This is a genomic window from Stenotrophomonas sp. YJH_SMC_16 (genome assembly GCF_059367875.1).
Genome location: NZ_JCAFRH010000003.1, coordinates 1 through 112033, shown reverse-complemented (window position 1 = coordinate 112033; position 112033 = coordinate 1). Strand labels below are relative to the sequence as shown.

The window sequence follows — 112033 nt, the reverse complement described above, 5'->3', positions numbered from 1 at the left end:
GCTTGCCGTCGTTGCGATCGATCTGGCCGTCGTTGGCGATGGTGGCGACGTCTTCCAGCACGGTCAGCGGCAACCGCACCAGGCGACCGATCCAGCGGCCCAGGCGGGTGCCCGCCACATCGGTGCCGCGGTGTGGCGTGGCGATGAATACCACGCGCGATACTTCCGGCTCCGGCAGGAAGGTCAGTACCGGTGCGCCCTTGGTACGCAGCAGTTCACGCTGTGCCGGCGTCATCTGCGCAGTCTCCAGCAGGGTGTCGACCAGATGCTCGCCGGAAGAGGAGATCATCAGCCGCGCGATCACGCCACCCATGCTGTGCCCGACCAGCACCATGTCATGCGAAGCCTGCGCCTTGCCGCTGGGGTCGAAATGCTTGAACACCTCATCCAGCGTGTGGCGCATCGAATCGTGGCTCATCGCGATGGGCATGTTGGTGGGGTAGTAGAACTGCCAGACCTGGAAGTCCTGGCGGATCTCGTCGTCGCGCATCAGCTCGTTGGCGACGTTGACCCAGGCTTCCGGACTGCTGGCCAGGCCATGGATCATCAGCAGCACGCGGCGGTTCGGATCGTAGGGCTGCATCATGTACAGATGCGGCGTGTCGATGCCGCCTTTGCCACCGAACAACGAACGCAGTGATTGGTGGCTGAAGTTGGAGCGCGCCAGCCACAATGCGTAGCCTGCGGTGAAGTTCGCGGCCAATGGCACCTGCTGCCCATGCAGAGTGACTTCCGTGACCTGGTAGGGATCGTGGATCTCCAGTTCCGGCTCGTCGTCGTGCAGCACTTCCCACAGGTTCTTTCCGGAGAAGCGCAGCAGTACCGTCATCGATGGCGACGGCATCTCGCTCCAGCTCTGCGTGACCGGTGTGGCGGCCTGCGCGGCGGGTGTTGTGGCCGGCGGCGTGGTGGCCGTGGTGGCGGCCGGATCCTCCATCACGGCCACCAGTTCGGCACCGAAGCCATCGCGGCGATGCACGCTGCGCAGCGTGCCGGTGAACGACAGCGAGGCCGCCGGTACCAGTTCGGTGGGGGTACGCGTATCCAGCGGCGATGCCTCGCCTGAAGGTGCCAGCACGAAGGTCCAGCGGCCCAGCTGGAAATGGCTGGCCTGGCTGTGCACGCGCCCGGTGGCATACGCGTTGTACAACTGCACCGAGGCTTCCTGCACGGCCAGGTTGTAGTAGTCGCGCACCTGGGTCTGGCGGTCTTCGAAACCACGCTGGTTGGCGGTGCGCTCGGTGAAGAACAGATAGGCGTAGGCTTGGCGCGCGACCTGCATCCACGCGTCCAGGCGCGGTTGGAAATCGGCATCCAGCTCGGTGATCGCGCTCTTGGCACGGCCGGACGTGGAGTACTCACGCTTGGGCGCCGGCAGGGTCATCGCATGCTGCAGCCACAGCTCGGCCAAGCTTGAGCGCTTGTCCTCCTCGCGCACCACGATGCTGCCTTCCATGGCCTCGATGCAGGGCAGGCCGGGCTTGGCGCAGACGCCTTCGTCGAGACCGGCCACGCGCAGGGTTTCCATGGTGGCCGAACTGAGCTTGCCGGTGGTCAGGATGTCGCCGCGCTTCAGGGCGATGTACTGGCCGGGGGTGACCGAGGCCACCTGCACCGACGGCCCGAACTGGCGCAACGTGGCGCAGCCGCCAAGGGTGAGCAGCACGGTGATGATGAGGGTCGTGCGGCCGATGAAGCCCAAGCCCGTGGTTGCCATACGATCCTCCTGCGCGGTGGCGCCACTCTAGCGGTCGGCATGTCAAAGCGGAAGATACCGGGCGGTCGGTTTGGAGCACGGAAGCGCCGCCAAGCGGGCGATTCAGGCATTTCCGTGTGACACTGGGGTGAACAGGATGAATGCAGGGCTGCGATGCGCTGGCTTGAGACCCGTGTTCCTCCGCCTCTTGCGATGCTGTTGTGCGCCGCCATCGGTTATATGGGCAGCCGATGGCAGCCGGGCGGGGCGTTGCAGCTACCGATGCCTGAGTTGCTTGCGGGCCTGGTGATGGTCTTCGGCGTGGTCTTGAACCTGCTGCCGAAGCTGGCCTTTCGTCGCGTGGGCACCACGGTCAATCCCCTGCGGCCGGCGGCGTCGAGCGTGCTGGTCACGCACGGCGTGTACCGCTACACACGCAACCCGATGTATCTGGGGCAGGCCACTGTCCTGGCAGGTGCCATGCTGTACCTGCAGAACCTGGCCGCACTGCTGGCTGTGCCGCTGTTCGTGCTGTACATCAACCGGTGGCAGACCGTACCGGAAGAGCGGGCACTGTCGGCCCGCTTTCCTGAGGCGTACGCAGCCTTCCGCCAGCGAGTACGACGCTGGCTGTAGCGCGGGTCAGGCCGTTACCGAGTGCTCTGGCACTCCCTGGGCTGTATCACGGGTGTCCTCGCGTTCCGTGGATGACGCGCGCAGCTTCAGACAGTAATCTGCGCCCTCCCATCCAACCTTCGAGTGCAAGCGTGAAACCACCCGTCGGGAGGCTTGTACTTGCAAGCGCATTGGTACTGGTTTTCATCCTGGTTCCCATCTGGTCCCTGGTCGGTCCCGGTGTGTGGGGCTGGCATGTAAGGCAGCCGGCCGCCTGGCAGGGCGCCTTGGAGTCATCAGCGCTGTTTTTCGCGTTGTATGTGGCGCTGAAGTTGATCCGGGGGGCCGCTCTCTGGGCAGGTATCGCAGCGGTTTCGGCTCTGTATGCCAGGCACCATGGTGTGGATGTGGCGATGCTTGCCAGTTACATCTACCTGGAGGGCATCTTCGCCTTGGGCGGATGCCTTGTTGCCTTGGCTGGAGGTGTCTCCCAACGCGATCCCGCCCAACAGGTCATTGTCGGCATGACAGGCCTTGTGGCCTGCTCGCTTCTACTGTGGATGGCTTCCTTGCTTGGCGTGGGAACCATGCAAGCACTGGCCGTGCTCACCGCGCTGGTACTGGGCGGGGCGTTGATTCTGCGGCGTGGACCGTGGCTGGGAGGAATGCTGGTTTCTGGCGTTCGACGTGGAGCTGGGCGTACACCAGCAGTCACGGCTTTGATTGCGACTTTGACGCTGGTGCTTTTTGCGAAGGCGTCTGTTTCCTCGGATTTTGATTCCAACTGGTATGGTCTGTCAGCCGACCGCGCATTGATCGCAAGTGGCAACATATTCCGTAGCGAAGGTCTTGTAGCACCAGTCCACTACTATCCAAAACTGATTGAGCTGCTCCAGGTCCCCTTGGCGGCCATCGGCAGCATCCCTGCAATCATCGGCTTGAGTATAGGCTGCTGGCTGGCCACCCTCGGGGTTGCGTCACAGATCCTGCGTGAGCTGCGCGTAATGCGTGTCTTGCGTCCTTACATTGTCGCGCTGCTTGCAACGCTACCTGCGTTCGCCAACATTTCAATCACGGCCAAGGGAGACGCCTTGGCGGCCTTGCTGCTTGCCGTCTCGCTGTTGGCTGTGCTTCGACTCGGCAACAAAGGCGGTGCCGGTTGGCTCTGGATTGCGGCGGCTTCGTCCCTGTTGGCGAGTCAGGCCAGGCTGTCCAACATTCCGTACACGCTGGCCATCGGCCTGCTGGCGATTCCCGCTTTCATCCGTTGGCGGAGCCAGCGCTTTCACCGGAGGCAGCCGCCTGCTGCGATTGCCGGAGGGGCGTTGCTTGGCGCGATAGTGCTGGTGGGGTTGATCACCGCGCGAACATGGTGGCTGGCGGGGGTGCCTATTGTTGCCCCGAATGCCGCGCTTGATCTCTTTGCCGCCTGGGGCATGCCGCTGCAGTCACCCGTGGGTCGTCTCCCGACCAGTGATCTGCTTGTTTATCTGCCTCCCGGAAAGGCCCTGTTGGCGTACCTGTTCGATCCGCGGCAGTATCCGCTGCTGCAGATATTGTGGACGGGCAATGCATGGCTTGGCCTGCCATTGGTGGCGATGATCCTCGGCTGGCGGCGATCGGTCGCCTGGCGGCGCGCTGTTCCCGTGCTTCTGCTGGGGCTGCTGTTCTTCCCGATGCTCCTGGGAAATCGCTACATCGAAGCGTCGGGTGCGGATGGAAACTACTTCATCACCCCCTTGCTGAGCCTGTTGATGTTTGCTGGCTTCCTTCTTCAGCAATCACTGTGGAAATGGCAGTCCTGCCCTGGCGTGAGCCAAGTCGTGCGTGCCTTGGTTTTCTCGATCGCGGTGGCATCTGCGTTGATGTGTCTTGTGACGGGCGCATGGGGGCCTGGTACCCGCGCCTTCGATACACGTCTTGATCGCCCCATGCTGGATACGGCTTCGCGGCGTGCGGCAGCCTGGCGCGACATCGGCCTGGAAAGGATGGCCCAGCGGCTTTCCCAGGAGGCGCCGCGCACGCGTGCTGTGGGGGATGTGGGCGGGGAGGGCTTCTGGTTGCCAGTCCGGTACGAGCCCATCGACATCATTGCGCTGACACGCCCCGGCCTGGTTGATACCCCGGAGCACACGCTGGAATTTCTGGAGCACATTGCTGCTGAATACCTCATCGTCCGCTCACCCGGTGCGGCAGGTGGCCAGGAGCGGGATAGGATTCTGCGCACTGCGGTTGACACTCTTGCTGCGGACAGCCGGGCAACACGTGTCATGACCGAAGGGCCTTACGAACTCTGGAGGGTAAGCCCGAAGCGCTGAGCGTCGTGCCGGAAGAGCGGGCACTGTCGGCCCGCCTTCCTGAGGCATACGCAGCCTTCCGCCAGCGAGTACGGCACTGGCTCCAGCGCGGGTCAGGCCGTTACGGCGCGATCTGGCACTTCACGGCGGCGGAATAACCTTCGTAATCGTCACCGGCAATCACGTGCAGGGTGTGGCGCTTGTCGATGCGCTTCACGTACGAGGGCTCTTCGGTGTTGGCGTATTCGTTGACCGTGGTCACCGACCAGGTCTTGGCGAGGCGCTTCGGATCGACACCGTTCAAGTAGACGAAGACGCTCTTCTCGCCCTCGGCGACATTCACATCGGCATGGGTGACGGTACCGCCGAACAGGGCGACTGGCGTGGTTTCCGGCTCGAACGTACCGCCAGGCTTCCTGGCCAGGCCGGCTGCCTGCAGGGCATCGATGGCCTCGGCTTCGCTGAAGTTCGAACCTGCCTTGCAGGCCAGCAGGGCCTCCAGCGTTGCGGTGCCGGCGGGGGCGATGGCAGGCGGGGCTGCGTGGGTAGCCGAGCTCGCGGCCAGAGCGGTCATGACCACGGCGAACGCGGTGTTTCTGGTTCTCATTGCAGGTCCTTCTGTACGTGACGGAGCAGCGCGCCCGGCACCGGGCGCGGAACCGGATTATGGGCCTGCTGATGTTGCCTGCGCGTACAGATCGGATGCGCGACGAAGGCGCAGCGACCTTGCCGGGCCGCTGCGCCATGCCATCAGTTGCTGGCCGCCTTCACCGCTTCTGCGGCGTCGACAATGCCTGGCCCGCAACCCCCCGGGCAGTTTGCTGCGGCGATCGGGCGCGCAGTGCGACGCAGGATGTCCTTGACCTGGTCGGTGGTCTTGGGCACCGGCGCCACTGCCTGCATCAGCGCGACGATGCCGGCGACGTGCGGCGCCGCCATCGAGGTGCCGGACATGAAGTCGAAGGCGTTGTTGCCCACGGTGGACAGGATGCCCTGTGCCGGATGCTGGCGGGTCGGTGCGCAGTTGGTCTGGTTCGGCGGTGTGGCCAGCGGCAGGAACTCGCCGACGGACGCGCGGCAGGACCAGGTTTCACCACCGGGTGCGGTGATGTGGATGCCTGCGCCGTAGTTGGAGTAGAACGCACGACGACCGCCCTGATCGTTGGCGGCAACCGCAATCACGCCCTTGCAGTTCGCCGGAGCAAACTCGGACACATCCAGATTGCTGTTGCCGGCGGCGACCACCACGATCGTGCCCTGCGCGGTGATGTCGTCGATTGCATCCTGCTCGGCCGGCGAGCAGGCCCGGCGGCCGCCGAGGCTGAGATTGATGACTTCAGCCGGGTTGGCATTGGCCGGGACGTTGGGCACGTTGATACCCGCACTCCAGAGCATGCCGTCGATGATGTCGGCGGAACCGCCATTGCCCTGGTTGCCGAGTACGCGCACCGGCACGACCTTCGCGTTGTAGGCCACGCCGGCGACGCCGATCTGGTTGTTGGTCACCGCAGCGACCGTTCCAGCGACGTGCGTGCCGTGTGCGATGCCCGAGGCATCGAAGGCATCGGCGTCGCGTCCGTCACCATCGTCGGAGCCACCACAGCCGGGATTGAGTCCGCCGATGATGCACTGCCAATCACTGAACGGGCGGGTGGACGAGATCATGTCGTAACCCGGCAACAGGTTCGCCTGCAGGTCGTTGTTGTTGAGATACCCCGAATCGACCACAGCCACCACCACACCCTGGCCGGTGGAGCGGTCCCACGCGGCCGGCAGGCGCGCACCACTGGTCGGATTGCTGTAGTGCCACTGCTCGCCGTAGCGAGGATCGTTCGGTGTGGTGAACGCGCTCATCATGTAGTTCGGCTGCACATACTCGACGTCCGGATCGTCGGCGATGCGCTGCATCAGGATCTGCGCTTCCGGAAGATCCAGTGCCTTGTCCGTGGTGACGACGTCGGCGCCACCGCCCATGCGGAGCTGGTGGGTCACGGCTGGGGCCGGCGCAGCGCCGATCGAGCGCTTGCTGCGTTGCTGGATGCCGAGGCGCTTCTTCAGCGCATCCTGTGCGGTGGTGGCCGAAACGCGCTTGCTGCTGCCGTCCCGGTACTTGACGATGAAACTGCTGTACTGCTCGTTGCTGGCCATGCCTCGCGTCCATACCCGTTCGGTGGGTTGGGCGAAGGCGGGGGCGCTGAGCAGAACCAGGGTGATGGCGCTGGCAAGGGAAACCCGAAGCGACGTACGCATGGATACAGTTCCTTTGTGAAAGATGTGTCGAACAGGCCGTGCCCCTCGGGCGCGGCTTCATGTGAAGGGTGCGGGTGCTCCGTGGTCTCCTCTTGATGGCGACCCGGGACGAACGGCTTCGCGGACACATCCCCCCCAATGGGAGGCTGGGAAAATTCTGAAGTGATTTAGTGATGTCGAAGGTGAGAGAAGATGCGTGGTGTCGACATTGCTTCACGGCATCGGAACGCGACTGCGCCTGGGCGGTGAACTCCGCGGCGAGGCGAGGCGGCCAATAAAAAAGCCCGGAAACCCACGTTGGTGGAATTTCCGGGCTTCTCCGGTCCTTGACGGACCGTTCGTTGGTGGAGGTGGGCGGAATTGAACCGCCGTCCGAAGGCACTCCATCCCCAGCACTACATGCTTAGCTCACCGTTGAATCTCATTCCCGAGCAGCACGGTGTGCAAAGCGCACCCGGGAACCAGCCTGTTGTGTTCTAGTGCCGGACTGACAGGCAGCCGCCCAGCGCGATTCCATGATAATGACTCTACGCTGCGAGCATGGACACAAGCAGTTTCGAGGCTCCGCCTAAGTCGGCAGAAGGTCACGCACCGCAGTTTTTAGGCTGCGAGAGCGACCGGAGCGTAGTTGTCGTCGTTGGCAACTAGAGTTTTGCAGCTGGATTTACGAGGAAAGCTACCCCCTCGGCATGCGCCAGGCGACTTCACAACCCCCGTCGAAACCAATGCACCCCCGGTTTCTTCAAGTATTGCAAGGATTTCAGGCCCTTGGTTGACCAAATGTTGACCAAGAACCCGCCTAACGATGTGGATGGTACGGCAATCTTCCTGAACAGTCACGCGGCAAGTCATTCCTGTTCATCTTCACTTGCTGAACAATCGCAGCGTATGCGACGCTCTGGCCGGACGCTTAAGGGGCAAGGAGCTCCGGCATGTCGGTCACGCAATTGCTGGGACCAAGCAGCTACCTGTCTTACCTTGGTAAGGCGGGTGACGGCTGTGACGCCAACACGCACAAGGCGAGGGTGGAGTTTGAGCCTGGCACGCCAGTCGATGCCTATGTGAAGGTTTATGACGAAGGTGACGCGCCCAAGGGTCTCGTCAATGAACTGATCGGCTACGTCTTGGCGAAGCATGCTGACATCGATGTTCCGGTGCGATCCGCGATCATGTTGTTGTCGAATGCCCAGACAGGCTATCTGCCTGATGGGTTCAGGCCGATGAAGGACGCGAGCGGCAGCGTCGTGGCGTGGTGCGTCGAGGACGTTGGCGGCAACACTCCAAAGCAGGCCTTTAGATGGACAGAAGAGCAGGGGCTAGAAGCACTTCGTGATGACCTGAAGAAGTGGCAGAAGCTGGTTGATGTGGTTGCACTGGATGCTTGGGTACTCAATGAGGATCGGAATCTCGGAAACCTCGTCCGCATGGCGCCTGGGAAATATGCTGTCATTGATCACGGCCGGGTGTGTACGGGGAACGCGTGGGCTGTTCCGTTGGATAGAGCTCGTGTGATTCACACGAATAAGCTGGCTCTCGCCGCTTGGGACTCTCATGACGTCGAGCAGGCCCCTGCGAAAGTCAGATCCGGAGTTCTCAGCGCATTTGAGGCTCATGCAACCGTTCTTGCCAAGGCGGATCTCGACCTGTTGGAGTGGCTGCCCCGTCTTGTGGAGGGGCTAGAGGAAAAAGACGTGAAGGATTTCCTGCAGCAGCGCGCAACTTCCGTCCCGAAACACTACAAGACAGCATTCCAGGTGCTGCTATGAATCTGACAAGTCTACTCAGGACGTCCAATTCGAGTGCTGGCCAGGCCGTTGAAGGTGTGTGGCAGAACATTCGCTGGCTGCCTGATGCGGCCACAGGTGAAGTATTGAACCTTGGCGTCCGGTTCAGGGCAGGCAATGGAAAGAGCATAGTCCGCCTGATCGACTCATTCGATAGGGTCAAATGTCTTTATGACGCAAGCGTGGCAAGCGATGCGCAGTTTCTCGTGAGGGTCGTCGGTGACGCATTGGCGGCTGGATTCGAGATACCAGCAACTGGCATCTTCCTCAGCGAGGAAAAGTACGCCTCCGGAACCGACGCCCGTGCAGTTGTCGATGACCTGTTTTTCCGAACCGTTCCGCTGGCCCGCCCGCGCGCGGAGGCAGAGCGCGGTGGAAAGGGGCTGAAGACGGAGCCGAATGACGCCATCAGAAGTGTCGTCTTTGACGAGCTACGGCGCATCTCCGGACTTCGCGCTGAGACCATCATCCGCGGGGAGAACCAATTCGAGGTTAGGGAGCCCGGGAGGACTCACTACCTAGATATTCCACTCCAGTCCAATCGGGCGCTCGGTACGATCGTCTCGGCAAGGTTCGCCAAAAGGAAGGATGCCGAGCTAAGGCTCTTGCGTGCAGACAACGATCTGCAGATTGCAAAGCGTGTCTACCAAGGAGATCGGATGCTGATGTACGTGGTTCGACATGATTCAGGAGCTGCGGCAGCCGAGCGGTTTGATGAGCTGCTGGATGATTTCTCATGGAAATTCAGCAGGGTCGGAGTAGAGATGAAGAGCTACTCTGATCCTCTGCTCGTTGCCGAAGACGTCGTCACTGACATGTTGGCCGCCTAATAGGAGCTCCATTTGGACGGACAGCTAGACAGCGAACCTGGTGCGCCCATTGAGGACTTGGGTGAGTTTGGGAGCTCGGGCTGGTATCGACGGATCAGAGCAGATCTCTATGCTGCCGCGAAGCGCCTGTTTGCCTTTCAGCGGGAAAGGGAATGCGAGCGCCACTTTCTCTTAGCGGCAATCCGTAGGACGCTTTCCCTGGAGATGGCGTTCCGCCAAGCTGTTGACTCAAAGAACGGTCAAATGGCTATGACCATTGTCAGGTTGAATCTTGATACCTTGGCCAGGACATACGCAATTTACTGGGCCGAGCAGACTCCCGGTCTGACGGCGGAAGAGTTTGCTAGGAGTGTCGCATCGGGTCTGAGTATCAAGGATATGAAGCTTCGAGGGGCAAAGGAAAAGGCTAGCGATCGATGGCTGATAGATCAGATTAAGCCCTTGGCAGATTGGATCCCCGATGTCTATCGACGAACATCGGGTGCTATCCATTTCTCTGAATTTCACATCGCGCAGATGCTGCAGCAGTCCGAAAAGAAGGGTATGGAAGGGGACGGTTCCGTGCTCATAAGGCTGGCTCTTGGGCCGACGGATCAAGTGCAAAGCCGGACCCATTACCGCGAGGTTTCCCAAGCCTTTCTCCACATTACGATGATGTTGATCGCATTGCTAAAGCATAGGTGTGAGCTGGCCCATCTTGCCAGGCAATAAGGTCCAGACGGCCGCGGCCTTCGCACCAGCATCGGGGACCATCGACGGGATCCACCGACCGTACTTCTTCGCCGTGATTGTCCAGTCCCGGTGGCCCATCTGGCGGGCCACCCACATCACGTTCTCGCCAGCACTCAGCGCTTGTGAGGCGAAGGTGTGGCGCATCTGATACGGGTACCGGTACCGGATGCCAGCCTTGCGCAGCGCGCGCTGCCATTCGCCCGCGCGGATGCTCTGATCTGATCCCCACCGTGCGTTCGTCCTGGGATCGTGGAAGACGAACTCGCCGGCGGTGGCGGTATGGGCGCGCTGGGCCTTCAGGGCATCGATCGCCGGCTGCAGCAGCTGCACTTCGCGCACGCCGGACTCGGTCTTAGGGGCCTTCATCTTGCCCATGACCCATGCCCGCCGGATCTTGACCGTGCCCTTGCGCCAGTCGATGTCCGACCAGCAGAGTCCGATCATTTCTGAGGTGCGCAGGCCCGTGGCGAAGTTGAACTGGCAGTAGTTGCGGACCTGGTCCTCGCGGCAGGCGGCCAAGATCGCCTGGACTTCCTCCGGTGTGAAGGGATCGACCTCTTCCCGCGCGTTGGCCTTGGCACGCCGCTTCACCCTGAAGCCGTCCAGGGGGTTGCTCGGGATCAAGTCATCGGCAACGGCCTCATCGAGGGCACCGCGGAGCGGGCCCAGGACGTTGTTGATGCGCTTGGCAGAGGTCGACTGGTCGAATGTGGCCACCAGTTCCTTTAGCGCGATACGGTCGAAGTCACGCAGCGCGATCGTTCCGCATCGCGGCACCAGGATGTTGTCGACGATGCGGCGGTACCCAATCAGGCTGCTGTGCTCGAGCTCAGGCTCCTTCTGTGCCAGCCACCGTGTCAGCACCTGCTCCAAGGTTTCCAGGGTCGCCGGCTTCGCCGCCACCTGCACCGCGCGCTTGCTGCCGGGGAAGTGGGTGGCATAGTCGAACGTGCCCTTCTCGATCTCGACCTTGATCTGCCCCAGCAGGTTCTCGCAGTACCGAAGGTTCCGTGCGGTCGGAGGAAGTTTGATCCGCTCACGGCACCGCTTGCCCCGGTAGTAGAAGTCTATTGTGATGCTGCTCTGTGTAGCTGGCCTGACGCCGCCTTGCCGTGCATTACCCACTCTTAGTACCCCTCCAGGTCGATCAGGTTTCTTCCATCTGGCGCCTTGAAGAACACGGCGCCCTCCAGCCAATCGCCTCGCTTGATCTTCGAGTTGATGGCATCGACCGTGTAGCCGGTCAGTGCCTCGAACTGCTTGAGCGTGACGAATCGTACCGGCCGCAGGTTCGCGGGGGATCCGGTCCTCGACAATCCTCGTGACGAGGGTCCGTGGTTACTCATGGGGCACCACCACCTGCAGGCTCCAGAGGACCGATGGGCGCTCGTCAGGGCCATGGAAGGGCGCGCGCTGCACACGGCCGGTCTTGGCCAGCTGGTGCAGGTAGCTACTGACCCGGTTTGAAGGCAGGTGCAGCTCGGCGGCCAGCTCGCCCGCCAGGCAGGGCCCCTCCTTCAGAAGCTCCAGGATCCGGATGGACGTGCCGTTGGCGGCGCCTGCGCGGGCTGTGGTGTCATGCACGGCTAGCACCTTCTGCCAGCAGCGAAGTGCCAGAATGGCCTTCAGGTGAAAGGGAGGGGGCGCAATGGGTATGGTCGATGGGTTGAGCCAGTGCTGGTGGCTTAGCAGCACGTGCGAAGTCAACTGGGACGCATGGGCGGCCGTTGGAACGTTTCTGGCTGCCTTCATTGCATTGCGTATCGCTCTTGCGGAGCAGGCGCGGCGTAGGGAGGAGGCGCTGGATCGTGCGCTCGGACTGTCTACTCTCTTGGTTCCTGAAATCGAGAGCTGGCACGTCAGCATTCGTGGCCTTGTGAACCATGTGAGGCTTGGTCATGCGCAGGCAGTACTGGAGAGTTTCGAGCCGGAAGGAGGGGATGTACTTAGGGTCCCTCCTATGCTGCGCAAACACTTGCATCGCATTCATGAGCTGAATGCACCCGCTCGAAATCTGAGCAAGGCAGTGGCGTGCGCAATGTCCGCAAGGCAAATGGAGTCGAAGGTTCGAGCGGCTCTGCGGGCAGACGCAACCGACCGAGGAGAGGTTCTGAATTCTTTCCTGCATCACCTGGAAACTGCGGAAGTTGCGCTCCTGGAAGCCTCGAACGAGATGAACAAACGCATCTTTGCGCCGCCGGCTACGCATTCTTGGTGGTGGAGACTGATGCTCGGCTAGTCGTATTTCGTCTCTCAAGGCCGATCGGGTCATGACGGGGTGAAAGAGACTTGCGCATTCAAGCATGGGCGGCCTCCGCCAGCGGTGCTGGCGCTGCAATGCCTGTCGGTTCAGCCGCGCAGGCAGCATCGTCGTAGGCACGGACCGCGTGGGCGATCGCATACAGGCGCCAGATGAAGTGGAACGTGTACTGCTGCAGGGACGATGCGTATTCCCAGGCATCAGTGATCCGGAAGTCGCTGTAGTCGGGGTCATGGGGCTCGAAGTCCGACATGGCGCTGATCGCGTTGCTCAGGGCGTCGTGGTCTTCCGAGTCGTTCAGAACTTCGCGCTCGAGCTCCTGCCACAGCCTGGCCACCCATTCCGGCGTCGACGAGTCTGGATCCGCCAGGTCGTCTGGGTCCACGCGTTCCTCGACGTATTCCTTGAACAGGCGCGTCACCAGGTCACGGAACAGGCGCGCACTGAATTCCTGCTTCGCGCCGTCGTTGGCCACGCACTTCTCGGCCCAGTAGCCATCGTTCACGAACAGGCCGCCGGCCTTTTCGTGCTCCGCGGGCTTGGCGCGGAAGAACTCGAACATGTCGTGCAGGCGGTTGAAGACTGCGGTGCCCATGTCGCCGGAGATCGCCAGGTGCCCGGGCCAGGTGGCGATGTCGAAGCCGTAGCAATAGGTTCCGGGGCGACGGAACTGCAGGTGCCGGTGCACGCCATCGTCGACCACGATCCGAAGTTCGTGGCTGGCCGTATCGGCGAGGAAGCGGGGGAGGACGTCACTGCGGTTCATGGGGATCTCCGGGCTGTGCGGACGAGGCCTGGGCGGCCTTCAGGGCGGTTTGCCACGCGGGCACCGGGCTGTCGTTGGCGCCGAGCAGCTGCAGCAGGCCGGGCCGGTGGCTCGCGGCGATGCGGCCGCCGGCCCGCAGAACCAGGAGCACCTGCGACTTCTTCGTGACGGGCAGAGGGTGGACGTTGATGACCTTGCCGCTCGCGATCTCTGCCAGGCAGCTGACGTCAGGGCCCGTGGCCATGTCGCAGCCGAAGGTCGGTGTGGGTTCTTTGGCGGTCATCGTCAGCGCCTCTGGCCCGCCGGCAGCGTGGGGAGCTGCTGGGGCTCGGCAACCGCCGCCGTCAGGTTCCCGGTCTCGTGCGCCAACCGGATTGCGTCGAGCTCGACCTTCACCGCGCCGATGTAGGTAGTGGCCACAATGGTCGAGGCCTTGGCGCGCTCGATGACCTGGCCCATCTGTTCGGCACTCAGCTCGTCGTCGCCCAGGCGGCCGAGGACCAGGAGCGCGCACCGGTGGAGAAGCGGCCGAAGTACGGCAACGTGATCACCACGGTGGACGGCATCCGCTTCGATTCCAAGCGCGAGGCGCGCTACTACGAGCGGCTGAAATTGCGGCAGCAGGCGGGCGAGGTGCACTTCTGGCTTCGCCAGGTACCGATGCACCTGCCAGGCGGCACCAAGTACGTCCTGGACTTCCTGGTGTTCCTGCGCGACGGAAGTGTCGACTTCGTGGACGTGAAGGGGCGAGAGACGAAGGAATTCCGCATCAAAAAGCGCGAAGTGGAACACCACTATCCGATCAAGGTGCTACTGGCATGAGCGGCTGGAGATCGAGCGGTAGCGCAGCGGGCACCCGGGTCGACCTCAGCACGGTGTCCACCACCGAGCTACTGCGGGAGATCGAGCGCCGGTGTTCGGTTGGTGGACCGCCCAAGGTTGATCCGCCGGGGAAGGAGCGGCCGTTCGCGACAAAGGCGCTCTGGGCCCAGGACAAGGTCAACCAGGCACGTGCCAGGCTTGCCGAGCTCCGCGCGCTGCCGGTACCGGCCTGCGAGACTGAGCGCGCCGCCCGCGCTGCTCAGGACGCGCAACTGGTCGCCGACGTCGTCAAGTACGACGGCATGGCCAAGGCATTCAAGAGGAAGGGCCAATGAAACCTGCAGAGCTGAAGGCGCGGTTCCCAACCGAAGCTGCGCTGTGCACGTGCCTGATCGACTGCCTGACCGCGACGGAAGGCTGGGAGATCTACCCCGAGACGGCCGGCTTCGACATCCTCGCTGTGTGGAAGGCCACAGGGCACCAGCTCGGCATCGAGGCGAAGCTGCAGCTCAACGCGAAGGTGGCCGATTAGATCCTGCCGGCGCACTGGAGCAACAGCGACCAGCGGGGCCCGGACTTCAGGGCGGTGCTGGTGCCCTGCACGACGGAAGCGAACTACGGCATTGCACGGATGCTCGATGCGCTGGGCGTACAGGTCCTGGTCCCGGACAGCTGCACCGCCCAGTGGAAGACGGAGCCGGGGCAGCAGATTCAGCGCGAGGTGCATCGGCATGGCCTCCACCAGGCCGGCCCATGGGACCGCGCATCCGGCGATCTTCGCGAGTGGGGACCCACAGCATGGTTCGACTGGAACCCCACCAAGCGCTGTGAGCTGCCTGAGTTTGTGCCGAAAGTGGCCGCAGGTGTACCGGCGCCGCTGCAGTTGACGCCCTGGAAGGTCGGCGCGCTTAAGGTGCTGGCAGATCTTGAGCTAGATGGCTTCACGACGGCGAAGGGTGTCCGGGCCCATGGCGTGGACCCGCGCCGCTTCTGTGCGGTCGACGGATGGCTGAAGCAACTGGGCGGCGGGAAATGGGCCCGCGGAACCCTCCCTGCTTTCGAGGACCAGCACCCCGAGGCCTATGCCCAGGTGCTGGCCCAGGCGCGCGCCGCGCGCGCTGCAGAGGATCCAAAGCAGAGCCTGGAAAAGACGCCATGAACGAAACTGCAGTCGCTACCAACGCACTCGCTGCCGCGCGCGAGCTTGAGGTGGCTTTCCTCAAAGGGAAGAAGATCCCGTCCTGCGCCAACTGCAATGGCAAGGCGAGGGTGTGCTGGCCTGGCCGCGAGTCGCAACTCGTGCAGCTTCAATGCAGACACTGTGGGACGCGCGGAGCCATCTTCGACAGCAGCGCGCCAGTCCAATGCGGCCGCTGTGGTGCCGCCCCGACCGGCCTGTTCCCGCGCGGCGCGCAAATTCAGTGCTGCAGCTGTGGGGCATCCTCAGCAGTGTACGTTGGCCAGGATCCTGCCGGTGCTCTGGCGGCGGCGCTGGATGCCTGGTGCCGCCGTGCACCGGTTCTTCCAGCGGCGGCGGACGACAGTGCAGGGCAGCGGCGCCGCGGCGCCGCACCGGATGGATTCGACGACGAAGGTAAGGGCGACGTCCTGGAGCTGCTGTCCAGACTGCTGGTCGGCGGGAGCTACCGCATGCCCGTCGAGGGCCGCAGCACCCTGGCACCGCTGGGCAGCAGCGACATCGCCGGCGCGGTCGGCTACATGCGTAATCCGCTGGAGAAGCACACCGCGCTTGCCGTAGCGACGAGGATGGGCCCCGCCGCGATCGCACGGCTCTCCCTCGCTGCCTACCGTCAGGTAGCCAAGGACGTGCGTGCAATGCGGCCGCGGCCGCTGGACCTCGGCAAGCCCGCCGATCGCTGGCGCCTTCGCTTGGTGATCTATGACGCGGCGCACGAGTTGGTGTGGCCGGAGCGGCGCCAGCCGTTCGCAGGCCTGGCCAAGTCAGCCAAGATGCGCAAGGGCAACTACATCAAGGCCCACAAATGCGCCAGCGCTGTCCTGCAAGAAGCGCTTCATGGAGGCAGGGAGGGATTTCGCAAAGCGCTGTGGTTCGGGCTAGCCGCGCGTGACCGTGCGGACGAGCGGGATCACGCGGGCCGGGCTTGATAACCGGCTTCCCTATTCGCCTTGCTCCAAGGACCGGTACCGCTGGCAGGCTGTACCTCCACGCGCCCGCTGCGCATGTTGAGTCTGCGCGGCCTGAGCCATTGGTGCGTGAGACGTCCCATAACAGGGATCAATGGGTGAGGGTAAGGAACTCGGACATCATCTCCTCGAGCACCTTCATCGATTCGCTCAACTGTCGCCGCAGGACCCGCGCTCTCGCAGATGCAGCGTCCCGCGCTTCTCTCACCCCTGGTTGGCTGAGCGGTCCGGGTTCGGCGATCGTGGCCTTTGCTTCAGAAAGGTCTACCAGCGGCAGATAGATCTCCTTCCAAACGAAATCGTGGACCGGTTTTCCGAAGAGCCAGCGCAGTTCTGCCAGCGCGGTGGACATCTCCAGCTCGACATTCGCACGCCAATCGGCTGGAACCGATCGAATAACCACCGACTTTATCGCGTCGTAGACCTTGAGTCGGCGATCAAAGAGATCGAACTGCAGCTTGCTCCTTGCGGTTCGCCACTGGCGATAGGCGATGAAGCCAACAACGACGGCCACAAGAATCTGGCCGAGCGCCGTGAACAATTTGATCTGCAGATCGGTCATGCCCAGTACGGTCTCAACCATTGCGACTCCCTCCCTGTATTGGCCAGGATTATCACATTCGTTAAGGTTTGTTAGGGGCGCGTCGCGCGCTTCTCACCAAGAATCGGAGCAATTTGATGGCAGGGAACTTCAAGCTGAACGTGTTGTACGCCGTGGATACGGTTGCCTACCGCTACTACCAAGCTCGATATCAATTCGATGCCTACTTGCAGGGAGCGACTGCCGGCGCGGCAAGCACGAGCCACTATGGCGGTCTGGAGCAGGCACTAAAGGAGACGCTTAAGGAAATTGACCAGGCTGGCCGAGAATTCGTCTGGCTGAGCCAGAGCCTGCCGGAAATCGAGAAAGCCTTCGGCAGCAACGCCAAGGTTGCTGCCATTCATTTGCTGGACGTGTTCAATCAACTGCACGAGCCTGTGGCCGGACTCAATGTTGACTGCATCACGTTTGAGCGCGTCACCGCCGATCTTGCAGCTGGCGCGGGCGCAGATGAGCCCGCGCTCAAGTCGTATCTAGATAGGTTGGAACAACGGAGGAAGAAGGATCTCGCAACCATTGACGGCATTGATGGTCCTCAAGGTTCGGTAGGCCAGGTTATGGATGAAGCTGTTCGAAGAGTGAAATCATTGATCTGATGGCTAGATTAGATGGGCGGCTCAGAGCATTCATCTAGCTGACCTCAGTTGTTCCTCATGAGGAAGAAAATTTCCTCATGAGGAACCGCAGTTGCCTCGGGAACCGAAACTAGGTTTGAATTCCTACAGTGGGCGTTCTTATGGGCGCCTCAATTCAAAGGCCGTTGATTGACCAGGACGTGGGAGTCCGCTGGTCGATCAGCGGCCTTCTTGTTTGCGGGGTAGAGCAGTCCGGCAGCTCGCGTGGCTCATAACCACGAGGTCGGTGGTTCGAATCCACCTCCCGCTACCAAACGGCCGGTAGTCATGGCCACCACTCAAGCCAGCACATAGGCCGTCGTGAGACGCGCCGCTGGTGTCCGCGCGACCTTGCAACCGCGGTAGTGGTGACCATGCCGGCCTCCTTTCATTGGGGGAACCGCGGTGAGCATCAAAGAGCAGATCACAACGGACCTGGCGGTCGCAGGTTCGAAGATCGGAGCGGTTGTGAGCGTCACCGCTGCGACCTACTCGCCGGGTTACACCCTCAGCGACTGGGCCCTGATCGGAACGATCATCTTCACCACCGTCCAGACCTTCACCGTCATGGTGAAGAACTGGGGTGACTGGTCGGCCTGGTGGACCGCGCGCATGGGTACCGCAAGGCGATTCTGGGCGTGGATCCGCCGCCGTGGCTGACACCAAGCTCAGCACCAAGCAGCGCGTCGGCTTCGCTGCCGCACCGCTGGCGCTGATCGGCGCGCTGGTCGCCACCCTGGGCACGAACGATTCCGCCCACGAAGGGCGCCGCTACGTGCCGTATTACGACTCTGCCGGCATCCTGACTGTCTGCGCCGGCATCACGGGCCCACCCATTTCGACTACAGCAACGCCAACCGCGCCCGCTTCATGCAGAGCGGCACCGCCAAGGTCCTGCTGATGTTCCGGCAGTACAGCCTGAACATGACCTGGGCGCTCGGGCGGATGGTCTGGCAGGCCACCAAGGGGCAGGACCCGCAGGTGAGGCAGATTGCCCGGCGCAACTTGACCGGCCTGCTGGGCATGAGCGCGCTGTTCTCCGGCGCCATGGGGCTGCCGATGATGGGCATGATCATGGGCGCACTGAACGGCATCCAGGCCACCTTCGGGGATGACGACGAGCCTTGGGATGCAGAGACCGAGCTCCGGGCCTTCCTCACCGGCATGCTGGGGCAGAGCGGGGCGGATCTGCTGCTGCACGGCCCGGCCGACAAGCTGACCGGCGCGAACATTTCCGGCCGTGTGGGCCTGGACAGCCTGTGGATCCGGGACGCCGATCGCGAGCTCGATGGCCGGGGTATGTTCAACAACCTGCTCGAGCAGGCCGCGGGGCCGATGGGTGGTGTGCTGAAGAACGTGCTCGTGGGTAAGCAGCAGGTCGACGAGGGGCACATCATGCGGGGCGTCGAGACCATGTTGCCGAAGGGGCTGAAGGACATGATCAAGGCCGGTCGCTACGCAACGCAGGGAGTGAACACCCTGCGCGGCGATCCCGTCGTGGAGGATCTGTCTCCCTGGGAGATCCTGCTGCAGGCCAACGGCTTCGCGCCGGAGAAGGTCTCCAGGCAGTACGAGACCACCCGCGCGCTGAAGAACTACGAGCAGCACATCCTCGACCGCCGCAAGTCGCTGGTGAACGCCTTCGCCATGGCCCTGCGCAACGGCAACGCCAGCGATCGGGCTTCGGTCCTCAGCAAGATCGGCGCCTTCAACAAGGCCAATCCGGAGCTGGCCATCACCTCCAGCGGCCTGCAGCAGTCCATCAAGAACCGGGCCCGCTACAGCGCCAGGGCCGAGGCTGGCATCGTGCTCAACCCCAAGCTGGCCGCGCGGCTGAACAAAGCAGTGACGGAGTAATTGCAGGAACGCTGTTCCCCCATCGGATCTGACCGGATGAAAGCAATGTGAAGACGCCGGCGCTGGTGCCGGCGTTACCGATACAGGGGTCAGTAACCGATGGACAAGAAGGACTCGCTGGTAGTGGCCATTGGAGAAGGAAAGCAGGAGAACGGCCAGCCTATGGACTGTGGTGCTGGTTTTCTTTCCCCTGCAACAGGCTTGGAGGTAGGGCCCAAGGCATCCAGAGGGCGGCACTCTCGCCGCCAGACGCTGGAGATGGGCATGGAAGATGAGCGCCACAAGGCTCAGGTGGTCTCGATGGAGGCCTTCAAGGCAGGCCGGGCAGGGCAGATCCCCCCGGAGCTGCTGGAGATGTATGACCAGCTGACCCGCGACCAGCACGCGCTGGTGCGAACCTCGATCGTGCTCCTGGCAGCCCTGCGGAGACGATTGGGCCTGCCGGACCTGTAAGGTCCACGGGGCCGCCACGGCGGCCCCCTTCAGCGCCCCAGGGCACTCACGGCGCCATAAGGCCGGCGTGCTGTAATCCGGCCATGTGCTACTCCGCCCAGATCACCGCCGCCTATCAGAAGCTGGTCCGCATGACTGGCGCCACGATCTCCCTGCAGGAGTTCGCTGCTCTCTACGCCAATGACCAGGGGAAGAAGCGGCCGAAGACGCCGAAGGCGATGGATGATGCGTTCCGCGCCGGCGCGAGCCCGGCTGAGCTGGCCGTGTGGGCTGAGATCGAACAGTGGAACCGCACCGAGACCGCCGTCCTGGAGCAGGAGCTGTTCGCGAACCGGAAGCGCCTCGCCGACGCGGAGCGCGCGCTGCAGGTGAAGGAAACGAAGAAGGCCCGGGAAGACGTGCGGATTGCCGGCAACAAGATCGATCGCGCCCTGGCTAAGCTCGGCGACCTCAAGCGCTCCGAGTCGAAGGACCGTGACAGCCGGATCTTCCCCGGGGTCTACGCCCCCGTGATCATTTCCGAGGGCGGTAAGCTGGTCATCAAGCCCATGCGCTACCAGTGCCGCCTGGCCGGGAAGCCGGCCAACTACGACCAGCGCTTCCCGGGCACCTACAACGCGCGCCGGGATAGCCTGGAGAAATTCTGGGCGCCTGCATTCGGCCACACCCACGGGCTCATGGTGGTGGAGACGTTCTACGAGAACGTGGAAGGCCCGGACGGCAAGAACCAGGTGGTGCAGTTCACGCCGCGCACGGGCGAACCGATGCTGGTGGCCTGCCTGTGGTCGCACTGGACGGACCCCGCAGGGAAAGAGCCCGACCTGCTGTCCTTCGCCGCGATTACCGATGACCCCGAGCCGGAAGTCGCTGCGGCCGGCCATGATCGGACGATCATCAACATCAAGCCCGAGCACGTCGATGCCTGGCTCAATCCGGACCCGGCTGACCTGGCCGCGATGTATCGGATCTTCGACGACAAACGGCACCCCTTCTACGAGCACCAGCTCGCTGCATAAGAGGGGAGCGGCCGCGGCGTGGCAATAGAGTGCTCACAATCGCATCTGCTGCGACCGCCATTCGTATCCTGCCGGCCATGCCGCTTCCCGACTCCTTCTACCGGACCACACGCTCTGCCAGCTGGCCAAACGACCCGCTGACTGTGATCGCCTGCCAGGGGATCTGGGTTGTCTCCATGACCCAGCGTGTCGATGACGGGACCTGGGTGGCACACCTCGATCGACATAGGAATGATCCTGGCGGACCATCCCGGCGCTGCAGCAGCTACGACCAGGGCCGGGTCGGCGCCGAGCTCTGGGTCACAAGGCACCAAGCTCGATTGTGGGAGGACGTGGCCAAGATCACCGCCTGGCGGGAGGCTGTGCGGGCAAACAGGCTGGCCAAGGCAAACACGGAGCCACAGTTCGGTTGGATGGGGTGAGGCGCGGCTGCTCTGACGGTTTGCAGAAACCCCCGATTTGATCAATTCGTCAAATCGTTCAGGCAGGATAAGCACTCTCCATGGAAGAAGGGTGCCACATGCCTGTCGAAATTCTGATCGCTCCGGCTTCTCCCGCCGCAGAGTCGGCAAGTAACTTCTGGAAGTACGGCTTGCCGGTCGTATCGCTGGTCGCAGGCATCTTGTTGAAATGGCTCTTGGATTTGGCACTCGAGCGCCGACGCGATTCGGCACAAGAGGCAAAGCGGTTGGTAGAGCGCCGCGATGCGCTCAAGGCGAGGCGGGTAGAGGCAGAGCGTGCAAATCTAATCGCGCTGCTACCGCTTGTCGTGTCGTTGCTGAGGGCGGGTCGTCGACTGCGCGCGGAGCGCACTAAAAAGTGGCGAGACGCCGAGTCCTACTGGTATGAGATTGAGGTTGACCCGGAAGTCAGGGCGGATCCTGCTCGAATAGCATCGGACATCGTACCCATCCGAGCGCGGCTGCACTCAGAAAAAGTCAGGGCTCAGTTCGACCAGTTCGTCGAATCCCTCTGGCACGCACTCGGTGCCGAGACCGCGAGTGAGGCCTCTTCACGGTGGGTTGAAGTTGAGACGACCTACAAGTTCGTAGCGGAGGCCGCCGGCGATGAGATTCGAAGGCTGGAAGATGAGGAACTCCAGATGGGGGATCCGCCGGCGCGCTGACCGCGGTGATGGTCAACATCGAAAGTTGACCAAGAAGTTGACCAAACGCTGCCAATCGATGCCCATTTCTGCCCATGCGGCAGTCATGAACAAAAAAGCCCATCAAGCTAAGGCATTGATGGGCTTCATTATTTCTGCTTCCTGGAAACTGGCGCCGATGACGGCGCGGGGACAATGCCCCCCCGGTTTCTTCAAGTGCTGCAAGGCTTTGCGGCCAATGCCGTCATAAACGCTGACACTGACCCTGCCCAACGAAACGGATCTTACGGCAATCTTCCTGAACAGTCACGCGCGGTCAGGGCTGACGCTGAAATCGTTCAGCCGCCGCTGCTGTCCAGAGGCAGGCAGCGGGGCAGAGGCCGGCATGACAGCCGGCCCCTGTTTTCCAACGTCGTGATGTCGCATCCCTGCTAGGGGCGCCCCATTCCATTGCAGGCGTCCGGGTTGTTCAGTCCGGTCGAACTACTTGCAAGAGCGAATCGTGTCTGGATCGCCTCACGCCAACTCCTATCCAGTGGGTAGAACCAGTGCGCCCGTAATGTCGCGTCATTGGGCCCTTGATCCTGGCTGGAATCACCTGCGCTTCCGTAGTGATTGAAAAGGAATGAACGAATGGCGCTTGCAACACGCTTGTGGGCGGACTAACGGCACCGATCGTTGCGGGGATGCTCACATATTTGGGCGAGAACCCAATCACGCGGGCCACTTTCGTGGCATCGTCCGGGTTGACCATCAGTCTGGGCCAGTGTATCCAATGCGGCCATTACCAGAATTGACGGTATCAAGCAGCGAGGTGTCTCCCGTTGCCACGGCAGGGAGAAAGTTTGAGGGCGCCGTGTTGTTTGAGAACAAGCCGGCGAAGCTCGTCTGGATCGAGAAGCCCGGCGCCGATCCACTCCAGTTGCTTTGCTGTTTGAGACTAGTCCCGAACAAATCAACCGACTTGCATGCCGCAGACAGAAAACGCGTGAGAACTTCAGTGCTACCGCTGCTCTCCGAGCGTTAAACCACAGTGATCGGGCCACTCTGACCCGACGACAAACCCGATGATAGTTGAGACCAGTCCGCTATCTTGCTTGAGAAGACACCACAGATATCGTTGATGGACAGGTCAAGCTTCGCGCCGGGCTTGTTGAAGGGGATCACGACTGGTGCGAGCGCCGTGGGAATCTGGATGAGCGCTCCATATTTTTGGTTGGTTGTGGGTACGTTGTAGGCGTTGGTGTAGTCGGACAACTCGGTCGCCGTAAGAACGGAATCGCCTGCCGCAAAATGTACTGTGCCGATGTTCCCGAAGAGACTGGGATCATTGCTGAGAAACGCTTTCTTCTCTTTGCCGGAGCCCGTTACGGCGTAGCTGAAGCTGTTTGGAAGAATGCTGTCTGCTGATCCCTTGTAGAGGTTTGCCGGCACCGAGGCGCCGCCGCCTTGCACTGGGGGCTGGGCGTAAGCCAAGTGGAACGGACTGGACAACGAGATAACGAGCAAAGCGGTCCTGATCGATTTCACGTTTACCTCTTGGCGGGCTGCTTTTGCAGAGGGGCGTCAAGGGAGGTTGCACAACGGTTGCTCGAACCCTCCAAGCCCCCCTATCCCTGAAGGACGATTCGATGTTCGATTGAATCAATGACATGCCGCTTAGAAATCCTGTGGAAGATCAAACGGTCATCCTTCTGTGAAGCCATCACGCTGAGAACCGGTGGCCATTGGAGGAGAAGGGCCAGTCCATGGATGGTGGTGCTGCTTTTCTTTTCCCTGCAACAGGCTTGGAGGCGGGTCCAAGGCATGCAGAGGGCGGCACTCTCGCCGCCAGACGCTGGAGAAGGACATGGAAGATGAGCGCCATAAGGCTCAGGTGGTCTCGATGGAGGCCTTCAAGGCAGCCCGGATGGGAAAGATCCCACCGGAGCTGCTGGATATGTATGACGAGCTGACGCGGGATCAGGATGCGTTGTCGCAGATCTCGATCATTCTAGTGGCGGCGCTGCGGAGACGATTGGGCCTGCCGGACCTGTAAGGTCCAAGGGGCCGCCGCGGCGGCCCCTTCAGGAACTGGCGCCGCTGGAAGCGGCATGATTCAGCTATGGCCAGGCATACGCCAATGGCAGTTCATCGGCGACGCTGGACAGCACAAGCCCTGCTGACCCGGAGACAGGTCATAGTCCTCGCGCCGCCATCAGTCGCGTCTCATGCTCGTGCTCTTGAGTACGCAGATCGCTCTGTGCACGCGATTCAGAGGCCACCTCCAATCTGGAGAAACTGTCCTCGATCGGTGTATTCAACGCCGTCTGATAGTCGAAACCCGCCCGTAGATGCCCCGGGGAGTCGAGTGCCCCCTGCACGACAAAAGCTTGGCCACGATTTCCGACCACAAGGTGATCCACCTGACTCAACCCAGCCCGCTGGGCTGCGATGGTTCCGGCCATCGCCAAACGCTCAACTGCCTGATCCGGCAATCCACCCTGGGTGCATGCCAGTCTTTCTGCCGCTTGGAAATTCTGCTTGTAGATGGCATTTGCCTCGTGGTCCGAATGGCGCGGATCGAGGGTGGCGGTGCGGCCAGCCGGTGAAAGGGGGGCCGGAGCCTGCTGCTGCGATTGAACCGGCGCATTGAGCAGCGTGCCGTCTGAGCGCGTGAGTTGCGCATTGATCGGGTGGACAGGCCCACGCGGGTCACCGTCCTGCGCCACACGCTGTAGATGCTTGCCGAACTGATCGGCATTACCCTGCAGGCTACGGGCTATCCCGATTGCGAACTCAAGACCATCGCGCTGCGGCTGGTCGCCATAGCCAGCGCGAGCGATACCTGCCAATGGATCGAGATGTCCGAGGGGGCGCTCGACCATCTTCTGGGTTCGCTGCATGAATTCCTGCATCTGCGCTTCGCTGAAGCTGACCGAGACTTTTTCACCGGGACGGATCTGTCCCGGGCCCTCGGTCGATCCAGTTAAAGCCAGGTTCAACCCGGTGGCGATGTTGCGCTCCTCAACGGCTTCGTTTCGGCCACCAACCACCTTGTCCATAAAGCCGGGGGTCGGCACATCCGTGTCGACAAGGAACTGATACCTGCGCGCATCCACGTCCTCGCGGAGCGTTTCTCCGTCACGGATGAAGGCGCGCACAATCGTCAGCTTCACGTTGTCGTCATAGCTCAATTGCTGGGTGACTGTGACCTTGCCGTCGGGAGCCGTGCTCTGGATCGCCGTGCCAGTATTGCGGCGCCCCGCGATATCGGCACTCACCAGGTCATTGACCAGTCCCACTTGCAGCCGCTGCTGGGAGCTGTAGTCCAACCGCTCCAGCTGAGCCACGTTGCTCACGCCCGGCGTCTGATCGGCCACCTGGCCTGTTGCGAGCATTCGGATGTAGGCCGCACGCGCATCCGGGTCGCGCAGGTCAAAGTCGGCGGTCTGCAGTTTGGACTGTCCAAGCGCATCCTGGCGACCGGCCATCACGCGCGCAATGCCTAGATCGACGCCCACGCCCTGCAGGGATTCGATCGCCTTGTTGGGCCCCGTAACGACCCGGACATGGTGTTCGTCCAAACGGCTGATCGCGACACCGACCCCCTCCGCTTCAGTGAGCTGGTTCACCGTTGCGATGTGGCGGAACGCAACTTTCAACTCACTCTGCTGGAATTGCTGGCTATCCAGCAACACCCGGCCACCAATCGGCAGCGTGGTCGGGTCGAAGGGGTTCACTCTGGCAGCTTGCTCAGCCGTTGCAGGAGTGGATTTTCCGGTTTCAGATGCGGTGGTGTCAGGCAGGGAGACGCGATAGCGCACACGGGCACCCACCTGCGATCCGGCTTCAAGCTCGATACCAGCCAGACGCTCTTTGCCTTTGACTTCGGCGCGTGCGCCAACTGCAACCGACGCCTCAAGGCTGAACTGGGTGATGCGTTCGCGCTCGATACGGTTCTCGCCTGCCGTACCCGTTACCTCTGTCACCTTCTTCAACGTGGCGCCTGCAAGAGCCACCTCTGCCTGAGTCTTCTCGATACTACGTCCGGCAACCTTTACCGCGCCGTCTGCGGTCCGGGTAATCGAAGCGCGGTCACCCGGCAGTTTTGCACTGTGCTCAGTGCTAGAGCCGGAGTAGGTGGGGTCAATCGAATCGTCTGGATTGGAGGCCGTCGCAGTCATGCGAACTTCCTATGAAGAGGCGAGCCAGCCCAGAGTATAGACACCCTTCGGTTGATGGGGGGCGGGACGGTTGGCCGTGGCCGTTCTGCCTGACCCCAGCAGCAAAATATTGGGGTTAATAGCATCCAGACTCTCGATCTGCAGCCAATGGAAGGACGCCATGTCGCTTGAAGTCGCCGTAACCGATGATCCCAGCGACGAGGCGCTGGACCTAATTGGCAGTGGCCTGGACCAGTTCAATCTGAACGCAGCGGGTTACGCCGATCGGCGCACACTCGCGGTGCTGGTCACCGATCCGGCCAGTGGCGAGGTGGTGGGGGGGCTTACCGGGCGAACTTCACTGGGCCTGTGGTTCGTGGATCTGTTCCATCTGCCAGCGGCCTATCGCGGCAACGGGCTGGGATCGCGCGTGCTGAAGGCCGCAGAGGATGAAGCACGGCGTCGTGGTTGCCGTTCCGGCGTGCTGTACACCCTCAGCTTCCAGGCGCCCGACTTCTATGTGAAGCATGGATGGGTCGTGTTCGGCCGGGTGCCATGCGATCCGGTCGGCACATGCAGGGTGTTCCTCAGCAAGGACCTGTCAGTGGGGTGAGTGCTGCGGGCGAGCCGCGCGTCCTGTCAATCCGCAACTTGTTGTAGAGCGTCTGTCATAGCGGATTGCTAACTTCGTGGGCACGAATTTGCGACACACTGGCGACGACCATCCAGGCCAGGACAGACACGGAGACGGTGGGTGACCGATGCAAGCCAACAACGCAGCCTGCGGCAGCTGATCGGACCGGTCGGTGCCGATTACCAGCGACGCGCGTTGCCGCCGGGCTGGGTATGGGCGGTGCTGGCGGTGCTGCTGGCGGCCACCTGGGTGACCGAGTTGCCGGCCACGGCCGCTGCGGCACTGGTCGCCAGCGCGGTGGTGGTGCACTGGTCGCAGCGTGGTCGCATCCATTGGCTGGGGTGGCGCCTGCCGGGCCTGGCGGTGCTGGCGGCCTTGTTGTGGGGGCCGGAAGTGCTGTCGCAGTGGTTCGAGCACGGGTTGGCCGTGGTGCTGATGTCGCTGGCCAGCCTGAGCATTGGTGTGCACGTGTGGCAGTCGCGACAGATGGCCCGCCGGCTGCAGGGTGCGGCCGACGCGCTGGACGATGCGCAGCTGCTGGCGCTGCTGCCGGCCGATGCCGCACAGCTGGCCCAGCAGTGGCGCTCGGGCGATGATCGTTACGCGCCGGAGCTGGCAGTGGTGATGCATCTGGCGGTGATGCACGCGGCACTGGCGCCGCGGGTGCGCAGGCAGGGCATGCTGGCGGGGTGACCAGCGTCTTGTAGAGCTGAGCCTGCGCTCGGCTGCTCTTCTTGCCGAAGCCGAGCGTGGCTCGGCTTTACAGACAGCCAAAGCAGTCGAGCATGGCTCGACTCTACAGGGTGATGCGCAACCGCCTTACGCGTCGCGGTTGCCGCGACGCATGACACGCTGCTTCTCGATCGCCCAGTCGCGGTCCTTGGCGGCATCGCGCTTGTCGTGGGTCTGCTTGCCCTTGGCCAGCGCGACTTCGAGCTTGATCTTGTTCTTGCTCCAGTACATCGCGGTGGGCACGATCGTGTAGCCATCGCGCTCGACCTTGCCAACCAGCTTGTCGATCTCGCTCCGGTGCAGCAGCAGCTTGCGATCGCGCCGGTCGTTGGCCACGACATGGGTCGAGGCCTGGATCAACGGCGTGATCTGCGCGCCGATCAGGAAGATCTCACCATCCTTCACGTAGGCGTAGGCGTCGACGATGTTGCCGCGGCCAGCACGGATCGATTTCACCTCCCAGCCCTGCAGGGCCAGGCCGGCTTCGAAGCGATCTTCGATGTGGTACTCGTGGCGGGCACGCTTGTTCAACGCGATGGTTTTGTTGGCCGTCGCGCTCTTTGCTTTATCCTTGCCGCTGTTCTTGCTCATTTCCGTATTGTCTCCGATTCGGGCCCGCCCGGTCGATTGCCGAAACGTCCTGTATTCATGCCTACTATCCGCCGCAGCGCCCTGGTCGAACATTCGGCCGCGCGCATGTTCGACCTGGTCAATGATGTCCAGGCCTATCCGCGCCGTTTCCGCTGGTGTTCGGCTGCCCAGATCCTGGAGCAGGGCGAGGACCGACTGGTAGCGCGCCTGGATCTGGGCCTGGGCTCGTTCAGCACCTGGTTCCAGACTGAAAACACCCTGCAGCGCCCGCACAGCATCGACATGCAGCTGCGCGATGGTCCGTTCAAGCAGCTGCATGGCCGCTGGGAGTTCCATGCGCTGGCCGAAGATGCCTGCAAAGTCACCCTGACCCTGGACTTCGAGCCCAGTTCGCGCCTGCTGGGGCCGGCGCTGGCGTTGGGCTTCCAGAGCCTGGCCGACCGCATGGTCAACGACTTCATCCGCGTTGCCGACGAGGCCTGAGCAATGATCGAGGTCGAGGTGGTGCTGGCCTGGCCGCAACGGGTGCTCTCGCGCCGGTTGCAGCTGAACGAGGGCGCGACCGTGGCCGAGGCCATTGCCGCTGCTGCGCTGGAAGGCAGTGCAGGCTGCCCGGCGGCGGCCGTGCATGGGGTACTGGCGCGCCCGCAGCAGGTACTGCTGGATGGCGACCGCATCGAGCTGCTACGCCCGTTGCAGGCCGACCCCAAGGACAACCGCCGGCGTCGCGCGCTCGGCGGTTGATTCCTGCCGCCCGTCCGTGCGGACGGGCAGGGGGCGTCAGCGACCCTTCTTCTTCTTGTCCTTCGGCAGATTGCGGCCGAACTGGCGCACGGTCTGCTGGGCCAGGGCCTTGTCGTTACCCGGGAAGTAATCGCCTTCCCAGCGGGTCACGTTGTCATTGTCGAAGAACACGGTGAAGTTCTTCACCTCGGTGCGGCCCAGGCGGTTCACGCGCTGGCTGGAGGTGTAGTCCCAGCGCTGGGCGTGGAACGGGTCCGGAATGGACGGGGTGCCCAGCAGCACAGTGACCTGCTGCTTGCTCTGCCCGACCTGCAGCTTGGCCACGGCATCTTCCCGGATCAGGTTGCCCTGATAGATGGGTTGCTTGTAGATGATGCCGCACCCGGTGGTGGACAGGGCGACGGCGGCGACCAACAGGAGATTGCGCATCGGGACTGGCGGTTGGGGAAATCAAACCGATGATACACTCCCGGCGTGCCACCGCGACCCAATCCGAGGCAGCTGGCGCTAAATCGCCAATGAACGGAGACCTATGGAAACCCACGACCTGCGAAAAGTCGGCCTGAAGGTGACCCATCCACGGATGCGGATCCTGGCGCTGCTTGAACAGCGCAATGCCCAGCACCACATGACCGCCGAAGATATCTACCGCCAGCTGCTCGAGCATGGCGACGAGATCGGCCTGGCGACGGTCTACCGGGTGTTGACCCAGTTCGAGGCCGCCGGCCTCGTGCTCAAGCACAATTTCGAAGGCGGCCAGGCCGTCTACGAGCTGGACCGTGGCGGCCACCATGACCACATGGTCGACGTGGACAGCGGCAAGATCATCGAGTTCGAGAGCCACGAGATCGAGGAGCTGCAGCGCAAGATCGCTGCCGACCACGGCTACGAGCTGGAAGAGCACTCGCTGGTGCTGTACGTGCGCAAAAAGCGCAAGTAAGCCGTTCCGGCCAGCCGTAGTGCGACGAAACCCCGGGCTTGCCCGGGGTTTTTCGTTGCTTACGGTAGATCCACGCCATGCGTGGATGGCCCCATGAGCACCTCAAGATCGACCGCCTCGGCCATGGCCCGGTTGCCCGCATCGCCCGGGTGCAGGTGATCGCCGGAGTCGTAGGCGGCCGCCATCCGTGACGGATCGGCCGGGTCCCGCAGCGCGGCGTCCAGGTCGATCACCGCGTCAAAAGGGCTGTCCGTGCGCAGCCACGCATTGAGCTGCCGGCGCAGGACATCCTTGTCCGGGTGGTAGTAGTCATCCAGCGGCGTGCCGGGCAGGGCGCCGGCGAACGGTGCCAGCGTGACGCCCACGATCCGAACGCCTTGGCGGCGGGCCTGTTCGGCCAAGGCGCGATACCCCGCCTGCAGTTCGGCCAGCGTGGGCCGGGCCTGGTTGCGGGCGAACGCGGTGCCAGGCCAGCTGATGTCGTTGATGCCGATCAGCACGATCACACTGGCCACGCCGGGCTGATCCAGTGCATCGCGCTGCAAGCGGGCCAGAACCGACTCACCCATGCCGTCGCGCAGCAGCCGCCCCCCGGATATACCGGCGTTGACCACGGCGATGCCCCGCGGTGCCAGACGCGCGGCCAGGTGGTCGGTCCAGCGCTGGTCCTGGTCGAGGCTGGCGGTGGCGCCGTCGGTGATCGAGTCGCCGATCACCACCACGCTACGTGCGCTGGCGGCGGCCTCGACCTCGATGCCGGCCAGGAACAGGCGGGCAGTGGTGCTGCTGGCCGCGCTCAGGGCCTGGGCCCGGCTCTGGTCGCCGGGCGCAATCCAACTGGTCTGCCGACCCTCCCAGTGGAACGTCTGCACCGGCGTCGGCCCGGGCACGAAGACGCTGACCTGCAGCGCCTGCCGGTCATCCGTGGCCAGTGGCAGAGGATCGCTCAGCCGTTCCTGTCCGGGGCCGATCAGCACCCCGGGCTGGCCGTCGAAATTGAGCGGCTGCGGGGTGGCTCCCGCACGTGCGGCCACGCTGGCCGCCCCGATCCGCAGCGGCTGGGTGCCGTAGGCATTGCTCAGCCGCACCCGCAGCCGGGGCCCGCCCAGGCTGATGCGCGCGGTCTGGCGGAAGGTCTGGTCATGCAACGTGGCCGGGACCAGGGCCGGGAACAGAAAATCCGCGCCCCAGACCGGTTGCGGGCTGGCCTGCCAGCTGGCAACCCAGTGCGGGGCGGATGCGGCACTGGCGACACCGGACAGGGCGAGCAGGGCGGTGGCGGTGAGGTGGCTCAAGCGGTTCATCGGGCGGTCCCGGGTGGAGGGACCACCATGGTGATTCCGTGGTTATCTGTGAACTAGACTGCGCATGGATAATCATCTGTGAACTGGATTCATTGCCATGGCGCGACCTGACATCAACCGATCCGGCGAGCTGGAAGTGTTCGTGCGGGTGATCGAGACCGGTGGCTTCTCCGCCGCCGCCCGCACCCTGGACATGACGCCCTCGGCGGTGAGCAAGCTGGTGGCCCGGCTGGAACAGCGGCTGGGCACGCGCCTGCTGCAACGCTCCACCCGCCAGCTACAGCTGACCCCGGAAGGCTGCGCGTTCTATGAACGTGGCCTGCGCGTGCTGGCCGACCTGGAGGAGGCCGAACGCTGCGCCAGCGCACATGCCGAGCCGCGCGGACGGCTGCGGGTCAATTCCAACGTGCCGTTTGGCCAGCACTTCCTGTTGCCGCTGCTGCCGGCGTTCCTGGAGCGCAACCCGCAGGTGGGCGTGGACCTGACCCTCAACGACGAGGTGATCGACCTGCTGGAGCAGCGCACCGATGTGGCGGTGCGGGCCGGGCCGCTGAAGAGCTCCAGCCTGGTGGCGCGGCGGCTGGGCGCGACGCGGATGATGATCGTGGCCGCGCCGGCCTACGCGCAGCGGCATGGGCTGCCGCGCGACGCTGAGGAGCTGCAGTCGCACAATCGGCTGGACATCGGCCATGCCCGGGCGATGCAGGGCTGGCCATTGCTGCAGGACGGACGCGAGCGGATGGTGCTGCCCAGTGGCAATGCCCGCGCCAGCAACGGTGATGCACTGCGGCAGCTGGTGCTGGGTGGTCTGGGCATGGCACGGCTGGCAGCGTTCCAGGTGCAGGCCGACATCGCTGCCGGACGCCTGCTGCCGGTGCTGGAGGAAGCCAATCCCGGTGACCTGGAAGAGGTGCACGCGGTGTTCCTGGGACAGGGCGGCTACCTGCCGCTGCGGGTGCGCGCGTTCCTGGATTACCTGGTGGAGAACGTGGATCTGGAGCGGCCGTTGGGGTGATACGGGTAGTGCCGGGCGCTGGCCGGCAACCTCTCGAACATCGTCCACCGGTGTTGGGTTGCCGGCCAGCGGCCGGCACTACCGTGCGGGTGGGTTGTAGATCCACGCGATGCGTGGATAACCGTGAACAGGCCTCAGGCCTGCAGCAGCTTGCGTGCGGCGGCGCGCGCTTCCTTGCTCACTTCCACGCCGCCGAGCATGCGTGCCAGCTCTTCCTCGCGCGCCTTGCTGTCCAGCTTTTCCACTGCGCTCTGGGTCATGCCTTCCACTGGCGCCTTGCTGACCCGGTAATGCGCGTGGCCCTTGGAGGCGACCTGTGGCAGGTGGGTCACGCACAGCACCTGGCGCTTCTCGCCGAGGGCGCGCAGCTTCTGGCCGACAATGTCGGCCACGGCGCCACCGATGCCGGAGTCGACCTCGTCGAACACCATGGTCGGCACCGCATCCAGGTCCAGCGCGGCCACTTCGATGGCCAGCGAAATGCGCGACAGTTCACCGCCCGAGGCCACCTTGCGCAGGGCGCGCGGCGGCTGGCCGGCGTTGGCGGCGACCAGGAACTCCACGCGTTCGGCGCCCTGCGGGTCCGGCTTGCCGGCGTCCTGCGGTTCCAGCTCGATCAGGAACTGGCCGCCGCCCATGCCCAGCTCGGCGATGATGCCGGTGGTGGTGGCCGACAGTTCGGCAGCAGCGCTGCGACGGCTGGCGGTCAGCACTTCAGCCTGCACACGCCAGGCGGCGGCGGCCTTGTCGATCTCGCCGGCCAGGCGCTGCAGGCGTTCGTCGGCGCCGCGCAGCTGCTCCACTTCGGCGTGCATGCGCTCGCGCTGCGCGCCCAGCTCGTCCATCGGCACGCGGTGCTTGCGGGCCAGGTCGTGCAGGCGGCCGAGACGGCGCTCGTTCTCTTCGAACTGCTCCGGGTCGGCATCGAGGTCATCGTGCACCCGGTCCAGCAGCGACAGGGCTTCGTGCAGCTGGATCGAGGCGTTCTCGATCAGGCCGTCCACCTCGCCCAGGCGCGGGTCGTGTTCGATCAGGCGCGACAGCTCGTGGCGCACCTGCTGCAGCAGGTCCAGCGCGGAGCTGCCGTCATCGCCGTTGAGCTGGTTGCTGGCGGCCTGGCAGGCGCTCAGCAGGGCGCTGGCGTGGGCCTGGCGGCGATGGCTGGCACCGAGCGCCACGATCGACTCTGGCTCCAGGTCTTCGCGGTCCAGCTCGCGCAGCTGATGTTCCAGGAAGCCGATCCGGTCACTCACGTCGCCCTGTTGCGACAGCGCCAGCGATTCATCGACCAGTGCCTGCCATGCGGCCGCGGCGCGGCGCACCTGGCGGCGCTCGTTCTCGTTGCCGGCATAGGCATCCAGCAGGGCCAGCTGCGACGGGCGCGCCAGCAGGGCCTGCTGTTCGTGCTGGCCGTGGATCTCCACCAGCAACGAGGCCAGGTCGCCCAGCTGGGCCAGGGTCACCGGGCGGCCATTGATCCACGCCCGCGAACCGCCGTCTGCACGGATCACGCGGCGCAGCTGGCATTGTTCTTCGTCGTCCAGCTCGTTGTCGGCCAGCCACTGGCGCGCGGCCTGCAGCTGGTCCAGCGTGAACTCGGCCGAAAGCTCGGCGCGCGCGGCGCCGTGGCGGACCACGCCGCTGTCGGCTCGCAGGCCGGACAGGAAGCCCAGCGCGTCGACCATCAGCGACTTGCCGGCGCCGGTCTCGCCTGAAACGACGGTCATGCCTGGCCCGAACTCCAGTTCGGTGGCGCGGACGACGGCAAAATCCTTGATCGAAAGATGTCTGAGCATGGGTAAGGGGGTATCAGCAGCCGCGCAACGCTAGCACGTGGGCGAGGGAGGTCCAATGACTTGCCAAGGTGATGCGCCGCCATTATCTAGTGTCCGTGTCTCACAGGTTGATTCCATGCACGGTTCTCCCGACCAGCTTGCCCCGCGTGCGCGCCATCTGCTGCGCACGCTGATCGCGCGTTACATCCAGGACGGTGAGCCGGTCGGCTCGCAGACGTTGGCGCGCGTGGCCGGCCTGGAGGTCAGCCCGGCCACCATCCGCAACATCCTCGGCGACCTGGAGGACCTGGGGCTGCTGGCCTCGCCGCACACCTCGGCCGGGCGCGTCCCGACCGCACACGGCTACCGGGTGTTCGTCGACAGCCTGCTGCAGATGCAGCCGCCGGGCGAGGGCGAGCTGGCCCGGTTGCGTCAGGAACTGGCTGGCGGCGGCAGCACCCAGGCCCTGCTCGGCAGCGCCTCGGAGCTGCTGTCGGCCATGAGCCACTTCGTCGGCGTGGTCAGCGCGCCGCGGCGCGAGCAGTTCGCCTTCCGCCAGATCGATTTCGTGGCGCTGGACGGGCGCCGCGTACTGGCGATCCTGGTGTTCGCCGACAACGAGGTGCAGAACCGGGTCATCGAGACCCGGCAGGAGTTCGCGCCAGGCCAGCTGGAGCAGGTCGCCAACTACCTCAACGCCCATTTCGCCGGCCTGCCGATGGCCGAGATCCGCACCCGCCTGCTGCTGGAGTTGCGCGACGCCCGCTCCGAGCTGGAACAGCTGCTGGCGCACAGCATCGAGCTGGCCGAGCAGGCCCTGCAGCCAGCGGCCGACGACATGCTGGTGGCCGGCCAGACCCGCCTGATGGGGGTGCAGGACCTGTCCGACCTGGAGCGCCTGCGTGAACTGTTCGAGCTGTTCTCCAGCAAGCGCGAGATCCTGCAGCTGCTGGAGCGGACCATCCAGGCGCCGGGCGTGCGCATCTTCATCGGCGAGGAGACGGGGATGATGCCGCTGCAGGGCGTCTCGCTGGTCACCGCCCCGTACACCGCCAACGGCCAGGTGCTGGGCGTGCTGGGCGTGATCGGCCCCAAGCGGATGGCCTACGACCGCATGATCCCGCTGGTGCAGGCCACCGCCGATGTGCTCGGCGCGGCCTTTTCACCCGCCGGGCGCACTCCCGGAACATCCGACGCTTGAAACGCAGCATCCCGCCCACACTAGGGTGGGTGGAGGCGGAGAGTGACCGCCAGGGACCCAGACATGAACCACGAACAGCCAGATATCGAATCCCAGCAGAGTGCCGCTGATGCGGCTGCCGCCGCCGGCGTCAACGACGAAGTGGAGCGCCTGCGCGCCGAAGTCGAGCAGATCAAGGCCGATGCGCTGCGTGAGCGCGCCGACCTGGAGAACCAGCGCAAGCGCGTGGCCCGTGACATCGAGCAGGCCCGCAAGTTCGCCAACGAGAAGCTGCTCGGCGAGCTGCTGCCGGTGTTCGACAGCCTGGATGCCGGCCTGAAGGCCGCCGGCGACGACCCGCACCCGCTGCGCGAAGGCCTGGAGCTGACCTACAAGCAGCTGCTGAAGGTTGCCGCCGACAACGGTCTGGTCCTGCTGGACCCGACCGGCCAGCCGTTCAACCCGGAACACCACCAGGCCATCAGCCAGGTGCCGGCCCCGGGCGCGGCCCCCGGCAGCGTGGTGACCGTGTTCCAGAAGGGCTACCTGCTGAACGAGCGCCTGCTGCGGCCGGCGCTGGTGGTGGTGGCCGCCGATTGATTGACTGGGCCGGGTGATGCCCGGCCCCGGTCGAGCCAGGCCATGCCTGGCAAGGTTTTCCAGGCGCTGAACACAGCGTTCGGGAGATGGCTTGAATGTTCCACGAGCCTCCCCCACATCGTATTCATCCACCGGCCGAACGGCCGGACTGACCCCAACAAGCATCCTCAGGAGTCTCCCCCATGGGCAAGATCATTGGTATCGACCTCGGCACCACCAACTCGTGCGTGGCGATCATGGACGGCGGCAAGGCCCGCGTCATCGAGAATTCGGAAGGCGATCGCACCACCCCGTCGATCGTCGCCTACACCAAGGACGGCGAAGTCCTGGTCGGCGCCTCGGCCAAGCGCCAGGCCGTGACCAACCCGAAGAACACCTTCTACGCGGTGAAGCGCCTGATCGGCCGCAAGTTCACCGACGCCGAAGTGCAGAAGGACATCGCCCACGTCCCGTACGGCATCCTCGCCCATGACAATGGCGATGCCTGGGTGTCGACCAGCGACGGCAAGAAGATGGCCCCGCAGGAAATCTCGGCCAAGGTGCTGGAAAAGATGAAGAAGACCGCCGAGGACTTCCTCGGTGAGAAGGTCACCGAAGCGGTCATCACCGTGCCGGCCTACTTCAACGACAGCCAGCGCCAGGCGACCAAGGACGCCGGCCGCATTGCCGGTCTGGACGTCAAGCGCATCATCAACGAGCCGACCGCGGCCGCGCTGGCCTATGGCCTGGACAAGGGCGACAACAAGGATCGCAAGATCGTGGTGTACGACCTGGGCGGCGGCACCTTCGACGTCTCGGTGATCGAGATCGCGAACGTGGACGGCGAGAAGCAGTTCGAAGTGCTGGCCACCAACGGCGACACCTTCCTGGGCGGCGAAGACTTCGACAACCGCGTCATCGAGTACCTGGTTGAAGAGTTCAACAAGGACCAGGGCATCGACCTGCGCAAGGATCCGCTGGCCCTGCAGCGCCTGAAGGACGCTGCCGAGCGCGCCAAGATCGAGCTGTCCAGCGCCCAGCAGACCGAAGTGAACCTGCCGTACGTCACCGCTGACGCGTCGGGTCCGAAGCACCTGAACATCAAGCTGACCCGCGCCAAGCTGGAAGCGCTGGTGGACGACCTGATCAAGAAGTCGATCGAGCCGTGCCGCGTCGCCCTGAACGATGCCGGCCTGCGTTCGAGCGACATCAGCGAAGTGATCCTGGTCGGCGGCCAGACCCGCATGCCGAAGGTGCAGCAGGCGGTGACCGAGTTCTTCGGCAAGGAACCGCGCAAGGACGTCAACCCCGACGAGGCCGTGGCACTGGGTGCGGCGATCCAGGGCGGCGTGCTGGGTGGCGACGTCAAGGACGTGCTGCTGCTGGACGTGACCCCGCTGTCGCTGGGCATCGAAACCATGGGCGGCGTGTTCACCAAGATCATCGAGAAGAACACCACCATCCCGACCAAGGCCTCGCAGGTGTTCTCCACCGCCGAGGACAACCAGTCGGCCGTGACCGTGCACGTGCTGCAGGGTGAGCGCGAACAGGCCCGCTTCAACAAGTCGCTGGCCAAGTTCGACCTGTCCGGCATCGAGCCGGCGCCGCGTGGCCTGCCGCAGGTGGAAGTGTCCTTCGACATCGACGCCAACGGCATCCTGCACGTGTCGGCCAAGGACAAGAAGACCAACAAGGAACAGAAGGTCGAGATCAAGGCCGGTTCGGGTCTGTCCGAGGAAGAGATCGCACGCATGGTCGCCGACGCGGAAGCCAACCGCGAAGAAGACAAGAAGTTCCAGGAACTGGTGCAGGCCCGCAACCAGGCCGACGCCCTGATCCACGGCACCCGCAGCGCGATCACCGAGCACGGCAGCAAGGTCGGTGGCGAAGTGATCGGCAAGGTCGAGGCGGCCCTGGCCGATCTGGAAACCGCGATGAAGGGTGACGACAAGGCACAGATCGAAGCCAAGTCGAAGGCGCTGGAAGAAGCTGGCCAGTCGCTGTTCGCTGCCGCTTCGGCCGACCAGGGCGGTGCTGCCCCGGGTGCCGACGCCGGCAACGCAGGCAAGGCGCAGGATGACGTGGTCGACGCCGAGTTCACCGAAGTCAAGGACGACAAGAAGTCCTGATCCGGACCGACACGGGACGCTGGCCATCAGCGTCCCGTTGTCGCATCAGGGTCCTGACCGCCCACCGGCGTGTCGGGGCGCCCGACGCAAGAGCGGACCTGGTTCCGCTCTTCCGCTTTGACGAATCCCGACTTTCCGGAACCCGATTCACGATATGAGCAAGCGCGATTACTACGAAGTGCTGGGCGTTGCCCGCACCGCCACCGACGACGAGCTGAAGAAGGCTTACCGCCGCTGCGCGATGAAGTTCCACCCGGACCGCAACCCGGGCGATACGGCGGCCGAAGCCTCCTTCAAGGAGTGCAAGGAAGCCTACGAAGTACTGTCCGACGGCAACAAGCGCCGCATGTATGACAGCCACGGCCACGCCGCGTTCGAGCACGGCATGGGCGGCGGTGGTCCGGGCGGCCCGGACATGAACGATATCTTCGGCGATATCTTCGGCAACATCTTTGGTGGCGGCGGTGGTCCGCGCCAGGCCCGTCGCGGCGCCGACATCGGCTACGTGATGGAGCTGGACCTGGAAGAAGCCGTGCGCGGCGTCGAGCGCCGCATCGAGATTCCGACCCTGGCCGAGTGCGGCGACTGCGATGGCAGTGGCTCCGAAGACGGCAAGGTCGAGACCTGCAACGTCTGCCATGGCCGTGGCCAGGTGCGCATCCAGCGCGGCATCTTCGCCATGCAGCAGGCCTGCCACAACTGCGGCGGCCGTGGCCAGATCATCGCCAAGCCCTGCAAGACCTGCCATGGCAACGGCCGTGTCGAGGAAGACAAGGTGCTGTCGGTGAAGGTGCCGGCCGGCGTCGACACCGGCGACCGCATCCGCCTGCAGGGCGAGGGCGAAGCCGGCCCGGTCGGTACGCCGCCGGGTGATCTGTACGTGGAAGTGCGCGTGCGTGAGCATGCGATCTTCCAGCGCGATGGCGACGACCTGCACTGCGAAGTGCCGATCCGCATCTCGCAGGCCGCACTGGGCGACACTGTGCGCGTGGCCACGTTGGGCGGTGAGGCGGAGATCCGCATCCCGGCCGAGACCCAGACCGGCAAGCTGTTCCGCCTGCGTGGCAAGGGCGTACGTTCGGTGCGCAGCCGCAGCGAGGGCGACCTGTACTGCCGTGTGGTGGTGGAGACCCCGGTCAACCTCACCAACGAGCAGCGCAAGCTGCTGGAGCAGTTCGAAGCCACCTTCGTCGGTGAGGAAGCGCGCAAGCATTCGCCGAAGTCGGCCACCTTCATCGATGGCGTGAAGGGCTTCTGGGACCGGATGACGTCCTGAGTTTTCAACGGAAGCGTTGAACGGTAGCGCCGGGCGATGCCCGGCGTTTTCGTGTCCGAGGGTCTTACAATGCGCGACATGATCCTGCACCTGCATTTCGGACCGCGCATGGCACCTCGCGCCATTCTGTGCGGGGCGTTGACTGCAGCCTTGTCCTTCATCGGCACGGTATCGGCCGAAGAGTGCCGCCTGGACGCGCCCTTGTCCGGCCCGCAGGCAGCGCCGACATCAGCTCCGGGCACGCAATGGACCTACTCCGGCGGAGCGGGTTTCCCGGCGACGCCAATGCTGCTGAAGGTAGCCCAGAACGGTCAGCGTGAACTGGAGATCGCGGAGGGAACTCTACGGCGTGAATGGATCGATACGTACGCCGACGTCAATCCGCTGCGCAAGGGCGACAAAGTGCTGCTGCGCTTCCCGCTCAAGGTGGGTGACCAGTGGCAGGACAGGTTCGAGGAGCCCGGAGAGTTCAACGCGCGTTCCGGCCGTTATCGTTACGACTACGAAGAACAGGGCCAGAGCCGGGTAACGGCCATCGAAACCGTGCGCACTGCACTGGGAGATATCAGCGCCTATCGCATCGAGCGTGAAGCGCGCTGGCGGAAGTCCAATGCGCGCGCAGTTGCCGGAGCGGACAGGCCCAATGCAGGTGATGGCGTGGTCGAGGGCCTGGAGCGAAGCATCAGCTGGTACGCACCCGACGTTGGGCGGGTCGTACTGCGGCGTCGTGTCAGCGGCAATCCGGCGTTTGCCGCGTACTTCTCTGCAGAGGACGACACCGACAATCTGAGCATTACCGAGCTGGTCGGATTCCACCAGCCCGGAGGTTGCCGGATCGAGGGTGTGCCGGTGCAGGCACGCGTGGCAGGACAGGTTTTCCCGTTGCACTATCCGCTGGTGGACAGTGATACATGGGAATTTCGTCTGATGCGCGATCCACATGTGCCCGCGGATCGTTAGCATCAACGAAAAAACGCCGCCGGTGTCTGCCCCAGCTGCCGCTTGAACATGCTGGTGAACGCGCTTGGGCTGTCGTAACCCATCGCCAGCGCGACATCGATGACCTTGTCGCCGACCGCCAGCCGTTCCATCGCGGCCAGCAGCCGCGCCTGTTGTCGCCACTGGCCGAACGTCATGCCCAGTTCGCTGGCGAAATGGCGCTGGATGGTTTTCACGTCCACCTGCAGCGCCTGCGCCCAATCCTGCAGCGTGGCGTCGTCGCCGGGATGCTTCTGGATGTGCTGGCAGATCCGCTGCAGGCGCGGGTCGGTGGGGGAGGGCAGGTGCAGCGGCAGCACGTCCATGCGGTGCAGCTCGTCCAGCAGCAGGCGCACCACGCGGCCGTCGCGGCTGTCGTCCACATGCGCGGTCTCGATCAGGCTGGCGGCCAGCAGCAGCTCGCGCAGCAGCGGCGCCACCTGTACCGCGAACGCTTCGTCCGGCAGCTGCGGCGCGAAGTCCGGCTCCACGTACAGGCTGCGCATGTGTACTTCGGCGATGCAGTCCACCGCATGGGCCATGCCGGCCGGGACCCAGATCGCGCGGGTCGAGGGCACCACCCAGCGGCCGCCGTCCGCACGCACCACCATCAGTCCGGACATGGCGAACACCAGCTGGTGACGGCGGTGCCGGTGGGGCGCGATGTGGGTGCCGGGCTTGTAGTGGCGGGCGCGGCAGGTCACTGGGCGGTGCACCGGAACCTCGTTCCACGGCGCAGTCTCGCGGACCGGGCAGGGCGTGTCCTTTTTGCGATATGCCATGACCCGAACGCGGCAGAAGGGAGGGGGAGGTCACCGTAGCATGCGTGGCTCGCCCCCAACCTGACTGTGTCCATGTCAACCCTGGCTTCTCCTGCAATGACCTCACGCCCGGTGGCCCCCGGCGTGCTGGCCGCCATTTCCACCTCGCATGTCGTCAACGACATGATGCAGTCGCTGATCCTGGCCATCTATCCGGTGATCAAGGGCGGCTTCAACCTGAGCTTCACCCAGATCGGCCTGATCACGCTGACCTACCAGCTCACCGCCTCGATCTTCCAGCCCTTGATCGGCATGGCCACCGACCGCCGCCCGGCGCCGTACTCGCTGCCGATCGGCATGGCCTCGACCCTGTGCGGCATGCTGCTGCTCGGTTTCGCACCGAACTACGCGGTGGTGCTGATGGCGGCGGCGATGGTCGGCATTGGTTCGGCCATCTTCCATCCGGAAGCCTCGCGCATCGCGCGGCTGGCCTCGGGCGGTCGCCATGGTTTTGCACAGTCGGTGTTCCAGGTCGGCGGCAACTTCGGTACCGCGCTGGGCCCGCTGATTGCAGCGGCGGTGATCGTGCCGTATGGCCAGCATGCCGCATCGTGGTTTGCCGGCGCCGCCCTGATCGGCATCGCGCTGCTGACCTATGTCGGCCGCTGGTACGCGCTGCACTTGGGCATCCCGCGCCCGGCCAGCACCGCCTCGACGGCGCCGCGCCATCCGCCGCGCACCGTGGCCAAGGTGCTGGCGATCCTGCTGGTGCTGATCTTCAGCAAGTACTTCTACATGGCCAGCATCGGCAGCTACTTCACCTTTTACCTGATCCACCATTTCGGCATTCCGGTGGCACAGGCGCAGCTGCACCTGTTCGCATTCCTGGTGGCGTCCGCGGCCGGCGGCTTCCTCGGCGGCCCGCTGGGTGATCGCATCGGCCGCAAGCCGATCATCTGGACCTCGATCTTCGGCGTGGCCCCGTTCGCGTTGATGCTGCCGCATGCGGATCTGTTCTGGACCACGGTACTGGCCGTGCTGATCGGTTTCGTGTTGTCGTCAGCGTTCTCGGCGATCGTGGTGTATGCGCAGGAGATGATGCCGCACCGCATCGGCATGGTGTCCGGCCTGTTCTTCGGCTTCGCCTTCGGCATGGGTGGACTGGGTGCTGCCGTGCTCGGCCTGCTGGCGGACAAGACCAGCATTGAGTACGTCTACCAGCTGACCGCGTTCCTGCCGCTACTCGGCATCGTGGCGGCGTGGCTGCCGCCATCTCGGCCTGCTGCTCACTGAGGGGTTTTGGTTTGCAGGGCTTGCAGCCCTGCACCCGCCGAAGCAACGTCAACGTCAACAGCAGAAGCTGGCTATCCGTGGGTTGGCGGGGTGGGTCCGGTTGAGGGGGACGCTGCAAGTACGTCCATGTAGCTCGGTCGCCGCATCCATGCGGCTCACGCCCCCTCAACCGGACCCACCCCGCCTTCGACAGTTGGCCGCGATCTGTTGGAGCAGCACTCTGCTCTGGTGGGTGTCGACCTTGGTCGACACATCTGTCAGATATCGAATGAATTCATCCACGCATGGCATGGATCTACCGTGTCGACCAAGGTCGACACCCACCAACAGCCGCAGTTACCAACAGCCGCATGAATCTGTCGAAGGCGGGGGGTGTGGGTGGGCAGGACCGTTGGCGCCATGGATGGCGCCATCGAGCCCCCATGGATGGGTTTACGGCGTGTCCTGACCACCCACACCGCCCCGCCAACTCACGGAATGCCGCTCTGGCTTTTGCCGTTGCCGTTGCCGTTGCCGTTGCATAGAGCAGGTGCAGGGCTGCAAGCCCTGCCGAAAACCCCCTTGGGCGTAGAATGCGGCCATGAGCGAATTCCTTGATAACCACCTGGTCCACGGCCGCCGCCAGCGGCCCGACGGCCCGTCGCCGATCGATGTCATCTCGGTCCAGTCGCAACTTGTCTACGGCCATGCCGGCAACAGCGCCGCCGTACCGCCGATGCGCGCGCTCGGCGTGCGCGTAGCCGAAATTCCGACCGTGCTGCTGAGCAACGCGCCGTTCTACGACACCACCCGCGGTCGCGTGCTGCCCGCCGACTGGTTCGCCGATCTGTTGCGGGGCACCCACGAGCGTGGCCTGCCGCAGCGGGCGAGGATGCTCGTCTCCGGCTACTTTGGCAGCACGGCCAATGGTGCCGCCTTCGCCGACTGGCTGGACGACATCCTGCCGGCCTGCCCGCAGCTGCGTTACTGCCTGGATCCGGTGATCGGTGATACTCACACCGGCCCCTACGTGGAACCGGGCCTGGAAGCGATCTTCGCCGAGCGGTTGTTGCCGCGTGCCTGGCTGGTGACCCCGAACGCCTTTGAACTGAATCGCCTGACCGGCATGCCGGCGCTCGCCGAGGCTGATGCCATCGCCGCCGCACGCACGCTGCTGGATCGTGGCCCGCACTGGGTGATCGCGCACAGCGTAGGCGGCACCCCGGGTGAACTGGTGACCCTGGCCGTTGGCCGCGAGGAGACCTGGCGCTGGACCTCGCCGCTGCTGCCGGTGGACGTGGCCGGTACCGGCGATGTGCTGATGTCGCTGGTGGTGTCGTTCCTGCTGCGCGGCGAATCGATGCAGCAGGCGATCTCGCGTGCGATTGCCGGCACCCACGCGGCGCTGGAGGCGACCCTGGACAACGGCTTCGAAGAGTTCGACGTGATTGCTGCAGCGCCTGCCGCGCTGGCCGAAGGGTCGCGCTTCCGCGCCGAACGCGTGGCATGAGCGGCCTGCTCGAACGTACGCCGCGCACGGTCGGCATCATCGGCAGTGCCGGCGCCTACGGGCGCTGGCTGACCCGCTTCTTCCAGCAGCACATGCAGCTGAAGGTGATCGGCCACGATCCGGCCGATCCGGACTCGCATACGCCGGAAGAGCTGCTGGCGCAGGCCGACGTGCTGGTGTTCTCGGCGCCGATCCGGCACACGCCCGCGTTGATCGCCGAGTACGTGCGGCAGTCCGCAGGCCGTGAACGCGACCGACTGTGGCTGGACGTGACCTCGGTGAAGGAAGCGCCGGTCCAGGCGATGTTGGCCTCTCAAGCCGAAGTGGTCGGCCTGCACCCGATGACCGCTCCGCCCAAGGCGCCGACCTTGAAGGGCCGGGTGATGGTGGTCTGCGAAGCGCGGCTGCAGCACTGGCAGCCGTGGGCCGATACGCTGTGCACGGCGTTGCAGGCTGAGTGCGTGCGCGCCACGCCGCAGCACCACGACCAGATGATGGCGCTGGTACAGGCGATGGTGCATGCCACTCACCTGGCCCAGGCCGGCGTGCTGCGCCAGTACCAGCCGCAGCTGGGCCATCTGGCCGCGATGATGCCGTATCGGTCGGCATCGTTCGAGCTGGATACGGCGATCATCTCGCGCATCCTGTCGCTCAACCCGGCGATCTACGAAGACATCCAGTTCGGCAACCCATACGTAGCGCCGATGCTGGAGCGGCTGGTCGGCCAGCTGCAGTCCCTGCAGGCGCAGGTCGGTCAGGGTGACGACGGTGCACGTGCTGCATTCCGGGAGCAGCTGCTGTCGGCCAATCGCACTGCCTTCGGCGAGCAGGCGCTGGCGGACGGCAATTACACATTCGAACGCGTGGGCTATCTGCTGGCTGACCTGACCGAGCGCAATGCGTTGTCAGTGCACCTGCCGGAAGACCGGCCGGGGTCGTTGCGTGAACTGCTGAACGTGTTCGAGCAGCACCGCATCAGCCTGGCGTCGATCCATTCTTCGCGAACGCCTGGCGGCGAAGTGCATTTCCGTATCGGATTCGTGGCCGGCAGCGATCCGGCGGCGATCACCCGGGCGGCGGCCGAGGTGGACGCCAGCGGCATCGGACGGGTGCTGGGCTGAATTCATCCACAGGCGATGTGGATGGTTTCTGAGCAAAGGTGTGGATAACCGCGCGCAGCCCTTGGCAGCCAAGGCTGTCAAGATGCTTGGTGAAAAATTGACCATGCTTTTTTGTAGCGTCGAGCCATGCTCGACCGCCTTTGGCAAAAAGCATGTCGACCAAGGTCGACACCCACCAGAGCGGGGCGGAATGAAATCCGGTAGCGCCGGGCCATGCCCGGCGAACCTCAGATCGTCAACCTCAACTCGCCGCCACTGGTGGTGAACTCGCGGCCATCGCGCACCAGCGGCCGCCCATCATCCAGCTCGTAGCGCGGCGTGGCTTCGGAATGGTGCCCGCTGCCATTCGCCTCGGGCTTGAACTCAATGATGATGTGACTTTCGCCGTTGCTGTCGACGGCGGGGAACTGACGGAACGACATCGTGCACCTCCTTCAGCGGATGCTGCAGTTGCGCGGCCAGCTTGGCCGCGCCGATGTTAGCCGGACGTCATCAATCGATGAACTGCAGGCGTGCCAGTTCAGCGTACAGTCCGTCTTCGGCCAGCAGCTGTGCGTGCGTGCCCTCGGCGACGATGCGGCCCTGGTCCATCACCACGATGCGGTCGGCCTTGAGCACGGTGGCCAGGCGGTGGGCGATGACCAGCGTGGTGCGACCCGCCATCAACCGTTCCAATGCCTGCTGCACGCTGTGTTCGCTATGTGCATCCAGCGCGCTGGTGGCTTCATCCAGCAGCAGGATCGGCGCATCCTTCAGCAGCGCACGGGCAATCGCCACACGCTGCTGCTGCCCACCGGACAGGCGGGCACCGCGCTCACCCAGCTCGCTGTCATAGCCCTGCGGCAACGCGCGCAGGAAACCGTCGGCCTCGGCCGCTCGTGCGGCATCCTCGACCTCGGCGTCGCTGGCCTGCAGGCGGCCATAGCGGATGTTGTCGCGGGCACTGGCAGCGAACAGCGTAGGCTGCTGTGGCACCAGCGCCAGCTGCGCACGCAGCTCGGCCGGGTCGACCTGGCGCACGTCGATGCCGTCCACGTCGATGCTGCCGCTGGCCGGGTCATGGAAGCGCAGCAGCATCGAAAGCACCGTGCTCTTGCCCGCCCCTGACGGACCCACCAGCGCTACGGTCTCGCCGGGGCGCACATGCAGGTTGAAGTGGTCCAGTGCGGCCTGCTCCGGTCGCTGCGGGTAGTGGAACACCACGTCGTCGAACCGGATCTCGCCACGCAGCGGTTGCGGCAGCGCATGCGGCTGGGCCGGCGCGCGGATCTCGATGTCTTCCTGCAACAGCTCGCCGATGCGGCCCATGCCGCCGGCCGCGCGCTGCAGCTCGTTCCATACTTCGGCCAGCGCGCCCACCGAACCGCCGCCGATCAATGCATACAGCACGAACTGACCCAGCGTGCCGGCGCTGAGGCGGCCGTCGATGACGTCGTGCGCGCCCAGCCACAGCACACCGACGATGGCGCCGAACACCAGCAGGATGGCGCTGGCGGTGACCAGCGACTGTGCACCGATGCGGCGGCGGGCGGCGCCGATGGCGTCACCGAGCGCCTTGTCGAAGCGACCGCGTTCGTATGGTTCGCGTGCATGTGCCTGCACCGTGCGCACCGCGCCCAGCGTCTCGCTGGCCAGGCTGTTGGCATCGGCGATGCGGTCCTGGCTGTTGCGCGCGACCGTGCGCAGCTTGCGCGCACCGATGATGATCGGCAGCACCGCCAGTGGAATGCCGAGCAGCGACCATGCGGCCAGCCGCGGGCTGGTGACGAACAGCATCGCCAGGCTGCCGATGACAGTGACCGTGCTGCGCAATGCTACGGACATGGTCGAGCCGACCACGCTGCGCAGCAGTTCGGTGTCCGCGGTCAGGCGCGAGACCAGTTCGCCGCTGCGGCTGCGGTCGTGGAAGCCGGCGCCCAGCTGGATCAGGTGGGCATACAGCTGGCTGCGCAGGTCGGCCACGACTTTTTCGCCGAGCAGCGACACGAAGTAGAAACGCGCGGCCGTGCCCAACGCCATCACGACCGCCACCAGCATCAGCAGGGCGAAGGCGCGGTTGATCTGGCCGCCACTGCTGAAACCATGATCGATCATCTGCTTCACCGCCGGCGGCAGGCTCAGCGTGGCGGCCGAAGACACCGCCAGGGCCAGCAGCCAGGCGGTGAACAGCCCGCTATGGCGGCGCACGAATGGCCACAGCGTGCGCAGGCTGCCGAGGCGCCGCAGCGGCGGGGTCGAAGCGGGGGCGTCGTCCTTGTCAGTCATCCTGGTCGTCGTCTTCTATGCGGATACGGTCACGGGTGGCGTCGCGCAGGCGGATTTTCAATGCGTCGACCTGATCGGCAGGCAATTCGATCCGCAGGCACACGCCATTGGCATCGAACTGTTCATCGCGCTTTTCGGCACCGAAGGCGGGCAGGGTGGCGTGCAGGGTACCCAGATCCTCGAAGCCGGCCAGCAGCTGCAGCCGGGCCATCGCTAGCAGCGGCAGGCGCGGCGCGGTACGCAGGCACTCGGCGGCGGCGCCACCGTAGGCGCGTACAAGGCCACCGGCGCCGAGCTTGATACCGCCGAACCAGCGGGTCACCACCACCATCACCCGGTCGAAACCCTGGCCGTCGATCGCCGCCAGGATCGGACGTCCAGCCGTGCCGGCCGGCTCGCCATCGTCGCTGGAGCGATAGTCCTGCCCGTGCCGGTAGGCCCAGCAGTTGTGGGTGGCATCGGCCACCGCGACCTGCTGCAGGAACGCCATGGCCGCTGCGGCGCCTTCGATCGGCGCGGCATGGGCGATGAAACGGCTGTGTTTGACTTCCAGCGTGTGGCTGACCGGCTGGGCGAGAGTATCGAGCATTCCCGCCATTCTACGGGGTTGCCGGGTATTCCCGTCCGCTTCAGTCGTCCAGCAGTGGGCGCAGGTCGCGTGGCAGGCGCGCTTCCGGGTACTGCTGCATGTAACGCTCCAGGCTGGCACGGGCCAGATCGCGCTGGCCGTCGTCGCGTCGTGTACGGATCTTCTGCAGCCACTGCCGACGCGGCAGTCGTGCGTCGGCGTCCACCTCGGCCTGCACGGCGTCCGCGCTCAGGCCCGCATCGGTGCTGCGGCGCATGATGCCTGGTGCGGAACGGCTGGGAGCCTCACGCTTCATCGAGGTGATTTCTACCCGGTCCAGCGCCTGCGCCCGCTCGACTTCGGCGGCATTCGCTGCCGGTGCTGCGGCCGTGCGTGCTTTCAGCGCCCCGGACGCTGCCGGCGCTGCGGCCGGAGCGGGCGGAAGGGCCGCAAAGGAGGTATCGGCGGCGGCATCTGCAGCCATCGATCGTGCAGCCTGGGCCGGCGCGTCAGCGGACTCGGCCGGCGCAGGCTTGCGCGTGCGCGCGATGACCGGTGCCGGTGCCGGGGCAGCGGCAACAGGGCCTGCCTCGGGCGCTGCGGGCGTAGCGGCCGGTTCCGCAGCCGCCACCGCGCTGTCGGCCGCACTGCTGTCAGCGGCCTGATCGGCAGCCGCAACGTCTTCTGCAGCAGCCGGTGCCGCAGCAACAGCGGCCTCACCGGCCGGAACCGGCGGCGGTTCCGGACGCAGCTGCCAGGCGATGCCAATGGCGAACACCATCGAGGCGGCGATGCCGAACACCGCCGGCCAACGCGGGCGTGCGCGCTGCATGGGCGGCGCCTCGGGAGAGGCGACCGCATCGGCAGCCGGAGCGTCCACGGCAGCGCGGGCCGCGGCCAGGATGGCGGCGTCCAGTGCGGCGGGCGGTGCCTGATCGGCGCGACGGCCGAGCAGGCGGGACAGCTCGCGTTCTTCCGGCGTCAGCGGTTCGTCTCGGTTCATGCGTTCAATCCCGCACGCAGCTTGTCCATCGCATAGCGCAGCCGCGATTTCACGGTTTCCCGGCCTACGCCGGTGATCTGGCCGATCTCCTCCAGGCTCAGTTCCTGATCCAGCCGCAGCTGCAGCACTTCGCGCTGCTCCGGCGGCAGTTGTTCCATCGCCAGCTGGATGCGGCGACGTTGTTCGAATTCGGAAAGCTCACCTTCCGGGGTCTGCCCATCCTCGATCGCGGCCAGGCGCAGATCGGCGTCGGCCGGCGCGGCGGGGCGATGACGGGCGGCACGCCAATGGTCATTCAGGCGGTTGTGCGCAATGCGGAACAACCAGGTGCTGAACGCCGCCTCGGGCTGCCAGCCGGCGCGGGCGCTGATCACCCGCTGCCAGACGTCCTGGAAGATCTCCTCGGCCAGCGCGTTGTCGCGCAGTTGCCGCAGCAGGAAGCCGAACAGGCGCTTGCGATGGCGCGCATACAGGCTTTCGAATGCGCGCAGGTCGCCACCGGCCCAGGCCAGCATCAAGGCTTCATCGGTTGGCAGTGCGCTGGCTTCCACGGCGTACAGGGTAAGGCCTGCAGGCGATGGCGCATAGCCGGTGGCGGGGGCGGGCAGGGCGAGGGTCATGGCTCGGAAGGGGCTACGGACAGCAGGAAAAACGTACGGGCGCACGATTCGGGGTTTACGGGCTTCCATTGCCCCCCGGGTGGCGCGCTATGCTCGGCGGCTCAGGGGAGGCGACGCACCGACGGCGCCAAGAGATTGTCATTTGTCCACGCATGCTGAACCGGCGGAAGAGCCACCACACGAGGCCGTGCTGAGCACGGCGCTGGTGCGCGCGTTGCATGCGCTTTTGCCGGAAACGGCCGTGGTCCGCGTCGGCTGGGACGACCCGCAGCTCGGTCGTGGCCAGGGGGGGTGGCCGACAGCGGCTGCCGGAGGTGATGCGGCGGCACCCGGCGCGGGCGATGGCCAGCACGGCTGGGAACATGATGGTGCGCGCCTGCTGTTGTCGGTCGAAGGCGCAGTGCCTTCGCCGGCATGGTGGGGCGTTGCCCGGCAGGCGATGGAGCTGGCGCTGCAGCGCGGCCGCCAGGCCGGCCAGATCAAGGCACTGGAAGAGGCCGAGCGGTTGCAGCAGGCCCTGTTCCAGATTGCAGACCTGGCCGGTGCCGACCTTGAAATGCCCGAGATGCTGCGCCACGTGCATGGTGTGCTGGGCACGCTGATGTATGCCGAGAACTGCTACATCGTGGAATACGACGATGTGCGCGACCAGATCCGGTTCCTGTACTTCGCCGATCAGGTCGATGACTTCGTCGCCGATCCCACGCAGAGCCATGACGCCAGCGAGATGCCGCGCAGCCTGACCGTGGCGCTGCTGCGCCATGGCAAACCGCTCAGTGGTCCCTCGCGCAAACTGCTGGCGCAGGTGATGGAACAGGAGCACGACCCGCAGCGTGGGCCGGAAAGCCTGGACTGGCTGGGCGTGCCGATGCTGCGCGATGGCCGTGTATGCGGTGCCATCGTGGTTCAGAGCTATGAACAGGCGGCCCGCTATGGCGAGGCCGAGCGCGCATTGCTGGGTTTCGTTGCGCAGCATGTGCAGACCGCGATGGACCGGCGCCAGGCGCAGGTGCGGCTGGAGCAGCAGGTAGAGCGGCGTACCCAGGAACTGCAGCGCGCCAACCACAGCCTGCAGGACGAAGTAACCGAGCGGCGTCGCGCCGAACAGCTGCAGACCGCGCTCTATAACATTGCTGAGATGGCGATGTCGGCCGACAGCCTGGCCCAGTTCTACGGACAGGTGCATGGCGTGGTTGGGCGCCTGCTCGACGCACGCAATTTCTACATCGCCCTGGTCAACCCGGCCGGCAACGGCCTGGATTTCGTGTATTCGGTGGACGAGCACAATGCCAGTCGCGCGCCACGGCCCTTCAGCCGGGGCCTGACCGAATACGTGGTGCGCAACCGGCGCCCGCTGCTGGCCTCGCGCGCGCAGATCGATGCACTGCTGGCCAGTGGCGAGGTGCGTGAATCCGGTGCGCGTTCGCACTGCTGGCTGGGCGTACCACTGCTGCGCGACGACGAAGTGGTCGGCGCGATCGTGGTGCAGAGCTACAGCGAGAACAGCATTTTCAGCGTGCATGACCAGCGCCTGCTGACCTTCGTTGCGCAGAACATCGGTACCGGCCTGGCCCGTCAGCGCGACCAGCAACGGCTGCGCTCGGCGCATGCCGAGCTGGAAAAGCGCGTGGAAGAACGTACCCGCGAGCTGGCCGAGGTCAACGAGAAGTTGCTCGGGCAGATTGGTGAACGCCTGCGGGCCGAGCAACGCCTGACCCACCAGGCCATGCACGATGCGCTGACCGGCCTGCCCAACCGCCTGCATTTGCTTGATCGCCTGCAGGATTCGCTGGCGCTGGCCAAGCGTGATGGTGGGCCGGTGTTCGCTGTGCTGTTCCTCGACCTGGACCGCTTCAAGCTGGTCAACGACAGTATCGGCCACGCTGCTGGTGACCGCATGCTGGTGGAAGTGGCCAAGCGCATCGTATCGATGGCTGGCGCCGAGGACGTCGTGGCGCGGCTGGGCGGTGATGAATTCGCGGTGCTGCTGCAATGCCCGCAGGGCCTGGCACAGGCGCTGGACTTTGGCCAGCGCCTGCTGCTGGCACTGCAGGAATCGATGTGGATCGCCGGGCGCGAACTGTTCCCGTCCGGCAGCCTGGGCATCGCCCTGTGGAACCCGCGCTACCGCACCGGCGAAGAGCTGCTGCGCGACGCCGACGCGGCCATGTACCGGGCCAAGGCGCAGGGTCATGACCGCTGCGCGATCTTCGACGAAGACATGCGCGAGCAGGCCATGCGCAGCCTTGACCTGGAGGCCGACCTGCGTCGCGCGATCAACAACCGCGATTTCGTGCCGTTCTACCAGCCGATCGTGCGCCTGTCCGATGGCGAGGTGGTGGGCCACGAGGCGCTGCTGCGCTGGCAGCATGAGCGCCGCGGCCTGCTGCTGCCGGGCGCGTTCCTGGAGCTGGGTGAAGAGAGCGGCCTGATCGAACAGGTCGACTGGCTGATCTACGAGCAGGTCATCGCGGGGTTGGCGCAGGGGGGCGAAGGCTACGTCTCGGTGAACGTCTCACCCCGGCATTTCCGCTCCGCCGAATTCAGTGACCGCCTGTTCGGCCTGCTCGACAGCTGCGGTGCCGATCCGCGCCGGCTGCGCCTGGAGATCACCGAGGTGGCGCTGCTGGACGATGGCCCGCACACGCTGCGCATCCTGCAGGGGCTGCGCGAGCGCGGCATCCAGGTGCAGCTGGACGATTTCGGTACCGGCTTCTCCGCGCTGTCCTACCTGCACCGTTTCCCGATCAGTACGCTGAAGATCGACCAGAGCTTCATCGCCGGCCTGCATGGACCGGAAGTGCAGAGCACGCGCGCGCTGGTCGAAGGCGTACTGTCGCTGGCGCGCACGCTGGGCATCGAGACCATCGGTGAAGGCATCGAGACCGAGGCGCAGCGGCAGACCCTGCGCGAACTGGGCTGCGATTACGGCCAAGGCTATCTGCTGGGGCGGCCCGCCCCGTGGTCGCACGCGGCGACCTGAGCCACCGCGTGCGGCTGCATCAACGCAGGGCGGCGCGACGCTTCTCGTCGATCCACTTCGAGGCCTGGGCCGGCTGGTAGTTCTTCATCCACTCCAGCATCGCTTCGATGTCCGAGCCGTACCACAGGTCCTGGCGCTGGTCCGGGTGCAGGAAGCGCTCTTCCACCATGCGATCGATCATGCCGATCAGCGGGGCGTAGAAGCCTTCCACATCGAGGAACGCGCACGGCTTGTTGCCGATGCCCAGCTGGCGCCAGGTCAGCATCTCGAAGATCTCTTCCATGGTGCCGAAGCCGCCGGGCAGGGTGACGAAGCCATCGGCGAGGTCGAACATGCGCGACTTGCGCTCATGCATCGAACCGACGATCTCCAGTTCGGTCAGGCCGCGGTGGGCCACTTCCCAGTCGGCCAGCTGACGCGGGATCACGCCGGTCACTTCGCCGCCAGCGGCAAGCACGGCATTGGCCACGGTTCCCATCAGGCCGACGTTGCCCCCGCCATACACCAGGCGCAGGCCTTCGCGGGCGATGCGGTCGCCCAGTGCAATGGCGCGTTCGGTATAGGCCGGCTTGCTGCCAGCGTTGGAACCACAGTACACACAGATCGATTTCATGGATCTTCCTGTCTCTTGGCCGGAAACGAAAACGCCCCGTCGCCGACCGCAGGGCGGTCAGGGACGGGGTGCCCAAGGATTATGAGGCCTTGAGAGGCCTTCTGTAGAGCCGAGCCGCGCTCGGCTGCTCTTCGTTCAGATCGCGGCAAAGGCGCCAGCCGAGCATGGGCTATGCCGGTCGTCCTGACCGGCACCCTTCGGGCCGTCGCCAGCGACGTTGGCAGCGGCTCCTGCCGCTGCCTTCGGCTCTACCGAAGCGGGGGTTTACGCCGCCGCAGCCTGCTCGCGGCGCGGGCCTTCACGCAGGGCGCGGCCGACCATGCCCACCAGCAGGTCCAGCTCTTCGCTGTCCATGCCGAAGTGCGGGGTGAAGCGCAGCGAGTTCTCGCCACCGTGGATCACGTTGATGCCGTGCTGGCGCAGCCATTCCTCGGTGGAATTGGCGCCGTAGCACTTGAACTGCGGGGCCAGCTCGCAGGAGAACAGCAGGCCGGTGCCCTGCACCTTGGTGATCAGCCCGCCCAGCTCGTTCTTCAGCTGTTCCAGCTTACGCACGGCCTCGGCACCGCGTTCGGCAATGTTGGCACGCACCTGCGGGGTCAGCTGGGCCAGGGTGGCGCAGGCCACGTCCAGCGCACGCGGGTTGCTGGTCATGGTGTTGCCATAGATGCCCTTGCGGTACAGCTGCGCGGCATGCTCGGTTACCGCCAGCACGGACAGCGGGAACTGCGCGGCGTTGAGCGCCTTGGAATAGGTCTCCATGTCCGGCGGGTCCAGGCCTTCGAAGCCCGGGTAGTCCACCACCGAGAGCACGCCATGCGCGCGCAGGCCGGCCTGGATCGAGTCGAGCAGCAGCAGGCTGCCATGGGCACGGGTCAGTTCACGGGCCACGGCATAGAACGACGGCGGCACCGAGCGGCCGGGGTCGCCTTCGCCCATCACCGGCTCCAGGAACACCGCTTCGATGAACCACTGGTTGCGTGCGGCATCCTCGAACACCTTGCGCAGGCCGGCCTCGTCGTACGGCGCCACGGTGATCACCGAGTCCTCGCCGCGATAGCTGGCCAGGTGCTGCATGTAGCTCTTGCGGCTGGAATCGGAATACAGCGCCGGGCGGTCGGTACGGCCGTGGAAGCTGCCCTTGACCACCACGCGCTTGATCGCGGCGCCGGCGTGGCGCGCGCCGGGGTCGGTCTGCAGCTTGGCGTTGACGTCGGCGATGCGGGCGGCCAGGCCGACGGCCTCGGAACCGGAATTCAGGCACATGAAACGGGCGAACGGGCAGCCGCCACGGCGGTGGCCGATCTCGGCGCGCAGGGCGGTGATGAAGCGCTGCTGCGACAGGCTGGGGGTCATGATGTTGGCCATCACCTGCGGGCGGGCCATCGCCTCCAGCACGGCATCCGGGGTGTGCCCGAAGCCGAGCATGCCGTAGCCGCCGGCGTCGTACAGCACGGCGCCCTTCAGGGTGACCACCCACGGGCCGCGCGCGGCCAGTGCCACGTACGGGGTCACCGCGTCATCGGCATAGAAATTGACGAAACCGTCCTGCATCGCGTCGATCTGCGCCTGTTCGTCCTGCGCCAGCAGCGGCCCCAGGTCGGCCTGCACGCGCGCGAATTCCTCGGCGGCGGCATCCACCGCAGCGATCAGCTGCGGGTGGTTGGCGGACAGGGTGGTCAGGGTGGCATCGTCCAGACCGGAGGTGAGGCGGGTGCCGGGCTGGTTGCGCAGGGGGGCGAGGCGTTCGATGAAGCTCATTGCAGATCTCCTGAAACAATGGGTCGCACGGGTCTTCAAAAGCAAAACGCGCGTCATCACGCGCGCTTGGGGGCAGGCTCGTGCAGCGGACTTCCGGCTCGATGCTAGCACTTGTTTTTTTGCGCGATAACCCCGCAGAAACCTGCTGCATAGCAGCATTTTGCGCGACGTTCGCCGCGAAGCGCGCCGGCTCGCAGACGCTGGACGTACAATGCGCGCCATTGTCGACCTGTTGCCGCCCACTGCCTTGAAGAAGTCCGATTTCCACTACGACCTGCCGGCTGAACTGATCGCGCAGGCACCCTTGGCCGAACGTTCCGCCAGCCGCCTGCTGCTGGTCCCGCCGGCGCCCGATGGCTTCACCGATCTGCAGGTGCGTGATCTGCCATCCCTGCTGCAGCCGGGCGATCTGCTGGTGTTCAACGACACCCGGGTGATCCCGGCGCGCCTGTTCGGGCAGAAGGCCAGCGGTGGCCGCGTGGAGATCCTGATCGAACGCCTGCTCGGCGGCCAGCAGGCCCGTGCCCAGGTCGGCGCCAGCAAGTCGCCAAAGGCCGGCAGCCGCATCGCGCTGGATGCCGGTGGCGAAGCCGAGGTGCTGGGCCGCGATGGCGAGTTCTACGTCCTGCAGTTCCATGTGCCGGAATCGCTGGAACAGTGGCTGCTGCATGCCGGCCGGCTGCCGCTGCCGCCGTACATCCAGCGCGAGCCGGGCGTGGACGACCGCGAGCGCTACCAGACCGTGTTCGCACGTGAAGTGGGCGCGGTGGCGGCACCGACCGCCGGCCTGCATTTCGACGAACCGCTGCTGGCCGCGCTGAAGGAGAAGGGCGTGGACTTCGGCCACGTCACCCTGCACGTGGGCGCGGGCACCTTCCAGCCGGTGCGTGCCGATGACCTGAAGGACCACGTGATGCACCGCGAGTGGCTGAACGTCGGCGCTGAGCTGGTGCAGCAGGTACGGCGCACGCGCGCCGCCGGCGGCCGGGTGATCGGCGTTGGCACCACGGTGGTACGCGCGCTGGAAAGCGCGATGCGCGATGGCGAGCTGCTGCCGTTCGCCGGTGAAACGCAGATCTTCATCACCCCGGGCTACCGCATCCGCAGCGTCGACGCGATGGTGACCAACTTCCACCTGCCGGAAAGCACGCTGCTGATGATGATCTCCGCGTTCGCCGGCAAGGAAAGGGTGTTCGAGGCCTACCAGCACGCGATCGAGCAGCGCTACCGCTTCTTCAGCTACGGCGACGCCATGCTGCTGTTCCCGCAAGCGGGGTAGGGCGCTGACCTCTGCCTGCTTGTGGTGGGTGCGCACCGTTGGTGCGCACTTGCAGGCGCCTGGAGACCAGGAAAGCCACGCATGGCGTGGCTCTACTGCCGTGCCGTTCAGGCCTGAATGGGCGGTCGAGCCGGTTTTGGGAGACAATGAGCGACTATTTGCCCGAATGACCGCTCCATGTCCCGATTGCAGTTCCAGCTCCAGACCCGCGACGGCCGTGCCCGCCGTGGCCGCCTGACCTTCCCGCGTGGCACGGTGGAAACGCCGGCCTTCATGCCGGTGGGGACCTATGGCTCGGTCAAGGGCATCCTGCCGGACCAGGTGCGTGCGGTGGGCGCCGAGATCATCCTCGGCAACACCTTCCACCTGTACCTGCGCCCGGGCCTGGACATCATCGCCGACCACGGCGGCCTGCACGGCTTCTGCCGCTGGGATGGCCCGATCCTGACCGACTCCGGCGGCTTCCAGGTGTTCTCGCTGGCCCACCGTCGCAAGATCACCGAGCAGGGCGTGACCTTCGCCTCGCCCACCGACGGCGCTCGCGTGTTCCTGGGCCCGGAGGAGAGCATGAAGATCCAGAAGGTGCTCGATTCGGACGTGGTGATGATCTTCGACGAGTGCACCCCGTACCCGGCCACCGAAGACGTCGCCCGCCGTTCCATGGAACTGAGCCTGCGCTGGGCGCAGCGCAGCCGCAACGCGCATGACGAGCTGGGCAACGACGCGGCCCTGTTCGGCATCGTCCAGGGGGGCGTGCACACCGACCTGCGCAGCCGCTCGGCCGAGGCCCTGCAGGCGATCGGCTTCGACGGTTACGCCATCGGCGGCCTCGCCGTGGGCGAGCCGGAGCACGAGCGCAATGCCATGCTCGACCACCTGGACCCGGAGCTGCCGGGTGACCGCCCGCGCTACCTGATGGGCGTGGGCCGGCCGGAAGACCTGGTCGAGGGTGTCGCACGTGGCGTGGACATGTTCGATTGCGTGATGCCCACCCGCAACGCGCGCAACGGCCACTATTTCACCTCGTTCGGCACCGTCCGCATCCGCAACTCGCAGTACGCGCGCGACATGGATCCGATCGAGCCCGGCTGCGGCTGCGTGGCCTGCACCGGTGGCTACACCCGTTCCTACCTCCGCCACCTGGACCGCTGCAACGAGATGCTGGCGCCGATGCTGGGTACCCTGCACAACCTGTTCTATTACGAAAAGCTGATGGCCGACATCCGTGCGGCCATCGAAGCGGGAACCTTCCTGGCCTTCCGTGAGTCTTTCTACGCGGCACGCGGGGCGGTCGCGCCGCCCCTGTAAACCGAGTACCCCCTGCCAAACGGCCCAAGGACGAACGCCCGGGGCCGTGGCATACTTCAAGGCTGACCCAGATCCGCGGTCGACACCCCGTGCCCGTGAAAGGGCCGGAGCGCCGCCCAACCAAAGGACCAACGATGAACCTGCTTGCTTTCCTGATTCCCGCCGCCCACGCCCAGGCCGCCGGCGGCCAACCGCAGGGCATGGGCCTGACCACGCTGCTGTTCCCGGTCATCCTGATCGCCATCATGTACTTCCTGATGATCCGCCCGCAGATGAAGCGGCAGAAGGAGCACAAGGCCATGCTGGAGAAGATCAAGCGTGGCGATGAAGTGCTGACCAATGGCGGCATCGCCGGCATCGTCACCGACATCGGCGACAACTTCATCACCATCGAAGTGGCTGACAACGTGCGCATCCGCGTGCAGAAGGGCGCTGTCGGCAACGTGCTGCCGGCCGGTACCCTGAAGTCGGCCCAGTAAGCCACTCCCTTTCCGATGCACAACCGCGGCGCCGGGGATGGCGCCGCGCGGGACCCAAGCAATGCTCGAATTTCCACGCTGGAAGTACGTCGTCATCCTGATCGTACTGGCGCTCAGCGCGCTGTACGCGCTGCCCAACATCTACCAGAAGGACCCGGCCGTCCAGATCACCGCCAACCGTGGCGGACAGGTCGACGACGCGCTGCGTGACCGTGTGCTGGCCGACCTGAAAAAGGCCGGTGTGGACGCCCTCGGTGCCGAGAAGGAAGGGGAGAGCCTGATCGTCCGCCTGCCGGACCTGAAGGCGCAGTCCGCTGCCAGCGACGCCCTGCGTGACACCGTCGGTGAGAAGTACACCGTGGCCCTGAACCTGGCCTCGACCGTGCCGGACTGGCTGGCCAACCTCGGCGGTCGCCCGATGGTGCTGGGCCTGGACCTGCAGGGCGGCGTGCACTTCGTGCTGCAGGTCGACCAGAAGGCCGCGCTCGACAAGCGCCTGGATGCCTACACCGAAGACGTGCGCAGTACCCTGCGCGACGCCCGCATTCCGTACCAGTCGGTGGAACGCCGTGCTGACAACAGTATCGTGGCCAACCTGAGCCCGTCCGCCGGTGACGACGCCGCGCAGCGTGCCCGCACTGCCCTGGTCAAGGCGCAGCCGACCCTCGGCTACGACGTCAGTGGCAATCGCATCACGGTGACCGTGCCGGAAACCGAGATCACCCAGATCGCCAACGGCGCCATCGAGCAGAACATCAACACCCTGCGCAACCGCGTGAACCAGCTGGGCGTGGCCGAGCCGATCATCCAGCGCCAGGGTGCCGACCGCGTGGTCGTGCAGCTGCCGGGCGTGCAGGACACGGCCGAAGCCAAGCGCATGATCGGCGCCACCGCTACCCTCGAGTACCGCGCGGTGGTTGACGGCAATGCACAGGACGCCATCAACTCCGGCCGCATCCCGCCGGAAGCGAAGGTCTACCAGCGTCGTGATGGCGGTGGTCCGGTCCTGCTGAACAAGCGCGTGATCGTCACCGGTGACCAGATGGTCGGCGCGCAGGCGGTGACCGATTCGAACAGCGGCTCTCCGGCGGTCAGCGTGACGCTGAACAATGTCGGCGGCCAGCGCATGTTCGACTTCACCAGCGCCAACGTGAACAAGCCGATGGCGGTGGTCTACACCGAGCGCGTACCGACCGTGACCGTTGTCGACGGCCAGGAAGTGCGTGGCTTCAAGGTCAACGAGGAAGTGATCTCGGTGGCCAACATCAACGGCGTGTTCGGAAAGAACTTCCAGACCACCGGCCTTCAGAAGAAGGAAGCCGAGGACCTGGCCAAGCTGCTGAAGTCCGGCTCGCTGGCCGCGCCGATGGACTTCGTCGAAGAGCGCGTGGTCGGCCCGAGCCTGGGTGCCGAGAACGTCAAGAACGGTATGCGCGCGGTGGTGTTCGCATTCCTGTTCACCCTGGTGTTCTTCAGCGTCTACTACCGCATGTTCGGCGTGATCACCTCGATCGCGATGCTGTTCAACCTGCTGATCGTGGTGGCGGTGATGTCGCTGTTCGGCGCGACCATGACCCTGCCGGGCTTTGCCGGCCTGGCGTTGTCGGTCGGCCTGTCAGTGGACGCCAACGTGCTGATCAACGAGCGTATCCGTGAAGAACTGCGTGCCGGCGTGCCGGGCAAAACCGCGATCGTGACCGGTTACGAGCGTGCTTCGGGCACCATCCTCGACGCCAACCTGACCGGCCTGATCGTCGGTGTGGCGCTGTTTGCATTCGGTACCGGTCCGCTGAAGGGCTTCGCGCTGACCATGATCATCGGTATTTTCGCCTCCATGTTCACCGCGATCACCGTGTCGCGTGCGCTGGCGACGCTGATCTACGGCCGTCGCAAGAAGCTCCAGAACGTGGCCATCTGACGGGACGACACGCACAATGAAACTGTTTCCGCTGCACATCCTCCCGAACGACACCAAGATCGACTTCATGCGCTGGCGCCATGTCGCCATGGCAGTCACCATCGTGGTGTTCCTGGCGTCGATCAGCATCATCGCGTTCAAGGGCTTCAACTACGCGCTGGACTTCACCGGCGGCACCCTGATCGAAGCCCGCTTCGACAAGGCGGTGGACGTCGAGCAGGTCCGCACCAAGCTCGAGCAGAATGGCTTCGACGGCGCTCAGGTACAGAGCGTCGGTGGCAACACCGACCTGCTGATCCGCCTGGCGCCACACGGCGAGCATGCTCCGGGCACGGGTGCTGCCGCCACCGAAGACAAGGCTACCGCTGCCGCTGTAGTGAAGGCACTGTCCACGGCTGATAATCAGGCAACCGTACTGCGCAACGAGTTCGTCGGCCCGCAGATCGGCAAGGACCTGGCGATGAATGGCCTGTACGCCACCATCTTCATGCTGGCCGGCTTCCTGATCTACATCGCCGTGCGCTTCGAATGGAAGTTCGCGGTCACCGCCAGTATCGTGGCCATGTTCGACCTGATCGTGACGGTGGCTTACGTGTCCCTGCTGGGCCGTGAGTTCGACCTGACCGTGCTGGCTGGCCTGCTGTCGGTGATGGGCTTTGCGATCAACGACATCATCGTGGTCTTTGACCGCGTCCGCGAGAACTTCCGCAGCCTGCGCGTGGACTCGATGGAAGTGCTGAACCGTTCGATCAACCAGACGCTGTCGCGTACGGTGATCACCGCGGTGATGTTCTTCCTGTCGGCGCTAGCACTGTACATGTACGGCGGCAGCTCGATGGAAGGCCTGGCCGAGACGCACATGATCGGTGCGGTGATCGTGGTGCTGTCCTCGATCCTGGTGGCGGTGCCGATGCTGACGATCGGTTTCCTGCGCGTGAGCAAGCAGGACCTGTTGCCGAAGGCGAAGGACGTCGAGGCCCTGGCCCGTCGCCCGTAAGCGTTCGCGCTGCACGCAATGAACAGAGAACCCCGCGCAAGCGGGGTTTTTTGTTGGCAGGGCTTGCAGCCCTGCACCTGCAGAGGCAACAGCAACAGCAACAGCAACAGCAACAGCGGGCATTCCGTGGATTGGTGGGGCGGTGTCGGAGTGCGGGGGCGCCGCAAGTACGTCCCTGTAGGCTTGGCAGCCGCATCCATGCGGCTGACACCCCGCACTCCGACACCGCCCCACCTTTGACAGATTCCTGCGGCTGTCGGTAGGTGTCGACCTTGGTCGACACATCTGTCAGATATCGAATGAATTCAACCGTGTCGACCAAGGTCGACACCTACCAAGGCCGCACGCCGTTCCAACAGATCGCGGAAATCTGTCGAAGGCGGAGTGGGTCCGGTTGAGGGGGCGTGAGCCGCATGGATGCGGCGACCGAGCTTACATGGACGTACTTGCAGCGTCCCCCCCAACCGGACCCACCCCGCCCACCCCCAGGAACCCAGCTTTTGACGTTGCTCTGGCTCTGGCCGTTGCTCAGGCCTCTGCGGGTGCAGGGTGCAACCCTGCAAAAGAAACACCACCCTACGGCAGCGTCGGTTGTGCATTCGGCCCCCGCGCACTACGATCCTGCGGTTCGCGCGCGCATGCGCGCACCCATATTCCTGCTGAGCGCCCCGCGCGCCGCATCTGCCAACCCGAGGTATCCATGGTCATCAAACCGCGCGTCCGCGGCTTCATCTGCGTCACCACCCACCCGACCGGCTGCGACGCCGCGGTCAAGCAGCAGATCGACTACATCCGCGCGCGCCCGCCGATCCAGAACGGCCCCAAGCGCGTGCTGGTGATCGGCGCCTCCACCGGCTACGGCCTCGCTGCGCGCATCACCGCTGCCTTCGGCAGTGGCGCCGCGACCCTCGGCATCTTCTTCGAACGCCCGGGCAGCGAGACCAAGCCGGGTACCGCGGGCTGGTACAACTCGGCCGCGTTCCACAAGTACGCCGACGAAGCCGGCCTGTACGCCAAGAGCATCAACGGCGATGCCTTCTCCGATGAAGTGAAGGCGAAGACCATCGAAATGATCAAGGCCGATCTCGGCCAGGTCGATCAGGTCGTCTACAGCCTGGCTGCGCCGCGCCGCAAGCACCCGAAGACCGGTGAAATCATCAGCTCTACGCTGAAGCCGATCGGCGAGCCGATCACGCTGCGTGGCCTGGATACCGACAAGGAAGTGCTGACCGAGACCCATCTGCAGCCGGCCACCCCGGAAGAAGTCGCCGGTACCGTCGCGGTGATGGGCGGTGAGGACTGGCAGATGTGGATCGACGCGCTGGCCGATGCCGGCGTGCTGGCCAACGGCTGCACCACCACCGCCTTCACCTACGTGGGCGAAGAGATCACCCAGGCGATTTACTGGAACGGCTCGATCGGTGCCGCCAAGAAGGACCTGGACACCAAGGTGCTGGGCCTGCGCGAGAAGTTGGCCAAGATTGGTGGTGATGCACGCGTATCGGTGCTGAAGGCGGTGGTGACTCAGGCCAGCTCGGCGATTCCGACCATGCCGCTGTACCTGTCGCTGCTGTTCAAGGTGATGAAGGAAAAGGGCACCCACGAAGGCTGCATCGAGCAGTTGGATGTGCTGTACGACATCCTCTACGGGGGCAAGGCCGACGGCGTGGCGATCGATCGCCTGCGCCACGACCTGGTCGATGGCGAGGGCCATACCGTTGCGCTGGTCGATGAGGAAGGCCGCCTGCGTGCCGACTACAAGGAAATGGCGGCAGACGTGCAGGGCAAGGTGGTTGCGCTGTGGCCGCAGGTGACCAACGAGAACCTGTACGAGATCAGCGATCTGGCCGGTTACAAGGCCGACTTCCTGCGCCTGTTCGGCTTTGGCGTGGAGGGCGTCGACTACGAGGCCGACGTCAACCCGGACGTGAAGATCGACAATCTGGTCGACATGACCTGATCAATGAAAAGGCCGGCGAAAGCCGGCCTTCTCTTTGTGTAGAGCCGAGCCATGCTCGGCTGCTCTTCGCTTGAGTCCCGCAGCCGAGCATCGCTCGGCTCTACAGAGAGGCGTCAACCAAACTCGAACCCCATCTCCGGCAACGCCGGACCGACGAAGTCGCCCTGCACGTAATCCACGCCGGCACTGAACAGCAGGGTCATCGAGTTGGCATCGCTGACGAACTCGGCGATGGTGCGGATGCCGGCTTCCTGCGCACGCGCAGTGATCTGGCTGATGCGGTCGATGTTTTCCCGGGTGGCGGCCAGATCGCTGGTGAAACCGCGGTCCAGCTTGAGGAACTGCGGCTGGAAGTGGGCCAGCAGCTGGAACGAATCCAATCCCGAACCAAACTGCTCCAGGCCGATGCGGCAGCCCAGCGGCGCCACTTCGGCAAGGAACTGCTGCGCACTGCGCAGATGGGTGAACACCTTTGCTTCCGGCGCATGCAGCCACAGCCGTTCGCCGGGCACGCCCTGTGCCTGCAGTTCCCGACGCAGGGTGGCGATCATCTGCGGGTCGTCGAACGACTCTGGCGTCACCTTCACCAGCATCTGCGTGGCATGGCCTTCGCGTGCACGTTGGCCCAGCACAGCGATCGCCCGTGACACCACCCAGCGGTTGATGTCGGCCAGCAGGCCGTGTTCCTCCGCGATGCCCAGGAACGCAGTCGGGCTCAGCAGTTCACCATTGTGCTCAAGGCGCAGGTAGGCCTCATACAGCTCCAGCGACTCCCCCTGCAGGTTCAGCACCGGCTGGTAGTGCAGCTGGAAGCCATCACCGGCCAGTGCTTCACGGATTCGGGTGACCCAGCGCAGCACGCGTTCTTCCTCCACGCGGTCGGCAGCGGCCGGGTCGAAGATGCGGCAGGTGTTGCCCAGTTCGGCGGCGGCCTGCGTGCATTCGCTGGCGCGTGCCAGCACCTGGCCGATGCTGGCGATCTTCTCGCCCACCTGCACGCCACCGATGCTGACCGTTACCGTGGCCGAACGCGCGCCGATGCTGAAGACGTGTGCGGCGTAGGCTTCGCGGATGCGCTCGGCCAGTGCCACGGTCTGCGCGTAGGGCCCGGCCTGCAGCACGGCGAAATTGTGTTCGCCGAAGCGGGCCAGCTGCGCGTCCTCGCCAACCACCTCGGCCAGCAGGGAGGCGAGGGCGCCGATCAGGATGTCGGCCGAGGCCAGGCCGATATCCGGCAGCAGGCGCGCGTAGTGGTCCGGCTCGATCAGCAGCAGGCCGAACTGGCCTTCGCTGCGCCCGGCCTGGGCCACCGCGCTTTCCAGCTGCAGCATGAAGGTCGGTCGGTTGAGCAGGCCGGTGACCTGATCGCGCTGGCGCAGGTCCTCGACCTCGCGCGCCAGTTCCGGGTCGAATTCCATGCGGCGGCGGAGTACCACCTGCAGGCAGGATTCGCCCTCGTAGGTGGCGGGGGTGAATTCCATCGTTGCCGGGAACGCGCTGCCATCCTCGTGGCGCGCGTCAAGCTGGTACTGCGGCGGCGGCGCCTCGCCACGGCTGAGGCCCTTCAGCAGCTGCTTGAAGCCTTCCACATGCTGGGCGGCGACCATGTCCAGCAGCGAGATGCCTTCGATATCGTCGAAATGCTCGTAGCCGAACATCTCCAGATAGGCGTCGTTGGCGCGGATGTGCATGCCTTCATGCACGTAGGCGATGGGGTCGCGCGAGGAAGCGATCAGGGCATCGCAGCGGCGCTCGGTCTCGCGCATCTGCGCCTCGATGCGGCGCAGGCCACGACGCGCCTGCAGGTCCACCCACTGATCACGGACCACGGCGAGCAGGTGCTCGGAACGCTGGCGCAGGGCGAGGGCACGGATGCCGTGGCTGCTGGCTTGTACCAGCTCGTCCTCGTCGATGCGTTCGGCCAGCAGCACCAGCGGAATGTCCTTGCCGCTGGCAGCAATATGCTGGGCCACCAGTGGCAGCGGGATCCCCTGCGAGGGCGAAGCCAGCACCAGGTCGATGGCCTGGCTGGCCAGCACCTGGGACAGCTCGGCAGCATCCTGCGGGCGCCACGGACGCACCGCGATGCCGCTGTTGCGCAGGGTGCTGACGATGGCCTCGGCGTTCTCGCCGCTGTCATCGACGATCAGCAGGCGGATGGTGATGTCGTTCGCGTTCTGCATGCACTGCTCCCCAATCTGCAAATCTAGATACACGATGCGCGCCGAACCGTCCATGCGCGCACCCCTTGCACGCATCGAACGGCGATGTGGTTCACACCACGCCACCGGCCGCGTGGCCGCTGGCCCAGGCCCACTGGAAGTTGTAGCCGCCCAGCCAGCCGGTCACATCCAGCACCTCGCCGACGAAATGCAGGCCGGGTACGCGCTTGGATTCCATCGTCGAAGACGAGACCTCGGCGGTGTCCACGCCGCCGAGCGTGACCTCAGCGGTACGGTAGCCCTCGGTGCCACTGGCCACCAGCGGGAACGCGCCCAGCAGCTGCGCGGCCTGGCGCAGCACCGGCTCGTCCAACTGGCGCACGGGGCGGTCGGGCAGCCAGTGTTCGCACAGGCGCTGCGCCAGTCGCTTGGGCAGCACCTCACCCAGTACCGTGCGCAGCTCGGCGGCCGGGCGCTCGCGCTTCATCTGGCGCAGCCACTCGCCGGCATCCTGGCCGGGCAGCAGGTCCAGCTCCAGCGCATCGCCGGGTTGCCAGAACGAGGAGATCTGCAGGATCGCCGGGCCACTCACGCCGCGATGGGTCAGCAGCATGAAATTCTGGAAGCTCTTTCCGTTGCAGCGCGCCTCGATGGGGAGAGCGACGCCGCTGAGATCGGCCAGCCGTTCCTGGTGCTTGCCGCTGAGCGTCAGCGGCACCAGCCCTGCGCGGGTCGGCAGCACCTGGTGGCCGAACTGTCGGGCCACTTCATAACCAAAGCCGGTGGCACCCATGCTGGGAATGGACAGGCCGCCGGTGGCAACCACCAGCGAGGCGCAATGGAACAGGCCATGGGTGGTATGCACGCGGAAGCCATCGCTGCCGTGCTCGATGCGCTGCACGCTGCACTCGGTGCGCACCTGCACGCCGGCCGCCTGGCATTCGTCCACCAGCATCTTCACGATCTGCTTGGACGAGACATCGCAGAACAGCTGGCCCAGCTCTTTTTCGTGATACGCGATACCGTGCTTGTGCACCAGCTCGATGAAGTGCCAGGGCGTGTAGCGCGCCAGCGCCGACTTGCAGAAGTGCGGGTTGGCCGACAGGAAGTTGGCCGGGGTGGTGCCGGTGTTGGTGAAGTTGCAACGGCCACCGCCGGACATCAGGATCTTCTTGCCGACCTTGTTGGCATGGTCGATCACCTGCACCTGGCGGCCGCGCTGGCCAGCCGTGATTGCGGTCATCAGCCCGGCCGCGCCGGCGCCGATGACCACCACATCGCAACGGAGGGTGCTCATGCCTTGGCGCGCTTGCGCCAGTTCGGGATTACGTCGAGCTGGATCTGGTCGTTGAGCAGCTGCACTTCGCCGTCCTGGATCAGCACGCTCCAGCGCATGGCGCGCTGGATCTGCTGGCCCCACAGTTCGACGAAGGCACCATCGAGGTCGACCACCGACAGGTTGTCGAAGCGCGCCAGGCCCTTGCTCTGCTTGCTCCACCAGATGTCCGAAGCGTTGCCGCCGTAGTTCACCACCTGCACCTGGCGGCTGCGGTTGCTGGCCTTGCGGATGCGCGATTCGTCTGGATGGCCCAGGTCGATCCATTGCAGGATGTCGCCGGTGTAGTCGTGCTCCCACAGGTCCGGCTCGTCATCGGTACTCAGGCCGCGGCCGAATTCCAGGCGGTCGCCGGCGTTCAGCGCGAAGGCGAGCAGGCGCACCATCAGGCGATCGTCGGTCTCGGACGGGTGCTGGGCCAGGGTCAGGTTGTGGGTCACGTAGTAGCCGCGATCCATGTCGCTGATCTGCAGTTCGGCCTTGCGGATGGTGGCGGTGAGAGCCATGGGGGGTCCGTGGACTAAAGACGACAATGATAGAGGTTTGCTCCAGGGGTGTCCGTGGCCGGGCTGTCTGTGGCACGTCAACGTGGCACCCTTTCACGCTTTCCTGCCGCAGGAGTGCCACCGATGACCCTGCCCAGCCGCCTGCAGCTGCCGCCCGGCCACTGGAGCAGCCTGCTCGATGGCCTGTGTGCACGTTTCCCACGCATCGACCGTGCGCAGTGGCAGGACCGCTTCGCCCGAGGCCGTGTGCAGGATCCGCAGGGCAGGGCACTGGCGCCGGACATGCCCTGGCAGGTGGGGCTGGAAATCCAGTACTTCCGCGAGGTGGCCGACGAGCCGGTGATTCCCTTCGCCGAGACCATCCTGCATCTGGATGCGCACCTGCTGGTGGCGGACAAGCCGCACTTCCTGCCGGTGACGCCGGCCGGTGGCTATGTGCGCGAAACCCTGCTGGCGCGCCTGGTCGCACGCACCGGCAACACCGAACTGGCGCCGTTGCACCGCTTGGACCGGCTGACCGCCGGCCTGGTGCTGTTCTCGACCCAGGCAGCAACGCGTGATGCCTATCAACGGCTGTTCCGCGAACGGCGCATCGAGAAGACCTATGAGGCGCTGGCACCGGCGCTGCCCGGGCTGGCGTTTCCGTTGCAGCGGGACAGCCGCCTGGTGCCGGGCGAACCGTTCTTCCGCATGGCCGAAGTGCCCGGCGAGCCCAATGCGCGCAGCCGGATCGAGCTGATCGAGGCCGAAGGGCCGGTCTGGCGCTACCGGCTGCTGCCGGAAACCGGCCGCAAGCACCAGCTGCGCGTGCACATGGCGGCGCTGGGCGCGCCGATCGAGGGCGATGACCTGTATCCGCTGCTGAGGCCGCGCCCGGATGAAACGGTCGAGTCGCCCCTGCAGCTGCTGGCGCAGGGGCTGGCCTTCGATGACCCATTGAGCGGGGAGCCCCGGCGGTTCAGCAGCCGGCGCCGCCTGTGCCTGCCCGGCCAGGGCGGGTAGGGCCGTTCAGCGAACCGGGCGTCGGGCCAACCAGCGGTCCAGCTCGGCAGCGAACAGCTGCCGGTCGCGCGGGCCCAGCGGCGGGGGGCCGCCGGTCTGCACCCCGGCGCCGCGCAGCTCTTCCATGAAATTGCGCATCGACAGCCGCTCGGCCATGTTGTTCGGGGTGTACAGCTGGCCGCGCGGGTTCAGCGCCACGGCCTTCTTCTCCAGCACCAGGGCGGCCAACGGGATGTCCTGGGTGACCACCAGGTCTCCGGCGGCGACCCGCTCGACGATGGCGCTGTCGGCCACGTCCAGGCCCTGCGGCACCTGGATCGAGCGCAGCCAGCGCGATGGCGGGGTGCGGATCCACTGGTTGGCGACCAGGGTCAGCTCGATCCCAACGCGTTCAGCGGCACGGAACAGGATGTCGCGAATGACGGTGGGGCAGGCATCCGCGTCCACCCAGATGCGGGGCAGGGCGGGTTCAGCTTGGGTTTCAGCTTCAGTCATTTACCCAGTGTAGGGTAGGAAAAACCTGAATGGGGACTCGGAGTTAGGCTTGATCGGCTGCCAAGCCTTGTCACGCCTAGCGGGCAGGGTTTGCCCATGAACGTCCGGGCTATCGCTTTTTGCAGAAAACACGCGTATCGTTCGACCCACTGTGTTTGCTAGGGTCACCGTGAATCGTGGCCTGGTGCAGTTGATCTCACGATCCGCTCATCGATCCGCTTTACCAACGCCTGCAACTCAGTCTCGGCCCCGATACCCGGTGGCTGCGATTTTTTTCAACATGTGTTTCAGGAGTTAGTCAAATGTCTGATCGTCAGACCGGCACCGTCAAGTGGTTCAACGACGCCAAGGGCTTCGGCTTCATCACCCCGGAAAGCGGCCCGGACCTGTTCGTGCACTTCCGTGCCATCCAGGGCACCGGCTTCAAGACCCTGCAGGAAGGCCAGAAGGTTACCTTCATCGCCGTCCAGGGCCAGAAGGGTATGCAGGCTGACCAGGTGCAGGCGGTCTAATCCGTCTGCTACCATTTGGTAGCCAGAACGCCGGAAGCGAAAGCTTCCGGCGTTTTTTGTTGCCTGCTGTTCTGTAGCGTCGAGCCATGCTCGACTGCTTTCCAAAGGCAGTCGAGCATGGCTCGACGCTACATGGGGCATGCAGCCATCGCGGTACGATGGGGGCCTCCCCAAGGATCATCCCCATGCGCATCGTCCATCACCTGGAAAACTCCCGTTCCCTGCGTGTGCTGTGGATGCTGGAGGAGCTGGGGCTGGACTACGAACTGCGCCGCTATCCGCGCGATCCGAAGACGCTGCTGGCGCCGCCGGAGCTGCGCAACGTGCACCCGCTGGGCAAGTCGCCGGTACTGCAGGATGGCGAGCTGGTACTGGCCGAGTCCGGTGCCATCCTCGACTACCTCGCGGATCGCTATGACACCCAACGCCAGCTGTCGCCGTCACCGATGCCGGCCGATGGCGCCGAGCGCATCGCCTACCGCTATTGGTTGCACTACGCCGAAGGCTCGGCGATGCCGCCGCTGCTGCTGACCCTGGTGATGGGCCGCATCCGCAACGCGCCGATGCCGTTCTTTGCCCGTCCGATCGCGCGCAGTATCGCCGACAAGGCCGAACGTGGCTTCATCGGCCCACAGCGGCGCCTGCACCTGGACTGGATGGAGCGCCGCCTGGCCGAAAGCCCGTGGTTTGCCGGTGAACGCTTCAGCGCGGCCGACATCCAGATGAGCTTCCCGATCCAGGCTGCGGCCGCGCGCGGCGGTGGTCTCGACGACAAGCCGGCACTGCGTGGCTTCCTCAAGCGTATCGGTGAGCGACCCGCCTACCAGCGTGCCGAGGCCCACGGCGGCCACCTGCAGGCGCTCAGCGGCAATTGAGGAGGGCGGCCGTCGCCCCCATCTTCAGCACCATGGATACCGACAGCCCCCGTTTCGACAACCGCCTGCTGCAGACCCTGCCGGGCGATCCCGAATCCGGCCCGCGCCGGCGCGAAGTGCTGGGTGCGGCCTGGTCGCCGGTGATGCCGACCCCGGTGACGGCGCCCACGTTGCTGGCCTGGTCGCCGGATGTTGCCGCGATGCTTGGTTTCGATACCGCTGAAGTCGAAAGCGAAAGCTTCGCGCAGGTGTTTGGCGGAAACGCGCTGTACGCCGGCATGCAGCCTTGGGCGGCCAACTACGGCGGCCATCAGTTTGGTCACTGGGCCGGCCAGCTCGGCGACGGTCGCGCGATCTCGCTGGGTGAACTGGTCGCGCCCGATGGCCGTCATTGGGAGCTGCAGCTGAAGGGGGCGGGGCCGACGCCGTACTCGCGCGGCGCCGATGGTCGCGCGGTACTGCGCTCGTCGATCCGCGAGTTCCTGTGCAGTGAAGCGATGCACCACCTTGGCGTGCCGACTACGCGTGCGCTGTCGCTGGTTGGTACCGGCGACGACGTGGTGCGCGACATGTTCTACGACGGCCATCCGCGTGCAGAGCCCGGCGCCATCGTATGCCGCGTGTCGCCGTCGTTCCTGCGCTTTGGTTCCTTCGAGCTTCCGGCATCGCGCGGGGAAACCGCACTGCTGCAGCAGCTGGTGGGTGCCTGCATCGCCCGCGACTTCCCCGAACTGCAAGGGCAGGGTGAGGCGCTGTATGGCGACTGGTTCGCGCAGATCGCGGTGCGCACCGCCGAGATGATCGCGCACTGGATGCGCGTCGGCTTCGTGCATGGCGTGATGAACACCGACAACCTGTCCGTTCTTGGTCTTACGCTCGACTACGGTCCCTATGGCTGGGTCGAGGATTTCGATCCGGACTGGACGCCGAACACCACCGATGCCCAAGGCCGGCGCTATCGTTTCGGCACCCAGCCGCAGGTGGCGTACTGGAACCTGAGCCGATTGGCACAGGCGTTGTCACCGTTGTTTGCCGATGTCGAACCGTTGCAGGCTGGATTGGCTGCATACCAGTCCACCTTCGTGGCCTGCACGCGCCGCGATGCCGCAGCCAAACTCGGCCTGGCTGCGGCCGACGATGACGACCTGCAGCTCTACCTGCGCTGGCAGCAGTTGATGCAGGACGGGGGTATGGACATGACCCTGGCCTGGCGTACGCTGATGCGTATCGATGCGGTGGCACCGGATGCGGCGCTGCTGGATGCGGTGTACTACGACGAGGCGCGCCAGCAGGCGGTGCAGGCGCCGTTGCAGCAGTGGCTGCAGGACTATGCGGTGCGGTTGCAGGCCGATCCGCTGTCGGCCAGCGAACGCCTGGCGAAGATGACAGCGGCCAACCCGCTGTACGTGCTGCGCAACTGGCTGGCCCAGGAAGCCATCGATCGCGCGGAGCAGGGCGACCTCGGCGGTGTTCATGCTTTGCAGGACGTACTGCGCGATCCATACACCGAGCGTGCCGGCCTGGAACACTTTGCCGGCAAGCGCCCGGCGTGGGCAGAAGATCGCGCCGGCTGCTCGATGCTGTCCTGCAGTTCCTGAGGGTAGGTTTCGGCAGGGCTGCGCCCTGCACCCGCAGAGGCTAGGTCAACAGCGAGAGCAAAAGCGGATTCCGTGGTTTGGCGGGGCGGTGTCGGAGTGCGGGGACGCCGCAAGTACGTCCGTGTAGGCTTGGCAGCCGCATCCATGCGGCTGACACCCCGCACTCCGACACCGCCCCACCTCTGACAGATTCCGACTGCCGTTGGTAGGTGTCGACCTTGGTCGACACGGTAGATCCACGCCATGCGTGGATGCTCTTCGTTCAATTCTCGAAATATTCGATTTCGATGAAAATTCATCCACGCATGGCGTGGATCTACGACAGATCGCAGGAACCTGTCGAAGGCGGGGTGGGTCCGGTTGCGGGGGCGTGAGCCGCATGGATGCGGCGACCGAGCTTACATGGACGTACTTGCAGCGGCCCCCGCAACCGGGCCCACCCCGCCATCCCCCAGGAAACCCGCTGTTGCTGTTGCTCTTGCCGTTGCCTTGGCTTGAAGCCTCTGCAGGTGCCGGGCGCAGCCCGGCCGAACACCCCAACAGGCAGCCGGCGCCCGGAACAGGTACCCTATGCCGCCATCAGACAACCAACGTGACATGACCGACGCCCTCGTCGCTCCGCAGTGGGCCTCCCGCCTGCGCGACATCGCCGACTTCCCCAAGCCCGGCATCCTCTTCAAGGACATCATGCCGCTGCTCGCCCATGGCGAGGACTTCCGCGGTGCCATCACCGCGATGGCCGACCGTTGGCGCGACCAGAAGCTGGACGCGGTGATCGGCATCGAATCGCGTGGCTTCATCCTCGGTGCCGCCATGGCGCTGGAACTGGGCGTGGGCTTCGTGCCGGTGCGCAAGCCGGGCAAGCTGCCGGGTCAGGTGCTGCGCGAGGAATACACGCTGGAATACCGCAGCGACTGCATCGAAGTGCACGCCGATGCGCTGCCGGCCGGTGCCCGCGTGGCGATCATCGACGACGTGCTGGCCACGGGCGGCACGCTGGTCGCCGCGTTGTCGCTGGTGCGCCGCCTGGGTGTCGAGGTGGTGGGTGCCGGCGTGCTGGTCGAGCTGGACGGCCTCGGCGGCCGCGCACGCTGGGAAGCGGACCTGCCGCTGCACACCGAACTGGTGTTCTGAGTCTGTCGCCGGGCGTGGCCCGGCGCTACACACGGCATGCAGGTAGTGCCGGGCCATGCCCGGCGACTACCTTGCCAATCACATCATCCGCACGCGGAAGCGACGGCCCTTGATCTTGCCGGCTTCCAGCCTGGCCACGGCCTTGTTGGCCTGCTCTCGGGCGATCGCCACGTAGGAGCGGGTCGGGAAGATCGCGATCTTCCCGATGAACTTGGCTGACAGGCCGGCATCACCGGTCAGCGCGCCAAGGATGTCGCCCGGGCGCAGCTTGTCGGTCTTGCCACCATCAATGCGCAGCGTGCGCATCGCGGCCTGCGGCAGCTCGGCCGGGCGCGAGGTCGCCAGCGGCGTCTTCTGCCAGTCCAACGGCTGCCCCATCTGCGCTTCGATGGCTTCGGCGCGGGTCTTCTCACGGCCGGCCACCAGGCTGATCGCCAGGCCGCTGGCACCGGCACGGCCGGTACGGCCCACGCGATGCTGGTAGCTCTCCACGTCGGTCGGCAGCTCGTAGTTGATCACCGCCGCCAGCTCTTCCACGTCCAGGCCACGTGCGGCCACGTCGCTGGCCACCAGCACGTTGCAGCTGCGGTTGGCCAGCAGCAACAGCACTTCCTCGCGGTCGCGCTGCTCCATGTCGCCATGCAGGGCGAGCGCGGAGAAGCCGAACTGCTGCAGGGAATTCGCAACCTCGTCCACGTCCTTGCGGGTGTTGCAGAACACTACCGCCGATTCCGGCGTGTACTTCAGCAGCAGGCCCGCCAGCGCCTTCTGGCGGTGCGCCGGTTCCACCTCGCAGAACAGGTGGCGGATGGCCGGCGCCTGATCGGCGCCTTCCACGGTCACTTCCACCGCGTCGCGCAGCAAGTCACGCGCCATGGCGCGGATGCTGTCGGGGAAGGTGGCGGAGAACAGCAGGCTTTGGCGGTCCTTGTGGGTGCGGCCGGCGATCTCGCGGATCGGCTCCTCGAAGCCCATGTCGAGCATGCGGTCGGCTTCGTCCAGCACCAGCGTGCGCACCGCGCCCAGGTTCAGCGCGCGCTTGCGTGCCAGCTCCTGCACGCGGCCGGGTGTGCCGACCACCACATGCGGGTCATGGCCTTCCAGCGACGCCAGCTGAGGGCCCAGCGGCACGCCGCCCACCAGCAGCAACAGCTTCAGGTTGGGGATGCCGGTGGCCAGCTTGCGGATCTGCTTGCCGACCTGGTCGGCCAGTTCGCGGGTCGGGCACAGCACCAGTGCCTGCACGCGGATCAGGCTGGGGTCGATGGCCTGCAGCAGGCCCAGGCCGAAGGCGGCGGTCTTGCCGCTGCCGGTCGGCGCCTGTGCGATCACATCGCGGCCATCCAGAATGGCCGGCAGGCTCTGCGCCTGCACGGGGGTGAGGGTGGTGTAGCCGAGGGCATCCAGGCCGGGCTGCAGGGCCGGGCTCAGCGGCAGGGTCGAGAAGTCAGTCATGGCGCATTGTACCCGTCTGCGCGGCCGCTCCCTGCCACAGGGCCTTCATCCACGTGGGCGCCGACCTTGGTCGGCACGCTCTTGATCAGCCCAGCACCGCCAACACGCCCTGATGAATCGCCAGGCCACCGAACAGCAGCCAGGCGAACAGGATCAGCGCCAGCAGCAGCGGCTTCAGGCCTGCCTGGCGCAGCGCCGAGACGTGGGTGGTCAGGCCCAGCGCGGCCATCGCCATCGCCAGCAGCACGGTATCCAGCTGCACCAGCCCGGCCTGCAGGCCAGCCGGCAGAAGATGCAGCGAGTTGAAACCGGCCACCCCCACGAAACCGAAGGCGAACCACGGCACCACGATGCGCGCCTTGCTGCCGTTGGCGCTGGCCTTGCCGCCACGCGCCAGCCACAGCGACAGCGCGACCAGGAACGGCGCCAGCAGCATCACCCGCACCATCTTGGTGATCACCGCCGTGTCGGCCGCCGCTTCGTTGACCGCACGGCCTGCCGCCACCACCTGTGCCACTTCATGCACCGTCGCACCGGTGAACAGGCCGTACTGCCGCGCATCCATCGCCAGCCAGCTGTGCGACTGCACCAGGGCATACAGCGCCGGGTACAGGAACATCGCCAGCGTGCCGAACACCACCACCGTCGACACGGCCACCGTGACCTGTGCCGCGCGGCCACGCACCACCGGTTCGGCGGCCATCACCGCTGCCGCGCCGCAGATCGCGCTGCCAGCACCGATCAGCATCGCTGCCTCGCGCTCCATCTTGAACACGCGCACACCCAGCCAGCAGGCCAGGCCGAAGGTGCTGGCGACCACCAGCACGTCCATCAGCACGCCGCTGACGCCGACGTGGCCGATGTCCTGGAAGGTCAGGCGCAGGCCGTACAGCACGATGCCGGCGCGCAGCAGCCAGTGCTTGGAAAAGCCGACACCGGCCGCGCTGCTCGGCGCCAGCCGCGGGTAGAGGGTGTTGCCGATCACGATGCCGGCGACGATGGCCACGGTCAGCGCACTCAGGCCGTGTGCCTGCAACCAGGGCAGCTCGGCCAGGTACAGCGACGCCGCCGCGATCAGGCCCACCAGCAGCAGGCCGGGCAGGCGCGGCTGCCAGCGTTGGCGCAGGGCGGGCAGGGACCAGGGGAAGAGGGCAGGGGCGTTCATGGCACGGGCAGCGCTGGAGAGATGGGGCAAGCGTGCGCCTGAGACGATTACCTGTAAAACAAATAATATAGGTGAAACCTACCCATCAAGAAGGTAAGTGCCATGCGCCTGACCTTGCGCCAGCTGCAGGTCTTCGTCGCCATCGCCGATCACGGCAGCACTACCGCCGCCGGCCAGGCCATCGCGCTTTCGCAATCCGCCAGCAGTGCCGCCCTGCAGGAGTTGGAAGCCCACTTCGGCACCCCGCTGTTCGACCGCATCGGACGCCGCCTGGCGCTGAACGGGCACGGCCGCGCACTGCTGGAGCCGGCGCGCACCCTACTGGTCAACGCCGCCGATCTGGAGCGGCAGCTGGCCGCCGGCGGCGACCCGTCGCAGGGCGCGCCGCTGCGGCTGGTGCTGGCGGCCAGTACCACCATCGGCAATTACCTGCTGCCGCCACGCATCGCCGAACTGCTGCGCCAGGCGCCACAGGCCGAGGTCGATCTGCGCATCGACAACAGTGCCGGCGTTGTCGCCGCCGTGCAGCGCCTGGACGTCGACGCCGGCCTGATCGAAGGCCCGTGTCACGAGCGCGGCCTGCAGGTGACCGCCTGGCAGCAGGATCCGCTGGTGATCGTCGCCGCCGACGACGCTCCGCCGCGCTGGACGCTGGACGAACTGCGCCGCGCCCGCTGGCTGCTGCGCGAGCCCGGCTCGGGCACCCGCGAGGCGGTGGAGCAGGCGTTGTTGCCGCATCTGCGTGGCTTCGCCCAGACCCTGCAGCTGGGCAATACCGAAGCGATCAAGCAGGCCGCCATCGCCGGCCTCGGCCTGGCCTGCCTCTCGCGCCACGCGCTGGAAGAGCCGCTGGCGCTGGGCCACCTGCGCGTGCTGGACACCCCGCTGCCTCCCCTGCAGCGCACGCTGTGGCTGGTGCGCCACCCGGGCAAGCAGTGGCTGCCGGGGTTGCAGGCGTTGCTGGGTGACGTGGAGTAAGCCATCAGACCCCCAAGTCGAGTCCATCCATCGACACTTCTTGTAGCGCTCATCCACGCATGGCGTGGATCGACCGTGTCCACCAAGGTCGCCACCTACCAGAGCAGAATGCCGTTCCGACAGATCGCAGAAATCTGTCGAAGGCGGGATGGGTCCGGTTGCGGGGGTGTCCGCGGCATGGATGCCGCGGCCAAGCCCCCAGGGACGGGTTTACGGCGTCCCCCGCGACCGGACCCATCCCGCCATCCCACAGGAAACCAGCTTTTGACGTTGCTTTGGCTGCGGCGGTTGCCTCTGCGGGTGCCGGGTGCAACCCGGCCGACGCCCCCAACCCGTACAATATCCGGATGCCTCTGATTACTCTGCAGAACGTCGACTTCAGCGTCGGCGGCCCGTTGTTGCTGGAAAAGGCCGAACTGTCGATCGAGCCGGGCGAACGCATCGCCCTGATCGGCCGCAACGGCGCCGGCAAATCCACCCTGCTCAAGCTGCTGTCCGGCGACCACAAGCCCGATGACGGCGAAGTCCGCGTGCAGCAGGGCGTGCGCGTCACCCGCCTGGAGCAGGAAGTGCCACACGGCGCCGCCGGCTCGGTGTTCGACGTCGTCGCCGATGGCCTCGGCGAACTGGGCCAGTGGCTGGCCGAATTCCACCACCTCAGCCATGCCGAGGTGTTCGATGGCGAAGCCCTCGGCAATGTGCAGGCCAAGATCGACGCCGCCAACGGCTGGGGCCTGGACCAGCGTGTCAGCGAAACCCTGACCAAGCTCGACCTGGACGGCGAGGCCGAGTTCGGCCGCCTGTCCGGCGGCATGAAGCGCCGCGTGCTGCTCGCGCGCGCGCTGGTGTCCAGCCCGGACGTGTTGCTGCTGGACGAACCCACCAACCACCTGGATATCGAAGCCATCGACTGGCTCGAAGCGTTCCTGAAGGGCTGGAGTGGCAGCGTGGTGTTCGTCACCCATGACCGTCGCTTCCTGCGTGCGCTGGCCACCCGCATCGTCGAGATCGACCGCGGCCAGGTCACCAGCTGGCCGGGCGACTGGGCCAACTACGAGCGCCGCCGCGAGGAACGCCTCAACGCGCAGGCGCAGGAAAATGCCCGCTTCGACAAGCTGCTGGCGCAGGAAGAAGTGTGGATCCGCCAGGGCATCAAGGCCCGTCGTACCCGCGATGAAGGCCGTGTGCGCCGCCTGAAGGCGATGCGCAACGAGCGTTCCGCGCGCCGCGATCTCAGCGGCAACGTCAAGATGGAAGCCGCGCAGGGCGTCAGCTCCGGCAAGAAGGTCATCGACGTCAAGGACATTTCGTTCGCCTTCGGCGAGCGCACCATGGTCCGCGACTTCACCACCACCATCCTGCGCGGTGACCGCATCGGCCTGATCGGCCCCAACGGCAGCGGCAAGACCACGCTGCTGAAACTGCTGCTGGGTGAACTGCAGCCGGCCAAGGGCGAAGTCAACGCCGGCACCAACCTGCAGATCGCCTATTTCGACCAGTACCGCGCGGTGCTGCGCGAAGACTGGAGCGCGATCGAGAACGTGGCCGAAGGCCGTGACTTCCTCGAGTTCAACGGCAAGCGCAAGCACGTGCATGCCTACCTGCAGGACTTCATGTTCACCCCGGAACGTGCGCGCGCACCGATCACCCGCCTGTCCGGTGGCGAGCGCAACCGCCTGCTGCTGGCCAAGCTGTTCGCGCAGCCGTCCAACCTGCTGGTGATGGACGAACCGACCAACGACCTGGACGTGGAAACGCTGGAGCTGCTGGAAGAGCTGCTGGGCGACTACACCGGCACGCTGCTGCTGGTCAGCCACGACCGTGACTTCATCGACAACGTGGTGACCTCCACGCTGGTGATGGAAGGCGATGGCGTGATTGGCGAGTACGTCGGCGGCTACAGCGACTGGCAGCGCTATGCAGCCAGCATCGCAGCGCCTGCTGCGGCTCCGGCAGCCAAGCCGGCGGTTGCTGCACCGGCCACCCCGACGGCCGCAGCTCCGGCCGCACCGAAGCGCAAGCTGGCCTACAAGGAAGCGCGCGAACTGGAGCAGCTGCCGAAGACCATCGAGAAGCTGGAAGGCGATGTCGAAGGGCTGACCTCGGCGATGAACGATCCGTCGTTCTACACCCGCAGCAGCGCCGAAGTGACCGCGCACACCCAGCAGCTGGCCAAGGTGCAGGCCGAGCTGGATGCCGCGTACGCACGCTGGGAAGAGCTGGAAGGCTGAGTTCGCCGGGTTCGTGCGGACCAACGGTCCGCACCTACCGACGCCGGTGCCTGGTAGATCCACGCCATGCGTGGATGCCTGCATCAGTGCGGACCAAGGTCCGCACCCACCAAAGCGGATTCCGCACCCACCGGGGGCCAGCGGTCATTTAACCCCGTGCAGATCCCGCAACTGGCTCGGCCGGCTGCCGAAGTACGCCGCCAGATCGGCGATGTCCTGATCGCTCAGGTCCTTCGCCTGCGGCGTCATCAACATGTGCTGGCGGTCACCGGCACGGTAGGCCTGCAGGGCGTGCGCCAGATAGTCGCCGTACTGCCCACCCAGCTTCGGATAGGTCGGGTCGATCGGCGCATTGCCGTCAGCCCCGTGGCAGTCGATGCAGCTTTGGTTGGTGGCCTTGCCCTTCACCTTGGCGCGGGCTTCACCGGCGGCCTCGCGGCCTGCGGGCAGGCCGGCCGAAGAAGAAGAGCCGTGTTCGCCGCTGGCATGGCCCGGGTCGGCGGCGGATGTCTCGCTGTTTTCCACCTGCGACTGCGAACAGGCTGCCAGCAGCAGGGCAACGGACAGGGCGATGGCGTGACGCATCGGATGCGCGGCTTTCGACATGGGCGGGCCTTACTTGACGGTGGACAGGTAAACAGAGAGATCGGCGATCTCCTGTTCGCTGAAACTCATCGACTGCGCCTGCATCGTCGGATGCCGGCGCTTGCCCTGGCGGTATTCGGTCAGGGCCTGGGCCAGGTACTGCTGGGTCTGGCCGCCGATCTTCGGCACCCGGTAGCTGGGGTAGGCGTTCTTGTAGCCGGTGATCCCGTGGCAGCCCTGACAGGTGTAGGCCAGGACACGGCCATTGTCGAAGTTGCCGGTGGGGGCGGCGGGCGGCGGGGCAGCGGCGGGAGCCGGGGCCGGGGCCGGGGCCGGTGTGGCAGGAGCAGGAGCGGGCTGTGCGGCGGCCCCAAGGGGCAGGAGGACGGCCAGAGCGAGACAAGCGGCGAGCGGCTGCGGGCGCATGGTGTCGTTTCCGGGGATTCGGGTCTGGTCGTTCCGGCGTGGGGTACGGAACGACCCGAGTATAGCCCCAGGTTTCATCTAGCTGAAATGGGGGGCGGGCCGACCAGTGGCGTGAAGGCACCATGACCTTTGGGATATGGTGTTGCCGTGAAGTGGTGCATTACTTTGCTACCACACCTGTCCACGCATCCTCCAGGGACCTGACGATGTCGCACCCAACCTTCCTGTCCGGCCGTCGCAGCGGAATCTGCGCTGCCGCACTGCTGATCTCCACCTCCCTGCTGCTGGGCGGTTGCGCCGCAGGGCCCAATTCCGAAGCCAAGGCCGCCGAGACCAAGGAGGAGAAGAAGGTCGACGCGGTCCCGGTCGAAGTGGCCGTGGCCAGCCACCGTGCCGTCGCGGCCAGCTACACCGGTACCGCCGCGTTGGAACCACGCGCCGAATCGCAGGTGGTCGCCAAGACCTCCGGCGTGGCGCTGGCGGTGCTGGTCGAGGAAGGCCAGCGGGTGACCGCTGGCCAGCCGCTGGTGCGCCTGGACCCGGACCGCGCACGCCTGGCCGTGGCGCAGAGCGAAGCGCAGATGCGCAAGCTGGAAAACGACTATCAGCGTGCACAGAAGCTGGTCGTCCAGCAGCTGGTCAGTGCGGCCAGCGTTGACCAGCTGCGCTACGACCTGGAAAACGTCCGTGCGCAGTACCGCCTGGCCACGCTGGAACTGTCCTACACCACGGTGGTGGCGCCGATCTCCGGCGTGATCGCCTCGCGCTCGATCAAGACCGGCAACTTCGTGCAGATCAACACGCCGATCTTCCGCATCGTCGACAACTCGCGGCTGGAAGCCACGCTCAATGTGCCCGAGCGCGAGCTGGCTACGCTGCGCGCCGGCCAGCCGGTGACACTGGCTGCCGATGCACTGCCGGGGCAGAGCTTCACCGGCACCGTCGATCGCATCGCGCCGGTTGTGGATTCGGGCAGCGGCACGTTTCGCGTGGTCAGTGCCTTCGACGGCGCCGCGCACGCGCTGCAGCCCGGCATGTTCGGCCGCATCCGCATCGATTACGACCAGCGTGCCGATGCGCTGGTGGTGCCGCGCCTGGCGCTGCTCGACGACGGTGAGCCGGCGGTGTTCCGGGTGCGCGAAGGCAAGGTCGCACGCGTTCCGGTCAAGCTGGGTTACGCCGAGGGCCCGTGGGTGGAGATCCGTGATGGCCTGGCGGCCGGTGATCAGGTGGTCACCGCCGGCAAGGTCGCGCTGCGCGACGGCACCGCAGTGCAGGTGATCGCTGATCCGAAGGCAAAGGCGAAGACGGTCGCAGCGGCCGCCAAGCCGGCAGACAAGGCCGGGAGCAAGCAATGACCGCCCCGGGCCACGACCACGGTGCCTCGCCGGCGAGCGACGGCGCCGCCGCCGGCATGCGCGGCGGCCTGGTGGAATTCGCCACCCGCCGCCGCGTGACCATCGCCATGTGCACGGTCACCCTGCTGCTGTTCGGGCTGATCGCGCTGGGCAACCTCAAGGTCAACCTGCTGCCCGACCTGAGCTACCCGACGCTGACCGTGCGCACCGAGTACACCGGTGCGGCGCCGACCGAAATCGAAACCCTGATCACCCAGCCGGTCGAAGAAGCGGTGGGCGTGGTCAAGAACCTGCGCAAGCTGAAGTCGGTCTCGCGCACCGGCCAGAGCGACGTGGTGCTGGAGTTCGCCTGGGGCACCAACATGGACCAGGCCAGCCTGGAGGTGCGCGACAAGATGGAAGCGCTGAACCTGCCACTGGAGGCCAAGGCCCCGGTGCTGCTGCGCTTCAATCCGTCCACCGAGCCGATCATGCGCCTGGTGCTGTCGAACAAGGTGGCACCGGCCAGCGATGCCGATGCGATCCGCGAGCTGACCGGCCTGCGCCGCTATGCCGATGAAGACCTGAAGAAGAAGCTGGAGCCGGTCACCGGCGTCGCAGCGGTCAAGGTCGGCGGTGGCCTGGAAGACGAGATCCAGGTCGACATCGACCAGCAGAAGCTGGCGCAGCTGAACCTGCCGATCGACACCGTCATCAAGCGCCTGAAGGACGAGAACATCAACATCTCCGGCGGTCGCCTGGAGGAGGGTTCGCAGCGCTTCCTGGTGCGCACCGTCAACCAGTTCGCCGACCTGGAGGAAATCCGCAACCTGCTGGTGACCACCCAGGCCGCCAATGGCAGCGCGGCCGACTCGGCACTGCAGCAGATGTTCAACATCGCCGCATCGACCGGTTCGGCGGCCGCGATCGCGGCGGCGTCGGCGGCGCAGAGCGCGTCCTCCGGCGGTGGTTCCAGCGTGGTCGCCAACGGTGTGCCGGTGCGCCTGAAGGATGTGGCCACCGTGCGCCAGGGCTACAAGGAACGCGAAGCGGTGATCCGCCTGGGTGGCAAGGAATCGGTTGAACTGGCCATCTACAAGGAAGGCGATGCCAACACCGTGTCCACCGCCGAAGCGCTGCGCAAGCGCCTGGAGCAGATCAAGGGCACGTTCCCCTCCGATGTCGAGATGACCACCATCGAGGACCAGTCGCGCTTCATCGAGCACGCCATCGCCGACGTCAAGAAGGATGCGGTGATCGGCGGGCTGCTGGCCATCCTGATCATCTTCCTGTTCCTGCGTGATGGCTGGAGCACGTTCGTGATCAGCCTGTCGCTGCCGGTCTCGATCATCGCCACGTTCTTCTTCATGGGCCAGCTCGGCCTGAGCCTGAACGTGATGTCGCTGGGCGGTCTGGCACTGGCCACCGGCCTGGTGGTGGACGACTCGATCGTGGTGCTGGAGAGCATCGCCAAGGCCCGCGAGCGTGGCCTGGGCATCCTGCAGGCGGCCATCGTCGGTACCCGCGAAGTGAGCATGGCGGTGGTCGCCTCGACCCTGACCACCATCGCGGTGTTCCTGCCGCTGGTGTTCGTCGACGGCATCGCCGGCCAGCTGTTCCGCGACCAGGCACTGACCGTGGCGATCGCCATTGCGATCTCGCTGCTGGTGTCGATGACGCTGATCCCGATGCTGAGCTCGCTGAAGGGACGGCCGCCGCTGGCGTTCCCGGAAGAGGCACCGAACGAGCCGTGGCAGCCGCAGAACCGCTGGCAGAAGCCGGTGGCGCTGGGTCGCCGTGGTGCCGTGGCGACCGCGCGCTGGAGCTTCTATGCACTGGCCTGGCTGGTCGTGCGGGCGTGGCGTGGCGTGGTGGCGGTGGTCGGTCCGGTGATGCGCAAGGCCAGCGATCTGGCGATGAAGCCCTATGCGGGTGCCGAGCGCGGCTACCTGCGGCTGCTGCCAAGTGCGCTGGCGCATCCGGGCAAGGTGCTGGGCGTGGCCTCGATCATCTTCGTGGCGACCATGGCGCTGGTGCCGATGCTCGGTGCCGACCTGATTCCGCAGCTGGCGCAGGACCGCTTCGAAATGACGGTGAAGCTGCCGGCCGGCACGCCGCTGAAGCAGACCGATGCGCTGGTGCGCGAGCTGCAGCTGGCGCATGGCAAGGGCGAAGGCGTTGCATCGCTGTACGGCGTCAGTGGCAGCGGCACCCGCCTGGATGCCAGCCCGACCGAAAGCGGCGAGAACATCGGCAAGCTGACCGTGGTGATGGAAGGCGGCGGCAATGCACGTACCGAAGCGGAGATCACCGAGCGCCTGCGTGACACCATGGGCCAGCATCCGGGTGCACAGGTCGACTTCGCGCGCCCGGCGCTGTTCAGCTTCTCTACGCCGCTGGAAATCGAGCTGCGTGGGCAGGACATGGCGACGCTCGAAGTGGCCGGCCAGCGCCTGGCGGCGATGCTGCGCGGTAATGCGCACTACGCCGACGTGAAGTCGACGGTGGAAGAGGGCTTCCCGGAAATCCAGATCCGATTCGACCAGGAACGCGCGGGTGCGCTGGGCCTGACCACGCGTCAGATCGCCGATGTGGTGGTGAAGAAGGTGCGTGGCGACGTGGCCACCCGTTACAGCTTCCGTGACCGCAAGATCGATGTGCTGGTGCGTGCGCAGGAAGGTGATCGTGCCAGTGTGGAAAGCATCCGTCGGCTGATCGTCAATCCGGGCAGCACCCGTCCGGTGACGCTGGACGCGGTTGCCGACGTGGTTGCCACCACCGGCCCCAGCGAGATCCATCGTGCCGACCAGACCCGCGTTGCGGTGGTCTCGGCCAACCTGCGCGACATCGATCTGGGTGCGGCCATGCGTGAAGTGCAGCAGATGGTGGCCGAGCAACCGCTGGGCGCGGGTGTCGGCCTGCACATCGGCGGCCAGGGTGAGGAGCTGGCGCAGGCGGCGAAGTCGCTGATCTTCGCCTTCGGCCTGGCGATCTTCCTGGTCTACCTGGTGATGGCCTCGCAGTTCGAGTCGCTGCTGCATCCGTTCGTGATCCTGTTCACCATCCCGCTGGCGCTGGTCGGCGCGATCCTGGCACTGATGCTGACCGGCAAGCCCATCTCGGTGGTGGTGTTCATCGGCTTGATCCTGCTGGTGGGCCTGGTCACCAAGAATGCGATCATCCTGATCGACAAGGTCAACCAGTTGCGCGAGGCCGGCGTGGCCAAGCATGAGGCCCTGGTGGAAGGTGCACGTTCGCGCCTGCGGCCGATCATCATGACCACGCTGTGCACGCTGTTCGGCTTCCTGCCGCTGGCGGTGGCGATGGGCGAGGGCGCCGAAGTACGCGCGCCGATGGCGATCACCGTGATCGGTGGCCTGCTGGTGTCGACCCTGCTCACCCTGCTGGTGATCCCGGTGGTGTACGACCTGATGGATCGCCGCGGTGATGCCTATTACCGCGAGCGTGGCCGCAAGCACGCCGGTGAGATCGAGCCGGGTGCAGCAGGCAGCGCGGCGGGTGCGGAGGAACCGGCATGAGTGTTGCCGAGTTCTCCATCCGCCGTCCGGTCACCACCATCATGTGTTTCGTGTCACTGGTGGTGATCGGCCTGATAGCCTCGTTCCGGCTGCCGCTGGAAGCGCTGCCGGACATCTCCGCGCCGTTCCTGTTCGTGCAGATCCCGTACACCGGTTCGACGCCGGAGGAAGTGGAGCGGACCATCATCCGCCCGGTGGAGGAATCGCTGGCGACGATGACCGGCATCAAGCGCATGCGCTCGTCGGCCACCTCCGAGGCGGCGCTGATCTTCATCGAGTTCAGCGACTGGGACCGCGATATCGCCATCGCCGCCTCCGATGCACGCGAACGCATCGATGCGATCCGCAGCGACCTGCCCGATGACCTGCAGCGCTACAACGTGTTCAAGTGGTCCAGCAGTGACCAGCCGGTGCTGAAGGTGCGCCTGGCCAGCACCACCGACCTGACCACCGCGTACGACATGCTCGACCGCGAGTTCAAGCGGCGCATCGAGCGCATCCCCGGCGTGGCCCGCGTCGACATCACCGGCGCACCGCCGAACGAGGTGGAGATCGCCATCGATCCGAACCGCCTCAACGCGCACGGTCTGAGCATCAATGAGCTGAGCGAGCGCCTGCGCACGCTGAACTTCTCGATCTCGGCCGGGCAGATCGACGATAACGGCCAGCGCGTGCGCGTGCAGCCGGTAGGCGAGATCACCGACCTGCAGGAAATGCGCGACCTGGTGATCAACGCCAAGGGCCTGCGCCTGGGCGACATCGCCGACGTGCGCCTGAAACCGGCGCGGATGAACTACGGGCGTCGCCTGGACGGCAACCCGGCCGTCGGCCTGGACATCTTCAAGGAACGCAGTGCCAACCTGGTGGAAGTCTCGCGCGCGGCGCTGGCCGAGGTCGAATCGATCCGCGCGGAGCCGTCGATGCGCGACGTGCAGATCAAAGTGATCGACAACCAGGGCAAGGCGGTGACCTCCTCGCTGCTGGAGCTGGCCGAGGCCGGTGCGGTCGGCCTGATCCTGTCGGTGACGGTGCTGTTCTTCTTCCTGCGCCACTGGCCATCGACGCTGATGGTGACCCTGGCCATTCCAATCTGCTTCACCATCACCCTGGGCTTCATGTACTTCGTCGGGGTGACGCTGAACATCCTGACCATGATGGGCCTGCTGCTGGCGGTGGGCATGCTGGTCGACAACGCCGTGGTGGTGGTGGAGAGCATCTACCAGGAGCGCGAGCGCCTCCCGGGGCAGCCGCGGCTGGCCTCGATCATCGGCACCCGCAACGTGGCCATCGCGCTCAGCGCTGGCACGCTGTGCCACTGCATCGTGTTCGTGCCGAACCTGTTTGGCGAGACCAACAACATCAGCATCTTCATGGCGCAGATCGCGATCACCATCTCGGTCTCGCTGTTGGCCTCGTGGCTGGTTGCGGTCAGCCTGATCCCGATGCTGTCCGCGCGCATGGCCACGCCCAAGCTGGTGCACTCGCAGACCGGCATGATCGCGCGCCTGCAGCGCCGCTACGCCAGGCTGCTGGACTGGTCGCTGCACCATCGTGGCTGGAGCCTGCTCGGCATTCTGCTGGTGGTGCTGGTCAGCCTGGTGCCGATGAAGCTGACCAAGATCGACATGTTCGGTGGTGACGGCGGCAAGGACATCTTCATCGGCTACATGTGGAAGGGCGCCTACACCTACCGGCAGATGTCCGAGGAAGTGGCGCGGGTGGAGAACTGGATCGACGCCAATCGTGAACGCCTGCACGTCAAGCAGGTCTATTCCTGGTACAGCGAACAGGAAGGCAGCTCGACCGTGGTCACCCTGGACGAGAAGTACGCCAAGGACATCAAGGCGCTGCAGGAAGAACTGCGCAAGGGCCTGCCGAAGTCGGCGCGTACCGACTATTTCGTCGGCAACCAGGGCGGCGACGGCGGCGGTGGCGGCAACCAGGGCGTGCAGGTGCAGCTGGTCGGCGACTCCAGTTCGATGCTGCAGGAGATCGGCCAGGAAGTGGTGCCGCTGCTGGCCCAGCGCGCCGAGCTGCGCGATGTGCGCATCGACAATGGCGAAAAGGGCGGCGAGCTGAAGGTGCGCGTTGACCGCGAGCGTGCGGCGGCGTTTGGTTTCAATGCCGAGCAGGTCGCCAGCTTCGTCGGCCTGGCGCTGCGTGGTGCACCGATGCGCGAGTTCCGCCGCGGCGACAACGAAGTACCGGTGTGGGTGCGCTTCGCTGGCGCCGAGCAGAGCAGCCCGGAAGACCTGGCAGGTTTCAGCGTGCGCACCGGCGATGGCCGCAGCGTGCCACTGCTGAGCCTGGTCACCGTTGACGTCGGCTCGTCAGCCACCCAGATCGGCCGCACCAACCGCCAGACCACGCTGACCATCAAGGCCAACCTGGCCGAGAAGGTCACCGCACCGGATGGCCGCAAGGCGATGGAGTCGGTGCTCAAGCCGATGAACTTCCCGGCCGGCTATGGCTTCACCTTCGATGGCGGTGACTACGGCAACGATGACGAAGCGATGCAGCAGATGGTGTTCAATCTGCTGATCGCGCTGGTGATGATCTACGTGGTGATGGCAGCGGTGTTCGAGTCGCTGCTGTTCCCGGCGGCGATCATGAGCGGCGTGCTGTTCTCGATCTTTGGCGTGTTCTGGCTGTTCTGGATCACCGGCACCTCGTTCGGGATCATGTCCTTCATCGGCATCCTGGTGCTGATGGGGGTGGTGGTGAACAACGGCATCGTGATGATCGAACACATCAACAACCTGCGGCGCGGCGGCATGGGCCGAACGCAGGCACTGGTTGAAGGCTCCCGTGAGCGCCTGCGCCCGATCATGATGACCATGGGCACGGCGATCCTGGCGATGGTGCCGATCTCGCTGACCAATACGCAGATGTTCGGCAACGGCCCGGAGTACGCGCCGATGGCGCGCGCGATTGCCGGGGGCCTGGCGTTCTCGACCGTGGTCAGCCTGCTCTTCCTGCCGACCATCTACGCGGTGCTCGATGACCTGCGCAATGCCGTGACGCGGCTGATCCGCCGTGCGCGCGGCCTGGAGGTCGTGGCGGGTACCCCGGTGTAGTGGTCGAGCTTGCTCGACCGTAATGCGCGACAACGTGTTGTGGTGTGGGGGAGGCCGGTCGTAGTGGGGCGGCCTCCCCCTTTTTTCTGCTCGCCGCGTCTGTTTGTCTCTGTAGAGCCGAGCCCATGCTCGGCTGCTGTTCGCCGCGTCGCCGCGTCGCCGCGTCGCCGAGTCGGCCGAGCGTGGGCTCGTGCGCTACAGATTCTGTGGCCGGTTGAGGGGTTTACCCCGCCACCTTGCCCCACACCTTGAACGTGGTCAGCCACAGGCCGAGCATGCTGCCGATGTTGGTCAGCATGAAGGTCAGCACCACGCGGGTGACGCGGTTGCGGTACCAGCCCTTCAGGCTCTGCGCATCGTCGCGCAGCTTGAGGAAGTCCTCATACGCCGGCTTGCGCAGGCGCGCTTCCACCAAGGCCGAGAATGCGCCGGTCGGGATGCTCAGGCGGAACGGCTTGAACGGCGCCACCGCGATGGCAGTGAGGATGCTCAGCGGATGGCCGCCGGCCAGCAGGCAGCCCAGGCCCGCCAGGCCGCCGGTGTACATCGCCCAGGTCGCCAGCAGTTCGGTACCCACGCCGAGGCCGCCGCGGTAGAAGCCCACGCCGATGCCGGTCGCCACGATCGCCAGGATGCCCAGCGTGAACCACGGGATGTTGCGCTTCTTCGGTACCGCTTCCAGCTCGGCACGCAGCGGCGCCGGTGCTTCGGTGTCGGTTTCCAGGTAGCGCGCCAGGCCTGCAAGGTGACCCGCACCGACAACCGCCAGCACTTCACGCTGCTGCGGGTTGTGCTCCTCGCGCAGGCGCGTGGCCATGTAACGGTCACGCTCGCCGATGATGGTCTCGTACAGCGCTGGGCTCTCGCTGGCGAACTCACCGAAGCTCGATTCCAGCATGTCGCCCTGCTTGAGCTTCTCGATCTCGTTCTCGCCCACTTCCTCGGACGAGAACAGGCCGGCGCCGAGGCCGGCGACCAGCTTCAGCTTGCCGAAGAAACCCAGCCGCTGCGAGGCGCGGCGGAAGGTCAGGCCGACCTCGCGGTCGATCAGGTGCACCGGCAGGTCGCGTTCGCGGGCCAGTTCCACCGCGCGCTTCAGTTCGGCGCCCGGCTCGATGTCCAGCTGTTCGGCCAAGCGGCGCTGGTAGGCGGACAGGGCCAGGTTGGCCGCGAAAAGGGCGACGCGGCCCTTGCGGATCACCTCGACCAGGTCGAGCTTGGCCAGCGTGTCCGGATCACTCAGTGCCTGCAGGCGCTGCGGGTCCAGTTCAACGGCAACGGCATCGAAGCGGCCGCTGTCGATGGCTTTCTCCACCGCCTCAACGCTGGCGCGCGAAACGTGGGCAGTGCCCAGCAGGGTGTAGCGCACGCCGTCGCGTTCGACGACGCGTACCGGCTGGCCGGCGAACAGGTCGTCGCCGGTTTCGGGAAGGGTTTCGGTCATGGGTTCATTCATTGGAAGGTGCGGTGTCGGCGCCATCGCCGAGCGCGCGCTGCATCTGCACGGTATCCAGCCAGCGGCCGTGCTTGCGGCCGAGGCCACGGAACACGCCGACCAGCTCGAAGCCGAAGCGTTCGTGCAGCTTGATTGAAGCGGTATTGGTCGGTTCGCCGATCACCGCCACCATCTGCCGGTAGCCACGCGCCACGCAGGCATCGATCAACGCCTGCAGCAGGCCGGTGCCAACGCCCTTGCCCTGGAACGCGGCATCGACGTAGACCGAGTTCTCCACGGTCCACTGGTAGGCAACGCGGGTACGGTAGGTGTTGGCGTAGGCATAGCCGGCCACCTGGCCGTCGATCTCGGCGACCAGGTAGGGGAAGCCGCGGTCGATGATGTCGCGCATGCGGCGCAGCATCTCGGACGCGTCCGGGATGTCGTACTCGTAAGTGTTGACGAAGTCGGTCACTTCCACCGCGTAGATCGCGGTGATCGCGGCGATGTCGGCCGGGCCGGCATCACGGATGAGGACGGCCATGCGCGGCTCCGGCTCAGTCGATGTAGCGCTTGAGCAGGTCACCGTACGCGTCGATGCGACGGTCGCGCAGGAACGGCCAGATGCGGCGCACGTGCTCGCTGCGCTGCAGGTCGACATCGCACAGCAGCACGGTGGCTTCGGTGCCGGCTTCGGCCAGGAACTCACCCTGCGGGCCAAGCACGTGGCTGTTGCCCCAGAACTGGATGCCCGACGCGCCCAGCGGCGAAGCCTCGTGGCCGACGCGGTTGCAGCTCAGCACCGGCAGGCCGTTGGCCACGGCGTGGCCGCGGTGGCTCAGCACCCAGGCGTCGCGCTGGCGGGTCTTCTCGTCCTGCACGTCGTCCGGGTCCCAGCCGATCGCGGTCGGGTAGAGCAGCAGTTCGGCACCGGCCAGCGCCATCAGGCGTGCCGCTTCTGGGTACCACTGGTCCCAGCAGACCAGCACACCGAGGCGACCCACCGAGGTGTCGATCGGCTTGAAGCCGATGTCGCCCGGGGTGAAGTAGAACTTCTCGTAGAAGCCCGGGTCGTCCGGGATATGCATCTTGCGGTACTTGCCCAGCAACGTGCCGTCCTTCTCGAAGACGACGGCGGTGTTGTGGTACAGGCCGGCAGCGCGGCGCTCGAACAGCGAGCCCACCAGCACCACGCCATGCTTCTTCGCCAGCGCGCCCAGGCGCTCGGTGCTCGGGCCCGGAATCGGCTCGGCCAGGTCGAACTCGTCCACCGACTCGTGCTGGCAGAAGTACGGACCGTTATGCAGTTCCTGCAGCAGCACCAGCTTGGCACCCTGCGCAGCCGCCTCGGCCACGCGTGCTTCGATCACCGCCAGGTTGGCGGCGGCATCACCGTGGTTGCGCTCCTGGATCAGGGCGACGGTAAGGGGGCTGCGCGAGTTCATGCGGGGCGTTCCTGCGGGGGAAAACCAGCATGTTAGCGCGGATGGGCGGCGACGGCGTGTCGCGCGCTGAATGGGTGCACGCAATCGGTAGCGCCGGGCCATGCCCGGCGGATTTTCCAGATGCGGCAGCGTTCGCCGGGCATGGCCCGGCGCTACCGGTTCGGCTTACGCCTTCAACAGCCCTGCCGGCAGCTGCATGGTGATGCAGTGCAGGCTGCCGTTCTGCCAGATCAGCGAGCGGCAGGGCACCTGCACGATCTCGCGGCCCGGGTGCGCCTGCGCCAGCACGTCGCGGGCCAGGTCGTCGGCCGGATCACCGTAGGCCGGCATCAGCACCGCACCATTGACGATCAGGTAATTGGCGTACGACGCAGCCAGGCGGCGGCCTTCGTCGATCACTGGCTGTGCCCACGGCAGCGGGAACAGGCGATACGGCTGGCCGTCCCTGGTGCGCAGCGCGGCCAGTTCGTTGCCCATCGCCTGCAGCTCGGCGTAGTGCGAGTCGCTCGCGTCGTCGCAGGCCTGGTAGACGATGCTGTCAGCCGAGGCGAAGCGGGCGAGGGTGTCGATATGCGCGTCGGTGTCGTCGCCTTCCAGGTAGCCGTGGTCCAGCCACAGCACGCGGTCCTGCTGCAGCCAGTCGGCCAGGTCGGCGCTCAGGCTGGCGCGGTCGCGGTCCGGGTGGCGCTCGTGCAGGCACTTCCAGGTGGTCAGCAGGGTGCCTTCGCCGTCGGTCTCGATGCCGCCGCCTTCCAGCGCGAACGGGATGCTGCGCACCGGCGCGTCGTTGAACACACCGGCCTGGTCGAGCACGCCCACCAGCTGGTCATCCAGGGTGGCGTCGAACTTGCCGCCCCAGCCGGTGAAGCGGAAATCCAGCAGCTGGAAGCCGCCGTCGGCGCGGCGCAGGGTGATCGGGCCGGAGTCGCGCAGCCAGGTATCGTCGTAGGCCGCCGTGGTGAAGTGGACCTTGTCCATGTCGATGCGGTTGGAGCGCAGCCGCATCTCGGCATAGGTCTCCACATCATCGTCGGCCACGCAGATCAGCACCGGCTGGAAGCGGGTGATGGCCGCGACCAGGGCGATGTAGGTCTCTTCCACCTGGCCCAGGCGGTCGGCCCAGTCGGTGTCGGCGGTGGGCCAGGCAATCAGGACGCCACTCTGGGCTTCCCATTCGGCAGGAAAACGAAGGGTCTGGTTCATGGTCTCGCTACACAGGCCCGCCCACGGCGGGTAAAGGGATCAACGGATCGGCGGTTTCGGGCCGATTTCGTTCGGGTCCGCCTGGTTGGCCACCACGTCGATCACCTTCTGCTTCTCGAAGTAGACGGTGAACTGCGGGTACACCCAGCGGTTGATGGTCGGCCACTGCCGCTTCTGCCCGCCACGTGGCTGCAGCTGCTCGCTGGGCGCGCCGAACTGCGCCTGCACCTGCTGCATGCTCTGGCCGCGCACGGGCAGGGCACCGGCCGGCTTCTCGCGGGCGCGGTCGACAAGCAGGGTATCGGCCAGTGCCGGTGTGGCGGCGGCCAGGGTGGCCATCACGGTCAGGGCGGACAGGTAACGCTTCATCTCGATCTACTCCCCAGTGGTCAAGAAAGGCGATTACAGCAAAAACGGCAGGAAAAAGCCGCATAAACAAAAAACCGCCCGAAGGCGGTTTCTTGCATCGGGTCGGCCCCGCGTAGGGCCAGCCGCAGCCGGAAGGCTGTGAGGCTTAGCGCTGACGCGCCTTGAAACGCGGGTTCGACTTGCAGATGACGAAGATCTTGCCACGACGACGCACGACCTTGCAGTCACGGTGACGGGCCTTCGCCGACTTCAGGGAGGACAGGACTTTCATGGCATACCTCGGCGTAAACAGTAGTTGTTCGGGTGGAGCGTGGCCGCGATATGCGAAAGACAATCGGCAGTTGACGCTCGTTCAAGCCCGCCATTCTACCGGGCTTTTCCTCGTGGTTTCAAGTGGTTGCACAAAAGATCCCGCTGGGGGTGTCTGGCAGGGGCTAGAATGACCCCTTCACACGCTCTGGGAACCCCATGAATCCACTCGCTCCCGTCCTGACCATCGACGGCCCTTCCGGGGCCGGCAAGGGTACCATCAGCCGCATCATCGCGCGCCGGATGGGCTGGCATTACCTGGATTCGGGCGCGCTGTACCGGGCAGTGGGCGTGGCCGCGAGCTGGGCCGACATTGATACGTCCGATGCCTCGGCACTGGTGCGCTGCACCTTCGACACCCATGTTCAGTTTGTTGAACAGGGCGAGTCGATGCGGGTCATGGTCAACGGCACCGATGCCACCGACGAGCTGCGCCTGGAGACCACTGGCGCCCTGGCCTCGGCCATTGCCGCCATTCCGGAGGTCCGCGCGGCCCTGAAGGAGCGCCAGCGCGCATTCAGGGAGCTGCCCGGCCTGGTTGCCGATGGCCGCGACATGGGTACGGTGATCTTCAAGGACGCCCCCTATAAGGTCTTCCTGACCGCCAGTGCCGAGGAGCGCGCCGAGCGCCGGCATAAGCAGTTGAAAGACAAGGGGGTTTCTGTTAACTTTGATGACCTCCTGCGCGAGATCATGGCCCGCGACGCCCGTGATGCTCAGCGTACCGTGGCGCCCCTGAAGCCGGCAGACGATGCTGTCCTCATCGACACCACAGGCATCGGCATCGCAGATGTCGTTGCCAGAGTGATGGATCTGCTTCCGGTTCCGGCTGCCTGATCCGTTCGCGCGGGAGCACTGCCAGCAGCATCGGCGGTGGTCGCGCATAACAGTGCTGTACCAGCTCCGTCGCGCAATGATGCGTGGCGGTTTTCCTACTACACACGACCTGCGTTTCCGGGGTCGACCAACAGGCGGGCGGTCGCCATTCCCCTGAAGGGGACGCCACCGACCCATGTGTCCAACAGAGTAAATCTAATGACCGAATCATTTGCCGAACTGTTTGAAGCCAGCCAGGCCAACCTGGCCAAGCTGAAGCCGGGCGCCATCGTCAGCGGTACCGTTGTTGAAGTCCGCGGCGATGTCGTGGTGATCAACGCTGGCCTGAAGTCCGAAGGCATCGTGCCGATCGAACAGTTCCGTAACGACGCTGGCGAAATCGACGTCGCCGAAGGCGACATCGTCAAGGTCGCCCTCGACTCGATCGAGAACGGCTTCGGCGAAACCGTCCTGTCGCGCGAGAAGGCCAAGCGCGCGATGGTGTGGGACGAGCTGGAAGAAGCGTTGGAAAAGAACGAAACCATCACCGGCCGCATCAGCGGCAAGGTCAAGGGTGGTTTCACCGTGGACATCAAGGATGTCCGCGCCTTCCTGCCGGGTTCCCTGGTCGATGTGCGCCCGGTGCGCGATCCGGCCTACCTGGAAGGCAAGGAACTCGAGTTCAAGCTCATCAAGCTGGACCGCAAGCGTAACAACGTCGTGGTCTCGCGCCGCGCTGTCGTCGAAAGCGAGCACTCGGAAGAGCGCGAGCAGCTGATGGACAAGCTGCAGGAAGGCGCGATCCTGAAGGGTGTCGTCAAGAACCTGACCGACTACGGCGCGTTCGTGGACCTGGGCGGTATCGACGGCCTGCTGCACATCACGGACATGGCGTGGAAGCGCGTGCGTCACCCGTCGGAAGTCGTGAACGTCGGCGACGAGCTGGACGTCCGCGTGCTGAAGTTCGACCGCGAGCGCAACCGCGTTTCGCTGGGCCTGAAGCAGCTGGGCGAGGATCCGTGGGACAACATCGGCCGTCGTTACCCGGCCAACAGCCGCGTCTTCGGCAAGGTCTCCAACGTCACCGATTACGGTGCGTTCGTTGAGATCGAGCCGGGCGTCGAAGGCCTGGTGCACGTCTCCGAGATGGATTGGACCAACAAGAACGTCAACCCGTCCAAGGTTGTCCAGGTGGGTGATGAAGTCGAAGTGATGGTGCTGGACGTCGATGAAGAGCGTCGCCGTATCTCGCTGGGCATGAAGCAGGTTGCCGCCAATCCGTGGGAAACCTTCGCTGCCACCCACAAGAAGGGTGACAAGGTGTCGGGCCAGATCAAGTCGATCACCGACTTCGGCATCTTCATCGGCCTGGACGGCGGCATCGACGGCCTGGTCCACCTGTCCGACATCAGCTGGAACACCACCGGCGAAGACGTCGTTCGCAACTTCAAGAAGGGCGATACCCTGGACGCCGTCGTCCTGGCTGTCGATCCGGAGCGCGAGCGCATCTCCCTGGGCGTGAAGCAGCTGGAGCAGGATCCGTTCGGCCAGTACATGGCTGCCAATCCGAAGGGCTCCAAGGTCGAAGGCGTGGTGAAGGAAGTCGACGCCAAGGGCGCGATCATCGAGCTGGCTGACGGCATCGAAGGTTACGTCTCGGCCCGCGACATCGCCAACGAGCGCGTTGACGACGCCACCCAGCACCTGAAGGTCGGCGACAAGGTCGAAGCCAAGTTCGTGGGCATGGACCGCAAGGGCCGTACCCTGCAGCTGTCGATCAAGGCCAAGGACGACGCTGAAATGCGCGAAGTGCTGGAGGAATACCAGTCCTCTTCGGCTTCCAGCGGCACCACCCAGCTGGGCGCGCTGCTGCGTGCACAGCTGAACGGCAACAAGTCCGAGTAATCGGCCTTACGCTGTTCGTTGTTTCCTGGACGGCCCGGGCATTGCCCGGGCCGTTTCAGGCTGGGATACCCCTGATGTGAGCCGGTAATGACCAAATCCGAACTGATCGAAATCCTTGCGCGCCGCCAGGCGCACCTGAAGGCCGATGATGTCGATCTGGCGGTGAAGTCGTTGCTGGAAATGATGGGCGGATCGCTGTCCGCCGGGGATCGCATCGAAATCCGTGGTTTTGGCAGCTTCTCGCTGCACTATCGTCCGCCGCGCCTGGGTCGCAACCCGAAGACCGGCGAATCGGTTGCCCTGCCGGGCAAGCACGTCCCCCATTTCAAGCCGGGCAAGGAACTGCGCGAGCGGGTCAGCAGTGTGCTGCCGCTGGACGCCGATCCGGCCTGAGCCTCCCGTCGCGCCACCGCGTGCGAATCCAGCCGCGAGTCGGATAAGCTACGGACTCCTGCCACTGGAGCTGTCGCATGAAGGTTTTTCGTCTGCTGGTCCTGCTGGCGGTATTGATCCTTGGATTGATCATCGGTGCGGTCAACATGACCGCGATGTCGATCAACCTGCTGTTTACCCAACTGCACACCTCGGTGGGCGTGGCCCTGATCGCCGCGCTGCTGGTGGGTGTCATCGTCGGCGCTGGCCTGGTGCTGGTGAGCGTGGTCATTCCGCTCTACAGCCAGTTGCGCCGCGCCAACAAGTCCGCTGTCGCCACGCCGGCACCGGTTGCTTCCCCCCAATCTTTTGATGGACGCTGATCGAAGATGGATTTCGTCACCGAGTGGTTCTGGTTCTTCCTGTTCGTTCCGCTGGCCGCACTGGCCGGGTGGGTGATCGGACGGCGTGGTGGTCAACGCCACGGTGACAGCCAGGTCAGCCGCCTGTCGAGCACCTATTTCCGTGGCCTGAACTACCTGCTCAACGAGCAGCCGGACAAGGCCATCGAGCTGTTCCTGCACATCGCCGAGCTGGACAAGGAAACCTTCGAGACCCAGGTCGCGCTGGGCCATCTGTTCCGTCGCCGCGGCGAAGTCGACCGCGCCATCCGCCTGCACCAGGGCCTGGTCAACCGCCACGACCTCAGCGATGCGCAACGCGTGCAGGCGCTGCTGGCGCTGGGCGAGGACTACATGAAGTCCGGCCTGCTGGACCGCGCCGAAACCGTGTTCACCGAACTGGCCCAGCTGGACCAGCGTGCCCCGCAGGCACTCAAGCACCTGATCGGCATCTACCAGGCCGAGCGCGACTGGGAAAAGGCGATCGACAACGCCACCCGTTTCGAGGATGTCACCGGCGAGCCGATGGGCAAGCTGATCGGGCAGTTCGAATGCGAACTGGCCGAACGCTTCCGCGGTGCCGGCAAGCTGGAAGAGGCGAGGGCAGCGATTGCCCGGGCCTACCAGGCCGATGCGATGTCGGTCCGTGCCGGCATCATTGAAGGCCGCCTGGAAACCGATGCCGGCAATCCGGAAGCGGCCGTGCGCGCCTTCGAGCGCGCGGCGCGCAACGATCCGGAGTACCTGCCGGAGCTGCTGCCGGCGCTGATGCAGAACTACCGCAAGGTGGGCGATCTGGCCGGCGCGCGCGCCTTCCTGTCGGAGATGACCGAGCATTACCGTGGCATTGCCCCGGTGCTGGCGCTGACCCGTCTGATGGAAGAGCAGGAGGGCGTGGCCCCGGCCCGTGCCTACCTGGGCCGCCAGCTCAAGGATCGCCCGTCGGTGCGTGGCGAGTCCGCGCTGATCGACCTGACACTGGCTGAAGGTGCCGATTCCACGGCGACCCTGCACGACCTCAAGCACATCACCGACCAGTTGCTGGTGCGCAATCCGGCCTATCGCTGCACCCGTTGTGGTTTCGGTGCGCGCACCCACCACTGGCAGTGCCCGAGCTGCAAGGAGTGGGGTACGGTCAAGCCGCTGCTGAACTACGCGGTGCTCTGATCCATGCCGTGGTTCGTGATGGGCGCGCTGCTGGGTCTGGCCCTGCTGAGTGCGGCACTGACCTGGGCAGCGCGGGGCTACGCGCTGCGCCGGCAACTGTTTGACCAGCCGGGCGAACGCCGCAGTCATAGCGTGGCGACCCCGCGTGGCGGCGGCATCGCCATCGTCATCAGCCTGCTGGTGACCGCCGGTGTTGCCATGTGGGCCTGGCCCGAAGCGCGTCCGAGCCTGCTGGTCGCCAGCCTTGGCCTGGCGCTGGTGGCGGGTATCGGCTGGTGGGACGATCACCGGCCGCTTCCGGCCATGCGCCGCCTGATGGTGCACTTCATCGCCGCCGCGCTGCTGGCCGCGCTGGTCAAGGTCCATGGCGGCAGCTGGCTGCTGGCCGTACTGGTCCTGCTGTTCACCGCTTCGCTGATCAACATCTGGAATTTCATGGATGGGATCAACGGCATCGCCGCCAGCCAGGCCATCGTGGTCGCGCTGGGACTGGCGCCGCTGCTGCCTTGGCCGTACTCGCTGGCGGCGGTCGCGTTGGGGCTGGCCTGCCTTGGCTTCCTGCCGTTCAACTTCCCGCGGGCCCGGATCTTCATGGGCGATGTCGGAAGTGGCGCGCTGGGCTACGCGGTGGCGGCAGTGCTGGCACTGGCCAGCGTAAAGACCGACATCCACTGGATCCTGCTGCTGGTGTCGGCATCGCCCTTCCTTGTGGACGCGGGCTTCACACTGCTGGCGCGCATCATTTCAGGACAACGCTGGATGGAACCCCATACCCAGCACGTTTACCAGCGCGCGGTGCAGGCAGGAGCCAGTCACGCCCAGGTAACAGGGATGTACTTTGCTTTGGGCCTGTTCAGTATTACAGTGCTTAATGTCTGCTCCAATTTGCAGCCGAGGTGGGAGGCTGCCGTGGCGATCGCGTGGTTCACCGCGCTGAGCGTCCTCTGGCTCCTCCTGCGCAATGGATTGCGCCACCCAAAAGGAAATACCTGACTTATGGCTTCACCCTGGCGGGACAGAATCCTCGGCCTGATGCCGCGTTCGGCCATCGTCTGCCATGACCTGTTCATGGTCTGGGCGTGCTGGCAGCTGCTCCACGCGGGGCGGTACTCGATCCTGGCCAACGCCCCCGAGCTCCCACTCTGGAACGTCGACACCACGCTGGTGCTGCTGCTGCAGGGCATGGTGTTCTGGCGCGTCGGCCTCTATCGCGGCCTGTGGCGGTTCGCCAGCGTCAGCGACCTGCTGAACATCTTCAAGGCCAGCTTCATCGGCATGGTCGCCATCGTGCTGGTGCTGATGTGGAAGCGCTTCGACGGCGTGCCGATGTCGGTGCTGGTGATCTATCCGTTCGCGCTGTCGGCGCTGCTGGGCGCGCCGCGCCTGCTGTACCGGGCCTGGAAGGACTATCAGGCGCTGCAGTCGGACTCGTCCGCGCGTCGCGTGCTGATCCTGGGTGCCGGCCAGGCCGCCGAGACCCTGGTCCGTGACCTGCGCCGTTCGGGCAATTTCGAGCCGGTCGGCCTGCTGGACGACGCGCCGCACCTGCGCGGTGCCAAGCTGCAGGGCCTGCCGATCCTCGGCACCCTGGACGATGCGCCGACAGTGGTCCGCGAGACCGCGGCCAAGCTGCTGGTGATCGCCATTCCGTCGCTGGACGCTGCGGGCATGCAGCGCATCGTCGCCATCTGCGAAAGCACCGGCGTGCCGTTCCGCACCGTGCCCAAGCTCAGCGATATCCTGCAGGGCCAGTCGCTGCCGGGGCAGTTGAAGGAAGTGGCGATCGAGGACCTGCTCGGCCGTAAGCCGATCATGCCGGACTGGAACCTGATCCGTGGCTGGTTGGGCGGGCGTACGGTGATGGTCACCGGCGCCGGTGGTTCGATCGGCTCCGAGCTGTGCCGCCAGTGCGCGCGTCACGGCGCCGGCCGCATCATCCTGCTCGAGATCAGCGAGCTGCTGCTGCTGACAATCGAGGGCGAGCTGCGGCGCAGCTTCCCGGATGTCGAGGTCGAAGCGGTGCTGGGCGACTGCGGTGACCCGGCGGTGATCCGCCACGCCCTGTCGCTGCACCCCGTCGACACCGCCTTCCATGCCGCCGCCTACAAGCATGTGCCGGTGCTGGAGCGGCAGCTGCGCGAAGCGGTGCGCAACAACATCCTGGCCACCGAGAACGTGGCCCGCGCCTGCCTGGAGGCACGCGTGGAGCATTTCGTGTTCATCTCCACCGACAAGGCGGTCGACCCGGTCAATGCGCTGGGCGCCAGCAAGCGCTATGCGGAGATGATCTGCCAGAGCCTGGACCAGAAGTCCACGCATACCCGTTTCGTCACGGTGCGCTTCGGCAACGTGCTGGCCTCTGCAGGCAGCGTGGTGCCGTTGTTCCGCGAACAGATCCTGCGTGGCGGGCCGGTGACCGTCACCGATCCGGAGGTCAGTCGCTACTTCATGACCATCCCGGAGGCCTGCCAGCTGATCCTGCAGGCGGCCGCTTCGGCGTCGCACGGTGCGATCTATACGCTCGACATGGGCGAGCCGGTGCCGATCCGCGTGCTGGCCGAGCAGATGATCCGCCTGGCCGGCAAGCAGCCGTACAAGGACATTCCGATCATCTACACCGGGCTGCGTCCGGGCGAGAAGCTGCACGAGACGCTGTTCTATTCGGACGAGGACTACCGTTCCACCGCGCACCCGAAGATTCTCGAGGCCGGTGTACGCACGTTCTCGCGTGATCTGGTGCTGGGCAATGTTCCACGCCTGCGCGATGCCGTGGCTGGTTACGACACCACCAGCATCCAGGAGATCCTGTTCGCGACGATGCCGGAGTTTTCTCCTATCGAACAGGATGCTTACATTTCATCCGCTAAAGTCGTGCCTTTTCCGGCACGTGAGGCCAACAGGCACCAATGAGCAAGCGAATTCGCAAGGCAGTTTTTCCAGTGGCAGGGCTCGGGACGCGCTTTTTGCCGGCAACCAAGACGGTTCCGAAGGAAATGTTGCCGATCATTGATCGTCCGCTGATCCAGTACGCGGTCGATGAGGCGATCGAAGCGGGCTGTGACACGCTGGTGTTCATTACCAACCGCTACAAGCACGCGGTCGCCGACTACTTCGACAAGGCCTACGAGCTGGAGCAGAAGCTCGAGCGCGCCGGCAAACAGGAACAGCTGGAGATGATCCGCCACGTGCTGCCCAACGGCGTGCGTGCGATCTTCGTGACCCAGGCCGAGGCCCTGGGCCTGGGCCATGCGGTGCTGTGCGCCAAGGCCGTGATCGGCGACGAGCCGTTCGCGGTGCTGCTGCCGGATGACCTGATCTGGAACCGCGGCGACGGCGCACTGAAGCAGATGGCCGACCTCAACGAGGCCAGTGGTGCAAGCGTGATCGCCGTTGAAGACGTGCCGCACGACAAGACTGCCAGCTACGGCATCGTGGCCACTGACGCGTTCGACGGCCGCAAGGGTCGCATTTCGCAGATTGTGGAGAAGCCGAAGCCGGAGGACGCGCCGAGCGACCTGGCGGTGGTCGGCCGCTATGTGCTGAGCCCGAAGATCTTCGAGCTGCTGGAGCAGACCGGCAGCGGTGCCGGTGGCGAGATCCAGCTGACCGACGCGATCGCGCAGCTGCTGAAGACCGAAGAGGTTGATGCCTATCGTTTCGAGGGCACCCGCTTCGACTGCGGCACGCATCTGGGGCTGGTGGAGGCGACGATCCGCTTTGCGCTGGACAACCCGAAGCTGGCCGGGCCGGCGCGGGAGAAACTGACGGCGATGTTGGCGGAATAAGGTTTATCAAGCGTTCCGTGCAGCGCCTTGATTGATACGTGATGGGCGGGACGGGTGGGCTGTTGCAGGACACGCCGTAAACCCGTCCATGGGGGCTCGATGGCGCCATCCATGGCGCCAACGGTCCTGCAACGGCCCACCCGTCCCGCCTGGCAGGTTTCCTGCGGGCGCGGACGGGAAGGGCGGAATCAAAGGCAGAAGCACAATCAAAAAAGGCAGCCTCTGGCTGCCTTTTTTGATTGTTGGGGTCAGATCCCTTTGCGCAGCAAAGGGCTCTGACCCCGGCCTTTGACCCTGCCTTTGCTCACCCCTCCGCCGCGCGGAATGTTGGGTGGCGCGGGTGGGTGAGGCTGACCGGGACTGTCAGCGGCATGGGCCAGGCGCATGCGCCTGGCGGGTTGGGCAGGACGCCCAACCCCGGCCTTGCTGCGTGCGCAGGATTGCGCACGCTAGCAAGCCGCTGCCAAGCCCCCAGGGACGGGTTTACGGCGTGTCCCGGGCAGCCTCACCCACCCGGGCCCCACAGCCAACCAACAATCAGCCGGCAACGCTTTGAACCTTACAGCGCTTCGAAAATACCCGCCGCGCCCATGCCGGTGCCGATGCACATCGTCACCATGCCGTACTTCTGCTGGCGACGACGCAGGCCGTGCAGCAGGGTTGCGGTACGGATCGCGCCGGTTGCACCCAGCGGGTGGCCCAGGGCGATCGCGCCGCCCAGCGGGTTGACCTTGCTCGGGTCCAGGCCGCAATCGCGGATCACGGCCAGCGACTGCGCGGCGAACGCTTCGTTCAGTTCAATCCAGTCCAGCTGGTCCTGGGTCAGGCCCGCCTGCTTCAGTGCCTTCGGGATCGCGGCGATCGGGCCGATGCCCATCACTTCCGGGCGCACGCCGGCCACCGAGAAGCTGACAAAACGGGCCAGCGGGGTCAGGCCGTAATCCTTGATCGCCTGCTCCGAGGCCAGCAGCACGGCACCGGCGCCATCGCTCATCTGCGAGGAGTTGCCGGCGGTGACGGTGCCGCCGAACTGGCCGTTGCGGAACACCGGGCGCAGCTTGGCCAGGCCTTCGGCGGAGGAGTCCGGGCGCGGGCCTTCGTCGGTGTCGGCGATCTTGTTGCGGGTGATGATGCGCTGGCCATCGGCCAGGTCCGGCAGGTGCGAGACGATCTCGTACGGGCTGATCTCGTCCTTGAACTCGCCGTTCTGGATCGCCGCCATGGCCTTCTGGTGCGAGGCGAGGGCGAAGGCGTCCTGGTCTTCGCGCGAGACCTTCCACTCTTCGGCCACCTTCTCGGCGGTGATGCCCATGCCGTAGGCGATGGCCACGTGGTCGTTGTCGAACACGCTCGGTGCCATGGCGATCTTGTTGCCCATCATCGGCACCATCGACATCGACTCGGTGCCACCGGCCAGCATCAGGTCGGCGTTGCCCAGGCGGATCGCGTCTGCAGCCTGCGCCACGGCCTGCAGGCCGGAGGAGCAGAAGCGGTTCACGGTCTGTGCGGCGATGGTGTTCGGCAGGCCGGCCAGCAGCACGCCGATGCGGGCGACGTTCATGCCCTGCTCGGCTTCCGGCATCGCGCAGCCGATGATCGCGTCATCGATGCGGTTGACGTCCACGCCCGGGGCCTGCGCGACGACGCTGCGCAGCACGTGCGCAAGCATGTCGTCGGGGCGGGTGTTGCGGAACATGCCCTTGGGCGCCTTGCCGACCGGAGTACGGGTGGCGGCGACGATGTAGGCGTCCTGGATTTGCTTGGTCATTGCAGTGATCTCTCGAAGTTTTTTGCCGGTGTGCCCACCAAGGTGGGCACCTACCAGAGGCGGAGGAGTACCCACCAAGGTGGGCACCCACCAAAAGCAGGGATGGCGATCAGTTACGCAGCGGCTTGCCGGTCTTCAGCATGTGCGCGATGCGGGCCTGGGTCTTTTCCTGCTGGGCCAGTTCGACGAAGTGCTTGCGCTCCAGGGTCAGCAGCCACTCTTCGTCCACCAGGGTGCCGCGGTCGACCTTGCCGCCGCACAGCACGGTGGCGATGCGCTCGGCGATCTCGTAGTCGTACGGGCTGATGAAGCGGCCTTCCAGCATGTTGACCAGCATCATCTTGAAGGTGGCGATACCCACGTCACCGGCCACCTGGATGCGGCGTGCCGGCAGCGGCGGACGGTAGCCCGCTTCGGCCAGGGCGCGCGCTTCGGCCTTGGCGATGTGCAGCGCTTCGTAGCTGTTGAACACCACCTTGTCGGTGCTGCGCAGCAGGCCCAGTTCCTTGGCGTTGACCGCGGAGTTGGACACCTTGGCCATCGCCACGGTCTCGAAGGTCTTCTTCAGTTCGGCGAACACATCACCGCCCGGGCCTGCGGCCTGCGAGGCGCGCACGGCCAGTTCCTTCAGGCCACCACCGGCCGGCAGCAGGCCGACGCCGGCCTCGACCAGGCCGATGTAGCTTTCCAGGAAGGCCACGGTCTTGGCGCTGTGCATCTGGAACTCGCAGCCACCACCCAGCGCCAGGCCACGCACGGCGGCAACCACCGGCACCAGCGAGTACTTGATGCGCTGGCTGGTGCGCTGGAAGTTGGCAACCATTTCTTCGAACTGGTCGACCTTGCCGGCCTGCAGCAGGCCCAGTGCACCGGCCAGATCGGCACCGGCAGAGAAGGGCTCCTTCTGCTGCCAGATCACCAGGCCCTGGAAGTCCTTCTCGGCGCGGCTGACGCATTCCTGCAGGCCGTCCAGCACCTGGTCGGACACGGTGTTCATCTTGGTCTTGAAGCTGACCACGGCGATGCCATCACCGTCGTGCCACATGCGCAGGCCGTCGTTCTCGAACACGGTCTCGCCCGGCCCGAACTTCTCGCCCAGCAGCGGATCGGGGAAGCGCTGGCGCTGGTACACCGGCAGCGACGAGCGCGGCAGCTTGGCATTGCGCGACGGGCTGTAGCTGCCTTCGGCGGCATGCACGCCGTCGCGGCCATCGAACACCCAGTCCGGCAGCGGGGCGTTGCTCATGCTCTTGCCGGCCACGATGTCATCGGCGATCCACTGTGCGACCTGCTTCCAGCCGGCGGCCTGCCAGGTTTCGAACGGGCCCAGCGACCAGCCGTAGCCCCAGCGGATGGCCAGGTCCACGTCGCGCGCGGTCTCGGCGATGTCGGCCAGGTGGTAGGCGCTGTAGTGGAACAGGTCGCGGAAGGTCGCCCACAGGAACTGCGCCTGCGGGTGCTGGCTTTCGCGCAGCTTGGCGAACTTCTCGGCCGGGTTCTTGATCTTCAGGATCTCGACCACTTCCGGCGCGGCAGCGCGATCGGCCGGGCGGTAGTCCTGCTTCTCCAGGTCCAGCACCACGATGTCCTTGCCGACCTTGCGGAAGATGCCGGCGCCGGTCTTCTGACCCAGCGCGCCCTTGGAAATCAGCGCGTCCAGCCACTTCGGCGACTTGAAGAACTCATGCCACGGATCATTCGGCAGGGTGTCGCCCATGGTCTTGATGACGTGCGCCATGGTGTCCAGGCCGACCACGTCGGAGGTGCGATAGGTCGCCGACTTCGGGCGACCGACCAGCGGGCCGGTCAGGCCGTCCACTTCATCGAAGCCCAGGCCGAACTGCTGGGTGTGGTGGATGGTGGACAGGATCGAGAACACGCCGATGCGGTTGCCGATGAAGTTCGGGGTGTCCTTGGCGTACACCACGCCCTTGCCCAGGGTGGTGACCAGGAAGGCTTCCAGGCCTTCCAGCACGGCGGCGTCGGTGGTGGTGGCCGGGATCAGCTCGGCCAGGTGCATGTAGCGCGGCGGGTTGAAGAAGTGCACGCCGCAGAAGCGGTGACGCAGCTGCTCGGGCAGCACGTCGGCCAGCTTGTTGATGCCCAGGCCCGAGGTGTTGGAGGCCAGCACCGCGTGGTCGGCCACGAACGGCGCGATCTTCTTGTACAGGTCCTGCTTCCAGTCCATGCGCTCGGCAATGGCCTCGATGATCAGGTCGCAGTCCTTCAGCTGCTCCAGGCCCGACTCATAGTTGGCCGGGGTGATGGCTTCGGCCAGCGACTTGCTGGCCAGCGGCGCCGGGCTCAGCTTGCCCAGGTTGGCGATCGCCTTCAGCACGATGCCGTCGGCCGGACCTTCCTTGGCAGGCAGGTCGAACAGCACGGTGTCGACGCCAGCGTTGGTGAGGTGGGCGGCGATCTGGGCACCCATGACGCCGGCACCCAGCACGGCGGCGCGGCGGACTAGCAGGGAATTGGACATGGTGTAGGGCCTTTGTTGGTCAGCAGTTACTGGGTGGAATCAAAGGGAAGCGGGCAGGGCGCTGGCGCGTGCGGCGGCGCGGAACCCGGCTTCGGCGAAATGGATCAGTTCGTGGGCGGCATGGGCACGATGCGCCGCTTCGGTGACACCGGCGGGACGCTTGATCAGCCCGAAGTCGGCCATGGCATAGGTGAGCGAGCCGGCCAGGAAGTCCAGGCGCCAGTACAGCTCTTCCTTGCTCAGGCCGGGCACGCACTCGCCGATGGCCTTGCCGAACGCACGCAGCACGTGGCCGTAGTGGTCAGACAGGAACTTGCGCAGGTTGTCGTTCTTCTCGGCATAGGCGCGGGCGATCACGCGCACGAAGGCGCCGCCGTTCTGGCGGTCCTGGGCCAGCGCCAGCGCCGGTTCGACGAAGGCGGCCAGCACCGGGCGCAGTTCACCGGGGTGTTCGCTGCGGGCCCGCTCCAGCTGTGCCAGGCGGGCACCGGTCATCTCGTCCATGCGGCGGCGGAAGACCTCGTTGACCAGGTTTTCCTTGGAACCGAAGTGGTAGTTGACCGCGGCGATGTTGACGTCGGCCTGGCTGGTCACCTGCCGCAGCGAGGTGCCGGCGAAGCCGTGCTGGGCGAACAGCTCCTCGGCCGCGCCGAGGATCCGGTCCTTGGTCGAGAAGTGGGCGGGCTTGGCCATCGATGGGCGGACCTTAATCAAACGATTGTTTGATACTAGAACCAGACGGTACCGTATGGCATTTTGCAGTGCAGCAAAATCGGCCGGCTCGGTCAGATTTTACTCAGGTGGGTGAATGGGTGGACCTGAACCTGTAGAGCCGAGCCCGCGCTCGGCTGCTCTTCGGCCAAGGGCCAGCCGAGCATGGGCTCGGCGCTACTACAGGGCCACACGGCCCTCTACCACCCGGCCACGTTATCTTTTACAATTCGCCTACGTTTATCAGGCTAAGCCCGCGTCCCGACGCGGGTTTTTTTCATGTTACCCTTCGGGCCATCAGCGGCCCGATTCCATTGGAGACATCCCATGGCGCTGGAGCGCACCCTTTCGATCATCAAGCCGGACGCCGTTGCCAAGAACGTCATCGGCGAAATCTACGCCCGCTTCGAGAAGGCCGGCCTGAAGGTCGTGGCCGCCAAGTACAAGCAGCTGTCGCGCCGTGAAGCCGAAGGCTTCTACGCCGTGCACCGCGAGCGTCCGTTCTTCAACGCGCTGGTCGAGTTCATGATCTCCGGCCCGGTGATGATCCAGGCCCTGGAAGGCGAGAACGCCGTCCTGGCCCACCGCGACCTGCTGGGCGCCACCAACCCGAAGGAAGCCGCTGCGGGCACCATCCGCGCCGACTTCGCCGAATCCATCGATGCCAACGCCGCCCACGGCTCGGACTCGGTCGAGAATGCCGCGATTGAAATCGCCTACTTCTTCGCCGCCACCGAAGTCGTCTCGCGCTGAGAGTAATGCCGTGAACGAGGTCGTACAGTCCCCCGCCATCCAGCCGCTGCCGAAGTCGGCACCCACGGCTGGCAAGCAGAACCTGCTCGACCTCGATCGCGCGGGCCTGGAGAAGTTTTTCGTCGAGGTTCTCGGCGAAAAGAAGTTCCGTGCCCACCAGGTGATGAAGTGGATCCACCATCGCTACGTCACCGACTTCGATGAAATGACCGACCTCGGCAAGGTCCTGCGTGCCAAGCTGCAGGCCCATGCCGAGGTACTGGTTCCCAACATCGTGTTCGACAAGCCCTCCGCCGACGGCACCCACAAGTGGCTGCTGGCGATGGGCGTGGATGGCAAGAACGCCATTGAGACCGTGTACATCCCGGACAAGACCCGCGGCACGCTGTGCGTGTCTTCGCAGGTCGGTTGCGGCCTGAACTGCACGTTCTGCTCCACCGCCACCCAGGGCTTCAACCGCAACCTGACCACCGCCGAGATCATCGGCCAGGTGTGGGTTGCCGCACGCCACCTGGGCAACGTGCCGCACCAGATGCGCCGCCTCACCAACGTGGTGATGATGGGCATGGGCGAGCCGCTGATGAATTTCGACAACGTCGTGCGCGCCATGAGCGTGATGCGCGACGACCTGGGCTACGGCCTGGCCAACAAGCGCGTGACCCTGTCGACCTCCGGCCTGGTGCCGCAGATCGACCGCCTGTCTGCCGAAAGCGACGTGTCGCTGGCGGTGTCGCTGCATGCGCCGAACGATGCGCTGCGCGAAACCCTGGTGCCGCTCAACAAGAAGTACCCGATCGCCGAGCTGATGGCCTCGTGCGCACGCTACCTGCGCGCCAACAAGCGCCGCGAATCGGTCACCTTCGAATACACCCTGATGAAGGGCATCAACGACAAGCCCGAACATGCCCGCGAGCTGGCCCGCCTGATGCGCCAGTTCGACAACGCGGTGCAGGCCAAGGATTCGGGCAAGGTCAACCTGATTCCGTTCAACCCGTTCCCGGGTACCCGCTACGAGCGTTCGGAAGAGGCGCACATCCGCGCCTTCCAGAAGATCCTGCTCGACAGCAACGTGCTGACCATGGTCCGCCGCACCCGTGGCGACGACATCGATGCCGCCTGTGGCCAGCTCAAGGGCCAGGTGATGGACCGCACCCGCCGCCAGGCGGAGTTCAACAAGACGCTGCAAGCGGGGAAGGGGAGCGATGCCGCGGCCTGACCGCCTCTGGCTGGTTCTGCTCGCAGGCGTGCTGGCCGTTGCGGTCGGTGGCTGCAAATCCCAACCCAAGGCCAGGCTGGGCCCCAGCGAAGCGCCGGTCTACTCGGTCCGCGATCCGGACAACGTGCGGCGTCAGGTGCGCCTGCAGGACCTGCTGGCACTGGCCGCCCGCGACATGCAGGTCGGCAACCTCGATGCGGCCGAACGCAAGGCGCGCGAGGCGCTGAAGCTGGCACCCGAATCGCCTGATGCGCTGGTGCTGATGGCCGGCATCGACGAGCGCCGTGGCCGTACCCAGCAGGCCGGCGAAAGCTTCCGCAGGGCTGCCGAACGGGCGCCGCAGCGCGGGGACGTCCTCAACAATTACGGCGCGTGGCTGTGCCAGCAGGGCCGGCCGGCCGAGTCGCTGGCCTGGTTCGATCGTGCGCTGCAGGCGCCGGGCTACGCCACACCGGCCGAGGCCCAGGCCAATGCCGGGGGCTGTGCCCTGGACGCTGGCCAGCTTGAACGTGCCGAGCGCGACCTGCGCGCGGCGCTGTCGACGCTGCCGGGAAACCCGGTCGCGCTGGAGGCGATGGCCCAGCTCAGCTTCCGCCAGGGCCGCTACATGGAGGCCCGGGCCTTCGCCGAACGTAGGATTGCGGCTGCACCCGCAACGCGTTCCGTGTTACAACTTGCGTCTGAAATCGAAGCGCGGCTGGGTGATCGGGCAGCATCTGATCGCTATATTCAGCGGATTCGACAGGAATTTCCGCAGGAAGCGGGCTCCTAACTCCAGGGTTGATGCATTGTGATTGATGACCAGACTGTGAGCGCTCTCGAGACTGCGGCCGGCTGCGGCAGCCGCCTGCGCCAGGCCCGCGAGGCGGCCGGACTGACCCTCGAAGATGTCGGCTCGCGCCTGCGCATGCCGGTCCAGGTGGTCAGGTCGCTGGAAGAAGAACAATGGCAGAAGCTTGGCGCGCCGGTGTTCGTGCGCGGCCAGCTGCGCAGCTACGCGCGGCTTCTGGATGTGGACGTGGGAGAGCTGCTGGAGCAGGCCCAGGTCGGCCCGGTGGTTCCGCCCACCCTGGTCAGCCATACCCATACCCCGCGTGCGCGCCGCATTGCCGAGAATCTCGGCCGTCGCGTGCTGTATGTCGGCATCACCGCGGTGCTGGCGGTGCCGGTGTGGTTCGCCACCCGTGGCCATTTCGATGGCAGTGCCACCCCGTCGCCGAATACCGCCTCGCTGGATGCCATCCCGGCCGCCGTGCCGGTAACCCCGTCCGCTGCGGGTGTCGAGCCCTCGGCGCCGGCTGAAGTGGCGAGCGCCCCGGCCAGCAAGCCGGCCGCCACCCCGTACGTGGCCTCGCTGGCCCCGGTGCCGCGTTCAGCCCCGGCGCCAGCGGCTGCCGCCAACACGCTGGACATGCAGTTCAGCGGCGACAGCTGGGTCGATATCGGCGGCCCGGACGGCGCTACCGTCGAGAAGGCGCTGATCAAGTCCGGCGAAAGCCGCAGCTTCACACCGGGCCAGGTGACCCGGGTGACCCTGGGCAACGCCTCGGCGGTCCAGGTTCAGCAGAACGGCGCTATCGTCGATCTGACCCCCTACCAGCGAGCCAACGTGGCACGCTTTCAGGTATCCTCTGAAGGCTCCGTAGTCCCGGTTTCGCACTGAGGCGCGGTTTCACCACCTTCGATTAATCCCAATGGTCCCTCCCGATGGGCGGGGCGAGAGTACGCATGGCGATCGACGATCTGCTCGACGAGCACGAACAAAGTGAACGCGTCCGCAGCTGGCTGCGGAAGAATGGCGCCAGCATCCTCGGTGGCGTAGTCATCGCCATCGGTGCCATTGCCGGCTGGCAGTGGTACCAGAAGGATCAGGGCGGCAAGCTGGCCTCGGCCAATGTCGAGTACCAGAAGGCGCTCGTTGGCCTGCAGCAGAACAAGCTCGACGACGCCTCCAAGGCGGTCAAGGCGCTCGAAGCCGGCCCGTCCAGCATCTATGGCGACCTCGCGGCGCTGCAGCTGGCCAAGGCCCAGGTCGACGCCGGCAAGAACGAAGAAGCCCTGGCCACCCTGCGCGGCGTGAAGGTCGAAGGTGACCTGCAGCGCGTGGTCGACCAGCGTGTGGCCCGCCTGCTGGTGGCCACCGGCAAGAGTGACGAGGCGATCAAGCTGCTGGGCAGCGCCACTGACAGCAGCAGCCTGGAAATCCATGGCGACGCGCTGATGGCGCAGGGCAAGCGCGATGACGCCCGGAGCCAGTACGAGAAAGCGCTGAAGTCGCTGGACGTGGCAGCGCCGCAGCGGCGCCTGCTGGAAACCAAGGTTATGGACGCCGGCGGCACCGTTGCCGCCCCTGCGGAGTCGGTTTGATGAGTCAGAAGGTCATGATCACCCGCGTCGCCACCGTGCTCCTGATGGGCATGGCCCTGAGCGGCTGCAGCACCGTGAAGGGCTGGTTCGCCGGCAAGGACGCGGCCGCGAAGAAGGCACAGGAACCGGCTGAGCTGGTCAAGTTCGAGCCGACCCTGAAGGTCAACAAGGCCTGGTCGGTCAACCTCGGCAAGGGCGAGCGCCGCATCGGCGTGCGGCAGGGCCCGGCGGTGGCCAACGGCCACGTGTTCGCTGCGGCGCTCACCGGTGGCGTGCACGCCATCGACCTGCAGACCGGCAAGAAGGTCTGGACCTGGGAGCCGAAGAAGGAAAAGAAGAAGGCCAAGCTGCGCCTGTCCGGCGGCCCGGGGGTCGGTGAGAACCTGGTCGTGATCGGCACGCTGGATGGCCAGGTCATCGCCCTGGACATCAACGACGGCAGCGAGAAGTGGCGCGCCCGTGTTCCGGGTGAAGTCATCGCCGCGCCGGCCATCGCCCAGGGCGCGGTCTACGTGCGCAGCAATGACGGCCGCATCACCGCGTTCGATGCCGGCAACGGCACCCAGAAGTGGTTCAACCCGAGCGAGCTGCCGGCACTGACCGTGCGTGGCAACGCGCCGGTGGTGACCGGCCCGGGCGTGCTGTTCATCGGCAAGGACGAGGGCGCGGTTGCCGCCCTGGCCCAGCAGGATGGCCGCACGCTGTGGGAACAGAACGTGGGCAACGGTGAAGGCCGTACCGAGCTGGAGCGCATGGCCGATGTCGACGGCGCGCCGGTGCTGGATGGCAACACCCTGTTCGTGAGCAGCTTCAAGAACCAGACGATGGCCATCGAAGGCCCGACCGGTCGCCCGCTGTGGGCGCGCGACCATGGCGGTGCCGGTGGTGTGGCGGTCTCGTCTGGCAATGTGTTCGTCACCGACAACAAGGGCGGCGTGTTCGGCCTGGACAAGGCCAGCGGCGCAGCGATGTGGTCGCAGACCGCACTGGCCCGTCGCTCGCTGACCGGTCCGGCACTGCACGGCGACTACGTCGTGGTCGGCGACTACAAGGGATACGTGCACTGGTTGCAGACCTCCGATGGTGCGATGGCGGCACGGGCGAAAAGTGGCGGCGACGCGCTGCTGGCCCAGCCGGTCGTCGTAGACGGGGTGCTGCTAGTGCAGAACGTTGATGGCAAGCTGACCGCCTTCCGGTTGGCAAATTAAAAATTGGAGTAATCGCGATGCTGCCTTTGGTCGCCCTGGTTGGACGGCCGAATGTCGGCAAGTCGACTATTTTCAATGCGCTTACGCGCACCCGTGACGCGCTGGTCCATGACCAGCCCGGCGTCACCCGCGACCGCAACTACGGCGTCTGCCGCCTCGACGAGGACAACCATTTCCTCGTCGTGGATACCGGCGGTATCGCGGAAGAGGAAGAGGGTCTGGCAGGGGCTACCACCCGCCAGGCCCGCGCCGCTGCGGCGGAAGCCGACCTGATCCTGTTCGTGGTTGACGCCCGTGAGGGTACGTCGGCGATGGACGACGAGATCCTGGCCTGGCTGCGCAAGCTGTCGCGCCCGACGCTGCTTCTGATCAACAAGATCGACGGCACCGACGAGGACACCGTGCGTTCGGAGTTCGCCCGTTACGGTTTCGGCGAGATGCTGACCGTGTCGGCTGCGCACCGCCAGGGCCTGGACGACCTGCTGGACGAAGTGGTCCAGCGCCTGCCGGAAGAAGGCAGCGGCGAAGAGCTGGACAACGATCCGAACCGCATCCGCATCGCCTTCGTCGGTCGCCCGAACGTGGGCAAGTCGACGCTGGTCAACCGCATTCTTGGCGAGGAGCGCATGATCGCCTCCGACGTGCCGGGCACCACCCGTGACTCGATCGCGGTGGACCTGGAGCGTGACGGCCGCGAATACCGCCTGATCGATACCGCCGGCCTGCGCCGTCGTTCGCGCGTGGACGAGGTCGTCGAGAAGTTCTCGGTGGTCAAGACCATGCAGTCGATCGAGCAGTGCCAGGTGGCCGTACTGATGCTGGACGCCACCGAAGGTGTGACCGACCAGGATGCCACCGTGCTCGGCGCCGTGCTCGATGCCGGCCGCGCGCTGGTGATCGCCATCAACAAGTGGGACGGCCTGACCGAGTACCAGCGCGAGCAGGCGGAAACCATGCTGTCGCTGAAGCTGGGCTTCGTGCCGTGGGCTGAATCGGTGCGCATCTCGGCCAAGCACGGCTCGGGCCTGCGTGAGCTGTTCCGTGCGGTGCACCGCGCGCACGAATCGGCGAACAAGACCTTCACCACCAGCGAAGTGAACAAGGCGCTGGAAGTGGCTTACGAGACCAACCCGCCGCCGACCATCCGCGGCCACGTCTCCAAGCTGCGCTACGTGCACCCGGCCGGCTCCAATCCGCCGACCTTCATCGTGCACGGCACCCGCCTGAAGGAGCTGCAGGAATCCTACAAGCGCTACCTGGAGAACTTCTTCCGCAAGCGTTTCAAGCTGATCGGTACGCCGGTGAGCTTCATCTTCCGCGAGGGTACCAACCCGTACGAGGGCAAGAAGAACGTCCTCACCGAGCGGCAGGTCAAGGCCAAGCGGCGCTTGATGAAGCACGTCAAGGGCAAGTGATTCACGGGGAGGCGGCCGCAGGGCCGCCTTTTTCGTTGCGCCGAACCGGTCTGTAGAGCCGAGATCCTATGTTCGCGGTCAAGCCTGCTGGAAGCAGGCTTGACCCACTTTCAGCATGGCGGGGTCAAAGTCCCGCCCGCTTTTGAAGACCCCCCAGGCGATCCTGGCCAGCTTTCTGGCCAGGATGTT

105 protein-coding genes, 1 tRNA gene, 1 other RNA gene and 1 pseudogene (1 of these 108 cut by a window edge) are annotated in these 112033 nt (G+C 65.5%); 66 read left to right on the top strand and 42 right to left on the bottom strand.

The annotated features are described in order from the left end of the window. Nucleotides 1–1717, bottom strand: partial view of an esterase/lipase family protein gene (locus AC5P6E_RS08075; protein WP_338713635.1) — the 5' portion only. It extends 305 nt beyond the left edge of the window; 1717 of the gene's 2022 nt are visible here — the first part of the coding sequence; the start codon lies at nt 1715–1717; its stop codon lies off the left edge, out of view. Nucleotides 1718–1870: 153 nt separating this feature from the next. Between AC5P6E_RS08075 and AC5P6E_RS08070 the strand changes: the two genes are divergently transcribed. Together AC5P6E_RS08070 and AC5P6E_RS08065 are read left to right on the top strand one after the other, a co-directional pair. Continuing rightward, nucleotides 1871–2332 carry a methyltransferase family protein gene (locus tag AC5P6E_RS08070; protein WP_413408566.1) on the top strand — a complete coding sequence of 154 codons (462 nt, stop codon included), beginning with the start codon at nt 1871–1873 and terminating at the stop codon, nt 2330–2332. A gap of 131 nt (nt 2333–2463) precedes the next feature. After that, entirely contained in the window at nt 2464–4629 is a 2166-nt protein-coding gene (locus AC5P6E_RS08065) for a hypothetical protein (protein ID WP_149866586.1), read from the top strand. Nucleotides 4630–4729: 100 nt separating this feature from the next. Here AC5P6E_RS08065 and AC5P6E_RS08060 read toward each other — a convergent pair whose 3' ends face one another. The 3 genes from AC5P6E_RS08060 to ssrA form a co-directional block, all read right to left on the bottom strand. Next, nucleotides 4730–5215, bottom strand: a complete 486-nt coding sequence (locus AC5P6E_RS08060) for a hypothetical protein (RefSeq protein ID WP_010484437.1) — start codon at nt 5213–5215, stop codon at nt 4730–4732. A 143-nt stretch (nt 5216–5358) separates the two neighbouring features. After that, nucleotides 5359–6858 (bottom strand): S8 family serine peptidase, encoded by a 1500-nt coding sequence (locus tag AC5P6E_RS08055; RefSeq protein WP_495230835.1) that lies wholly within the window; start codon nt 6856–6858, stop codon nt 5359–5361. 342 nt (nt 6859–7200) lie between these two features. Then, nucleotides 7201–7593, bottom strand: a transfer-messenger RNA (tmRNA) gene (gene ssrA / locus AC5P6E_RS08050). 197 nt (nt 7594–7790) lie between these two features. On the opposite strand from ssrA, the gene AC5P6E_RS08045 reads away from it, so the two are divergent. The 3 genes from AC5P6E_RS08045 to AC5P6E_RS08035 all read left to right on the top strand — a co-directional run bounded on the left by AC5P6E_RS08045 (nt 7791) and on the right by AC5P6E_RS08035 (nt 10183). Continuing rightward, nucleotides 7791–8624 (top strand): hypothetical protein, encoded by an 834-nt coding sequence (locus AC5P6E_RS08045; protein WP_495230834.1) that lies wholly within the window; start codon nt 7791–7793, stop codon nt 8622–8624. A gap of 104 nt (nt 8625–8728) precedes the next feature. Further along, on the top strand, nt 8729–9472 hold the full coding sequence (locus AC5P6E_RS08040) for a hypothetical protein (protein WP_495230833.1): 744 nt from the start codon (nt 8729–8731) through the stop codon (nt 9470–9472). 243 nt (nt 9473–9715) lie between these two features. Continuing rightward, nucleotides 9716–10183 carry a hypothetical protein gene (locus AC5P6E_RS08035; RefSeq protein ID WP_495230832.1) on the top strand — a complete coding sequence of 156 codons (468 nt, stop codon included), beginning with the start codon at nt 9716–9718 and terminating at the stop codon, nt 10181–10183. On the opposite strand, the gene AC5P6E_RS08030 is transcribed toward AC5P6E_RS08035, so the two are convergent. The 3 genes from AC5P6E_RS08030 to AC5P6E_RS08020 are packed head-to-tail and all read right to left on the bottom strand — an operon-like array spanning nt 10142 to nt 11788. Further along, nucleotides 10142–11329 carry an Arm DNA-binding domain-containing protein gene (locus tag AC5P6E_RS08030; RefSeq protein ID WP_495230831.1) on the bottom strand — a complete coding sequence of 396 codons (1188 nt, stop codon included), beginning with the start codon at nt 11327–11329 and terminating at the stop codon, nt 10142–10144. The two genes, AC5P6E_RS08035 and AC5P6E_RS08030, sit on opposite strands and share 42 nt — an antisense overlap. 2 nt (nt 11330–11331) lie before the next feature. Next, entirely contained in the window at nt 11332–11550 is a 219-nt protein-coding gene (locus tag AC5P6E_RS08025) for an excisionase (protein WP_495230830.1), read from the bottom strand. After that, nucleotides 11543–11788 carry an ArsR family transcriptional regulator gene (locus AC5P6E_RS08020; RefSeq protein WP_495230829.1) on the bottom strand — a complete coding sequence of 82 codons (246 nt, stop codon included), beginning with the start codon at nt 11786–11788 and terminating at the stop codon, nt 11543–11545. Before AC5P6E_RS08020 ends, AC5P6E_RS08025 begins: the two co-directional genes overlap by 8 nt. 64 nt (nt 11789–11852) lie before the next feature. Here AC5P6E_RS08020 and AC5P6E_RS08015 point away from each other — a divergent pair, with 64 nt between their 5' ends. Then, nucleotides 11853–12443 carry a hypothetical protein gene (locus AC5P6E_RS08015; protein ID WP_414609677.1) on the top strand — a complete coding sequence of 197 codons (591 nt, stop codon included), beginning with the start codon at nt 11853–11855 and terminating at the stop codon, nt 12441–12443. A 58-nt stretch (nt 12444–12501) separates the two neighbouring features. On the opposite strand, the gene AC5P6E_RS08010 is transcribed toward AC5P6E_RS08015, so the two are convergent. Together AC5P6E_RS08010 and AC5P6E_RS08005 are read right to left on the bottom strand one after the other, a co-directional pair. Beyond that, nucleotides 12502–13230, bottom strand: coding sequence for a hypothetical protein (locus AC5P6E_RS08010; RefSeq protein ID WP_495230828.1), 729 nt, complete (start codon nt 13228–13230; stop codon nt 12502–12504). Further along, a complete protein-coding gene (locus AC5P6E_RS08005) occupies nt 13217–13513 on the bottom strand; it encodes a hypothetical protein (protein WP_495230827.1) in 297 nt (98 codons plus the stop codon). Before AC5P6E_RS08005 ends, AC5P6E_RS08010 begins: the two co-directional genes overlap by 14 nt. A 77-nt stretch (nt 13514–13590) precedes the next feature. Here AC5P6E_RS08005 and AC5P6E_RS08000 point away from each other — a divergent pair, with 77 nt between their 5' ends. From AC5P6E_RS08000 to AC5P6E_RS07980, 5 genes are read left to right on the top strand one after another with little or no spacing between them, the layout of a single operon-like run. Beyond that, the gene (locus AC5P6E_RS08000) at nt 13591–14052 is read left to right on the top strand and encodes a DUF1064 domain-containing protein (RefSeq protein WP_495230826.1); all 462 of its coding nucleotides are present in this window, start codon (nt 13591–13593) and stop codon (nt 14050–14052) included. After that, a complete protein-coding gene (locus AC5P6E_RS07995) occupies nt 14049–14387 on the top strand; it encodes a hypothetical protein (RefSeq protein ID WP_495230825.1) in 339 nt (112 codons plus the stop codon). The genes AC5P6E_RS08000 and AC5P6E_RS07995 overlap by 4 nt, the downstream gene beginning before the upstream one ends. Further along, nucleotides 14384–14584, top strand: coding sequence for a hypothetical protein (locus AC5P6E_RS07990; protein ID WP_495230824.1), 201 nt, complete (start codon nt 14384–14386; stop codon nt 14582–14584). Before AC5P6E_RS07995 ends, AC5P6E_RS07990 begins: the two co-directional genes overlap by 4 nt. 54 nt (nt 14585–14638) lie before the next feature. Next, nucleotides 14639–15211 carry a hypothetical protein gene (locus AC5P6E_RS07985; RefSeq protein WP_495230823.1) on the top strand — a complete coding sequence of 191 codons (573 nt, stop codon included), beginning with the start codon at nt 14639–14641 and terminating at the stop codon, nt 15209–15211. Next, nucleotides 15208–16179: a hypothetical protein gene (locus AC5P6E_RS07980; RefSeq protein ID WP_495230822.1), complete on the top strand. Its 972-nt coding sequence runs from the start codon at nt 15208–15210 to the stop codon at nt 16177–16179. Before AC5P6E_RS07985 ends, AC5P6E_RS07980 begins: the two co-directional genes overlap by 4 nt. Nucleotides 16180–16309: 130 nt before the next feature. Here the strand turns inward: AC5P6E_RS07980 and AC5P6E_RS07975 are convergent, their stop codons facing one another. Then, nucleotides 16310–16801, bottom strand: a complete 492-nt coding sequence (locus AC5P6E_RS07975; protein WP_495230821.1) for a hypothetical protein — start codon at nt 16799–16801, stop codon at nt 16310–16312. A 95-nt stretch (nt 16802–16896) separates the two neighbouring features. On the opposite strand from AC5P6E_RS07975, the gene AC5P6E_RS07970 reads away from it, so the two are divergent. The 8 genes from AC5P6E_RS07970 to AC5P6E_RS07935 all read left to right on the top strand — a co-directional run bounded on the left by AC5P6E_RS07970 (nt 16897) and on the right by AC5P6E_RS07935 (nt 21885). After that, nucleotides 16897–17415 (top strand): hypothetical protein, encoded by a 519-nt coding sequence (locus AC5P6E_RS07970; RefSeq protein ID WP_495230820.1) that lies wholly within the window; start codon nt 16897–16899, stop codon nt 17413–17415. Nucleotides 17416–17630: 215 nt separating this feature from the next. Further along, nucleotides 17631–17707 (top strand) — tRNA-Met (locus AC5P6E_RS07965). 194 nt (nt 17708–17901) lie between these two features. After that, nucleotides 17902–18093, top strand: a complete 192-nt coding sequence (locus AC5P6E_RS07960) for a hypothetical protein (protein ID WP_235319597.1) — start codon at nt 17902–17904, stop codon at nt 18091–18093. Continuing rightward, nucleotides 18086–18334 carry a lysozyme family protein gene (locus AC5P6E_RS07955; protein WP_495230819.1) on the top strand — a complete coding sequence of 83 codons (249 nt, stop codon included), beginning with the start codon at nt 18086–18088 and terminating at the stop codon, nt 18332–18334. The genes AC5P6E_RS07960 and AC5P6E_RS07955 overlap by 8 nt, the downstream gene beginning before the upstream one ends. Next, nucleotides 18304–19290 carry a PLxRFG domain-containing protein gene (locus AC5P6E_RS07950; RefSeq protein WP_495230818.1) on the top strand — a complete coding sequence of 329 codons (987 nt, stop codon included), beginning with the start codon at nt 18304–18306 and terminating at the stop codon, nt 19288–19290. Before AC5P6E_RS07955 ends, AC5P6E_RS07950 begins: the two co-directional genes overlap by 31 nt. A gap of 264 nt (nt 19291–19554) precedes the next feature. Continuing rightward, a complete protein-coding gene (locus tag AC5P6E_RS07945) occupies nt 19555–19743 on the top strand; it encodes a hypothetical protein (protein ID WP_495230817.1) in 189 nt (62 codons plus the stop codon). An 83-nt stretch (nt 19744–19826) separates the two neighbouring features. Continuing rightward, entirely contained in the window at nt 19827–20759 is a 933-nt protein-coding gene (locus AC5P6E_RS07940; protein ID WP_495230816.1) for an SOS response-associated peptidase family protein, read from the top strand. Between the two features lie 520 nt (nt 20760–21279). Next, on the top strand, nt 21280–21885 hold the full coding sequence (locus AC5P6E_RS07935; RefSeq protein WP_495230815.1) for a hypothetical protein: 606 nt from the start codon (nt 21280–21282) through the stop codon (nt 21883–21885). A gap of 1002 nt (nt 21886–22887) precedes the next feature. On the opposite strand, the gene AC5P6E_RS07930 is transcribed toward AC5P6E_RS07935, so the two are convergent. Further along, the gene (locus AC5P6E_RS07930) at nt 22888–23394 is read right to left on the bottom strand and encodes a substrate-binding domain-containing protein (protein WP_495230814.1); all 507 of its coding nucleotides are present in this window, start codon (nt 23392–23394) and stop codon (nt 22888–22890) included. A 319-nt stretch (nt 23395–23713) separates the two neighbouring features. Between AC5P6E_RS07930 and AC5P6E_RS07925 the strand changes: the two genes are divergently transcribed. Next, nucleotides 23714–23902: a hypothetical protein gene (locus AC5P6E_RS07925; RefSeq protein ID WP_043399306.1), complete on the top strand. Its 189-nt coding sequence runs from the start codon at nt 23714–23716 to the stop codon at nt 23900–23902. A 139-nt stretch (nt 23903–24041) separates the two neighbouring features. On the opposite strand, the gene AC5P6E_RS07920 is transcribed toward AC5P6E_RS07925, so the two are convergent. Continuing rightward, a complete protein-coding gene (locus AC5P6E_RS07920) occupies nt 24042–26030 on the bottom strand; it encodes an XVIPCD domain-containing protein (protein WP_495230813.1) in 1989 nt (662 codons plus the stop codon). Between the two features lie 160 nt (nt 26031–26190). On the opposite strand from AC5P6E_RS07920, the gene AC5P6E_RS07915 reads away from it, so the two are divergent. Further along, nucleotides 26191–26622, top strand: coding sequence for a GNAT family N-acetyltransferase (locus tag AC5P6E_RS07915; protein ID WP_100448345.1), 432 nt, complete (start codon nt 26191–26193; stop codon nt 26620–26622). Nucleotides 26623–26763: 141 nt separating this feature from the next. Next, nucleotides 26764–27336, top strand: a complete 573-nt coding sequence (locus AC5P6E_RS07910; RefSeq protein ID WP_010484444.1) for a hypothetical protein — start codon at nt 26764–26766, stop codon at nt 27334–27336. Between the two features lie 126 nt (nt 27337–27462). Here AC5P6E_RS07910 and smpB read toward each other — a convergent pair whose 3' ends face one another. After that, nucleotides 27463–27966 carry an SsrA-binding protein SmpB gene (gene smpB, locus AC5P6E_RS07905; RefSeq protein ID WP_010484447.1) on the bottom strand — a complete coding sequence of 168 codons (504 nt, stop codon included), beginning with the start codon at nt 27964–27966 and terminating at the stop codon, nt 27463–27465. Between the two features lie 57 nt (nt 27967–28023). Between smpB and AC5P6E_RS07900 the strand changes: the two genes are divergently transcribed. Together AC5P6E_RS07900 and AC5P6E_RS07895 are read left to right on the top strand one after the other, a co-directional pair. Next, the gene (locus AC5P6E_RS07900; RefSeq protein WP_010484449.1) at nt 28024–28449 is read left to right on the top strand and encodes a type II toxin-antitoxin system RatA family toxin; all 426 of its coding nucleotides are present in this window, start codon (nt 28024–28026) and stop codon (nt 28447–28449) included. A 3-nt stretch (nt 28450–28452) separates the two neighbouring features. Further along, a complete protein-coding gene (locus tag AC5P6E_RS07895; protein ID WP_413408576.1) occupies nt 28453–28710 on the top strand; it encodes an RnfH family protein in 258 nt (85 codons plus the stop codon). 36 nt (nt 28711–28746) lie between these two features. Here AC5P6E_RS07895 and AC5P6E_RS07890 read toward each other — a convergent pair whose 3' ends face one another. After that, nucleotides 28747–29139 carry an outer membrane protein assembly factor BamE gene (locus AC5P6E_RS07890; RefSeq protein WP_495230812.1) on the bottom strand — a complete coding sequence of 131 codons (393 nt, stop codon included), beginning with the start codon at nt 29137–29139 and terminating at the stop codon, nt 28747–28749. 103 nt (nt 29140–29242) lie between these two features. Between AC5P6E_RS07890 and fur the strand changes: the two genes are divergently transcribed. Further along, nucleotides 29243–29650, top strand: coding sequence for a ferric iron uptake transcriptional regulator (fur, locus tag AC5P6E_RS07885; RefSeq protein WP_005409235.1), 408 nt, complete (start codon nt 29243–29245; stop codon nt 29648–29650). Nucleotides 29651–29709: 59 nt separating this feature from the next. On the opposite strand, the gene AC5P6E_RS07880 is transcribed toward fur, so the two are convergent. Then, entirely contained in the window at nt 29710–30954 is a 1245-nt protein-coding gene (locus AC5P6E_RS07880; protein WP_313208032.1) for an SGNH/GDSL hydrolase family protein, read from the bottom strand. Between the two features lie 97 nt (nt 30955–31051). Here AC5P6E_RS07880 and AC5P6E_RS07875 point away from each other — a divergent pair, with 97 nt between their 5' ends. Further along, a complete protein-coding gene (locus tag AC5P6E_RS07875; RefSeq protein ID WP_019338370.1) occupies nt 31052–31969 on the top strand; it encodes a LysR family transcriptional regulator in 918 nt (305 codons plus the stop codon). A 134-nt stretch (nt 31970–32103) separates the two neighbouring features. Here AC5P6E_RS07875 and recN read toward each other — a convergent pair whose 3' ends face one another. Beyond that, a complete protein-coding gene (recN, locus tag AC5P6E_RS07870; protein WP_019338390.1) occupies nt 32104–33765 on the bottom strand; it encodes a DNA repair protein RecN in 1662 nt (553 codons plus the stop codon). Between the two features lie 115 nt (nt 33766–33880). On the opposite strand from recN, the gene hrcA reads away from it, so the two are divergent. From hrcA to AC5P6E_RS07845, 5 genes are all read left to right on the top strand, one after another. Continuing rightward, the gene (gene hrcA, locus AC5P6E_RS07865; protein WP_010484463.1) at nt 33881–34945 is read left to right on the top strand and encodes a heat-inducible transcriptional repressor HrcA; all 1065 of its coding nucleotides are present in this window, start codon (nt 33881–33883) and stop codon (nt 34943–34945) included. A gap of 63 nt (nt 34946–35008) precedes the next feature. Further along, nucleotides 35009–35524 carry a nucleotide exchange factor GrpE gene (gene grpE, locus AC5P6E_RS07860; RefSeq protein ID WP_010484465.1) on the top strand — a complete coding sequence of 172 codons (516 nt, stop codon included), beginning with the start codon at nt 35009–35011 and terminating at the stop codon, nt 35522–35524. Between the two features lie 182 nt (nt 35525–35706). Then, a complete protein-coding gene (dnaK, locus tag AC5P6E_RS07855) occupies nt 35707–37632 on the top strand; it encodes a molecular chaperone DnaK (RefSeq protein WP_019338391.1) in 1926 nt (641 codons plus the stop codon). 154 nt (nt 37633–37786) lie between these two features. Beyond that, the gene (dnaJ, locus tag AC5P6E_RS07850; RefSeq protein ID WP_019338392.1) at nt 37787–38908 is read left to right on the top strand and encodes a molecular chaperone DnaJ; all 1122 of its coding nucleotides are present in this window, start codon (nt 37787–37789) and stop codon (nt 38906–38908) included. 69 nt (nt 38909–38977) lie between these two features. Continuing rightward, nucleotides 38978–39868, top strand: a complete 891-nt coding sequence (locus AC5P6E_RS07845) for a hypothetical protein (RefSeq protein WP_138984380.1) — start codon at nt 38978–38980, stop codon at nt 39866–39868. 2 nt (nt 39869–39870) lie between these two features. Here AC5P6E_RS07845 and AC5P6E_RS07840 read toward each other — a convergent pair whose 3' ends face one another. After that, nucleotides 39871–40668 (bottom strand): helix-turn-helix domain-containing protein, encoded by a 798-nt coding sequence (locus AC5P6E_RS07840; protein WP_019338394.1) that lies wholly within the window; start codon nt 40666–40668, stop codon nt 39871–39873. Between the two features lie 72 nt (nt 40669–40740). Between AC5P6E_RS07840 and AC5P6E_RS07835 the strand changes: the two genes are divergently transcribed. The 3 genes from AC5P6E_RS07835 to AC5P6E_RS07825 all read left to right on the top strand — a co-directional run bounded on the left by AC5P6E_RS07835 (nt 40741) and on the right by AC5P6E_RS07825 (nt 44550). After that, entirely contained in the window at nt 40741–41940 is a 1200-nt protein-coding gene (locus tag AC5P6E_RS07835) for an MFS transporter (RefSeq protein ID WP_019338395.1), read from the top strand. A gap of 580 nt (nt 41941–42520) precedes the next feature. Further along, nucleotides 42521–43429 (top strand): pyridoxal kinase, encoded by a 909-nt coding sequence (gene pdxY / locus AC5P6E_RS07830; RefSeq protein ID WP_019336406.1) that lies wholly within the window; start codon nt 42521–42523, stop codon nt 43427–43429. Continuing rightward, the gene (locus AC5P6E_RS07825; protein WP_019336407.1) at nt 43426–44550 is read left to right on the top strand and encodes a prephenate dehydrogenase; all 1125 of its coding nucleotides are present in this window, start codon (nt 43426–43428) and stop codon (nt 44548–44550) included. The genes pdxY and AC5P6E_RS07825 overlap by 4 nt, the downstream gene beginning before the upstream one ends. Before the next feature lie 227 nt (nt 44551–44777). On the opposite strand, the gene AC5P6E_RS07820 is transcribed toward AC5P6E_RS07825, so the two are convergent. From AC5P6E_RS07820 to AC5P6E_RS07800, 5 genes are all read right to left on the bottom strand, one after another. Further along, the gene (locus tag AC5P6E_RS07820; RefSeq protein WP_005409247.1) at nt 44778–44972 is read right to left on the bottom strand and encodes a hypothetical protein; all 195 of its coding nucleotides are present in this window, start codon (nt 44970–44972) and stop codon (nt 44778–44780) included. 70 nt (nt 44973–45042) lie between these two features. Continuing rightward, nucleotides 45043–46815 (bottom strand): ABC transporter transmembrane domain-containing protein, encoded by a 1773-nt coding sequence (locus AC5P6E_RS07815; RefSeq protein WP_019336408.1) that lies wholly within the window; start codon nt 46813–46815, stop codon nt 45043–45045. Continuing rightward, nucleotides 46808–47404: an IMPACT family protein gene (locus AC5P6E_RS07810; RefSeq protein WP_010484486.1), complete on the bottom strand. Its 597-nt coding sequence runs from the start codon at nt 47402–47404 to the stop codon at nt 46808–46810. Before AC5P6E_RS07810 ends, AC5P6E_RS07815 begins: the two co-directional genes overlap by 8 nt. 40 nt (nt 47405–47444) lie before the next feature. Then, the gene (locus tag AC5P6E_RS07805; RefSeq protein ID WP_329834593.1) at nt 47445–48386 is read right to left on the bottom strand and encodes a hypothetical protein; all 942 of its coding nucleotides are present in this window, start codon (nt 48384–48386) and stop codon (nt 47445–47447) included. Further along, nucleotides 48383–48901: an RNA polymerase sigma factor gene (locus tag AC5P6E_RS07800; protein ID WP_229301621.1), complete on the bottom strand. Its 519-nt coding sequence runs from the start codon at nt 48899–48901 to the stop codon at nt 48383–48385. The genes AC5P6E_RS07805 and AC5P6E_RS07800 overlap by 4 nt, the downstream gene beginning before the upstream one ends. Before the next feature lie 247 nt (nt 48902–49148). Here AC5P6E_RS07800 and AC5P6E_RS07795 point away from each other — a divergent pair, with 247 nt between their 5' ends. Beyond that, nucleotides 49149–51989, top strand: coding sequence for an EAL domain-containing protein (locus AC5P6E_RS07795; protein WP_019338811.1), 2841 nt, complete (start codon nt 49149–49151; stop codon nt 51987–51989). A gap of 19 nt (nt 51990–52008) precedes the next feature. On the opposite strand, the gene AC5P6E_RS07790 is transcribed toward AC5P6E_RS07795, so the two are convergent. Together AC5P6E_RS07790 and AC5P6E_RS07785 are read right to left on the bottom strand one after the other, a co-directional pair. Further along, entirely contained in the window at nt 52009–52602 is a 594-nt protein-coding gene (locus tag AC5P6E_RS07790) for an LOG family protein (protein ID WP_019338812.1), read from the bottom strand. Between the two features lie 264 nt (nt 52603–52866). Beyond that, nucleotides 52867–54363: an aminotransferase class III-fold pyridoxal phosphate-dependent enzyme gene (locus tag AC5P6E_RS07785; protein ID WP_019338813.1), complete on the bottom strand. Its 1497-nt coding sequence runs from the start codon at nt 54361–54363 to the stop codon at nt 52867–52869. A gap of 211 nt (nt 54364–54574) precedes the next feature. On the opposite strand from AC5P6E_RS07785, the gene queA reads away from it, so the two are divergent. From queA to fabV, 6 genes are all read left to right on the top strand, one after another. Then, the gene (queA, locus tag AC5P6E_RS07780; RefSeq protein ID WP_019338814.1) at nt 54575–55642 is read left to right on the top strand and encodes a tRNA preQ1(34) S-adenosylmethionine ribosyltransferase-isomerase QueA; all 1068 of its coding nucleotides are present in this window, start codon (nt 54575–54577) and stop codon (nt 55640–55642) included. Nucleotides 55643–55819: 177 nt separating this feature from the next. Then, entirely contained in the window at nt 55820–56950 is a 1131-nt protein-coding gene (gene tgt, locus AC5P6E_RS07775; protein WP_019338815.1) for a tRNA guanosine(34) transglycosylase Tgt, read from the top strand. A 134-nt stretch (nt 56951–57084) separates the two neighbouring features. Beyond that, a complete protein-coding gene (gene yajC / locus AC5P6E_RS07770) occupies nt 57085–57429 on the top strand; it encodes a preprotein translocase subunit YajC (protein ID WP_005409257.1) in 345 nt (114 codons plus the stop codon). A gap of 61 nt (nt 57430–57490) precedes the next feature. Then, entirely contained in the window at nt 57491–59347 is a 1857-nt protein-coding gene (secD, locus tag AC5P6E_RS07765; RefSeq protein WP_010484504.1) for a protein translocase subunit SecD, read from the top strand. A 16-nt stretch (nt 59348–59363) separates the two neighbouring features. Continuing rightward, nucleotides 59364–60344 carry a protein translocase subunit SecF gene (gene secF / locus AC5P6E_RS07760; RefSeq protein WP_010484505.1) on the top strand — a complete coding sequence of 327 codons (981 nt, stop codon included), beginning with the start codon at nt 59364–59366 and terminating at the stop codon, nt 60342–60344. Between the two features lie 700 nt (nt 60345–61044). Beyond that, nucleotides 61045–62304 carry an enoyl-ACP reductase FabV gene (gene fabV / locus AC5P6E_RS07755; RefSeq protein ID WP_019338816.1) on the top strand — a complete coding sequence of 420 codons (1260 nt, stop codon included), beginning with the start codon at nt 61045–61047 and terminating at the stop codon, nt 62302–62304. Between the two features lie 113 nt (nt 62305–62417). On the opposite strand, the gene AC5P6E_RS07750 is transcribed toward fabV, so the two are convergent. From AC5P6E_RS07750 to AC5P6E_RS07740, 3 genes are all read right to left on the bottom strand, one after another. Next, nucleotides 62418–64487, bottom strand: coding sequence for an EAL domain-containing response regulator (locus AC5P6E_RS07750; RefSeq protein ID WP_134958932.1), 2070 nt, complete (start codon nt 64485–64487; stop codon nt 62418–62420). 91 nt (nt 64488–64578) lie between these two features. Continuing rightward, a complete protein-coding gene (locus tag AC5P6E_RS07745; protein WP_049411433.1) occupies nt 64579–65763 on the bottom strand; it encodes a BaiN/RdsA family NAD(P)/FAD-dependent oxidoreductase in 1185 nt (394 codons plus the stop codon). Further along, nucleotides 65760–66308 carry a YaeQ family protein gene (locus AC5P6E_RS07740; RefSeq protein WP_043403207.1) on the bottom strand — a complete coding sequence of 183 codons (549 nt, stop codon included), beginning with the start codon at nt 66306–66308 and terminating at the stop codon, nt 65760–65762. Before AC5P6E_RS07740 ends, AC5P6E_RS07745 begins: the two co-directional genes overlap by 4 nt. A gap of 123 nt (nt 66309–66431) precedes the next feature. On the opposite strand from AC5P6E_RS07740, the gene AC5P6E_RS07735 reads away from it, so the two are divergent. Beyond that, nucleotides 66432–67310, top strand: a complete 879-nt coding sequence (locus tag AC5P6E_RS07735) for a pseudouridine synthase (RefSeq protein ID WP_483698237.1) — start codon at nt 66432–66434, stop codon at nt 67308–67310. 6 nt (nt 67311–67316) lie between these two features. Here AC5P6E_RS07735 and AC5P6E_RS07730 read toward each other — a convergent pair whose 3' ends face one another. Continuing rightward, nucleotides 67317–67805 carry a YaiI/YqxD family protein gene (locus tag AC5P6E_RS07730; RefSeq protein ID WP_010484520.1) on the bottom strand — a complete coding sequence of 163 codons (489 nt, stop codon included), beginning with the start codon at nt 67803–67805 and terminating at the stop codon, nt 67317–67319. 302 nt (nt 67806–68107) lie between these two features. Between AC5P6E_RS07730 and AC5P6E_RS07725 the strand changes: the two genes are divergently transcribed. The 4 genes from AC5P6E_RS07725 to AC5P6E_RS07710 all read left to right on the top strand — a co-directional run bounded on the left by AC5P6E_RS07725 (nt 68108) and on the right by AC5P6E_RS07710 (nt 71924). Continuing rightward, complete coding sequence (locus tag AC5P6E_RS07725) at nt 68108–68317, top strand: cold-shock protein (RefSeq protein ID WP_004153307.1); 210 nt, start codon at nt 68108–68110, stop codon at nt 68315–68317. 185 nt (nt 68318–68502) lie between these two features. Beyond that, nucleotides 68503–69192 carry a glutathione S-transferase family protein gene (locus AC5P6E_RS07720; protein ID WP_010484523.1) on the top strand — a complete coding sequence of 230 codons (690 nt, stop codon included), beginning with the start codon at nt 68503–68505 and terminating at the stop codon, nt 69190–69192. Between the two features lie 32 nt (nt 69193–69224). Next, complete coding sequence (locus AC5P6E_RS07715; RefSeq protein ID WP_483698235.1) at nt 69225–70790, top strand: protein adenylyltransferase SelO; 1566 nt, start codon at nt 69225–69227, stop codon at nt 70788–70790. A 597-nt stretch (nt 70791–71387) separates the two neighbouring features. Beyond that, nucleotides 71388–71924: an adenine phosphoribosyltransferase gene (locus AC5P6E_RS07710; protein WP_019338396.1), complete on the top strand. Its 537-nt coding sequence runs from the start codon at nt 71388–71390 to the stop codon at nt 71922–71924. A 78-nt stretch (nt 71925–72002) separates the two neighbouring features. On the opposite strand, the gene dbpA is transcribed toward AC5P6E_RS07710, so the two are convergent. Together dbpA and AC5P6E_RS07700 are read right to left on the bottom strand one after the other, a co-directional pair. Further along, nucleotides 72003–73379, bottom strand: coding sequence for an ATP-dependent RNA helicase DbpA (dbpA, locus tag AC5P6E_RS07705; RefSeq protein WP_010484543.1), 1377 nt, complete (start codon nt 73377–73379; stop codon nt 72003–72005). An 85-nt stretch (nt 73380–73464) separates the two neighbouring features. After that, nucleotides 73465–74544, bottom strand: a complete 1080-nt coding sequence (locus AC5P6E_RS07700; protein ID WP_019338397.1) for a YeiH family protein — start codon at nt 74542–74544, stop codon at nt 73465–73467. A gap of 102 nt (nt 74545–74646) precedes the next feature. Between AC5P6E_RS07700 and AC5P6E_RS07695 the strand changes: the two genes are divergently transcribed. Beyond that, nucleotides 74647–75522: a LysR family transcriptional regulator gene (locus tag AC5P6E_RS07695; protein ID WP_019338398.1), complete on the top strand. Its 876-nt coding sequence runs from the start codon at nt 74647–74649 to the stop codon at nt 75520–75522. Nucleotides 75523–75869: 347 nt separating this feature from the next. Beyond that, the gene (locus tag AC5P6E_RS07690; RefSeq protein ID WP_019338399.1) at nt 75870–77753 is read left to right on the top strand and encodes an ATP-binding cassette domain-containing protein; all 1884 of its coding nucleotides are present in this window, start codon (nt 75870–75872) and stop codon (nt 77751–77753) included. A gap of 144 nt (nt 77754–77897) precedes the next feature. Here AC5P6E_RS07690 and AC5P6E_RS07685 read toward each other — a convergent pair whose 3' ends face one another. Together AC5P6E_RS07685 and AC5P6E_RS07680 are read right to left on the bottom strand one after the other, a co-directional pair. Then, nucleotides 77898–78359, bottom strand: coding sequence for a c-type cytochrome (locus tag AC5P6E_RS07685; protein WP_010484550.1), 462 nt, complete (start codon nt 78357–78359; stop codon nt 77898–77900). A 9-nt stretch (nt 78360–78368) separates the two neighbouring features. Then, nucleotides 78369–78764, bottom strand: coding sequence for a c-type cytochrome (locus AC5P6E_RS07680; RefSeq protein ID WP_019338400.1), 396 nt, complete (start codon nt 78762–78764; stop codon nt 78369–78371). 206 nt (nt 78765–78970) lie between these two features. Here AC5P6E_RS07680 and AC5P6E_RS07675 point away from each other — a divergent pair, with 206 nt between their 5' ends. From AC5P6E_RS07675 to AC5P6E_RS07665, 3 genes are read left to right on the top strand one after another with little or no spacing between them, the layout of a single operon-like run. Then, the gene (locus AC5P6E_RS07675; protein ID WP_010484552.1) at nt 78971–80122 is read left to right on the top strand and encodes an efflux RND transporter periplasmic adaptor subunit; all 1152 of its coding nucleotides are present in this window, start codon (nt 78971–78973) and stop codon (nt 80120–80122) included. Beyond that, nucleotides 80119–83640: an efflux RND transporter permease subunit gene (locus AC5P6E_RS07670; protein ID WP_019338401.1), complete on the top strand. Its 3522-nt coding sequence runs from the start codon at nt 80119–80121 to the stop codon at nt 83638–83640. The genes AC5P6E_RS07675 and AC5P6E_RS07670 overlap by 4 nt, the downstream gene beginning before the upstream one ends. Beyond that, nucleotides 83637–86717, top strand: a complete 3081-nt coding sequence (locus tag AC5P6E_RS07665; RefSeq protein WP_010484555.1) for an efflux RND transporter permease subunit — start codon at nt 83637–83639, stop codon at nt 86715–86717. Before AC5P6E_RS07670 ends, AC5P6E_RS07665 begins: the two co-directional genes overlap by 4 nt. A 223-nt stretch (nt 86718–86940) precedes the next feature. On the opposite strand, the gene AC5P6E_RS07660 is transcribed toward AC5P6E_RS07665, so the two are convergent. From AC5P6E_RS07660 to ykgO, 6 genes are all read right to left on the bottom strand, one after another. After that, nucleotides 86941–88161 (bottom strand): TraB/GumN family protein, encoded by a 1221-nt coding sequence (locus tag AC5P6E_RS07660; protein ID WP_005409278.1) that lies wholly within the window; start codon nt 88159–88161, stop codon nt 86941–86943. A gap of 4 nt (nt 88162–88165) precedes the next feature. After that, complete coding sequence (locus tag AC5P6E_RS07655; RefSeq protein WP_005409279.1) at nt 88166–88696, bottom strand: GNAT family N-acetyltransferase; 531 nt, start codon at nt 88694–88696, stop codon at nt 88166–88168. Nucleotides 88697–88709: 13 nt separating this feature from the next. Continuing rightward, complete coding sequence (locus AC5P6E_RS07650) at nt 88710–89597, bottom strand: carbon-nitrogen hydrolase (RefSeq protein WP_014646847.1); 888 nt, start codon at nt 89595–89597, stop codon at nt 88710–88712. 165 nt (nt 89598–89762) lie between these two features. Further along, the gene (locus tag AC5P6E_RS07645) at nt 89763–90800 is read right to left on the bottom strand and encodes an agmatine deiminase family protein (protein ID WP_019336280.1); all 1038 of its coding nucleotides are present in this window, start codon (nt 90798–90800) and stop codon (nt 89763–89765) included. A gap of 39 nt (nt 90801–90839) precedes the next feature. After that, complete coding sequence (locus AC5P6E_RS07640; RefSeq protein ID WP_019336279.1) at nt 90840–91169, bottom strand: hypothetical protein; 330 nt, start codon at nt 91167–91169, stop codon at nt 90840–90842. Nucleotides 91170–91314: 145 nt separating this feature from the next. Then, nucleotides 91315–91440 carry a type B 50S ribosomal protein L36 gene (gene ykgO / locus AC5P6E_RS07635; RefSeq protein ID WP_005409283.1) on the bottom strand — a complete coding sequence of 42 codons (126 nt, stop codon included), beginning with the start codon at nt 91438–91440 and terminating at the stop codon, nt 91315–91317. A 197-nt stretch (nt 91441–91637) separates the two neighbouring features. On the opposite strand from ykgO, the gene cmk reads away from it, so the two are divergent. From cmk to galU, 8 genes are all read left to right on the top strand, one after another. Beyond that, the gene (gene cmk, locus AC5P6E_RS07630; RefSeq protein ID WP_010484566.1) at nt 91638–92315 is read left to right on the top strand and encodes a (d)CMP kinase; all 678 of its coding nucleotides are present in this window, start codon (nt 91638–91640) and stop codon (nt 92313–92315) included. A 198-nt stretch (nt 92316–92513) separates the two neighbouring features. Next, on the top strand, nt 92514–94199 hold the full coding sequence (gene rpsA / locus AC5P6E_RS07625; RefSeq protein WP_005416230.1) for a 30S ribosomal protein S1: 1686 nt from the start codon (nt 92514–92516) through the stop codon (nt 94197–94199). A gap of 87 nt (nt 94200–94286) precedes the next feature. After that, entirely contained in the window at nt 94287–94592 is a 306-nt protein-coding gene (locus AC5P6E_RS07620; RefSeq protein WP_005409286.1) for an integration host factor subunit beta, read from the top strand. A 77-nt stretch (nt 94593–94669) separates the two neighbouring features. Next, nucleotides 94670–94954: a LapA family protein gene (locus AC5P6E_RS07615; RefSeq protein ID WP_010484569.1), complete on the top strand. Its 285-nt coding sequence runs from the start codon at nt 94670–94672 to the stop codon at nt 94952–94954. 6 nt (nt 94955–94960) lie between these two features. Next, nucleotides 94961–96139, top strand: coding sequence for a lipopolysaccharide assembly protein LapB (gene lapB, locus AC5P6E_RS07610; protein WP_005416232.1), 1179 nt, complete (start codon nt 94961–94963; stop codon nt 96137–96139). A 3-nt stretch (nt 96140–96142) separates the two neighbouring features. Beyond that, entirely contained in the window at nt 96143–97132 is a 990-nt protein-coding gene (locus AC5P6E_RS07605) for an MraY family glycosyltransferase (protein WP_010484573.1), read from the top strand. Between the two features lie 3 nt (nt 97133–97135). Then, nucleotides 97136–99049 (top strand): polysaccharide biosynthesis protein, encoded by a 1914-nt coding sequence (locus AC5P6E_RS07600; protein WP_043397011.1) that lies wholly within the window; start codon nt 97136–97138, stop codon nt 99047–99049. Further along, nucleotides 99046–99924 (top strand): UTP--glucose-1-phosphate uridylyltransferase GalU, encoded by an 879-nt coding sequence (gene galU, locus AC5P6E_RS07595; protein ID WP_019336276.1) that lies wholly within the window; start codon nt 99046–99048, stop codon nt 99922–99924. The genes AC5P6E_RS07600 and galU overlap by 4 nt, the downstream gene beginning before the upstream one ends. Before the next feature lie 559 nt (nt 99925–100483). Here the strand turns inward: galU and AC5P6E_RS07590 are convergent. The 3 genes from AC5P6E_RS07590 to AC5P6E_RS07580 form a co-directional block, all read right to left on the bottom strand. Beyond that, nucleotides 100484–101692 (bottom strand): acetyl-CoA C-acyltransferase, encoded by a 1209-nt coding sequence (locus AC5P6E_RS07590; protein WP_005409292.1) that lies wholly within the window; start codon nt 101690–101692, stop codon nt 100484–100486. A gap of 109 nt (nt 101693–101801) precedes the next feature. Beyond that, nucleotides 101802–104174, bottom strand: coding sequence for a 3-hydroxyacyl-CoA dehydrogenase/enoyl-CoA hydratase family protein (locus AC5P6E_RS07585; RefSeq protein WP_495230811.1), 2373 nt, complete (start codon nt 104172–104174; stop codon nt 101802–101804). A 39-nt stretch (nt 104175–104213) separates the two neighbouring features. Further along, nucleotides 104214–104867: a TetR/AcrR family transcriptional regulator gene (locus AC5P6E_RS07580; protein WP_049453251.1), complete on the bottom strand. Its 654-nt coding sequence runs from the start codon at nt 104865–104867 to the stop codon at nt 104214–104216. A gap of 345 nt (nt 104868–105212) precedes the next feature. On the opposite strand from AC5P6E_RS07580, the gene ndk reads away from it, so the two are divergent. The 7 genes from ndk (at nt 105213) to der (ending at nt 111844) form a co-directional block, all read left to right on the top strand. Further along, the gene (ndk, locus tag AC5P6E_RS07575) at nt 105213–105638 is read left to right on the top strand and encodes a nucleoside-diphosphate kinase (RefSeq protein ID WP_008265389.1); all 426 of its coding nucleotides are present in this window, start codon (nt 105213–105215) and stop codon (nt 105636–105638) included. A gap of 10 nt (nt 105639–105648) precedes the next feature. Then, nucleotides 105649–106854, top strand: a complete 1206-nt coding sequence (gene rlmN, locus AC5P6E_RS07570; protein ID WP_005409296.1) for a dual-specificity RNA methyltransferase RlmN — start codon at nt 105649–105651, stop codon at nt 106852–106854. After that, complete coding sequence (pilW, locus tag AC5P6E_RS07565) at nt 106841–107626, top strand: type IV pilus biogenesis/stability protein PilW (protein ID WP_483724507.1); 786 nt, start codon at nt 106841–106843, stop codon at nt 107624–107626. Before rlmN ends, pilW begins: the two co-directional genes overlap by 14 nt. Before the next feature lie 18 nt (nt 107627–107644). Then, a complete protein-coding gene (locus tag AC5P6E_RS07560; protein WP_019338408.1) occupies nt 107645–108517 on the top strand; it encodes a RodZ domain-containing protein in 873 nt (290 codons plus the stop codon). A gap of 65 nt (nt 108518–108582) precedes the next feature. Continuing rightward, nucleotides 108583–109221 carry a YfgM family protein gene (locus AC5P6E_RS07555; RefSeq protein WP_010484590.1) on the top strand — a complete coding sequence of 213 codons (639 nt, stop codon included), beginning with the start codon at nt 108583–108585 and terminating at the stop codon, nt 109219–109221. After that, nucleotides 109221–110429 (top strand): outer membrane protein assembly factor BamB, encoded by a 1209-nt coding sequence (gene bamB, locus AC5P6E_RS07550; protein WP_010484593.1) that lies wholly within the window; start codon nt 109221–109223, stop codon nt 110427–110429. Before AC5P6E_RS07555 ends, bamB begins: the two co-directional genes overlap by 1 nt. 17 nt (nt 110430–110446) lie before the next feature. Further along, the gene (gene der / locus AC5P6E_RS07545; protein WP_010484595.1) at nt 110447–111844 is read left to right on the top strand and encodes a ribosome biogenesis GTPase Der; all 1398 of its coding nucleotides are present in this window, start codon (nt 110447–110449) and stop codon (nt 111842–111844) included. 78 nt (nt 111845–111922) lie between these two features. Here the strand turns inward: der and AC5P6E_RS07540 are convergent. Continuing rightward, nucleotides 111923–112033: pseudogene (locus AC5P6E_RS07540) on the bottom strand (IS110 family transposase); the annotation flags it as partial.

Excerpts from the sequence above, each read along its gene's own strand:
- AC5P6E_RS07815 (WP_019336408.1), bottom strand. The coding sequence starts at position 46,815 with ATGACTGACAAGGACGACGCCCCCGCTTCGACCCCGCCGCTGCGGCGC.
- fabV (WP_019338816.1), top strand. The coding sequence starts at position 61,045 with ATGGTCATCAAACCGCGCGTCCGCGGCTTCATCTGCGTCACCACCCAC.
- galU (WP_019336276.1), top strand. The coding sequence starts at position 99,046 with ATGAGCAAGCGAATTCGCAAGGCAGTTTTTCCAGTGGCAGGGCTCGGG.
- AC5P6E_RS07655 (WP_005409279.1), bottom strand. The coding sequence starts at position 88,696 with ATGGCCGTCCTCATCCGTGATGCCGGCCCGGCCGACATCGCCGCGATC.
- tgt (WP_019338815.1), top strand. The coding sequence starts at position 55,820 with ATGTCCCGATTGCAGTTCCAGCTCCAGACCCGCGACGGCCGTGCCCGC.
- AC5P6E_RS07835 (WP_019338395.1), top strand. The coding sequence starts at position 40,741 with ATGTCAACCCTGGCTTCTCCTGCAATGACCTCACGCCCGGTGGCCCCC.
- AC5P6E_RS07620 (WP_005409286.1), top strand. The coding sequence starts at position 94,287 with ATGACCAAATCCGAACTGATCGAAATCCTTGCGCGCCGCCAGGCGCAC.
- AC5P6E_RS07750 (WP_134958932.1), bottom strand. The coding sequence starts at position 64,487 with ATGCAGAACGCGAACGACATCACCATCCGCCTGCTGATCGTCGATGAC.
- AC5P6E_RS07990 (WP_495230824.1), top strand. The coding sequence starts at position 14,384 with ATGAAACCTGCAGAGCTGAAGGCGCGGTTCCCAACCGAAGCTGCGCTG.
- AC5P6E_RS07895 (WP_413408576.1), top strand. The coding sequence starts at position 28,453 with ATGATCGAGGTCGAGGTGGTGCTGGCCTGGCCGCAACGGGTGCTCTCG.
- AC5P6E_RS07675 (WP_010484552.1), top strand. The coding sequence starts at position 78,971 with ATGTCGCACCCAACCTTCCTGTCCGGCCGTCGCAGCGGAATCTGCGCT.
- AC5P6E_RS07790 (WP_019338812.1), bottom strand. The coding sequence starts at position 52,602 with ATGAAATCGATCTGTGTGTACTGTGGTTCCAACGCTGGCAGCAAGCCG.
- AC5P6E_RS08035 (WP_495230832.1), top strand. The coding sequence starts at position 9,716 with ATGGCTATGACCATTGTCAGGTTGAATCTTGATACCTTGGCCAGGACA.
- secD (WP_010484504.1), top strand. The coding sequence starts at position 57,491 with ATGCTCGAATTTCCACGCTGGAAGTACGTCGTCATCCTGATCGTACTG.
- AC5P6E_RS08060 (WP_010484437.1), bottom strand. The coding sequence starts at position 5,215 with ATGAGAACCAGAAACACCGCGTTCGCCGTGGTCATGACCGCTCTGGCC.
- AC5P6E_RS07695 (WP_019338398.1), top strand. The coding sequence starts at position 74,647 with ATGCGCCTGACCTTGCGCCAGCTGCAGGTCTTCGTCGCCATCGCCGAT.
- AC5P6E_RS07640 (WP_019336279.1), bottom strand. The coding sequence starts at position 91,169 with ATGAAGCGTTACCTGTCCGCCCTGACCGTGATGGCCACCCTGGCCGCC.
- AC5P6E_RS07950 (WP_495230818.1), top strand. The coding sequence starts at position 18,304 with ATGCAGAGCGGCACCGCCAAGGTCCTGCTGATGTTCCGGCAGTACAGC.
- AC5P6E_RS07725 (WP_004153307.1), top strand. The coding sequence starts at position 68,108 with ATGTCTGATCGTCAGACCGGCACCGTCAAGTGGTTCAACGACGCCAAG.
- AC5P6E_RS07605 (WP_010484573.1), top strand. The coding sequence starts at position 96,143 with ATGCCGTGGTTCGTGATGGGCGCGCTGCTGGGTCTGGCCCTGCTGAGT.
- AC5P6E_RS07880 (WP_313208032.1), bottom strand. The coding sequence starts at position 30,954 with ATGAACCGCTTGAGCCACCTCACCGCCACCGCCCTGCTCGCCCTGTCC.
- yajC (WP_005409257.1), top strand. The coding sequence starts at position 57,085 with ATGAACCTGCTTGCTTTCCTGATTCCCGCCGCCCACGCCCAGGCCGCC.
- queA (WP_019338814.1), top strand. The coding sequence starts at position 54,575 with ATGCGCGCCATTGTCGACCTGTTGCCGCCCACTGCCTTGAAGAAGTCC.
- AC5P6E_RS07975 (WP_495230821.1), bottom strand. The coding sequence starts at position 16,801 with ATGGTTGAGACCGTACTGGGCATGACCGATCTGCAGATCAAATTGTTC.
- pdxY (WP_019336406.1), top strand. The coding sequence starts at position 42,521 with ATGAGCGAATTCCTTGATAACCACCTGGTCCACGGCCGCCGCCAGCGG.
- fur (WP_005409235.1), top strand. The coding sequence starts at position 29,243 with ATGGAAACCCACGACCTGCGAAAAGTCGGCCTGAAGGTGACCCATCCA.
- AC5P6E_RS07890 (WP_495230812.1), bottom strand. The coding sequence starts at position 29,139 with ATGCGCAATCTCCTGTTGGTCGCCGCCGTCGCCCTGTCCACCACCGGG.
- AC5P6E_RS07735 (WP_483698237.1), top strand. The coding sequence starts at position 66,432 with ATGACCCTGCCCAGCCGCCTGCAGCTGCCGCCCGGCCACTGGAGCAGC.
- AC5P6E_RS07650 (WP_014646847.1), bottom strand. The coding sequence starts at position 89,597 with ATGAACTCGCGCAGCCCCCTTACCGTCGCCCTGATCCAGGAGCGCAAC.
- ykgO (WP_005409283.1), bottom strand. The coding sequence starts at position 91,440 with ATGAAAGTCCTGTCCTCCCTGAAGTCGGCGAAGGCCCGTCACCGTGAC.
- dnaK (WP_019338391.1), top strand. The coding sequence starts at position 35,707 with ATGGGCAAGATCATTGGTATCGACCTCGGCACCACCAACTCGTGCGTG.
- AC5P6E_RS07685 (WP_010484550.1), bottom strand. The coding sequence starts at position 78,359 with ATGTCGAAAGCCGCGCATCCGATGCGTCACGCCATCGCCCTGTCCGTT.
- pilW (WP_483724507.1), top strand. The coding sequence starts at position 106,841 with ATGCCGCGGCCTGACCGCCTCTGGCTGGTTCTGCTCGCAGGCGTGCTG.
- AC5P6E_RS07700 (WP_019338397.1), bottom strand. The coding sequence starts at position 74,544 with ATGAACGCCCCTGCCCTCTTCCCCTGGTCCCTGCCCGCCCTGCGCCAA.
- ndk (WP_008265389.1), top strand. The coding sequence starts at position 105,213 with ATGGCGCTGGAGCGCACCCTTTCGATCATCAAGCCGGACGCCGTTGCC.
- rpsA (WP_005416230.1), top strand. The coding sequence starts at position 92,514 with ATGACCGAATCATTTGCCGAACTGTTTGAAGCCAGCCAGGCCAACCTG.
- AC5P6E_RS07825 (WP_019336407.1), top strand. The coding sequence starts at position 43,426 with ATGAGCGGCCTGCTCGAACGTACGCCGCGCACGGTCGGCATCATCGGC.
- AC5P6E_RS08015 (WP_414609677.1), top strand. The coding sequence starts at position 11,853 with ATGGGTATGGTCGATGGGTTGAGCCAGTGCTGGTGGCTTAGCAGCACG.
- bamB (WP_010484593.1), top strand. The coding sequence starts at position 109,221 with ATGAGTCAGAAGGTCATGATCACCCGCGTCGCCACCGTGCTCCTGATG.
- AC5P6E_RS08055 (WP_495230835.1), bottom strand. The coding sequence starts at position 6,858 with ATGCGTACGTCGCTTCGGGTTTCCCTTGCCAGCGCCATCACCCTGGTT.
- AC5P6E_RS07970 (WP_495230820.1), top strand. The coding sequence starts at position 16,897 with ATGGCAGGGAACTTCAAGCTGAACGTGTTGTACGCCGTGGATACGGTT.
- AC5P6E_RS07660 (WP_005409278.1), bottom strand. The coding sequence starts at position 88,161 with ATGACCGAAACCCTTCCCGAAACCGGCGACGACCTGTTCGCCGGCCAG.
- hrcA (WP_010484463.1), top strand. The coding sequence starts at position 33,881 with ATGCACGGTTCTCCCGACCAGCTTGCCCCGCGTGCGCGCCATCTGCTG.
- AC5P6E_RS07920 (WP_495230813.1), bottom strand. The coding sequence starts at position 26,030 with ATGACTGCGACGGCCTCCAATCCAGACGATTCGATTGACCCCACCTAC.
- AC5P6E_RS07680 (WP_019338400.1), bottom strand. The coding sequence starts at position 78,764 with ATGCGCCCGCAGCCGCTCGCCGCTTGTCTCGCTCTGGCCGTCCTCCTG.
- secF (WP_010484505.1), top strand. The coding sequence starts at position 59,364 with ATGAAACTGTTTCCGCTGCACATCCTCCCGAACGACACCAAGATCGAC.
- AC5P6E_RS07800 (WP_229301621.1), bottom strand. The coding sequence starts at position 48,901 with ATGCTGGCCTGGGCCGGTGGCGACCTGCGCGCATTCGAAAGCCTGTAT.
- dbpA (WP_010484543.1), bottom strand. The coding sequence starts at position 73,379 with ATGACTGACTTCTCGACCCTGCCGCTGAGCCCGGCCCTGCAGCCCGGC.
- AC5P6E_RS08005 (WP_495230827.1), bottom strand. The coding sequence starts at position 13,513 with ATGACCGCCAAAGAACCCACACCGACCTTCGGCTGCGACATGGCCACG.
- AC5P6E_RS07585 (WP_495230811.1), bottom strand. The coding sequence starts at position 104,174 with ATGTCCAATTCCCTGCTAGTCCGCCGCGCCGCCGTGCTGGGTGCCGGC.
- AC5P6E_RS07945 (WP_495230817.1), top strand. The coding sequence starts at position 19,555 with ATGGAAGATGAGCGCCACAAGGCTCAGGTGGTCTCGATGGAGGCCTTC.
- AC5P6E_RS07840 (WP_019338394.1), bottom strand. The coding sequence starts at position 40,668 with ATGGCATATCGCAAAAAGGACACGCCCTGCCCGGTCCGCGAGACTGCG.
- AC5P6E_RS07720 (WP_010484523.1), top strand. The coding sequence starts at position 68,503 with ATGCGCATCGTCCATCACCTGGAAAACTCCCGTTCCCTGCGTGTGCTG.
- AC5P6E_RS07820 (WP_005409247.1), bottom strand. The coding sequence starts at position 44,972 with ATGTCGTTCCGTCAGTTCCCCGCCGTCGACAGCAACGGCGAAAGTCAC.
- AC5P6E_RS07740 (WP_043403207.1), bottom strand. The coding sequence starts at position 66,308 with ATGGCTCTCACCGCCACCATCCGCAAGGCCGAACTGCAGATCAGCGAC.
- AC5P6E_RS07925 (WP_043399306.1), top strand. The coding sequence starts at position 23,714 with ATGGAAGATGAGCGCCATAAGGCTCAGGTGGTCTCGATGGAGGCCTTC.
- AC5P6E_RS07665 (WP_010484555.1), top strand. The coding sequence starts at position 83,637 with ATGAGTGTTGCCGAGTTCTCCATCCGCCGTCCGGTCACCACCATCATG.
- AC5P6E_RS07915 (WP_100448345.1), top strand. The coding sequence starts at position 26,191 with ATGTCGCTTGAAGTCGCCGTAACCGATGATCCCAGCGACGAGGCGCTG.
- AC5P6E_RS07935 (WP_495230815.1), top strand. The coding sequence starts at position 21,280 with ATGCCTGTCGAAATTCTGATCGCTCCGGCTTCTCCCGCCGCAGAGTCG.
- AC5P6E_RS07900 (WP_010484449.1), top strand. The coding sequence starts at position 28,024 with ATGCCTACTATCCGCCGCAGCGCCCTGGTCGAACATTCGGCCGCGCGC.
- AC5P6E_RS07555 (WP_010484590.1), top strand. The coding sequence starts at position 108,583 with ATGGCGATCGACGATCTGCTCGACGAGCACGAACAAAGTGAACGCGTC.
- cmk (WP_010484566.1), top strand. The coding sequence starts at position 91,638 with ATGAATCCACTCGCTCCCGTCCTGACCATCGACGGCCCTTCCGGGGCC.
- AC5P6E_RS08025 (WP_495230830.1), bottom strand. The coding sequence starts at position 11,550 with ATGAGTAACCACGGACCCTCGTCACGAGGATTGTCGAGGACCGGATCC.
- smpB (WP_010484447.1), bottom strand. The coding sequence starts at position 27,966 with ATGAGCAAGAACAGCGGCAAGGATAAAGCAAAGAGCGCGACGGCCAAC.
- AC5P6E_RS07730 (WP_010484520.1), bottom strand. The coding sequence starts at position 67,805 with ATGACTGAAGCTGAAACCCAAGCTGAACCCGCCCTGCCCCGCATCTGG.
- lapB (WP_005416232.1), top strand. The coding sequence starts at position 94,961 with ATGGATTTCGTCACCGAGTGGTTCTGGTTCTTCCTGTTCGTTCCGCTG.
- grpE (WP_010484465.1), top strand. The coding sequence starts at position 35,009 with ATGAACCACGAACAGCCAGATATCGAATCCCAGCAGAGTGCCGCTGAT.
- AC5P6E_RS08070 (WP_413408566.1), top strand. The coding sequence starts at position 1,871 with ATGCGCTGGCTTGAGACCCGTGTTCCTCCGCCTCTTGCGATGCTGTTG.
- recN (WP_019338390.1), bottom strand. The coding sequence starts at position 33,765 with ATGCTCAGACATCTTTCGATCAAGGATTTTGCCGTCGTCCGCGCCACC.
- AC5P6E_RS07995 (WP_495230825.1), top strand. The coding sequence starts at position 14,049 with ATGAGCGGCTGGAGATCGAGCGGTAGCGCAGCGGGCACCCGGGTCGAC.
- AC5P6E_RS07745 (WP_049411433.1), bottom strand. The coding sequence starts at position 65,763 with ATGAGCACCCTCCGTTGCGATGTGGTGGTCATCGGCGCCGGCGCGGCC.
- AC5P6E_RS07875 (WP_019338370.1), top strand. The coding sequence starts at position 31,052 with ATGGCGCGACCTGACATCAACCGATCCGGCGAGCTGGAAGTGTTCGTG.
- AC5P6E_RS08045 (WP_495230834.1), top strand. The coding sequence starts at position 7,791 with ATGTCGGTCACGCAATTGCTGGGACCAAGCAGCTACCTGTCTTACCTT.
- der (WP_010484595.1), top strand. The coding sequence starts at position 110,447 with ATGCTGCCTTTGGTCGCCCTGGTTGGACGGCCGAATGTCGGCAAGTCG.
- AC5P6E_RS07670 (WP_019338401.1), top strand. The coding sequence starts at position 80,119 with ATGACCGCCCCGGGCCACGACCACGGTGCCTCGCCGGCGAGCGACGGC.
- AC5P6E_RS07615 (WP_010484569.1), top strand. The coding sequence starts at position 94,670 with ATGAAGGTTTTTCGTCTGCTGGTCCTGCTGGCGGTATTGATCCTTGGA.
- dnaJ (WP_019338392.1), top strand. The coding sequence starts at position 37,787 with ATGAGCAAGCGCGATTACTACGAAGTGCTGGGCGTTGCCCGCACCGCC.
- AC5P6E_RS07580 (WP_049453251.1), bottom strand. The coding sequence starts at position 104,867 with ATGGCCAAGCCCGCCCACTTCTCGACCAAGGACCGGATCCTCGGCGCG.
- AC5P6E_RS07805 (WP_329834593.1), bottom strand. The coding sequence starts at position 48,386 with ATGAACCGAGACGAACCGCTGACGCCGGAAGAACGCGAGCTGTCCCGC.
- AC5P6E_RS07810 (WP_010484486.1), bottom strand. The coding sequence starts at position 47,404 with ATGCTCGATACTCTCGCCCAGCCGGTCAGCCACACGCTGGAAGTCAAA.
- AC5P6E_RS08010 (WP_495230828.1), bottom strand. The coding sequence starts at position 13,230 with ATGAACCGCAGTGACGTCCTCCCCCGCTTCCTCGCCGATACGGCCAGC.
- AC5P6E_RS07600 (WP_043397011.1), top strand. The coding sequence starts at position 97,136 with ATGGCTTCACCCTGGCGGGACAGAATCCTCGGCCTGATGCCGCGTTCG.
- AC5P6E_RS07715 (WP_483698235.1), top strand. The coding sequence starts at position 69,225 with ATGGATACCGACAGCCCCCGTTTCGACAACCGCCTGCTGCAGACCCTG.
- AC5P6E_RS07940 (WP_495230816.1), top strand. The coding sequence starts at position 19,827 with ATGTGCTACTCCGCCCAGATCACCGCCGCCTATCAGAAGCTGGTCCGC.
- AC5P6E_RS07590 (WP_005409292.1), bottom strand. The coding sequence starts at position 101,692 with ATGACCAAGCAAATCCAGGACGCCTACATCGTCGCCGCCACCCGTACT.
- AC5P6E_RS07710 (WP_019338396.1), top strand. The coding sequence starts at position 71,388 with ATGACCGACGCCCTCGTCGCTCCGCAGTGGGCCTCCCGCCTGCGCGAC.
- AC5P6E_RS07645 (WP_019336280.1), bottom strand. The coding sequence starts at position 90,800 with ATGAACCAGACCCTTCGTTTTCCTGCCGAATGGGAAGCCCAGAGTGGC.
- AC5P6E_RS07690 (WP_019338399.1), top strand. The coding sequence starts at position 75,870 with ATGCCTCTGATTACTCTGCAGAACGTCGACTTCAGCGTCGGCGGCCCG.
- AC5P6E_RS07785 (WP_019338813.1), bottom strand. The coding sequence starts at position 54,363 with ATGAGCTTCATCGAACGCCTCGCCCCCCTGCGCAACCAGCCCGGCACC.
- AC5P6E_RS07980 (WP_495230822.1), top strand. The coding sequence starts at position 15,208 with ATGAACGAAACTGCAGTCGCTACCAACGCACTCGCTGCCGCGCGCGAG.
- AC5P6E_RS07845 (WP_138984380.1), top strand. The coding sequence starts at position 38,978 with ATGCGCGACATGATCCTGCACCTGCATTTCGGACCGCGCATGGCACCT.